Source organism: Martinezella rhizogenes (assembly GCF_007002745.1).
Taxonomy (GTDB): Bacteria; Pseudomonadota; Alphaproteobacteria; order Rhizobiales; family Rhizobiaceae; genus Agrobacterium; species Agrobacterium cucumeris.
This window is the reverse complement of sequence record NZ_SGNY01000004.1, coordinates 1-113,895: the sequence shown is the minus strand read 5'-3', so window position 1 is coordinate 113,895 and position 113,895 is coordinate 1. Positions and strand designations below refer to the sequence as shown.

The following is a 113,895-nucleotide window of genomic DNA, read 5'->3' as shown; positions in this document are numbered from 1 at the left end:
TTCCAATGGGGAGAGCGTCGACGATGAGCCGTCTGTATCAATGCGCAACGACAGGCTTTATGTCGTAAGCGAACCGGACATCAAGACGTCATCTCCGGCGCGGGGCGGACGGGGCGAAGAGACTCCCGGCGTGGCCGAAATCAGCAACACCGTCGTCGATTCCGATATCAGGGCCGCGAAATGGGCCTGGGCGGTTTTGGCGATTGCACATTGCTGGCTGATTTATTTCATGGTGTACAATCTCGGCTGAGCCGTCAACCGGGGTGAAGCTATCAGCCAAGTTCACCGATGCCGTGCAGAATCATCGCCGCCGCGCCAAAGGCCACGGGGTTCGTCGCGACGACTTCCGACAGCAAGACCTGCGGCTGTATGATCTTCACGCTGGTGCGAGATCGCGGCATGCCGCGCGACAGTTTCTTTTTCTCCTTTCCCGAGGATATGCACCGGGGCTTGGCCGCCGCCGGGCCTGAGTTACGCGAGATGATGACGTTTGATATCGCCGAGTCGCCCTCGCTGGCGGCGGCGGTGCAGCATGCCCCGATCATCGAGAACACGCCGGCGCAGATGCGCAAACCCGGACTTGTCGCGGCATGCCGCAAGGCCGGTCTCGAAGTCATGGTTTATTACGGCGGAGACGACGTCGACCTTCATAATGAGATCGCATTAGCCGGAGTAGACTACCTCAATATCGATCGCCCGGATTTGTTCGATACGGCGCGGCGTGCCGCGCGGCTGCCTGAACTAACATAACCTTATCTACTCCCTGGAGATGACGACATGACAAATCTGATTGGTACCGGTTTCAACGCCGGTTCGGATAACGGCGAACTGGCCACGCTTGAAAGCGATCTGCGCGCACTGGCCGAGATTGGCTGCGACACGGTGGAAATTGCGGCGACCAGCCTCGACATGATCGCCGGTGGCCGCATCATCGAAGAGCGTGCCGATCGTTTCGTGGCGCTCGCGAAAGAGTTCGACTTCCGCTACACCGTGCATGGTCTGGTTTCGTCCAATTTCATGGACCCTGTGACCTGCCGTTACCAGATCGATGCCGCCAAGGCGCTCGCTGTCCTCTGCGACCGTATCGGTGCAGGCATCCTCGTCCAGCATAGTGGTGCGCTGCGTGCCGACCAGATTGCCGAGCGGGCCGATGCTGATGCCCGTGAGCGCGAAGCGCTGTTCGAACTTGCGGAATTCTGCAAACCCTATGGCGTGCGTATCGCGCTTGAGAATATCTTCTCCACCGAACCCGGCCAGTATCGTCAGACGCCTGCCCAGGTGGCAGCGACCGTGAAGGCTGTTGGTCACGACAATGTCGTAGCGCTGATCGATTTCAGCCATGCCTATCTCGAATCCACCTATCGTGGTCTCGATTTCCGCGAGCAGCTTCGCGCCATGGCGCCTGTTGCCGGCCATCTGCATGTGCACGATTCCTTCGGTCGGCCGCAGGGCTTCTACGAGGCCTATTTCACACAGGAAAATACCGCGCTGGGTATCGGCGATCTGCATATGCCGCTCGGCTGGGGCGATATCGAGTGGGAGAGCATTTTCTCGGAACTGACCTTCCTGCCGGAGACGGTGCTGATGATGGAAATCGGCCGTCGTTACCGCGCCGAGCAGCCGGCAAGCCTGGAAACGGCGCGGTACCTCATGTCGCTTTATGCTGCCCGGACACAGCTTGCGGCTGAGTAAGGCGTTCGAACAAAGCGCAGCCTGTAAAGGCTGATGTCTGCAACGCCGGCAGTTCTGGATGCGACTGCCGGCGTTTTTATCAAGCGGCCCAGTCGGACAGCGAATAGGCCCTGATGTAGTCGATCATCATCTGCGAGCCATCGCTGAAATCATTGGCGGAGGGCGTTCCCGCCATGCCGCCGACGGCGAGATTGACGACCATATACATGGGGTCGTGCATATCATCAGGCGTATCCGTCTGCGCCACCGCGACATCATCGAAATACCAGGTAATATGTTCGGCATCCCACAACACACCATAGGTGTGAAACCCTTCCGTGCTCGGCACGCTGACATTGTTGATGACCGATGCCTGTTCACCGGTGGCGTTGGAATGGGTGGACATGATGAGCGTGTTGGGATTTTGCCCGCGCATTTCAATGACATCGAGTTCCGGCGGCCAGGATCCGTCCTCCGGCAGAAGCCAGAAGGCCGGCCATGCGCCGCGGTCGGTCGGCATATCGGCGCGGATTTCGAAATATCCATAGGTCTGGCTGAAGGAGGAATAGGTGTTCAGCATGCCCGAGGTATAATCGTAACCCTCGACCTCATCGGCGACGGATTGTGCTGTTTCCGCAGCGGTGATGGTCAGTACGCCGTTTTCGACGCTGAACGGGTTGACCTCCGACGTGCCGGCATAGGCAGGGTTGATATACCATTGCGCCTCGCCATTCGTCGTCAGCGAACTTCCCTTTTCCGGAGCCCACCAATATTTGGCATCCCAGGTTCCCTGATCGCCGCTGCGCAGCGACAGCGCATCGAATTCATCGGCAAAGGTCTGGGTCAGGGATGACCGGTCGAGACTGAGTTCGAATTGGTCGGCCTGAAGGTCGTCGATGGTCGTTCCGGCAAGAACCACGGCTTCGCCGTTCGAAAAATTCAGCCATAGATCGCTGCCCTGCTGCGTGGCATTACTGACGAGCTGATCGAAGGATGTAATGCCGTAACCGTTGAGCCGGATCGTATCGTTGGCGCTGAAATCCATGATGAGATCGGTGCCGTTGCCACTGGTGAAGACGAAGGTGTCTGCACCACCGCCGCCTATCAGCACGTCATTGCCGGCTCCACCATCGATCGTCTGGCTGCCCGATCCACCGGTGATGATGTTATCGAGCGAGTTCCCGAAAGCGTAACGGCCATCGCCCGTCACTCTGAGATTCTCAAAATTTTCGGGCAGGGTGTAGCTCATCCAGGTATCGATCGTGTCGATGCCTTCCCCGGCATTTTCCACCGCGCGGTTGATGCTGGAATAGAGATAATAGATATCATCGCCCGTGCCGCCCGCCATCGTCACATTGACGGAACTGTCACCCCACATGGAATCATTACCACTGGTGCCGTTGAGCAGTGGGCCGGAACCCGTGGCTGAGAAAAATCCGGTGGAACTGTCGCTATAATAGAGCGTATCCCCAAGCGCATTCACTACTGTCCGGGCCATTGCCGTCTCCTGTTCGTTAGCGTTGGTGTCCTCACTCCTCCTGCAAGACAACCTAGCAGGGCAAAAAGCCTCGTGTTAGAGCCAGAAATGAGGGGTATGTTCCCTCTATGCGGGTTTCTGAATGTTGCGCTCTTGCTCCGTCACGGGGAGCAATGGCAAAACTGGACTGGAGAGAGATGCCCATGCGGTATCTCAACGATTTGGAGTGCCAAGGATTGAGCGTAGCCTTTACCAAGGAAGACAGTGCCGAAACAGCAGCCGAAACGGTTCTGCCCGATCGGGTGATTTCGCCGCATCCCAATCTGGTGACCGAAGCCGGACTGAAAGCGCTGGAACTGCAGCTGCATGCGGCGCGCGAAGCCTGCGAAGCGGCCAACACCATTGAAGACGTCAATGAAAGACGGCGGCTTTCCGCCAGCCCCCTGCGCGACATCAGGTATTTCGCCGAGCGTGTCCGCACCGCCCAACTCATGCCGCACCCGCCTGTGGATGGCATCGTCGCTTTTGGCAGCCTGGTAACCTTCAGCCGCGATGACGGACGGACGCAACAATTCCGGATTGTCGGTGAAGACGAGGCTAATCCTGCTGCGGGATCAATGTCTTATGTTTCCCCTGTCGCCCGGGCGTTGATGGGGAAGACGGCCGGTGATCTGGTCAGTTTGGGTGGGAAGGAAATTGAGATCGTCGCGGTTGCGTGAAGCTTCATGCGGCGGCCTCAGGTGGACTGTGTTGTCACCCGGGGTTCTTCATTGGCTATTCCTGTGATGCGCAGCATCGTATTTTTCAGAAAAAGCCTGAAGTCCAGATCGATGAAAGCATATGCGAGAGCAAGGCCGACATGGGCCATGAAGACAGGATTGAAATTCAGTTCTTCAAATTGATAGCCGATAATGACTCCGATTGCCGAATAGGTAAAAAAGCTGATTTTCCGCTTCCGGAAAATCGCATAAACAAGCCCAAAGGCGCCAAGAAAACAAAACCCGATGCCAGATGCGTAGGCGGTGGCCAGAAAGCCGTTATGCGGTGTGCCGCTATGCGATATTGCCGATAATTCCTGGCTCCGTGCGGTGAAACCGACGCCTAAAGGATGATTGAGCATCACCTGAAAGCCGCCGATGAGCGTCCCCAGCCTTTCCTGCACATTGTTGCTGCTGTTGCTGTCCTCCAAAAAACGTTTTGAAAATGCCTGTTCTGCGAAATCAAAGACGCCAAATGGCAGTACGGAGGCGAGGACAAGCGCGGAAAGAGCGAAGCCGAAATATGTGCTGAGCAACATCCTGATCGAGAAGTTTCTGATATAGAAATAGAGCCCGATGGCGAGAACGGCAAACACGCCCGACCGGTTGAGTGTGAGCGTGAAACTTGCCAGATAGACAAACAGAAACACGGCGAACAGAACCGGCCGCCGGTAGCGCTCCGCAAGATATGCGGCTGCCGCGCCGGCAAGGGCAAAGGCCGGGCCGGCTGTGTTGCCTACCGGCCAAATTCCGCCCGCCTTCTCGACACGCAAGAGCAGCGGATCCATTTCACCTTTTGCAGCGGCTTCTAGGACGGCGGCTTCATCGAATTTGAACGACAGGCCGATGGAGGCCAGCTGGTCATGTATGAAGATGTCCAGAAATAGCAGGATCGTCACTGCAACGAAGCCCGCAAACATGCCCCAGCAGAACAGCTCGAGAAGGTTCTCCTTGAACAGAAGATAGGCGAAAAACAGAAAATAGACGGCGTAAAAATAGGTCATCGCCGTCGTGTAAAATTCTCCTTCGCCGCGATCATCGGCAAAGCCAGCTGAGAGCACGAAAAGCAAAGTGAGCGGGATAAGGTAAAACAGAAGGATGGAAGGTGTCAGGCAACGAATGTAGAGGAGGGCAATGACGGGCAAGGTCATCAGCACCAGCATATCGGTAATGTTGAGAAAGCGCAGGCCGAGATTGCTGGTCAGGACATTGCATTGAATGAAGAAGCCGATGAAGAACACAAAGATCGACAGGAAGTGACCGGGAACCCCTATTGTCCTTGAAGGAAAAAGGGGCATCGCCACGATAAAAGCCGGTAATGGCGACGGATGCGATGACACCATATTTGCACGTCTGGTCATTCGCGGCCTGTATCTTTCACTGGCGGACCTGAGACGGCCCTGTTGTTAGGGCACCATCATTGCGAGGCAGGGCGATGATGGCGACGGATAGTGGTCTTGACGACATCGTCGTGCAAGACGGAATTTTCTCTGTCTTTCAGCCGCTCAGATTGCCTTTGGGCATGGCACCTTCCACGGCGATTACTCTCTGAATGTAAAGTGGTTCGTTGGAGCTGGGTGGGCTGGTGCCAAAGGCTGGCATCATCCGCAGATAAAATGAGTAACCATCCGGGCTGATATCGGGGTCGATGGAGATTCCGTTCGCCGTTGCCCACATCCAGCCGCTGTTCACAGAAGTGCTTACATTCGAAAATTGCAGGGCTGAACAATTGATGGTCCTTGTCGCTCCGCCGCTTTTCGTAACCAGCGTGACATAAGGCGGACGTTGCTCCGCGCTGTTTTTGTAGAGAATCGCAAAGGATATGGTTTTGCCGATTATCGCTGCAGCCTCTGCATTCCGGACATAATGAAACAGTGCGGCCGACTGGCTGCCATTGGCGCGCAAGGCGAGACTGTAAGCGAAGGATGGGGAAAAGGTGGTGTCGGTGCTTTTGACGACGGTGCCGGGCGCGCTCAGGTTCCAGCCTGCCGGGGCAGAGCCCGACCACTCGGTGAAATCTCCGTTGGCGATGAGATTTGCAGCAGGGAGCTTCGGCCAGCACGGTGTCTGAAAGCCGCTATCTGGTGCCGAAGCCAGATAGGAACCGAACAGAGTGCGGGCAATGAGCTGTGAGCCGGCATCGTTCGGATGGATGTTGTCCCGGTAAAGGGTCGCGTCCTTACCCTTTGCCACAAATGCCGCATGTGTATCCACCAGCGTCAGCTGCGGGTGGGATCGAGCCACATCAAGTATTGCCTGATAGACCTTGTCGTAATCCGTACTGTCACGCCAGGGGTTCTGGGTGGTGATGAGTTGCGGTGTGCCGGGCCATTGCCATTCGGTCATGCCGAGTGGCCCCAGCAGTGCAGATCGTCCGGAACTTAAGATGCCCCCTGGCATCTCGAAGCTCTGCATATTGTGACCATGATGCAGAATGCACAGATCGGGGCGTGGAATCCTCAGCGCCGCCGCGCGCTGGTCTGCAAGCATGTAGCCTGCCATACCGCCAGGCAGCGCCGCGAGATAGACCGTGAGCGTTGGACCCTCACCGGTGTTGCGCAGCGTAATCGGATCGGCGTAAGCTTTTGGTCCGGTTGCTGCATTTATCTGCCATTCGGCCCAGCGGTACAATACGACCTTTGTATCGTGAAGATCGCCAAGCATTGAGGCGAACTGCTGGAATGGTCCACCTTCGGCATAGGCGGTGCTGTCCCCATTCACGAAGATCGTGGCGTTCTGGCCGGCGGTCAGGCGTGCGCGCAAAGGCGAAAGCGCGTTTAGGGAGGGGACGATGGCTGCCCTGTTCCCGGGAATAATGCCGAGCGTCACGCCGATCATGCCGACACCTCTTCCGTTGCCGGCATATATATGCATATCTTGCGTTTGAGCGGTGTCATCGTTCGTTCTCCTGATCTGGCGCTAGGATAACCCCACAGTAAGATCCGGGGAAAAGGCGCCAGGAGCGGAACGCTGAACAGCGATAAAATTAAACGTCATGAAATTTTCTTCGATTTCTTCTAAAATATTTAAATTGACTATTATTTTTTATTTCGCGCGGACTAAAATATAAATCCGCATAAAGGTTTGAATGTCTTTTCTTTTAATCGCAAGTAAACGTAGCCATTCTTATACCAGATCGACGCGGGAAGATATCCCTGCCATTGTCGCCTGCGCCGAACTTTTTTACCGGGTGCCTGGTCATGCCCGTCATTGCGGGCCAAGGCTCCTTCAGGGTATGTGCGTGTCGCAGGTAAGTGCATGACATCCGCGCTTTTTGTCAGCCATACCGGAGAGAAGGGTGGCGCCGAGCTTTTCCTCATCGATCTCGTCAAGGCTGGGCCAGATTCCTGGCGTGCCTGTTTCCTCAGTGGCGGTGGTGCTGCCGAGGATCTGGCGGCGGCCGGCAGACCTCCGGTTCTGTTGTCGGCCGGGGAAAAAATGTTGTCGATCCGCCGCGATTCATCATTCGGTGCTATGTTGCGCGGCGCGGCCGACGTGGCGGCGGTTGCCTGGCAGTTGAGCCGGCAGGCAAGGCATTACGATGTCATCTGCGCCAATTCGCAAAAGGCGCTTTTTGTCTGCGCGCTTGCGGCGAAACTCAGCCGCCGTCCGCTCGTCTGGATTTTGCACGATATCGTCACGGATCCCGCCTTCAGTTCCGCCAATCGCCGTGCTTCGTTGGCCTTTGCCCGATATTTTACAAGGCTGGTGGCCGTTAATTCCGAGGAAACCGGCCGGGCATTCGTTGAAGCCGGCGGCGAGGCGGAGAAGGTCCGTATTGTTTATAACGGCTTTGATCCCGCAATGGCGGTGTCATATGACCCGGAAAGAGCCGCACGGCTGCGCGGGGAACTCGGCCTTGGTCCACAGCCAATCGTCGGGTTGTTTGGCCGGCTGAGCGAATGGAAAGGCCAGCATGTCTTTCTGGAGGCGATTGCGGCGATGGATGGTGTCCAGGCCATCATCGTTGGCGGAGCGCTTTTTGGACAGGAAGCCTATGAGACGCGCATCCGCGAGCAGGCATCCCGCCTTGGCCTTGATGGTCGGGTCCGTTTTCTCGGCTTCCGTTCAGATGTTCCGGAATTGATGGCGGCTATGGATGCTGTTGCCCATACTTCGATTGTCGCTGAACCTTTTGGCCGGGTAGTGGTCGAAGCCATGATGTGTGGCCGGCCGGTTGTCGCCACACGCGGCGGCGGGGTGACCGAAATCATCCGTGATGGCGAAACGGGTCTTCTCGTGCCGCCGGGTAACGCGCCGGCGCTTGCCGCCGCACTCGGCTGCATCCTTTCCCACCCGGCTCTGGCGGAAAGGTTGGCGCAAAAGGGGCGGGAGGATGTGAGCCGCCGATTTTCGCTGGAGGAGACCTGCCGTTCGGTGTCCGCGCTGCTATCGGAAGTGGCGTGAGGCGGAGCTGGTGATCGATCCGGATAGACAGTGTGGGCAAGCGGAAAGGCCAGGATGCGCATTCTCGTAAACATGCCGAGCCAATATGGCGGCAAGCCGTCCGGCGTTGCCCGTGTGACCTTCAGCCTGCTGGAATGGCTATTGGACCAGACGCAGGACGATTATATCCTGCGCTCTCCCTGGACGCGGGCGCAACTGCCTGAAAACCTGCGCGACAGCCGTTTGCAACTGCTGGAGATACCGCGACCGCGTATCATGGTTCTCGATGTGCTGCACCAGGCCGCTACGCTGCCCGCACTTTGCCGTCGGCACGATATCGACGTGCTGTTCAATGCCGATCCATTTGGAAGTCCTCTTGGCGGCAAACGGCGGGTTACCCTTGTTCACGATCTTTATTTCAAGACCATTCCCGAACAGATCGGTTGGCGGGCGACCTTGACGACCGATTTCATCTTTCGCTTGATGATGGCTCGTTCAGACCGGGTCACCTGTGTATCCGAGGCAACACGAAGAGACCTTGCCCACTTTTATCCTGCCGCTGCCGGCAAAAGCCTGACGATCCATTCCGACAGCACGTTGAAAGTCGATCCCGAGATTGCTGGCAGCGCGCGGCCAGTGCCAGGGCCTTATATACTGGCGGTCGGAAACGCGACGTCCAACAAGAATTTCATCCTTCTGGGCAAGGCGTTTGCGCGGCTGGGCAAGACAATGCCGACGCTGCATGTCGTTCATGTCGGCCGTGACGATGCAGAGGAAATCGGCAGCGTGCTGGGCGACCCGGAATTGAAGGCACGGCTGATCCGGCTTTCCGGCATAGATGACCGGCAATTAGCCGAGCTTTACCGCCACGCTGCCTGTCTTTGTGTGCCTTCGACCTATGAAGGTTTTTGCCTGCCGGTGCTGGAGGCACAGCAACTGGGATGCCCGGTCATTTGCTCCAACCGCTCTGCCACGCCTGAAATCGCTGGCAAGGGGGCCCTCACTTTTGATCCTGCCGATGTTGACAGCCTTGTCGCAGCACTGGAGCGACTTTTTCGGGAGCCGGATCTGGCGGGCAATCTTCGCGAGGCGGGTTATGAAAACCGCGCGCTATATTCATGGCGGAACGCTGCGGAGAGCTATGTAACGCTCTTTCGTGAGATTTCCCGACATTAACAACATGCACTCTTTTCGAATGGGGTGCTGTTCCTGTCGCCAAATAGGTAAAAGCTGCCACTCTGCCAGTGTTTAGCCGCCGGTACGGACACGGACATCCGAATAGAGCGTTTCATATGCCGCAACCACCCGCTCAGGCGCTACTCCTTGCGAAATTCTCGCTCTGGTTTCGGGAGACTCTGCAAGGATGCTGGGGTCGCGCATGACTTGCGCCATACGTGCGGCGAGTTCACTGGCGTTGCCCGGAGCAAACAGGCGTTCCGGCCTGTCCTGACCGATCTGTTCGGCGACGCCTGCGAGGTTGGCACCGATGACGGGTACCCCACGCAGAATGGCTTCGGCAACGGTGCGCCCGAAAGCCTCCGGCCACAAGGGCGGTACGATCAGGCAATCGATCTCAGCGAAAAAACTGTCCGCCTCGACATAGCCGGGAAACTCAACGGGAAGACCGATGGTTTTTTGCTGATAAGACTCGATGCCGCCGGGCGCGCGACCGGCCATGACCAGCCGCCAACCCTGTGGCGGCAGCCGCCGCAGAGCATCTATCAGCAAGTCCGCACCTTTAGGGGCTTCGATGCGGCCGAGATAACCGAAAACAAGCGGTTGTCCAGGCGCGCGGAGATTGCGCATTTTTTGTTGGGTCGGCGGTGCGATGGCATTCCAGATCACGGTGCGGCGGTCTTCCGGGACATGGGTGAAGAAGCCCGCCTGTACATGGCGCTCGACAATGTCGCGGCCGACGCCCGCGACGGCATCGACGGCGCATTGGCAACGCCGGTGCAGATAGGAAAAAATACGGCATTTCCTGCTGCTGCCGTCGCAAATATGCCCGTCGTGAAACAGGGAGCCATTGGTGCACATGCTGGTGAAATCATGCAGGGAATGGACGAGCGGGATGCCCCGCCTGCGGATCATCGGCCAGATAAGCGGGGTCAATTCCGACAACGAATGGGTGTTGACGACATCTGGACGAAAATCATCGATGACATGTGCAAGCCGACGCACGAGGCGCGGATCGAGCTGTACGGCGATCTTGTAATATTTTCGCTTCCATCCCGGTTGCCGTTCCCAGTCTCCAATAAAAAACGGCGTGGTGTGCCCGAGGCGATGAATGGAAAAACCATCACGTTGCTCGACGGCCTGTTGTTCCCGGGAAATGGCGGCTACGGCAACCGTATGGCCCTTTTCCGAAAGTCCGCGCGCAAGGTCTTCCACGAAAATTTCCGCGCCCCCCACCCGGTCTGGAGAAAATAGCGACGTTATCTGGAATATCCGCATGCTGAAATTCTCGTCTCTGTCTTCAGTTCTACAATCGTTACAGTGACTTGGCATCCAGTATGTGAACGCGCAGGTCAGTTGCTATGGCTTTAAAATACCAATTGTGCCGTATGGTCATGTCCCCCGGGCCCGGGCGTTGAAAGATCGGCTGGGTCCTGCCGCTGCCGCCGCCGTCCATTCCGGTCAGTTCCCGGCGAATTGAGGCAAAGTGTGACGATAGGGGCGAGGAAGATGGCATAAGCCATGGCGAAGCCGGGGATCTGTAATGAAAAATCAAGCGTCGAATGCAGTCCGACCAGCAGCAGACCTGCAATACCGAGATGTGAAGCGTAACGATAGCTTTTGCGTTTGCGCATCCCGACGATAAAAATGAACAATTGGGCAAGCACGAAAAAGCCTGCGTAAAACGGGAATGCAGCGCCAAGCGTCAGAAGGCCTTCGGCATAGACATTATGGGCATGGGTGACGACGGCGTTCACCCCGCATTGGGCCAGATGATAAGGCGCATAGGTTTCCGCAAAGCTCGCAAGCCCGGATCCCCAGGGCCAGCTGTCTGCTATGGCGCGGGTGATGCCCGGCATGTAGCAGAAGCGCATGTCATCTTCCAGACGCGTCTCCATGCGAAGCGCCACCCGATTGGCAAAAAGCGAAAACAGGCCGGCAACGATGGCGAGCATGATCGCTGCCCGGCGCTTGAACCCGCGCCGCCGGCGCCTTGGAGTTGCGCTGCTGTTGGGCCTTGAAGGGGAGTTGAAGACAGTCAGAAGGATAAGGAAAAGCAGCGCCACGAAGCTGGACATGATCCCGGCGCGCGATCCGGTCAGCATCAATGCGATGAAGCAGAGGGCGGCGAGAACGCCGGCGAAGGCCGCCTTGCGGATAAGGCGTTTCTGGTCGACCGGCACCGTCAGGCGATTTGCGACAAGTGCCCTTACCATGTGCCAGTCTGGAGCCAGCAGCCGTTTGTGAAACAATGAAAAAAGCGCAAGCAGGATGAGGCCGAACAGGGTTGCGGCGGTATTGCGATTAACGAAAAGGCCGGTCAGGCTGCCAAGATAGAAGCGTTTTTGAATGAAGCCGAGCATATCCGGAAAAAGCAGGAACTGCACGATCGACCATAACGCAAGCCAGCCGCCGCCTATTGCGAACCACCGCAACGTTTTTGCCGCGCGCTCGTCAGTATCGAAAATCACGAGGCCGGCCATAAAAGCGCCAAAGGGCAGGGCGGCGCTGAGCAGGCCGAGCCGATCATCTGCGGGAGTGAGCGAGATCGTGGCGGCAGGTGCGATCTGCGTGAACATGGTTGCAGCGGACCATGCCGGGTTGGGTGAGGCGAGGCCTGGCAGGGATGATGCCTGCAGCATTATCTGAACGATCAGCGCCCCAAGCAAAAAGCAGGTCGCCACGAGCGCCTTGCCGGCACCGCCCTGTGGCGGCCCGAATGTGAGGATGGCCGGCACCAGCAGGAGATAAATCGCAAGCGTGACAACGATGCGGCTCTCTATTTCCGTTGCGCCACGATTGAGAAGCGCAAGCAGGAAAATTGCCCAGAATGCGACAGTGGCAGCCACCCGGACATAATCGCGAAATGCGACCGGTCGTGGCGGCGAGGAGGACAGCGCTTCCGATGGGGCGAGGGTGGGTGTCATGGGTTTTCGTCTTTGCAAGAATTCTTCGTGGTGGCGATGTGCGGAATGTCAAAGCGCGATCCCGTTTTCACGTCACCGCAGCGGCATGGAGCGTTTCACATTATCCGCAGGCTGCTGTGGACAGACATCGCGCAGCGTCCAGCGCAGGATTTCCCCTTCCTTGCCGCAGACGACAGCGGTATCCGCCTCTCGCGCCGCCTCGGCCTGCGGCAGGGTCTCGCTTGGAAATTGTCGCCACATGGCGAAGCGTCCGCGTATCAGATTGGCGTCAGCCGGCCCGTAAAGCTGGGAAAAATTCATCAGCACGGCTGTCTCCAGGGGCGAGGCGTTGCGCAGTGAACGAACCATGGCAAGGCGCAGCCACACATCGCCATTGGCGGGAAGGCAAGAGAGCGCATGACGAATATAGGTTTCGGCAAAGCCAAGACGCGCCGCCGTGGCCTCTGGCGCTAACTTTCCGATACTTGCATCAAGATCAGCCAAAACCAGTCGCAATCCGGCCTTGACGATATCCGAACGGCAGATTTTTTCTGCTATGACGGGGTGAAGCTGGCTGACCGTGTTTGCAAGCAGATCGGGTGCCAGGCCATTCTTGTCGTCGGCAATTCTCGCCATTGCGACGATGTCGGAAAAACGCCGGCTTTCGGAAAATGCCTGGGCTGTGACAGCCAGAACGAATATGGAAATGACAAGGACCGGCACGACCGCAAAGATTGTATGCAGGCGCGTCATCCCATCCTTGTCAGTCATGGTAATAGCGCGTGTAACGTGAATAATAATATTCGCTGGAACCGTAGGCCCGATAGAGCTTCAGCTTTTCCGTATCCACCTTGTTAAGAATGACGCCAAGGCATTTTTTGCGGATATGGACTTCATTTTCGATGGTATTGCGGACTGCCCTGCGGGCAGTTTTACCCCATTCGGTGACGAAAACGAAACCGTCAATCCGGCTGGCCATCGCCCGTGCATCGACCACCGGACCGAGCGGCGGCAGATCGACGATTATATAATCGAACACGCCGCTCGCCTCGGCCAGCAATTTGTGCATCTGCGCCGAGGTCAGGAGTTCGGAAGAATGTGGCACCCGTTGTTTGACGACCGTGGGCAGGAAAGCGAGCCCTGTCTTTTCGTCGCGCAGTAGCACATCACGTACATCGCGACCTTCCAGCAGGACTTCGAGCAGGCCTTCACCGGCATGGCGACCCAAAGCGCGCGTGGCGCCAGGATTGCGGATATCGGCATCCAGCAGCAAAACCCGCGCGCCCTGCCCGGCCAGAAGCTGTGCCAGATTGATGGAGATGGTAGATTTTCCCTCGCTCGGCAGGGCCGATACGATGCCCACCACCCGCGCGCCGCTTTTTGCGGGAATGCCGAGATCGAGCGCAAGCCGTGTGCTGCGCAGGGTTTCGGCAAAGGAGGATAGCGGGTGATCGACGGCGTAGCGGGCAACACTGGATGGACGGGTGGCGGCGGGGTTGTGCTCCTGCCCCTTGGAGAGGGCTTCCTCGACCGGCTTGTTCGGGATGAGCGGCGTATTGCCCAGAAACTCCAGCCCGAGAACATCGCGAACCTGTTCTCCGGTGCGGAAGAAGCGGTCGCGAAACTCGCGGAACATGGCGATGCCACCGCCAGCGGCTGCCCCCATGATCATGAAGAGGGCCAGCAGCAGCGGCTTGTTCGGCTTGCTCGGAATTTTAAGCGGCATTGCCTTGGAGATCACGCGTGCTTCCGTCACGGGGAAGGATTGCTGCTGCATGGCTTCCTGATAACGCTGCAGGAAGGTTTGATACATGTTCTTGTAGGTTTCCGCCTCGCGCTGCAATTCGCGAAGCTGAACCTGGGTCTGGCTGGCCGAATTGCTGACATTGGTGGCCTTGGCAATGCTTGCCTCAAGGGTTTTTTCCCGTGCTTCAGAGACCTCGAGATCACTTTTGTAACTTTGCGCGATACGGCTGACTTCCTGGAACATCAGCCGGCGGTATTCCTGCATTTCATTGCGCAAACGCACGGCCTGAACATGGTTCCTGCCAAGCCGACCGGCGATTTCGGCCTCTATTTTTGAGGATTCGAGGTATTTCTTGCGCAGATCATTTGCGACCGAACTGTCGAGAATATCGGTGACGACGGCATCGACATCGTCGGTGGCGAGAATATGTTCGATACGCTGGAACCGTGCACGCGCCTTGGCGGTTTCGGACTGCGCCAGAATCTGCGCGCTGTTCAGTTCCGCCAGCTGCTGGTCGGAAAGCAGGCCATTATTACCCGTCTCGATGAGATTGTGTTCGGCGCGAAATTTCTGCACGGCCAGATCGGTATCGAGCGCCCTTTGACGCAATTCGGCTATTCGATCGGACAGCCAGTCGCTGGCCCGCTTCGTCGCCTCGTATTTGGAGTTGAGCTTATCGACCAGATAGGCTGCCGCCACGGCGTTGACGATCTGTGCGGCGAGAGCTGGTGATGTTGAATTATAGCTCAGCTCCAGCGCGTAGGTGCGGCCGATGCGCTTGACGGACAGGCTCTGCAACAATCGGTCCGACAGCGCTCTCTTCAGCGTTCCGTCATCGATGACCGCTTCCTTTGCCGGCGAGAACCACTGCGAAACGTTGACCAGCGAACGGATCGTGCCCACGATCGAGCTGAGAAGTGATGCGCGGGTGGCCCTGAATTCCTGGTTTTCCGTCAGATTGAGACTGTCGACGACGGCGAGCCCGATGGTTTCCGATTGCAGAACCTCGACCTGGCTGAGGATCGACGCCTCGTCCTCTATGACGCCGCCGATTGTTGAAAGCTGTTCGACGACCTGGCTGTTGTTACGGTCGATCAACAGGGTCGCGCTCGCCGAATAGATCGGAACAGCCGTTGCGGCATAAGCGAGCCCGATTGTCCCGGCGATGGCGATGGTCGCAAGGACGATCCGCCACTGCCGACGGATCGCCGCCAGAACCGCTTCGATATCGATAAAATCGGCCGTAAAGGCGTTTTTATCGTAATCGCTCATCGTCACGGGATCGTGCCTTTGCAACAACTGTCAGCCTCGCTCTTTTCGGCGAGCATAATGCCCGCCAAGTCTCGGTTGCATCGTGGGACAGGCGAAGACCATCCCCGTGACGGGGACGGCAAAGCCGATTTCAAACGGGACTTGTACTGATTGGCGTCGTGGTGCTTCCGGTCGAGACCGTGATGTTAAAGATGGTCGACGTTCCACCGCCGCCGCCGGTACCGCCGCCACCAACGGGTGCGCTTCCGCCGCCGGCCTGTGCAATGCCTGCCTCGGCGCCCGTGGCTGCCGAGCCACCGATGCTGTTGCCGCTGGCCGGCGTGGAGCCGGCGCCGCCAATTGGCGAAGCGGCTGCAGCGGCGGCAGCAGGTGCAGCCGGACCGGCCGCTGTTCCTTCGATGTTTTCGCTAAAGGCGATCAGAAGATCGGAGGGCACGCCTGTGCCCTTGGTCTGCAGCTGGATGGCTGCTGCGAGTATCGTGTTGCCTCTCTGCATCGCCGTGGAATAGGCAAGCGCCAGGCCTTCGCCGACAACTTCGGAGAAATCCTTGTTCGCGACTTTTTGAGCAAGTGCGACGATGGCGGGCAGCTGGCCGGAATCATTCAGAACCAGTGCGGAGAGCTGTTCGGAAAATTGCGCCGCGCTGGTGGAAACCGCGATGACGGGAAAACCGCTCATCACCTTTCCGGTCAGATCCGCAGCGGCGGCATCAGTGCTGGAGGCGATGGCAATCAGGTCACCAATCGTTCCAGGCGTTGGAGACAGCTTGAACAGTTCCGCGGCGGAAAGCGTAACCATATCTGGATTGGTGCCGTGGACGCGACCGAGAAATGCGGCGGTGGTTTCGTCTGCGGCCTTGACGGGCGCAGCAGCTGGAGCACTTTCTGTCGTCTGCGTCTGGGCAACGACCGGTGCTGTTTCAACATTCTGGGCATTTTGAGCATTGGCCGATACGGAAAAAGCAACCATGCTGGCCATCAATACTGCACCAGTGAGCGTCGAGCCATTACGAGGGCGGGACATCACAACTCTCCAAATTTTTAAAATACGACTTTAAGTAATTTGATGTCGAACATGGTTATCCAACATCCTAAAATTTCCTTTTAAATCGCACAGCCCAAGCAAACGATCAAGTGTTAAAATGCGCTTCTGGTGGGAACTTCCCCCTATACTTAACGGCCTGCCTGCGGGTTTTATTCCTGAGTCAGGTCACGGCGACTTTCCGCCGGGATGTTATCAGCCGATCACGAAGCCAGGCATTCGCCGGCATTTCGATCATAATATGGAATGCATGAGCTATGGCGATGGTGCCTGCGACAACAACGAAATAGATGAGGTTGTTCCACTCTGGCGGTACGCTGCCGAATACAATCTTGAACCCGCGAAAAATGAAAGGGTGCAGCAAATAAAGCGCGTAAGACGACTCGCCAAGCGTTGCTAGCGGTTGAGCGAAACGGGGCAGCGCGATGTTTCTTGTCAAGGTTGCTGCCGTCATCATGAAGATCGCACCGCCGCCGAAAACGATAAGCCGCGCAAAGGAATAACATCCCGGATCGCACTGGAACCCGACCATGCTCAAATCTGTGAGTAGCCAGATTGCCAGACCGCAGAGGGCGACCGCGATTCCTGCCAGGGGCGGCAGACGCACACCTCTCAGGAAAAGTGTCGCAAGCACCATTCCTGCGACGAATTCGAGGATGATCGGCTGGAACCAGAAACTTAGCGGCAGGGCTAGATCGAAATTGGCGCCGATCAGGACGGCGATGAGCAGTGTGCCGGCTGTCGCCATAACGGCGCGTTCCAGCGGCAGGAATATGAATACCGCGAAAACGAGATAAAAAAACATCTCGTAATTCAGGGTCCAGCCGAGATCGATGAGCGGAAACGGATAGGCGTCGCCGTAACCCATGCTGTCGTAAGGAATGAAAAGATAGGAGGTCAGGATCGATTGTAGTGAAGGGAAGGCTTTTGCGCCGAGAATGGCCGCGACGGCGGCCATGGTGAGCCGCAGGGTCAATACAAACCAGTAAAGAGGAACGATGCGGAGAAGCCGGCGCAGGAGAAATGCCGAACGCCCGCCCGCAGCTGCAAAATAAGGCCGGGAGGCATAAACGATGACGAAGCCGGAAATGACAAAAAACAGGTCGACACCTGCGCCGAGTCTCCAGGTATGGATGGGGAGAAGCGAAAACTCCCAATTCACGCCCGCATGCAGCGCAACAATCATGATTGCCGCCACGGCACGCATCAACTGAACGACATCGAGACGTTGCGTCCCTGCAGCAGGCGCATTCTTAAATTTTTGCGTCATCATCATCATCTGTAAAAAAGAAAAAATATATTTTGTATTATTTGCGTCCGCTCGCGCGGACATAAAGTCATTTGTCAAAGCAGGTTATCACGCATAAGGTTGGCACGATATATAAAATTTCGCGACTGCGAAATTTCGCCGGCCGACCCTCAGAAAACCTCCAGAACGGTGAGCTGGTCGCTGACGGAAAGCTGGTATTGCCCGCCTTGCTGCGTGATCACCCGCTGGGTCACTGATCCGTCGTCGCTGAAGCGGTGGGCGATGACCTGATTATGAGGCCCGGTTACCGAAAAGGTTGCCAACCGTTCAGCGGGCGGATTTTCGATCCGGGCCGGCCATTGCCATCCCCGGATGCCGAGCCACACGGGTGCAAGCAGCGCACCGTCGGCTCTTGCCAGCCGCAGCGTCACCCTTTCGGCATCGCTTTGGATAAAATCGAGGCGCCTTTCCACCGGGACGGTTTGCCGCTCCGCCTTGCAGAGCGACAGAAGGGCGCGCACAGCCTCATAAGCGGGCGTGCGGCTGAGATCATGGCGCAGCAGGCCGAATGATGATTCCGGGTTTGTCTCGTCCTGCGCGAAGCTCGAAACCATTTCATAAATATAGACCCGGCGGATGCCGTTGAGGAAACACCACAAAAGCGCGCGGGGCATGTAGCGCGCCTTGATCCCCTCGGTAACGGGGAAATGGAAGGTCTTCGGCTGCAATGACGTGTGGTAGCCGATTTCCGTGGCGAGCACCGGGCGGCCGGGCGCGATATGCGCCGAGGCGGCAAGCGACTTGGAAAGCGCTCCCGGCCCGGTCGTTTCGGGATGCTCCATCCCGGCATAGGGGTGAATGTTGCTGTAATCGCAGACCGCCTGCAGATCCAGCGCCAGCTCCCTGTTCGTCAGGACATAGCTTGGCGCGGCAAGCGGAACGCCGCTGAGGTCGGGTGTCGAGTGGATGATTTCGTGCAGCGCCGTCTGATGCCGTGCCGAAATGCCTGGCGCGTTCGCTGGATCCTTCGTCAGCACCGGTTCATTGCTGCCCTCGAAGAGGGCGATGCCGCCGTCACACCAGTCGTAGAAATCAGCGATCCTGTCGAGCGGCGTGGAAACATAGGGATTGAGATCATCATAGCAGATGATGGTAAGGCGAAGGCCGGCCGCCACGATCTGGCGCAGGCGTTGAAAGGCGGGGCTGTTACGGCTGTCTCTTGCGGTGATCAGTCCCTCATCGCGCAGATGGCGCACGCCCAGCGCCTCTAGTTCAGGCAGGATGCGCTCGAAGGCTTCCGGATAGATGCCCGTCGTGCGAGCGAAATGACCGCACACGCCCACACTGTCGAGAAACGCTTCCGTATCGGCGGAAAAAACGGACGCGGTCTGTGCGAAGGCGGAATAGCGGCCGGTGGCGGCGGCCAATGCGAAAGGTGTTGCCGAGAGCAGGCTGCGCCGTGTCAGGCGGCCCATGGTGATCGGCTGTTTTCCGTTCATCTGCGTCTCCTGATGATCATGGCGACAGTGCAAAGCGAGACATGGCCGGGAGGGCGCCGATTAAATGCAGGCGTTTCTCACTATGCTGCGGGCCAGCATGTCCTGAAAGCTTCGCGGCGTTTTCAGACGCCATCAAATCCATGTTTCCAAAAATAATAAAACATAAGGCAGTCACCCTTCCACCCGGTGTAAAGTACCGCGTTGGTCGGGGTATTTCGTATGCAGATAACGTAGCACGGGGCCGGTTCTTTTCGCAACACGGGATGACTTTTGTCGCGCCGCGAAAAAAATCACTTGAAATGCCGTCAATTCCCGTGCTTTTTGAAAGTGAATTTTTGGTTATTCATATTTTCAAATGTTAGTTCCACTCCGGCTTTTGTAGTTTTTTACAAATGTCTCATTGGCTCCGGGCAATTCGGGAGCGTGGCAAGGCCAGAGCGGAAGTCATAAATTTTCGATTAAGGAAAATAGAGCGTATCCGCATGCGAATTCTCCATTTGAGCAGTCTTTACCCGCCGCATATTGTCGGCGGATGCGAACGGTCGGTCGAGCACCTTGCCGAGGAACTCGTCTCCATGGGGCATACCGTCGGCGCCGCCTGCATTGAACGGCAGGCGGAGCCCAAAACGGTGCGCAACGGCGTCAGCGTTTACCGCATGTTCCACAATAACGATTTCTGGCTTGAGGACTGGCCTCAACATACGCCGCAGCAACGGCGTATGCAGAAGATCAGGCAGCAGTGGAATTTCAACGTCGAGAAGCAGTTCGAAGCCGTTCTTGATGATTTCAGGCCGGATGTTCTCAACACCCATTCGCTGCTGGATGTGACGACACTCGTTTGGCGGGCGGCGCATAAGCGCGGCATTCCGATCGTCCATACGATTTGCGAATATGATCTGTTGTGCGGCAATGCCGCCATGTTCAAGGGCGGCAAGCCCTGCGAGCATATCCATCTGGGCTGTCAGGTGGTGAATTTCACCAAGAAATTCACGCAGCGTTATATTGGTGCGGTCGCAAGCGTTGGTACGGAAATCCTCAAGACGCACGTCAATCACGGACTTTTCCACCATATTCCGGAAAGCCTGCGCCGTGTCATTTTCTATTCCTGCACGGTTCCGGAGGGTGATCCGGTCGCCCGCCGGCAGATAGAGCGGAGCGGCAAGCCGCTGACCTTCGGTTATATCGGCCGCATCAATACGGAAAAAGGCGTTGGCAACATGGTCGACGCTTTCAGGGAAATCGGCCATGGCAACTGGCGCTGTCTGGTCGCCGGCCAGGCGATGGATGATTCCATCGAGCGCTTCACAAAGCAGGCGGGCGATCTGCCGATCGAATTTATCGGCTGGGCGAAGCCGAAGGAATTTTTCGAAGAGATCGATGTTCTGATCGTTCCCTCTTTCTGGGCCGAACCCTCGCCGCGCACGATTTATGAGGCCTATGCGATGGGCGTTCCCGTCATCGGCGCGGCTTCGGGTGGTATCCCGGAACTCATCGGCGAGACCAATCACGACTGGCTGTTCGAGCCGGGCAATGCCGCTGACCTTGCCGCGCGCATTCGCCGGGTGCTGACGCTTTCGCGCGAGCAATTGCCGACGGAGGCCGATTTCGGAAACATCGTCGAGGAATCCACCTCACGGCGGGTCGGCGAAAATTATGTGAAACTCTATGAAGACGTGCTGGCGAAATACGGCAAAAATCGAACCTTACGTGCATCGTAGGCCCTCAGTGCAGCTCATGTGGCACTGTTTTCTAAGGAAAAGCAGATGGAAACACGGAGTACTGAGATGTCGAGATTCATAATGCTTGATTTTTACCGGTTTATCGCTGCAATCGGCGTAGTTTTATTTCACGTCAATATTATAGATATTCGCGCAAAATCTATAATAGATGTAGGAAGTTTCGGTATATTTGTTGATTTCTTTTTTATGTTGTCCGGATTTGTACTTTTTCATAATTATAAAGATTTAAAACTGGGAATCGCAAATTACTATACGTTCTTGGTTCGCAGGGTGGCACGTATCTATCCACTCCATATCGCAACCATGGTGGTTATGATTTTGATGCCCGTCATGCTGTCGTTTCAAAGCGCTGTAGAATATCGGGAAATCATAGTGAACATCTTTCTCGTTCAGGCTTGGGGGCTGGAAGATAAGTTAACCCTCAATAATCCATCCTGGTCTATCAGCGCTGAGTTTTTCTGCTACCTGCTTTTTCCGTTCATTGTGGTGCTGATCCGGAACGTCAAGATTTACGTCTCGGCTCCGCTCGTACTTATCGTTTTTTATATGTTTTCACGTCCGTGGCTTCCAATTTGGGAGCAGTCGGGTGGCATGTACGGCGCCAACTATGACTTCGGCATGCTGCGAGCTCTCCCAAGCTTTCTGCTAGGGTGCCTCACCTATAAAATCTATCAGCAGGTGAGAATCTTAAATTCTCTATTTCTATATCTTGGGCTTTCCACATTTTTTCTTGCGGCTTGGTGGATGTTCCGGCTTTCCAATCCAAATTATATCATGGTGCTTCTGGCATTTTCGATGCTCTCCACGGCTCTGGGAGAGCGAAGCATTTCCTACTCTAGGAGAACTGCGTCTGTTTTGTCGAAAGCTGGTGATTGCTCCTATGCAATCTACATGATTCACGCGATTCTATTCGTCACTCTATTCAGAGCTTTGTGGCAGGCGCTTGGTGAACCTATTGAATTTTTACTGCCCTATTTGAGCCTGGCAACTATTTTTCTGATATTCATGAGCCACCTTGTTTTCAAATGGTTTGAGAAGCCTGCACGCAATTTCATTAACTCCAGTTTAGCGCCACAGCCAGCTTTGCGGATGGCCAATTGATGTCGGCTTCAAATTCTATTGGCAGCGCCGCCGTTACCGGCGTTTTCTGGTCCATCGTCCAGAACTGGGGTGGAAAGCTATTTACTTCTATCCTCTTCATAGTCCTTGCCCGTTTCCTTAGCCCAACCGACTACGGAATGGTCGCCGCTGCGGGGCTGGTTCTGATGCTGATCCAGATGCTGTCAGAGTTCGGATTTGCTGATGCGATTGTGCAGAAACGCAATCTGGAGCCTAGCGATGTCAATCTGCCATTTTATGTGTCGGTCGCGGTTGCGACGGTGTTGGCTATCGCTGTCTGTGTGTTTTCACCTGAACTGGAAAGCTGGTTCGAGGTGGAGGGGCTGGCGCCGATCATTGTGGCGATCTGTATATTGCTCCCGTTGAACACCGCTTCGCTTTTTCAGGAAGTGAATTATCGGCGCGCACTCGCTTTCAAGCCACTGGCGATCAGGACGTTCATTTCCAATATCATCGGCGGCGTTGTGGCGATTGTTTTCGCCGTTACAGGCATCGGCGTCTGGAGCCTTGTCGTTCAGGTGTATGTTGCAACCGTCGTCAATCTTGTCTGGCTGTGGCGCAAGCCGCACTGGCTTCCCGGGATCACACTTAAGCCCGACACTTTTGTCGAATTGCTTCGCTTCGGTTCGTCAGCGCTGGGCTTGCGCATCGTGGAATTCGGATCGACGCGGCTGATCGACTTCATCATTCTGGGACATTACGGCGTGGCTGTCTTCGGGCTCTACACTGTCGGTAGCCGTCTTTATCAGCTTCTGATGCAACTGCTTCAGTCGGCGCTTTATGACGTCTCATTGACTGTACTGTCGCGCATATCGCAAGAGCGAGAGCGCATGGCGGAACTCTACAAACAATCGATCACTATATCGGCGATTTTTTCAACGCCGATCTTCGTACTCTCGGCTGCACTGGCACCAGAGATTTGCAGCGTATTGTTTGGTGCGCAATGGCAAGGCGCTGATGCGGTGGCACGACCGCTGCTTCTTTTGGGGGCTTTGCAATGCGTCCAGTTTCAAAACGGCCCCTTTCTTTCCGCGCGCGGCCGACCTGACAAGGTATTGATCGCTGGAAGCGTGAAGGCCATTTCTACGATCCTGTTGATTCTGCTTGTTCCGACAGAGAACATTACTGAAATCGTTATTGTTTATGCCTTCGGTCAGCTGGCCTCCACGCCCTTCACATTCTTCTACGTTGCACGCGAACTCGATGTTCGGCTGTCCAGAATATTTCTTCTGCTTTTGCCGAGCTTCACTTCATGCGGCTTCTGTTTTGTCCTGGTTCAATGGCTGCGACCAGAAATTAAAATGCTGGGAACCAGCGATTTCATATCCGGCATTCTGCTCGGGCTCATATTTAGCGTCATGTACATTTTACTCGTGATTGTGACCGGGAGGAGCGGGGTTCGGTCCACCATCGCGCTCGTCACAAGCAAAATTGCTTCTCGAAAGGAACGCAATGCGTAAGTTAGCAAAAAAAATCCTTCCCGCACCTCTGCGCCAACGCTTGGTAAAATATATTGAGCGGCGGAACAGAGATGCCGCACTTCGGCATCTTTTTGATAGTCTGCAAGAACAGAAGCGAGTGATTGAACCTGTCGCGGGGGACGGCCGGTTGAACCGAATTTTGATCGTGGCCTGTGATCCCATAACCATTTTTGGCTCGCTGGGCGATGACGCGATGATTACTGCGGCGGTGCAACATGCGCGCGCAAAAAATCCGGACGTTGAAGTTGATGTTCTCGTCGAAGGGCAGGGATTCAATAATTCACTACATCAGAGGGGCTTCGTCCCTGTGGATATTTTTGGAAAGCCCAACTTTATCAAAGAATTGGCCGAGAAATTCCTGGCCCGGAAGCACGACTGCGTCGTCGTCGTCGGTGCGGATGTCATGGATGGATATTACCATCCGCTGGTCAGCGCAAAACTTTTGGCAAGCCTAGACTTGGCCGCCGCCGCCGGTATCAAAAGTTTCATCCTGGGGTTCAGTTTCAACGAGGCGCCACATCCTGCTCTCGCCGGGTTCTATCGTGCTCTCCATCCACGAGTTTCGCTGAACGTGCGCGATGCCGTTTCTCTTGAAAGACTAAAGAATTTTGCGCCGGTTCAAGCGGCGCTGGTCGCCGATTCTGCGTTTAGTCTCACCTCGGAGGATCCTGATGAGGATACCAACGCCTGGATCGCGCAAAAGAGGGCGCAAGGATACAGGGTGATGGGTTTCAACCTGCATCCTTTACTCTTTAAAAATGCAGACCAAGCACAGATCGAGACGATTATCATCCGTGGCGCCGAGGCTCTTCAATTTGCTATCGATACAAGGCCGGTATGCTGGCTACTCATACCCCATGATTACCGGGAAAAAGTTGGCGACGAGGCTTGCCTCAGAGCTATGGCCGAGCGTATGCCTGCGTCTAAGGCAGACAGGGTCCGTTATCTAGACGGAAAATGGTCTGCTGCTGTGTTGAAAGGAGTAACGGGGCAGCTTGATGGCGTCGTCAGCGGACGTATGCATCTTGCAATTGCAGCGCTCGGCAAAGGCGTCCCGGCGACATGCATCGCCTATCAGGGAAAGTTTGAAGGTCTGTATCGACATTTTGGTCTGTCTACAGCCAATCTGCTTTCTCCGTCCGCGTTCTATACGGACGATGGAATCAAGAATGCTCTCATAGACTTCATTGATCAATCTGAGGAAATTCGCGAAAATGTAGGAAAAAAGTTGCCTGAAATTCTGGAGCTGTCAGGGAGGAATTTTCAGGTATTCGAAACCTTTTCACACAATCGTGAGTGATCTTTATGAGGTTCGTTTTCGTTTCGGCTTTTCCGGCCGTTCCCGCCAACGAGGGTAATCGCAGCAGGATATTGCAATTGACACGGGCTGTCCGCAGTCTCGGCAACGAAGTGCATTTTGCCTATGTCAATACGCCTATGGCAACCGATTTTGATCTTACGGCTCATGAGGCCGAATTCGGTTCCGGACGCGTGCATTTTATTTCCCGGGAACGGGGCGGCTTTAAACTACGGCTCATTCGGGATTTCGGTCTCGAACTTGGATTTACTGCGTTTCGGACCATTCGCAAGCTTTACAGGCTTATTGGCCATGAAAGCGGTTTCTACAATTACCTAGACGAATTTTATTATCCAGAAATAGGCTGGCAGGTCCGCGATATTCAGCGTCGGCTGGGAGTTGATGCGGTTATCGCAGAATATGCTTTTCATTCGAGAGCTTTTCTGGGCCTTCCGAACAGCGTGCTTCGTATTCTCGATACTCACGATTCCTTCGCAGACCGCCATAAGGCGTTCATAAAAACTGCCAATAAATATGGCTATTGGTTCTCAGTTCCGCCGAATGTGGAATGTAAGGCGTTCCGTCGCGCGGATGTGGTCGTCGCCATACAGGAAGAAGAGGAGCGCGTGTTCCGCCAACAGCTGGGCAAAGAGCCGCCCGTTGTCGCAACCGTCAGTCATATTCTTGATCTTGACCGGAGAGTGGAAGATTTCGCATCGAGTGACTTTTTGTTTCTCGGTTCAGGAAATGATGCCAACATCATTTCCCTGAAAGGGTTCCTTAAGAACGTTCTGCCTCTGATCAGGGCCAACAGGCCGGATATCCGCTTGGTTCTCGCGGGCAGCATATGCGACAAGATTGAGGACACGGAGGGTGTTCTCAAGCTGGGCCGGGTGGATAATTTGAAGGACGCGTTTACCCGCGCGCCCCTCTCGATCAATCCCATCACGCTTGGTACAGGCATCAATATAAAGTTGCTCGATGCTCTGGCCGCTGGTGTGCCGACTATCAGCAGTCAAACTGGCGTCAGGGGGATGCCGGAGCAGTACCGCAGCAGCGTCATTGTGGTCGAGGACGGTGACCATAAGGCTTTCGCCCAGGCTATCCTGCGCCTTACCTCCAGTCAGCATGAGCGGGAGGAACTGGGAAGCAGGGCATTCGACGACGCAAGCGAATGGAACCGCCAGCAGATGACGGCCCTTAAGGGCATTCTGAACGGCAAATAATCGAGATGGCAGGTTGATTGCACGAGCGGCACTCTCGTAAAGAACGATTTAATAATCGCGCTCTCGAGTCGTGGCCGGGTGGTGCGGATGCGGATATTCGGCCGTCAGACAACCAATTGTGGGCCAACATCTGAAAGCTTCAGGATCGTTAGCCTGCCCGTGGTAAAGGCGCCGGTGTCGATACCGATCCGCTGCGGGCCCGTCTGTGGTTCCGGGACCGGCGTGTGGCCATGAATGACAAGCAGGTCCAGCCCGGCTCCCTGCGACAGGAACGGTTCCCTGATCCACAACATGTCCTCATCGGTCTGCGCATCCAGTTGTAGTCCCGGCCGGAAGCCGGCATGCACGAAAATATAGGGTCCGATGCGGGCATAGACCGGCAGGCTGGATAAAAGCTGGCGATGGGTGTGCGGGATCGCACCGATCAATGCGTCCCTGAAAGGCTGAAGCCGCAAACGGCTCTTGTGCATGAAATAATCGATATCGACGCCATAGGATAAAAGCGTCTGGCGGCCGCCGAAATCCAGCCAGTGCATGTTGTCCTGCGGATTTTCCAGAAAGTCGCTGAACAGCTGCTCGTGATTGCCGCAGAGCGCGATACGGCGCAGTGGCGCTGGCGGTGGTTGGAGAAGATGGTCGATGACACCGCAGGAATCCTGCCCGCGATCGACATAGTCGCCAACCAGAACGACCAGGGCGGGGGCGGGGTCCGGACCCAGATCCGCGAGGATTTTCCGTTCCGCCTGCAAAAGCAGGTCGAGGCAACCGTGCACGTCACCAATGGCGTAGATTGGAAAGGAGGCGGGCTTGTCGCCAAGGTCTAACCGGCGCCGCCTCCGGTCGTCGCGGGGGGCTGGCTGTTTACGACCGCGAATCCAGTTGAGCACCTTGGGCATAGCTGCCGATACTGTCTCTCCGGTACAAGGTCAAGAGCGTCGACCGTGGCGGTGGCAGAGCCTCCTCGGGCCGGGCCGTCTGGATGCCATGATCTCCGCAAAGGCTGTGTTGAAGGGCCGCGTCGGCGGCGTTTTTCCCGTCGTTGACGCTTCGATATGAGGAGACAGGATACCCTCTTTCACATTTGAAAGATATGACAGCTTAAATCATCGGTCGAGCACGCGTCCGGTCTCGCGAAAAGAAGGGACACGCGGATATTGTCGGAGACGTTCTAGAGCTTCAGCCAGACGCGCGGGTTTTCGTGTGACTGGATCTTGATCCATTTCAGATCCACCGCTTTCCACGGCTTGACGACGTTGGTGCGGTTGTCCAGGACCAGATCACCCTGGGTCGAGCTGACGACGAGAACCGCATGGCCGACACCGCCCGGGGTGCGGGCTGTGGCGATGCGAAGCGCACCCGATGGCCAGCCGGCCCGCAGCAGGCGTTGCCGCTTGGTCACGGCGTAGTCGTCGCAGTCACCGCTTGCCGGATTGAGCTTCCACTCATCTTGTCCGTCCAGCTCGCCGACATAGACGATCGCCGTGTTGATCTCGGAATTGATGCGCTGCAGTTCCGCACGCTTCTGTTTCGTCAGCTCGATCGTATCACGATCGCCAATGCGGACGCACTGGTCGGCGGCATTGTCGCAGAATTTTGCGAAAGCGATGGGTGCGATGGTCGGACGGCTCGTTGACATGAACTGGCCGGGCCGCGTTGTGACCGGGTTTTTGGCAAGACCACCAAGCTGAACGGCCGAAGCCGTCGTCGCGATGCTTGCCGCCATGCCGACGGCAACTGCCAAAGTCTTTACCAGACGGCCTGTTTTCTTCGCCATGTCTCTGCCCCTGCACAGTTGTTTTATCTGTGCCTGAACATACCGGCCCTTTCTTGCAGGCCTTTTAAGTCGATAGATTGCTTTTTAGTGAAATCGAATTTTGTTGCCGGCGGATGAAATCGACCGGAAAATCGGCGCAGCGGCGTTCAGTTGCAGCGGGTTCTGTCCTCGGTGTCGACAAGGCATGTCCGTTGCGGCACGGGGCTTCCATAGTCGCGCCGCATGTCTGATGAGGAGCGGCGGTTTGCCGGCGGTCGGTCATAGTTGCGTTCGATTTCAAAATTGCGCCCGCCGATCGTACCCTGCGCACCACCGCGACCATCCGGCGTGACTTCGAAATTCTGATATTGCTGCGCTTGGGCCAATGCGGCCAGACTTATCGTAAGGACAAACAGGCCTGTTGCCAGTCCCGCCCGCAACGCTGCCGATGGATGATGCCTGCGCGAAACCATGCGCTCTCCTCCTGCTGATGGGGCGACAGATAGGTGTCCGATCGGGATGTGTGCGCCACTTTCTCGGTCGCGATGATCATATCACCAATGGTGCAACAGGCGTGAGACCGATTTTGTGATCGAGAGCGGCGAATCACTAGCTCGGCGGCTATCAGGCGGCAACCTGTCGGGCTGCTGCCGTCCGGTCGTCAGGAACATAAAAGAGCCTTTTTCCCGCTGAAAAATTAAGCTCTTCTCCGCTGCATTTATAGGCTTCACAATCCTGTAACAACGGACCTAATATACAAGTGCAGATGCCGAATCGCTCAGGAGAAGCCCTTGACGATTGCAGTTTCACCACAGGCCCTGCCGGCGCTCGTTCTGAACGCAGACTATAGGCCATTGAGTTATTATCCCTTGTCGTTGTGGTCCTGGCAGGACGCGATCAAGGCTGTCTTTCTAGACCGTGTGAACATCATTGCAGAATATGATCACGCGGTGTCATCCCCCAGCTTTTCCATGCGGCTGCCGAGCGTCGTCAGCCTCAAGACCTATGTGCAGCCCACCCGCAATCCCGCCTTTACGCGCTTCAACGTTTTCCTTCGGGACAAGTTTGAATGCCAGTATTGCGGCACGCGGGACGAATTGACCTTCGACCATGTTATTCCCCGCGCGCATGGCGGTGAAACCACGTGGCACAATGTCGTGGCGGCGTGCTCTCCCTGCAACCTTAAAAAAGGCAGCAAGCTTCCCAAACAGGCGGGCATGTTCCCGGCGCAGAAGCCATTCCAGCCGACGGTTCAGGATTTGCACAATAATGGGCGGTTGTTCCCGCCCAACTATCTGCACGAAAGCTGGATGGACTATCTTTACTGGGATACCGAGCTGCAGCCCTGATCCTCAGGACTGCAACGCGGCTTTCCCGTTTACCGGCTTTTCCGGCTCGCGCCAAAAAAGGCGATGGCCGCAAGTGCAATGCTTGCGATGACGTTCCAGCCCGCGAAAGAAAGGCCAAGCACCCGAAGTGCCGCATCATTGCAGGAAGGCGCCTTGATGGCATTCAGATCACCCAACAGATCGCCAGCATTGGTGGTGATGGACGGCGCGCCGGTGGCGCAGGTGATCGGGCCTTCCCAGAAACCCCATTCTACACCGGCATGATAAACACCAAGCCCGGCGCCGATCAGCATCGCCACGCCGATGAGGGCGAGAAGCAGCCGTGTTATCTGAACCGGCAGTTTGAAGACGCTGGTCGCAACGGCCAATATGCCCAGCGGAATGGCGTAATAATAGGGATCGCGCTGCAACAGGCACAGGGCGCAGGGCGTGTAACCGCCAATATGCTGGAAACCGAGGGCGGAGCCAACGGTGAAGATCATTCCCGCCGTGACGCCGAGAGCGGCGAGCGTACGGCTGTTGTCGGCGGTGGTCGCATTGGCCATGATGTTTTCCTCAAACTTCGCGAAGAAGCAGATATTCCCGGACGGGCTTTCAAAAAGGCGGGCGTGATGGCGAAATTAAGTCGCCGATCAACGGTGTGTCACGGGATTCGTCTAATCCAGTCCGTTACTTCTGGCAAATGAAAGCCCGGTAATAAACGGGGGGTGGATGAGCAAAGTTTCGTGATTTTACGGCGGCGATGACACAGTCGAACGGCGGTTTGTTTCTCTGCATCGTATAGAGGCTTCACTAGAAGAGAATTTTGGGGAAAACTCCCGGTTGAAATCCTTTTGTGCTTACTGAATATCACAAATCCAGCAAGATGGCTGAGGTTCATTGGAGCGAAGCCGCATGCCGAAGAACATCCTCATACTTTCAGATGGTACAGGTCAGGCCGGCGGGCTACTTCCCGATGAGCGCCGCAGTAACGTCTATAAATTATTTCGTGCAACCCGGTGCGGTCCAGACTCGGCGGTGAACCCCGATGATCAAATCGCGTTTTACGATGCCGGGTTGGGTTCGGCTTCAGATGCCGACGATATCAAGATCGGTGCCTTCCGGAAGATCTATAACGTTCTCTCACAGGCGACAGGACTTGGAATAACCAAGAATATCGTGGACTGTTACACTTTTGTTCTCCAGTCCTGGGAGCCAGGTGACCGGATTTTCCTGTTCGGCTTCAGCCGTGGCGCCTATACTGCGCGATGCCTGGGTGGCGTATTGGGTTGGTGCGGCGTGCCGACAAGGATGGATGATGGGGTTACTGCTTTTTACCGGGACCCGAAAACGGCTCGCAAGGTTGCAAACGAAGCGGTGAAAACGGTTTATCAGCATGGCGCCGGTAAAGGCAGCAAGCTGCTTGACGCCCAGCGGAAAGAATTGGCCGCCCGCTTTCGCGAAAAATATCGCTCCTCTGATGAAACCGACCGGGCCAATACGGTGGCTTACTTCGTCGGAGTATGGGACACCGTGGGCGCATTGGGGGTCAATGCCGTCCAGCAAATACTCATCCTCCTCGCGGTCACCCTGGGAGTTGCCGGGCTGGCCACGGCCATCTGGGCGCTGATGCCGTGGCAGATTGCATTAAACGTATGGCTTTTTGCCAGCGTAGGTGTGGCGGTGACATTCATGGTGGCGTGGTATCTGGCGACCCATTTGAAGTGGGCTACGGGGCTGAGCGACCCATGGTGGAAAACCATTCATCTGACGGGCTGGCGTATGAAATTCTACGACACGGTTCTCAATCCGCGCGTCGAATATGCCAAACACGCCCTTTCCATTGACGAGAATAGAGCGAAGTTTGCTCGCGTGCCATGGACTGATGAATCGACCGACTCGGCAAACAAGGAAGACGGTTGGTTTGAGCAGGTCTGGTTTGCGGGTGTGCACTCGGACATTGGTGGGAGCTATCTGGAAACGGAATCCCGTCTCTCAGACATCGCGCTGGCGTGGATGGTGAACAGAGCGACGAACGTCACACATCCCATCGTCGTCGACGACAAATGGCTGCATTTATATCCCTCCAGCGCAGGCGTTCAGCACGACGAAATCAAGTCGGGCTGGCTGCCGTGGAAATCATGCGTTCGCAAAATTCCTGTCGACGCGCCAATACATCCAAGCGTCGTTGATCGTTTCAAGTTGGCTGGTGTGGTCCATTACGATGAAACGAAGGCGTATCGGCCAGAAGGACTACGCGGCCACGATGCGGTGAAATCCTATTATGACGGGGGAGCAGCCCCTGATCCCGAGGCAGGTTCGGCTATAGCAAGGATGTAGATGAATGCGACGGCCTGTCGACAGGCTGAAACGAAAATTTTCGTTTGCCAGCATCCGTTCTCGACGGTTACTTCGGGGATGATTGTTACGGGCCGGCACGCCGAACAAAACCAGCAAAATCAATATGATTTTCAGGAAATGGTACCCCAAGCCGGGATCGAACCAGCACTCCTTGCGGAACCGCATTTTGAGTGCGGCGCGTCTACCAATTCCGCCATTGGGGCAACGGTGGTAATGCCACGGCGTCTATCACGGGCAAGGCCATGCGTGCAACCCCAAAGCTGATTTATCCTTCTTATTTGCGCGTGTTTGTGGCGGCTGTTGCCTGTCTGTTCTGGCCCGGTAACGAAGGGAGGGACAGGTTTGTGAGTCCCGTATCGATACACCTGTGGCTGCACCGTTAACGTAATATTAGATACCTCTAACAAATTAGAATATACGCAATTACTAATTGAATTATGATGCCAGCGTGGAATTTCCACGCGGGGCGGGAATAGCCAGAACTCATAGGGAGGAAATTATGAGGGCGCTTTCTCGCAATTTATTACTGTCTGCCTGCCTTATCTTGCCCGTCAACGCACATGCGCTGGATATCGGGATCGGCGGCGAAAACGGGGTGAATGCCAGTGTCGGCGGCAATGGCAGCGGTGGGCTCGGTGTCGATGCCTCGGTTGGCGGCAGCAGTGGCGTCAATGCCAGTGCCGACGTTGGCGGTAGAAGCGGCGGCGGTTTGGGCGCTGATGTCAATGCGTCTGTCGGCGGTAGCAACGGGGTCAATGCGGATGTCAACGCATCCGTCGGCGGGTCCAGCGGCGTCAGCGCCGGTGTGGACGCTTCGGTTGGCGGCTCCAACGGTATCAATGCCAATGTCGGGGCAAATGTCGGCGGATCGAGTGGTCTTGGACTTGGGGTCGGCGTCGGTATTGGCGGTTCGGGTTCCACCGGCACTCCGGGGAATCCCGGAAATCCTGGAAGCCCGGGCAACCCGTCCAATCCCGGCAACCCGGGCAAGATGTCACCTGGCGCGATGCGCAATGCCATTCAGGCCTATAACGACATGTCACGAACCGATCAGATCAGGCTCGCCCGCCGTTGTGCCGATATTCTGGGCGGCGGATATGATGCGGCGCTGACGCAATTGTGCAAGATGATCAGAACGGCATCACGCTGACGCAGGTCTTGCCACGACATAGTCCGAAGGACGCCCCGGCGTCCTTCGCGATTAATTGCCCTTGCGTCCGAAGGACAGGATTTTCTGGCGCAGGCTGCGGGCGAGATTGCGGGTGTTGCGGTACATATCCACCTGCGTGGAAACCTGCCGCACATCCCGGTCGCTGTTATGCGTCAACCCGACAACCAATGTGCCCATTTCCTGCCGTTCCTGCCAGAAACGGCTCATGATCGGATGATCAGGCACCGCACAGCTGTCGCTGCGCAGAATATTGGCATCGTCCAGATGCCAGTCAGTCAGTTTCTGCACCAGCAATTTGCCGGGCGAAAACTGCGCATAATTCTCGTCAAAGGCTGTCTTCCACGTATAGGCCTCGCCGGCCGTCATGAAGACGATCATCGATGCGATCGCCGCGCCGTTGAGATCGATGGTGTGGATACGCACGGCATCGGCTTCGGCCAGGTTGGTGATCGCTTCGCGGGCGAAGGCGGCGCGGTAACGGTCATTCACCAGCGCGGTGCGTTTGCGGCCTTTCCAGCCGCTTGCCTCCAGCGCCAGGAATTCCTCCATACGATAACGTATGTCCTTCGGCTGGCGGGTCACGGTGTAGGAGATGGCTCCAAGTTTTTCGAGCTGACGCCATTGGCGGCGCATTTCCCGCAGATGGTGCGGCGCAAGCGAACTGCGCAGATAGGCCTCGCCATCCAGAAGGCTTTCCAGCATCGGCCGCTGGTAATTGCCCGTCGTCGTCACCGGCAGGTTGCGGCTGAGCGCGATTGCCCTGAACATGCGGGCGAATGGGCCTTCAAGCCGCACATCCGGCAGCACGAGCACATTGGGCAGCCGCATTTCCCGGTCGGAAAGCGCGTCGAAAAGATTGTCGAGCGTTTCCGCAGCCCCCTCGGTATCGACCAGCGGCGTGCCGAGCGGACCGAATGGATTGGCCCAGACGCGCAGAATGGAAGGTCCGATGGAAAAGCCCGGCTTTTCAACAGTAAAGGGCATCAGAAAGCGCATGCGGCTTCGGGCGCCGTTCTCGTCGCGAATGAGGGCGAAGCGCACGGACTTGTCTTCGATACGCGGCATGGCCGGTGCCAGAAGGCGGCCGGTGAAGAAGACATTCGCCTCCATGACACGGTTGGACAGGAAGTCGAGTTCTTCCTGCATGTCGTAACCGAGCTGGCCCGGATAGATGCAGAATTCACGGCCGTCGCGTCCCACGCGCCGGCTGCTGTCTGCCACGGGACGGTCACGCTCCGCCGACGCCATCAGCGCCGCGATGCGCGGATCCTGAAAATCCGGATTTTTTGGATCGCTGGACATGCTTATCGTTACACCGCCTTCCCAGTGTCTTGACCCGCCCGGGGATCGTTGAAGGCAAAAAGGACGATCCCGAGTGTGCGGCGAATGGCAATATGCAATAGCACAGCTTCTATACACATGGCTATTGCGACCGCTGCCGCAGCCCCTGCCAGACCATAGACCGGAATGAGCGCCATGTTGAGTGCAATGTTGCAACCAAAGATAATAATATAAAGAGCAACACACAATTTTTGTTTGCCGGCCATATTCAGCAGGGTCTCGCCCGGGCCGATCAGCGCTTTCGCGAGGAAGCCCGCAAAAAGGAAGAACATCAGCTGATAACCCTGAACGAATCCGGGGCCGAACAATGACAGCAGGAATGGGCCGGCCAGAAGCACGACGCTGCCGACGGCAAGCGACGGCCAGAAGGCCCAGCGTGCCGCCTGGCTGGCGAAACCTGCAAGCGCCTGCCGGTCATTGGCGGAAATCAGGGCGGCCAGACGCGGGGCTGCCGCCGCCTGCACGGAGAAAAACACGAATTGCATCAACACGATGGTTTTCGCCGCCGCGAAATAGATGCCGACCTGATCCGGCGGCAGATAGAGACCGACGATTACCACGTCGGAATTGGTCATCAGGAAACCGATGCCGTCGATCAGGAACACGGGAAAGGCAAACCGCATCCAGTGGCTGAAATGGATCCGGCGGGCGACGCTGCGGAAATTCCGGTTGAGCCGTCGGTTGAGGAAAGCGAAATGGAACAGCGTGGTGACATAGGTGGCGAGAAGCGCGGTGATCATCGCCGTTGTCGCGGTTTTTTCCGCGCCAAGCCCGATCGCCACCAGCATGAACAGCAATATCAGCACCGGGCGAACGATATAGGTGGGGCTGAGGGCTGATATTGCCCAGCCATTGGCGCGCGCAGTGCCGTTCAGCACATCACCAAGCGCCACCATCGGCAGGGTGAAAAGTGCCAGTGCAACGGGAATGAGATAATAGGCGGCGATACGCTCACCGAAGAAATACAGGAAAACAAAGCCGCAAAGCGCCAGCGTGCTGGCCGACAGCATGGCGAAAATGCGTGCTGTCGAGGTCAGCCCCATGATCTTGTCATGGGCGTCCTCAAGACGGTAGCCGGGTAAAAAACGGATAACGGTGGTGTGGAAACCGAGACAGGACAGGTTGCCGAACAGGATCACCAGAACCCAGACAAAGGCGAAGAGGCCATATTCGAACTCGCCCATCAGGCGGGCGAGGATTATCTGGGAAATGAAGGCGATGCCGGCGCTGACGATGCGCACCGCAAAGGCGACCAGCGCCATGCGCTGGGCGCGCGAGACATCATCCCTTGCGGAAACGAGGACGGCGATTTTTGCTCCCAGCGGCGAGAGCTTCGCGCGCAGGCCCGCGGGTAAGGCTTTTTCCGCCGTGTTGAGGATAGCCATGATCCACACGCCATCATTTCCAGTTAAATAGGCAGCCGGATTGTAACCGCCTTATCCTTAACGAAGGGTTTGGGAGGCGGCGGCGCCTGTCCCGATGTCGTTTGGCGCCCGTGGTTTGCGGGTGCCGTTGAGAAGAAAAAGCGCCAGCGGACTGCGGCGTATCACCTGGTGCAGCAGATAGGCCGTAAAGGTTGTCGCCGCGACGATGATGGTAAATTCGAGGATGGGCGGCAGCGAGATCAGGATGAAAAGCGTGCCGAAAGCGTAAATCAGCGGGTGGTGAAACAGGTAGATGGTGAAAGAGGCATCCGTCATCCGTCCGGCAATCCGGCTTGGCCTGTCGAAATAACGGCAGGCGAGGTCGATCAGCAGACGGCTTGCCGCCACCGCCGCAATCGTCGAAACCAGCACGAGCATGGCCGAACTGGAAAAGGGGTTTTGCAGCCGCAGCGTCACCGCGGTTGCGATGGTGACGAAGGCGATTATACCGGTGAGGGGGCCCGTCTGGCGGAAGCGGTGAAAGAGAACCCGGTCGCGGTTCAACAGCGCCCCGATGAGAAAAAACGGCAGATAACGCGCATAGGGATCGGAGGCCCGTTCATAGAGGATAAACAGGCCATTTCCGGTTTTCCCCGCAAGCAGGCCGGAAAGGTAAACCGCCAGCTCCCACAAAACGGGAAAGGCGCAAAGCGCGAAAAAAAACAGGGCCGGATAACGTATTCGCGCCCTGGCGAACCAGTCTGTGGCATATGCCAGTGGCGGGCGTTCCGCGAGGAATAACAGGCCTGCAAGCAGGACGGAATAGGCAATGAGGGCGGGCAGGAACCACAGATGCATGATCCATTGTTCGCTTGGGCGCAGCAGACCCGGCAGGCTCTGCATCAGCTGGTCGGCGGAGATATCACCCTTGGCGATGCCAGCCAGTTGCAGCAGGAAAAGTTGCAGCGGCCCCAGTATCAGCACGGCCACGATGAAGGGCAGCCCAAGGCGCAGGAAACGCTGCCTGAGCCACGGCGCTTTGCCCTTCTTGCCGATGACCATGGCGGAAAAATAACCGGCCACCAGAAAAAACGCCGGCATGCGGAAGGTGACGAGCGCCGCGCCAAGTGCCGTCAGCACCGGGCTGGTTTCAAAATCCTTGATATCCCAAGGCAGGGCGTGGCTGTAGAGCAGGGAGGCGTGATAGGGAATGCCGAGCAGCATGAGGAGAGCCCGCAAGGGATCCCAATAATGCTCATAATCTGACTTGCCCGGTTGCATTTTCCCCTCGCGTCGCAAACGCGATCACGCGTGATCAGCGATAGCCACCACGACTATTAGTGGAAAACGCTAATAAACCCTTCATGCGCCGGATGGCGTGGGCGGCGCTTTTTTCTTGGGCAAAAGGTCAAGCACGAGCGCGCAGCCCAAAATGATGATGCCCGCGCCCAAAAGCTGGGGAAGTGACAGGGGTTCGTCCAGCACCAGAGCGCCGATAAGAACCGCCACGACGGTTACGGCAAATTCAACGCTGATGGTCTTCGTCGCGCCGATGGTGGAGACCAGCCGGAAATAGGTGATGTAGGTAAGGCCGCTCATGACCACCGCCTGTATCAGAAGATAGACGTAGTCGATGAGAGCCGGCGTTCCAGGCAATGGCACGGCCAGCAGAAGCGGCAGGGTCATCAGGCCACCCGCCAGAAAGGAGCCGATGGTGATTTCCCAGGAGCCGACGCCTTTCAGATAGCGGCTGGCATAATTGCTGCCATAGGCGGCGCAGATGCAGGCCGCGACAGCGGCGGCGCAGCCGATGATGAAACCGGTTGTGACGGGAACGGCGGGAAAACCAACGAGCAGGATGATGCCGGCAAAGCCGATGACAAGGCCGGCAATACCCTGTCGCGTCAGCCGCTCAAGCCCCCATATCTGCGAGATGAGCATGGAAAAGAGCGGAATTGTCGCCACCAGAATGGCGGCCATGGCGGTGCCGACCAGCGGTGTCGCATAAGAAAGACCGATCAACTGCCCGGCAACCGTTGTCGCGCCAACCACGGTGAAGGCACGCCAGCTGGCCGAAAATGCGAGCCTGCGGCGCGCGGCCCACGCGATGAGAAAGAGGGTGACGGCAGTGACAAGCGAGCGAAGCGTGACGGCACCGATCCAGCCGAACGCCGCAACGACATGCAGAAGCAGCAGGAAAGACATTCCCCATGCGAGCGCGAGAAAAATATAGGCGGCGAGATCGCGAGGGGCCATGGGGCATTTCCGTCAAAAGTGCTTAGCGGTTGTACGTCCGGAAAATGCGCAAAAACAAAGATCGTGAGCCCGTCCGACGCTTCCATCTGGGCCAGATGCGCTCATGAAAGCGTTTTCTGGAAGATGGTCAGGCTCCCATATTGGAAATCGCTGATATCCGTCAACAGCAATGAACGGGCGCAAAGAAAATCGCCCGTAACACGGGGTTACGGGCGATAATCATCGTAAGCGGGCCTGAATTACGCCTGTTCGTAGACGCCGTGGCAATGCTTGAATTTTTTGCCCGAGCCGCAGGGGCACATTTCATTGCGTCCGATGCGGCCCCAGGTGGCGGGATTGTTCGGATCGCGTTCCTCGGCCGGTACGAAAGCGACGGGTGCGCCATGCGCCATCTCGTCTTCGCCGGTGACGGGGTCGAGATGATGTGCGGTCATCTCAGGCAGTTCCGGCTGCTGCGGTTCCTGCTGCACCAGTTCCACGCGCATCAGCTGGGCGGTGACGCCTTCGCGCAGATTGGCAAGCAGTGCCTGGAACAGCTCGAAGGCTTCCGCCTTGTATTCCTGCAACGGATCACGCTGGGCGTAACCACGGAAACCGACGACGGAGCGCAGATGGTCGAGGTTGACGATATGTTCGCGCCACAGATGGTCGATCGTCTGGAGAATGACCGAACGTTCCACATAGGTCATGATTTCAGGACCGAAACGTTCCGCACGCTCGGCGGCGTATTTGTCGGCCGCCTCGGTAACGCGCTGAAGAATGTCGTCCTCGGCGATGCCTTCTTCCTTGGCCCACTCCTCCACCGGCAGGTCGAGGTTCAGGAACTGGGCGATACCAGCCTTCAGACCGGCAATATCCCACTGTTCGGCATAGGCATTTTCCGGAACATGCTTGGTGACGAGCGTTTCGATGACTTCGTTGCGCATGTCGGCTGCGGTTTCGCCGATATTGTCGGCTTCCATCAGCTCGAGGCGCTGCTCGAAGATCACCTTGCGCTGGTCGTTCAGCACGTCGTCATATTTCAGAAGGTTCTTGCGGGTCTCGAAGTTGCGGGCTTCGACCTTCTTCTGGGCGCGTTCCAGCGCCTTGTTGATCCACGGATGGACGATTGCCTCGCCTTCCTTCAGGCCGAGCTTCTGCAGCATCGAGTCCATGCGCTCGGAGCCGAAGATGCGCATCAGGTCATCCTGCAGCGACAGATAGAATTTCGAGCGGCCCGGGTCGCCCTGACGGCCGGAACGACCGCGCAGCTGGTTGTCGATACGGCGGCTTTCGTGGCGCTCGGTGGCGATGACGTAAAGACCGCCGGCGGCCAGCGCCTTTTCCTTCAGCACCTTGATTTCGGCGCGGATAGCCTCTTCCTTCGCGTCACGCTCAGGGCCGGGCTCCATGCCTTCAAGCTCGCGCTCAAGGCGCATGTCGACGTTGCCGCCGAGCTGGATGTCGGTACCGCGGCCGGCCATGTTGGTGGCGATGGTGACGGCGCCGGGAACGCCGGCCTGCGAAACGATATAGGCTTCCTGCTCGTGGTAACGGGCGTTCAGAACCTGGAAATCGGTAAAGCCGGACTGACGCAGCATATGGGCCAGAAGCTCGGATTTCTCGATCGACGTCGTGCCCACCAGAACCGGCTGGCCGCGCTCATGCGCCGCCTTGATCTCGGTGATGATCGCGAGGAATTTCTCTTCGCCGGTACGGTAGACCTCGTCGTCCTCGTCGATACGCTGGATCGGCAGGTTGGTCGGCACTTCGATGACATCAAGGCCGTAGATATTGCCGAATTCTTCCGCTTCCGTCGAAGCCGTACCGGTCATGCCGGCGAGCTTTGCGTACATGCGGAAATAATTCTGGAAGGTGACGGAGGAAAGCGTCTGGTTTTCCGGCTGGATCTGCACTTTTTCCTTGGCTTCCAGAGCCTGGTGCTGACCTTCGGAATAACGGCGGCCCGGCATCATGCGGCCGGTGAATTCGTCGATGATGACGATTTCATCGTTACGGACGATGTAGTCCTTGTCGCGGGTGAAGAGCTTGTGGGCCTTCAGCGCATTGTTGATGTGGTGAACGATGGCGACGTTCTCGACGTCATAAAGCGATTCGCCCTTCAGCAGGCCCGCCTGCCGCAGCAGGTTTTCGAGCTTCTCGGTGCCGTCTTCGGAGAAGTTGGCCGAACGCTGCTTCTCGTCGATTTCGTAATCTTCAGGTGTCAGCAGCGGAATGAAGGCGTCGATGGTGTTGTAGAGATCGGAGCGGTCGTCCAGCGGGCCGGAGATGATGAGCGGTGTGCGCGCTTCATCAACGAGGATCGAGTCGACTTCGTCGACGATCGCGTAATTATGGCTGCGCTGCACCATCTGGGCGCGGTCGTATTTCATGTTATCGCGCAGATAATCGAAGCCGAGCTCGTTATTCGTCGCGTAAGTGATGTCGCAGGCGTAGGCCTCGCGGCGCTGGTCGTCGTCCAGACCGTGCACGATGACGCCGGTCGTCAGCCCGAGGAAGCCGTAGAGCCTGCTCATCGTGGCGGCGTCGCGCTTGGCGAGATAGTCGTTGACGGTAACGACATGCACGCCCTTGCCGGCGAGCGCGTTGAGGTAGACCGCAAGGGTCGCCACCAGCGTCTTGCCTTCACCGGTCTTCATTTCGGCAATGGCGCCGCCATGAAGAATCATGCCGCCGGTCAGCTGCACGTCGAAGGGGCGCATGTGCAGGACGCGGCGCGACGCCTCACGGGCGACGGCGAAAGCCGGGATCAGCAGGTCATCCAGCGTCTTGCCATCGGCAAGCTGCTGGCGGAATTCCGCCGTCTTTGCCGCCAGCGCTTCGTCGGACAAGGCCTTGGTGGCCTCTTCCAGCGCATTGATGGCTGCGATCTTGCTTTTATAGGAGCGGACGCGGCGTTCATTTGCCGAACCGAACAACTTGCGGGCTATTCCGCCGAGACTGACCATCTTACTGGCCCTTTCTGAAATTCCGTTTTCGCGGGCGCTTTTCTCCGTCACGCTGATTTCAGCAACAAATGACGGACTTCGCCCTTCAACGTATCTGGACGCGAGGTTGCGTGACAGATAAGAGGGGGGGCAAATGATGTCAACGGTTCTGCCCGTTACAGAATGGCCACAATCCGGTGTTTGGAAGTTTTTTCAGAGCCGGAAACCATGTCTGGAGCCGGCATTGTCCCCGAAAGGTTCAAAATGTTGCGCTATAATAAAATTGCGGCTGCGGTGATTGTGGCCACGCTCGGCCTCCAGCTTCCGGCTTTTGCACAGGAAGACAAGGTTGTCGCCAAGGTCGGCGATCTGGAAATCCACCAGTCCGAACTCGACCTCGCCATGGGCAACCTCGATCCGCAGCTCGCGCAGCTTCCCGACGAGCAGAAGAAGGTTGCAGCCCTTTCCGGCGCGATCGACGTCAAGCTTCTCGTGAAGAACGCCAGCGCAGAAGGTCTCGAAAAGACCGAGGATTTCAAGAAGCGCATGGAATTCATCCAGGACCGTGAGCTGCACAATGCCTATTTCCGCAAGCATGTGGTTGATGCCGTTACCGCTGACGAAGTGAAGGCACGCTACGACAAGGAAGTGGCAGCTCTGCCGCAGGAAGAAGAAATCAAGGCTGCCCACATCCTGGTCGCCAGCGAAGATGAAGCCAAGGACATCATCAAGCAGCTTGATTCGGGCAAGGATTTCGCAGTTCTCGCCAAGGAGAAGTCGACCGATTCCAACAAGGATGACGGTGGCGATCTCGGCTGGTTCGGCAAGGGCCGCATGGTGCCGGAATTCGAAGAAGCCGCTTTCGGCCTCGAAAAGGGTGCTTACACCAAGACCCCCGTCAAGACGCAGTTCGGCTTCCACGTCATCAAGCTTGAAGACAAGCGCATTGCCCCGCCGCCGGCTTTCGATCAGGTCGAGCCGCAGGTTCGTCAGCTTGTCATGCGTGACAAGTACGTTGCCCTCATCGAGAAGGCAAAGGCTGACCAGAAGATCGAAATCATGGATGAGACGCTGAAGAAGGGCTACGACGAAGCCACGAAGGAACAGCAGGCTCAGCAGCCGCAGCAGTAATAAAGACCCATGTTACGGGGCGGCTTTGAGGCCGCCCCGTTTCATCTCCGGCACTTCCATACCTCCCCATTTCCAGAATTTCAGGCGCTTCCCATGTCCGTTGCCGTTTCCCCGCTCGCTCCGAAATCCTATCCCGACATGCCTGCGCTGCGCGGTGTTCGCATGGCGACGGCCGCCGCCGGCATCAAGTACAAGAACCGTACCGACGTTCTCCTGATGGTGTTCGACAAGCCGGCAAGCGTGGCGGGCGTCTTCACCAAATCGAAATGCCCCTCGGCTCCGGTTGATTTCTGCCGCGCCAATCTCGGCGGCGGCGCAGCGCGTGCCGTGGTGGTCAATTCCGGCAATGCCAATGCCTTTACCGGCGTCAAGGGCAAGGCCGCGACCGAGCTGACGGCGAAATCCGCCGCCGCTGCCGTCGGCTGCTCTGAGGGTGAAGTGTTCCTGGCATCGACGGGCGTGATCGGCGAGCCGCTGGATGCCTCGAAATTTGCCGGTGTTCTCGGCGACATGAATGTCAGGGCGGAAGCCGATTTCTGGCAGGAAGCTGCCAAGGCGATCATGACCACCGACACCTACCCCAAGGTCGCGACCCGCACCGCCGAAATCGGCGGCGTGATCGTGACAATCAATGGTATTTCCAAGGGGGCGGGCATGATTGCCCCCGATATGGCGACGATGCTCTCTTTTGTGGTGACGGATGCCGATATTGAGCCTGCCGCCCTGCAATCCCTGCTTTCCGCCGGTGTCGGCCCAACCTTCAATTCCGTGACTGTTGATAGCGACACATCCACGTCAGACACGCTGATGCTGTTTGCCACGGGTGCGGCGGCCGAAGACGGCCAGGTAAAGGTAACGAGCGCCGATGACGAGCGCCTGTCCTCCTTCCGCGCCGCGCTGAACGATCTCCTGAAGGATCTGGCGTTGCAGGTTGTTCGCGATGGCGAAGGCGCGCGCAAGATGGTGGAAGTCACCGTCACGGGTGCGGAAAACGATGCCGCTGCCAAGAAGATAGCCCTTTCCATCGCCAATTCGCCGCTGGTGAAGACCGCCGTTGCCGGCGAGGACGCCAATTGGGGCCGTGTCGTCATGGCCGTCGGTAAGTCCGGCGAAATGGCTGATCGCGACCGCCTCGCCATCTGGTTCGGCGGCGTGCGCGTGGCCGTGAATGGTGAGCGCGACCCGGATTATTCGGAAGCGGAGACCACCGCCGTGATGCGGCTGGAAGACATTCCGGTGAAGGTGGATATCGGTCTCGGTGAGGGTACGGCCACGGTCTGGACCTGCGATCTGACCAAGGAATATGTTGCGATCAACGGCGACTACCGGAGCTGACCGTTGGAGCCGAAGAAAATGCAGGACAACAAGGCCGTCAATCTGCCGCTGGTTCGCCGTCTGGAAGCCGTCAGCTTCCGGGCATGGCCTGCCTCGTCGGTGATTTATGACGGCAGCTGGCAAATCCGCCTGACGGGTTCACATCCATCCAAGCGTATCAACTGCGTGGTGCCGCTCGATCCGTCGGATTATGGCAACAGCGCGGTGCGGCTGGAGAAGGCGCGCAAGCGTTTTGAGGATTTCGGCCGCCCGCTGGTGGTGCGCGAAACGACGCTGATGCCGCCGCAACTGAAGGACTTTCTGGTCAAGGACGGCTGGTCCGTGTTCGAGGAAGTCAAGGTGATGACGGCCGATCTTTCCGGAATGGAGCTTCCGGAGACGCTCGTGAGCCTGCCGAGCCACGATATCGGCCGTTTTGTGGAAGCCAGTCTCAAGGTCAGCGATGGCGATGCGTCCCTGCGTCCGGCGATTGCCGAGATCGTCAGCTCCATCAAGCCGACGCTCGGCCTGTTCATCAACGAAGAAGTTGAGGGCAGCCCGCTTGCGACTGTTATTTGCGTTCAGGATAACGATCTCGCCGGCATCATCTCCCTCGATGTTGACAAGTCGCAACGAAAAAAAGGTCTTGGCACGCAGATTTTAGCCTCGGCGTTGCGCTGGGCGAGAATCAGCGGCGCAAAAAGTGCATGGTTGCAGGTGGTTTCCACCAACGCGGCCGCGATTGCGCTCTATGAAAAATTCGGTTTCACCGAAGCTTATCGTTACCGCTATTGGCACAAGGGTGCTGAGGACAAGGGCACTGAAGAATGAGTGAGGCGGGCAAAAAAATCCTGCTGGTCGCTGCCTGCGCGCTTCTCGATCAGGACGGCCGCATCCTCCTGGCGCAGCGGCCGGAAGGCAAGTCTCTTGCCGGCCTGTGGGAATTTCCCGGCGGCAAGGTGGAGCACGGCGAGACGCCGGAAGAGACCCTTGTTCGCGAGCTTGATGAGGAACTGGGTATCAAGACCAAGGTCGCCTGCCTCGCACCGCTGACCTTCGCCAGCCATACTTATGAGACCTTTCACCTGCTGATGCCGCTCTATGTGTGCCGTCGTTATGAAGGCATACCGCACGGGCGGGAAGGGCAGGCGCTCAAATGGGTGAAGCCGCAGGCCCTGCGCGATTACCCCATGCCGCCGGCCGATGAGCCGCTGATCCCTTTCCTGCAGGATCTGCTTTAAGGCGGCGCCCGCCCCCTTACGCCGTCACAGCTTCGTGAAAATGCCCTTGAAACCACGCTTTGCCGTGCCAAAACGGGGCTGCGTTAAGAGATCGTTCAGCACCCTCTGGCAGATTGTTAATCTAAAGAAGCGGTAAACTGCGCGAGACGAGGTTGGTCATGAACGAGGATTTCTGGAAGACGGTGGAAGGTCGTCACTCTTATTCCGATAAATCCCGTCGCACCGGCGTTCTAAATGTAGCGCTGCTTTTCGGCACGGCCGTTATCGCGCTTTCCCTGATCATCACCCCCATGCTTGCCGGAAAATCATCCACCCGCGTGGCACAGTTTCCCGACAATTATGACATGATCAGCACCGGCTCGATCAAGAAGACGGACACGGGCAAGACCTATTCCATCCGCCGCAGCATAACCCAGCCGATGCCGGAAATGCCCTGCGTCGTGACCGGTTATAATAACGATAGCGGTTGCTGATCGTTTACCATCATCGGTAACCGATTCCTCATACTGGTCGTCTTAAGATATATTCGATTTCAATAAAGCATAGTGCCGGCCGGGGGGATAAACCGGATGGCGGATGGGGAATATCCTGTGCTGCGTTCTTTTATCGATTTCTGCAAAAACGAAGACGGGGCTACCGCAGTCGAATACGGTCTGATCGTCGGGGTGATTTCCGCGGCACTCATCGCTGGCGCCGGCACCATCAGCAGTAACATCAACACGGTTTTCAAGTTTATCGCCGATACTTTCGCCAACAGTTGAAAGTGCTGGGGCAAGCGCTCAGGACAGTTTCACCTCGGTTGTCTTCAGCGCATCGGCCAGACGCACCTTGGCGGAGCCGGGCTTCAGCGGTTTCTGCTGGCTCTCATGCGGCGCCCAGCCCGAAACATAGATAATGGAAAAAGTCGCCCTTATCCGTCCGTCCGGATCGGAATAACGTTCGGCGTAAAGCTCCGCTGCCCGCAGGAAAAACGCGCGGTTGAGCGGTTTCCGGCTGCGGCTTGCCAGGGGATTGGCCATGCCCATGGCGCGCAGGTCGCGCATCAGCGGGAAAATCGAATCGTACCGCACCGTATAGGTTTCCGAGTCGGTGACCGGAAGCGCAAAGCCGGCGCGTTGCAATAGCGCCCCGACATCACGCACATCGGCGAAGGGAATGACGCGCGGGCTGGCACCACCGGTCAGTTCCGCCTCCGCCGTCAACAGCACGTCGCGCAGTTCATGCAAGGTGCCGCTGCCGGGAATGGCGCCGAGAAAAAGGCCATCCGGCTTCAATGCTCGCCGGATCTGGATCAGCGCGCCGGGCGTATCGTTGGTCAGATGCAGGGCAAGCGGTGAAACGACGAGGTTGGCGGAAGCTTCCTCAAGCGGCAGATGCTCCATTGAGGCTGCCTGCGGAATATTCCCATCCGTCGCAAAACAGCTCTCGGTCTCGATACGGCGGATTGCATCCACCTTGCCTGTTTCAGCCAGGCGCTGCGCAGTGATGCCGGTTCCCCCATGCAGTTCGATTGCGGTCTCGAATTGGCGCTCGACGATGGCGAGCCTGTCAGCGAGTTCTTCAGCTGCCATATCGAGAAGAAACAGGGCGTTGTCGTCACGCCGGTTCCATGCCCGGCGGCGGTTTTGTTCGATCAGGGCCTGGTCAAAGAGAATATCCATCGTCTTGCCTGCTCGGCCAATAGCGCCTTCGGGATCGGCGGGCCGTATCTTTGCTGTCATGCCCCTGGGGCATCGTTTTCCGGTATCTGGCCGGACCATATCGCTCTCGCAAAGGCACCCGTTCGGCGCTAAAGTCAACCTCATGGGTGCTGGTGACGATCTGTTTTCGGGTTTACTGTCGAAGTCTGCCATCGTGCCGGCCGCTGCCCGTGGTCTGTTGCGCGCGGCCTTCTGCATGGTTTATCCGCCCACCTGCGCAGGCTGCAATCGCATGACGGGCGGCGAGGGGGCGTTGTGTCCCGATTGCTGGCGGGAGGTTGCCTTCATCGAACGGCCTTTCTGCGAGGTTTTGGGTATCCCCTTTTCGCGTGATCACGGCGAAGGCGTAGTCAGTGCGCAGGCCATTGCTGATCCGCCACCCTTTGATCGCCTGCGCGCCGTCGCCAGCCATGAAGGCACTGCCCGAAAGCTGGTGCATCGCCTGAAATATCAGGACCGCACCGACCTCGCCCGGTTGATGGCGCTGTGGATGCTGCGGGCAAGCGACGGAACGGTGGATGCCTGCGATTGTGTTGTGCCCGTGCCCTTGCATCGTCACCGTTTCCTGCGCCGTCGCTTCAATCAATCCGCCGAACTGGCGCGGCATCTGGCGGGGGTCGCCGGCAAACCGCTGCTTGCCGGCACGCTGTTGCGCGTGAAGCCGACGGAGCGCCAGGTAGGGCTCTCCGCTCTTGCCCGGCGGGATAATGTGCGCGGCGCTTTCTCGTTTGCGCCCGGTCGGGAAATCGATGTTCATGGCAAGCGCGTGGTGCTGGTGGACGACGTCTATACGACCGGAGCGACGGTGGGTGCGGCAAGCCGCGCCCTGCGCAAGGCAGGTGCCGCGGATGTGACAGTTTTGACCTTTGCAATGGCCATTTCCGGGCCTATATGAAGCCTTGATAACGTGAGGAAACCGTGCGTTTGATCGCACGTTTGCGAGGCTTTGAAAGACATGGCACCGGTAACGATCTATACGCGGGATTTTTGTGGTTATTGCGCGCGCGCCAAGGCGCTGCTGGACAGCAAGGGCGTTGATTATGCGGAATATAACGCGACCACAACACCGGAATACCGGCAGGAAATGATCGAGAAATCTGGCGGAACGACCTTTCCGCAAATCTTCATCAATGGCGAGCTTGTTGGCGGTTGCGATGATCTGCACGCCCTGGAGCGTGCCGGCAAACTGGACGCGATGCTGGCGGCCTGATCGGCCCGATCGACGGAGGATGTGATGAGTTTCAAGGCTGCCGCCATCCAGATGCGCTCGGGCGTTGATCCGGCAAAAAACGCCGCCGATATGGAACGGCTGGTGCGCGCCGCTGCGGCGGAAGGCGCTGTTTATGTCCAGACCCCGGAAATGACCGGCGCGATCCAGAAAGACAGGCAGGCGCTCCGCGCCCAGCTGCGCGATGACGATGGCGATATCATCGTTGCGACTGCCGCACGGCTGGCACGCGAACTCGGTATTCATGTCCATGTCGGCTCGACGGCGATTGCCAGGCCGGATGGCAAGATTGCCAATCGCGGGTTTCTCTTCGCGCCGGATGGCTCGCGCGTCTGCAGCTATGACAAGATCCACATGTTCGATGTCGATCTCGACAATGGCGAAAGCTGGCGCGAAAGCGCTGCCTACGAGCCCGGCGAAGTGGCGCGTGTCGCCGAACTCCCCTTGGCAAAATTCGGCTTCGCCATCTGCTATGACGTCCGTTTCCCTCAGCTTTTCCGGGCGGAAGCGCTGGCCGGTGCCGAAGTTCTGACGGTGCCCGCCGCCTTCACCCGCCAGACGGGGGAAGCCCACTGGGAAGTTCTGCTGCGCGCCCGCGCCATTGAAAACGGCGCTTTCGTCATCGCCGCCGCACAGGCCGGGGTGCATGAGGATGGACGTGAGACTTTCGGCCATTCCATCATCATCGACCCCTGGGGCAAGGTTCTGGCCATTGCCGGCGGCGGCGGGGAGGAGATCATCTTCGCCGAGATCGATACGGCGCTGGTGGCGGCCGCACGCGGAAAAATTCCCAATCTGCGCAATGCCCGCGAGTTCGGGCTGGATACGGTTATTCCCCTGAAACCTGCCGGAGGTGAGGCGGCGTGATCCGTTATGCGCTGGCCTGCGAGAAAGGCCATGAGTTTGAAGGCTGGTTTGCCGGTAGCGACGATTTCGATAATCAGTTGCAGCGCGGCTTGCTGACCTGTCCGGTCTGTAATTCCGTGCAGGTCTCCAAACTTCTGATGGCGCCGTCGGTCTCCACCGCTCGCAAGAAGGATGAACGCCAGACACTCGCCATGGACACGGCGAAAAAGGAAGCGATTGCGAAAATCCGCGAGGCCGTAGCCAATATTCGCGCCAATGCGGAGGATGTCGGCGATAAATTCCCTGAAGAGGCCCGCAAAATCCATTATGGTGAGGCGGACGAGCGCGGCATTATCGGTAATGCCTCCGTGCAGGAAGCCAAGGCCCTGCTGGACGAGGGCATCGAAATCGCGCCGCTGCCGTCGTTACCTGACGACATAAACTGAGTTTTTCTATGCGGGTAGCAATCTACAATTTCGGAATACAGATTGCCGCTTATGATGATCCCGCCGTTGCCGGATTTGCCCGGCGCGAACCTTTGAATTTCATGGCCGCCGAACGCGCGGAAGGTTTCATCGGTCGGTCCGGCTACGAAGGCGAACCCGGACCCGCGAGCTGGGGCGTGCAGGTCTTCCCGCGTTTCCTGAAGGAAAACGGCGCGACAAGCGGTGTTTCGTCCTTTTCGCTCTGGCGCGATCTTGAATCGCTGATGGCCTATTCCTACTCCGGCGTGCATGCCGAGGCCCTGAAGCATGGACGCAACTGGAATACTCCGCAGAAATGGCCACCGCTTGTTCTATGGTGGATGGATGCTGCGGATAATCCCCTCTGGACTGATGCCGTCAGAAGGTTCGAACATCTGCACGACCATGGCCCGTCGCCGCAGGCGTTCAATTTCAAGCAACCTTTTGCGGCTAACGGAACTCCGATTGAAATCGACCGGGCCGAGGTCCGGAATATCGCCGCAAGAAATGCTGCCGGGCAAAAGGAACTGCTGTCTGCGGTGCAGGCTATTCCAGTGTGAATGCCGATTTATGCCGGCCGTTTCGCCAGCATCATGTAGTTGACGTCCATATCCGGCGAGAGATTCCAGCGATCCTGCAGCACGTTGTAGAAGACACCGGTGCGGTGGATGATATCCATGCCGCTTGCAACCATCGGCCGCTCAAGCTCTTCCGGGCGAACCAGCTTCTCATATTGGTGGGTGCCGCGCGGCAGCCAGCGCAGCACGTTTTCGGCGGCGAAGATGGCGAGTGCCCGGGCCTTCAGCGTGCGGTTGATGGTGGCGGCAAACATCAGCCCGCCGGGGCGCACCATTTTGGCGCAGGTGGTGACGAAGAAATCGACATTGGCCACATGCTCCACAACCTCCATGTTGAGGATGACGTCGAAGGTTTCGCCCGCTTCCTGCAATTGTTCGGCGGTTACGGCGCGGTAATCGACGGTGACGCCGCTCTCACGCGCATGGGTGGAAGCGATGCCGATGTTCTTCTCCGAAGGATCTGCGCCCACCACGGTGGCGCCCATGCGCGCTACGGGTTCGGAAAGCAGGCCGCCGCCACAGCCGATATCCAGCACGCGCAGCCCCTCCAGCGGGCGATGCGCCTTCGGGTCGCGGCCGAAATTCTCGCAGACGCGGTTGCGGATATATTCCAGCCGCACGGGATTGAACTTGTGCAGCGGGCGGAACTTGCCCGTCGGGCTCCACCATTCGGCAGCCATCGCGGAGAAACGATCCACTTCGCTCTGGTCGACGGTCGTCTGTGCGGTTTCGCTCATGGTTCTGCTCCATATTGCTGTTGCACTCAAGTCGGATGATTGCCCCCCGAAGTCAAGACCGACGGGCCATTCCGCTGGCAATTTGTCGGGGGCGCAATGCCGCAGGTGGAACTGATACAGCGCCTCATTTGTTTCATGCTGCGTTCATGGAGAGACGCGTATTTTCCGATCGTGGCAGTATGCGGAACGCATACTCGTCCATCGAAAAAGATGGATGCCGACAAGGGCAAAGCGGGCCTTTGCTTGAGGAGAAAGAAGTGAAGAGAAAACTGTTTGGCGCAATTGCGCTGGTGGCCATGCTCGCTGCGCCGGCACTTGCCGAAGCCGCGACGCGCGGCTTTGCCACAGCGAACGTGAATATGCGCTCGGGCCCGAGCACGGCTTACCCAGCCGTCGTCGTGATTCCGAACGGCGCACCGCTCACGGTGCATGGCTGCCTGTCCGATACGCCCTGGTGCGATGTTTCCTTTGTGGCCGGTCGCGGCTGGGTCGCCGGGCGTTACATCCAAACCACCTACCGGCAGAACCGGGTCTATGTCGAGCCGCGCTACTACCGCGATCTCGGCGTGCCGATCATCACCTTCGAAGCCGGCCGGTACTGGGACCGCTATTATCGCGACCGCGATTTTTACCGCGAGCGTGATCGCTGGCGTCGCCCGTCCGGCGGTTACTGGAATGTCGCACCGCCGCCGCGCGCAGACTGGGATCGTCCGCGTCCGCGCGACGAGTGGCGTGATGGCCGCCGGGACGACTGGCGTGACGGTCGCCGGGATGACTGGCGCGACGGTCGCCGCGATGAATCACGTGATCCGCGCCAGGGCGGCGGACCGAATGATGGCCGCTGGGAGCGCCGTTATGGCGACTGGAACCAAGGCGATCGTAATCAGGGTGACAGAAATCAGGGCGACAGACCGCGCCGCGAGGACAATCGCCCCCGCGCCGAAGATGATAACCGGGACCGCAACCGCGACCGTCAACCAAACGAGAATGGGGGCCAGCTCCCTCCGGAGCGTCGCCAGTGGGATGATCCACGCCGCGCACCTGCTTCGGAAAACCCCCGGGGCGGTTGCCGGATTGGCGATCCGGGCTGCGACGCACGCTAAACAGAGAAAGCCCGGCGAGATTTCGTCGGGCTTTTTCATTTGCTGCCTCAGATGACTATGTGGGAGGTCTTTATTTCGCAGCGGCGGCCTTGCGAGCGCGGGCTTTGGGTTTCGCCGGGGCTTCTGCATCCGGTGCTGCGGCATCAGCGGAGACGGCTTTGGGAGCTGCCTTCTTGCGCTGGGCCGGTTTCGTTGCTTCCGATGTCTTCAGAAGTGAAAATTCATGTTTTGCCTGTTCCCAATGTGCCGCATCGCGGCCGTGGGGGTGGCCTTCCTTTTCCCAGAGTGTATAGGCACGTTTGCTGATCCACTCGTTTTCCGAAACCTGCATGCTCGTCTCCCGTTGCTGTTTACAGCGCCTTTGAGAAGGCGACATTCCGCTTGGTCCGGCACACGCTCGACAGGAATCAATGCCGGCATTTCCAGGACCCATTACATGCCATGATCTTCCGGGCGTCAAGCAAACATGCTGCATTGCGAAAGCGGATTCCAGGCATTTTACGCTTGGGAAAGCGGTTTAAGCGAAAGACGTTCCCATACGAGAAGATCAACGTTGCGTGATTGCGCCAAGGCCGCCAAGATGGGTGGATAACTGGCAGCGGAGGAGGCGAGATTGGAACTGGGAACCGAAGCGGAGGTGCAGGTCATCGTAGAGAAACGGCAAAGGGCCGGCATCATCAGCCTTAACCGTCCGAAAGCCATCAACAGCCTGACATTGCCGATGGTGCGCGCCCTGTTTCAGGCGCTGCAGCGTTTCGAGGAAGACCCCGGCATATCCTGCGTCGTGCTGAGGGGGGAGGGCGAAAAAGGGCTCTGTGCCGGGGGTGATGTCCGCATCATTCACGATCTCGGCAAGGCGGGTGACCCGCAGGTGCTTGATTTCTGGCGCGAAGAATTCCCGCTCAACTATCGGATCGCCCGTTTTGGCAAACCCTATGTCGCGTTGATGGATGGCATCGTCATGGGAGGTGGTGTCGGTATTTCCGCTCATGGCAGCCACCGCATCGTCACCGAGCGGACAAGGCTTGCCATGCCGGAAACGGGTATCGGTTATTTCCCGGATGTTGGCGGCTCCTGGCTTTTGCCGAAGGCGCGAGGCGAATGCGGCACGTGGCTCGGGCTAACCGGCAACGCCGTTAACGCTGCCGACGCGATCTATGCCGGGTTTGCCGATTATTTCGTCCCTTCGGACCGTCTCGAAGCTCTGATGCAGGATCTGTCGCAAACGACGGATGTCGAAGGTGTGGAGGCGGCGATAGCGGCCTATGCCACCGATGCGGATGAAGGCGTGCTGGCTAAAAACCGGGAGGTCATCGATGCTACATTCCGCTTCGATACCGTCGAGGAGATTTTCGCAGCGCTTTCGATGCGCGATGATGCCTTTTCGCGAGAAACGCTTGAAGTTCTGCAAAAACGTTCTCCCACCAGCCTGAAATTGACACTGAAGCTTCTGCGCCTTGGCCGCGAAAGTGCGAGCCTGATCGAGTGTCTGGAGCGGGAGTTTGCCGCCGGCACCGAGATATTGCGCCAGCATGATTTTTACGAAGGCGTGCGTGCCGCCTTGGTCGACAAGGACCGCAATCCGCGCTGGCGACCGGCGCGGCTGGAGGAGGTGCGCGAGGAGGATATTTCACGCTACCTTGTTGATCATTCCGGCAACCTGTTTCCCGAGCACCGTCTTTAGTTCGACGCAAAAGAAATCCGCCTTGTCGCCATATATGAAATCATCGCCTATGGAAATTTTGTTCTTTGGGTGAAATTTCCAGTTCATGCTTCCGTAAAGCATGACTGTTTCTCGCCGCAGTTGCCTCCGCCCTCTATGTTGAGCACCATTCGATTTTCCGGGGGTATTCATGAAACGTCTTCTTATTATCGGCACTGCCATTGCCGCCCTTTTTGCAGGTGCGGCGCAGGCGCAGTCTCCGACCACCATTCTCAACGCATCTTACGATGTCGCTCGCGAGGTTTTTGCGGCCGAGAATGAGGCTTTCATCAAGCAGCACCCGGGCGTTACTGTCGATCAGTCGCATGCCGGCACCTCCAAGCAGGCGCGTGCCATTGTTGAGGGTCTGGAAGCTGATGTCGTCACTTTCAACCAGGTGACCGATGTCGACTTTCTGGTGAAGCAGGGTTTTGTCTCCGCCGACTGGCAGAAGGATTTCCCGAACGACGCTTCGCCGTTCTATTCCTTCCCGTCCTTCCTCGTGCGGGCCGGCAATCCCAAGGGCATCAAGGATTGGGACGACCTTGCCCGTGACGACGTGAAGGTCGTTTTCCCCAATCCGAAAACCTCGGGTAATGCCCGCTACACCTACCTTGCCGCCACGGCTTACGCCAAGGAGAAGTTCAACGGCGACGAGAAGAAGGTTCAGGAATTCGTTAAGAAAATCTTCGACAACACGCCGGTTTTCGACACCGGGGGCCGTGCTGCCACCACCACTTTCGTCGAGCGTGAAATCGGCGACGTGCTGATCACCTTCGAGGCCGAGACCCGTGGCATTGCCAAGCAATATGGCAAGGACAAGGTTGAAGGCGTCGTGCCTTCCGTCAGCCTGCTGGCCGAATTCCCGGTGGCGGTTGTGGACAAGGTGGTCGACAAGCGCGGTTCGCGTGAACTGGCCAAGAGCTACCTTGATTTCCTCTATACGGAAGAAGGCCAGCGCATTGCGGCGCAGTTCGGCCACCGCGTGCATGATGAAAAAGTCGTCGGCGAATTCAAGGGTGACTTTCCGGCCATTCGCCTCGTCAACGTCAATGACGTGTTCGGCGGCTGGGATAAAATCCAGAAAGAGCATTTTGCATCCGGCGCGACGCTTGATACGCTTTACGGCAGCCGCTAATCACAACGAAACGGAACTTGAAAACGACCCGGCGGGAAACTGCCGGGTCGCTTCATGATGAAATGGGGGCGGGGGTTTGAAGCGGAATGTTCTGCCGGGGCTGAAATTGTCCCTTGGCGTTACCCTGACTTACGTCGCGATCATCGTGCTCCTGCCGCTCTCGGCACTGGTGTTCAAGGCGGCAAGCCTTGGGCCGGCCGAATATTGGGCTATCATTTCTTCGCCGCGCGCCGTTGCCAGTTATCGCGTCACCGTGCTCTGCGCGCTGGCCGCCACGCTGTTCAATGTCATTTTCGGGCTGGCGCTTGCCTGGGTGCTGACGCGTTACCGCTTTCCCGGCTGGCGTTTCGTTGATGCCATCGTCGATCTGCCCTTTGCGCTGCCCACCGCCGTCGCCGGCATTGCGTTGACGACGCTGTTTGCGGGCAATGGCTGGTTCGGTTCGCTGCTGGCACCGCTCGGCATCAAGGTGGCCTATACGCCTGTTGGCATCATGGTGGCGATGGCCTTTACCAGCCTGCCCTTCATCGTGCGCACCGTGCAGCCGGTGCTGGAAGACCTCGATCCGGCGCTGGAGGAAGCGGCGCAGTCGCTCGGTGGTTCGGATCTCGAAATCTTCCGCAAGGTCATCCTGCCGCTTTTGACGCCCGCTCTTCTGGCCGGTCTGTCGCTTTCCTTCGCCCGCAGCCTCGGCGAATTCGGAGCGATCATCTTCATTGCCGGCAACCAGCCATTTTCGACTGAAATCACCGCGCTGCTGATCTTCATCCGGTTGGAAGAATATGATTATCAGGCCGCAGCCGCCATCGCCTCCGTATTGCTCATCACCGCTTTCATCATGCTGGCGGTGACCAATTACCTGCAGACACGCGCATTGCGTTACACGGTGAGGAGCTAGGACATGAGCGCCTTTTCCCAACACCGCAAGCCTCCGCGGGTCGGAGATGCAAACTGGGTTCGCCGCAGCCTGATCGCCTTCGTGCTGGTCATCGGCGCTTTGCTGGTTGTCGCCCCGCTGATCATCATCGGCGTCGAGGCTTTTTCGCAGGGCTGGAAGGTCTATTCCGCCACCATCACCCATCCCGACACCCGCCACGCCATTATGCTGACGGTGCTGACGGCGTTGATCGCCGTGCCCATCAACACGGCCTTCGGCGTTGCGGCCGCATGGGCTATCACCAAGTTCGATTTTCCCGGCCGGCGCTTCCTGCTGGTGCTGATCGAAATACCCTTCTCCATCTCGCCGATCGTCGCCGGTGTCGCCTATCTCTTTGTTTACGGATTACAGGGGTTGTTCGGGCCGTTCCTAGATGCGCATGATATCAAGATACTCTTCGCGCTGCCCGGCATCGTCATCGCATCGATGTTCGTCACGGCACCTTTCGTGGCGCGTGAACTCATTCCCTTGATGCAGGCGCAGGGCCGTGATCTGGAAGAGGCGGCAACCTCGCTTGGCGCATCCGGCTGGCGCACCTTCTTTTCGGTGACGCTACCGAATATCAAATGGGCGCTGCTTTATGGTGTTGTTCTGTGCAACGCCCGCGTGATGGGTGAGTTTGGCGCGGTATCGGTCGTGTCAGGCAATATTCGCGGCCAGACCAACACGCTGCCGCTGCATATCGAGCTGCTCTACCACGATTACCAGACGGCCGGCGCCTTTGCCTCGGCCTCGATCCTTGCTTTGCTCGCCGTCGTCACCATCATCGCCAAGGTGGCGCTGGAACGGCGCGGTGCCGGGCGTGGGCGCAAAAAGACCAACGGCGATGCCGCCATCGCCACGGAGACCTGATTCCCATGAAAATCCGCCTCGAAAATGTGGTGAAGACCTTCGATACCTTCCGCGCCGTGCGTGATGTCTCACTCGATATCGAAAGCGGCGAGCTTCTGGCGCTGCTCGGGCCGTCCGGCTCCGGCAAGACGACGATTTTGCGCATGGTTGCCGGTCTCGAATATAGCGATGGCGGCCGCATCCTGTTTGGGAACGAGGACGCCACCAATATTCCGGTGCGCGACCGCGGCGTCGGTTTCGTGTTCCAGCATTATGCGCTTTTCCCGCATATGACGCTGCATGAGAACATCGCCTTCGGCATGAAGGTATCAAAGGTCAAGCGTGACAAGGCGGCGATTGACGCCCGTGTCGCGGAACTTTTGAACCTCGTCAAACTCGACGGTCTGGGTGACCGTTTCCCGGCGCAGATATCCGGCGGGCAGCGGCAACGCGTGGCATTGGCGCGCGCCCTTTCGGTCGACCCGAAAGTTCTTCTGCTGGATGAGCCATTCGGCGCGCTCGACGCCAATGTGCGCCGCGACCTGCGTCGCTGGCTGCGCGAAATCCATGATGCGCTTGGCATCACCACGATTTTCGTGACGCATGATCAGGAAGAGGCGCTCGATCTGGCTGACCGTGTCGTCATTCTCAACCAGGGAGAGATCGTGCAGCAGGGAACGCCGAAAGAAGTGTGCCGCCAGCCGAATAGTTCGTTCGTCATGCGTTTTCTCGGCGATGCCAACCGGGTTTCCGGCGTGGCGCGTGGCGGCAAGGTCTATGTCGGCGACAATGAACTGCCCTTCTCCTATGGACAGGGAGATGGCGCCGTCGATATCTATGCCCGTCCCGGCGATCTCGAATGGGAGGACCTGCATGAGGGCATTCCGGCTTCGGTGGCGCGGGTTCTCGACCGGGCGGGAGAGCGCCGGGTGATCGCCAGCACCGATGGCGGTGATCTCCTGGAATTCGACGTGCCGCCGGAAAATGATGTCGCCGCCGGTGATCGTGGCTCCATCATCATCCGCCGGGCAAAGATTTTCCCGGCGGCGTGAGAGACCCTTGGCAGCCTTAGATCAGAAGCTCGAAAGAGGCCTCGGCTGCCAGCCTGCCATTGACCATGAGATCGACCTTGTGGACACCGGCATAGTGCTTGCGGGTGGTAAAGTCGCGCATGGCGCGGCTGATTGACAGTGCGCATGTCTCGCCCGGCTGAAGTTCGATCTCCTTCCACTTGAAGACCTTCGCCGAGGCGTCGCCGCTCTTCTTGACGTAATGCACGGCGTAATCGATCACCAGTTTCTGCGGGCTCCTTGCCGTGGAGGTGAAGGAGGCCGAAATCCGCACGGGATTGCCGAGAACGATCTTTTCCGGTGAAACCTGAAACGCTGCAAGCGCGATCTGCGCTTCCTCATGCGCGCCGAGATGGGAGAGTGCGGCCGCATCGCCCTTCTTGATCAGCGTACGCAAGGCTTGCCGGGTAATCCAGCGCGTATGCGGATTGTCTTTCGGCCATGTGTCGATCATCGCCAGCACGAAGGCGGGATTGTCCTTGGTGATGTCGTTCAGGTGATTGGCAACCGATTTGCGCACGTAAAGCGCTTCATCGGCTTTCATTGTATCCAGGATTGCGGTTACCGGCGACGGGTCGTCGATCAGCGGCTTGAGCTGGAACGACCAGGGCAGGCGCGGCCTGCAGCCTTCGCTTGCCAGACGCCGTACATGCTCGTTCTCGTGCTGCGACCATGTTTCCATCACGGCAAGGGTGCGGGCGATATCCTTTTGCAAAAAATGGCGGATGGCGAATTCCGAGGAGCCGAAGCGGGTGAAATATTGCAGCGCCTGCATGGAAAGATCGAAATCGCAGAGGCCATAAAGCGCCACATATTCCGGCAGCGAAATGGATGCAAAGCCATTGCCGATGCCGGGGGCAGCAGCGGTCAGGATTTCGATGTTGCGGGCATAGTCGCCCGGCAGCGCGGCATGCAGGCTGGTCGCTACCTGCCGCATGCGCTGCATGATGCCGAGCGCGTCGAGATTCGTCGTTGCGAGTGCCATGAAGGCGGAAACATCAAACGGCGGATGCACGGCCTTGGTCTGATCGGCAATATGCCGCAATTTTTCGCGGTTGAAGATTTCCTTCAACGCCGGTGCCGCCGTGTCGCTCATATCGCCCTCAAAGTTCACTTTTTGTTCTTTTAAGGCAGGATGAGGCTGGAGGCAAGCTATGGCAACTCTCGGAGGTGAGAATCTATCGAGCGACCGCGACTTTCGCCTTCTCCCCGAGGGAGAGAGGGTCGCGGCAGCGGGATGAGGGGCAACGGCAAAGATATGCGGAGAGCTTGCCCCTCATCTGACCCTTCAGGCCATCTTCTCCCCGGCGGGGAGAAGAGATTTTTGCGCAAATCAGCTCATCTGGCTGATGAAGCGGGTCTCCAGATAGGCCTGAACGGCTTCCGAGCCGCCTTCTGTACCGTAACCGGAATCCTTGATGCCGCCGAAGGGGACTTCGGGAAGCGCCAAGCCATTGTGGTTGATGGTCAGCATGCCGGCTTCAACCTGATGGCCGAGCGCATGTGCGGTCTTGACCGAACCGGTGAAGGCATAAGATGCAAGACCAAAGGGCAGGCGGTTGGCTTCGGCAACCGCATCGTCGAAGCTCGAGAAGCGGTTGATGATTGCGACCGGGCCGAAGGGCTCGTCATTCATGATCTTGGCGGTGGTCGGCACGTTGGCGAGAACCGTCGGTTCGAAGAAGTTGCCCTTGTTACCGATGCGGCGGCCGCCGGTCTTCAATTCGCCGCCATGGGAAACCGCGTCGCTGATGAGGCCTTCCAGCGCCGGAATACGCCGCTCATTGGCGAGCGGACCCATGATGACGCCGTCTTCCAGACCATTGCCGACCTTGACCGCCTTGGCGGCTTCCACGAAACCTTCAAGGAAACGGTCCGCAACGCCGTCCTGCACGAGGAAGCGGGTGGGGGCCACGCAGACCTGTCCGGCATTGCGGAACTTCGAAAGCGAAGTCACCTCAATCGCTTTTTCGATATCGGCGTCGTTGAAGATCATCACCGGCGCATGGCCGCCGAGTTCCATCGTGGCGCGCTTCATGTGCTTGCCGGCCAGCGCCGCGAGGTGCTTGCCGATCGGAGTGGAGCCGGTGAAGGAAATCTTGCGGATGATCGGATGCGGGATCAGATATTCCGAAATCTCTGATGGGACGCCGTAAACGAGACCGATAACGCCCGCCGGTACGCCGGCATCCACGAAAGCGCGGATGAGTTCCGCCGGCGATGCCGGGGTTTCCTCCGGCGCCTTGACGATGATGGAGCAGCCGGTGGCGAGCGCTGCGGAAAGCTTGCGGACGATCTGGTTGATCGGGAAGTTCCACGGCGTAAACGCTGCAACGGGACCGACCGGCAGCTTGATGGCAAGCTGCGAAACGCCGGCCGCACGCGCGGGAATGACCTGGCCATAGGTGCGGCGTGCTTCTTCGGCGAACCAGTCGATGGTATCGGCGGCGCCCATGATTTCGGTACCGGATTGCGCCAGCGGCTTGCCCTGCTCGCGCGTCATCATATAGGCGATCTTGTCCTTGCGCTCGCGCAGGATATCCGCGGCCTTGCGCATGATTTTCGAACGCTCGAAGGGCGAGGTGTCGCGCCACACCTTGAAACCGCGGTCAGCGGCGGCAAGTGCCAGATCGAGGTCTTCCTTCTCTGCATGGGCGATCGCGCCGATGATCTCGTCGGTTGCCGGATCGGACACGGCGATCGTCTTGCCGGAAACGGCGTCTCGCCATTCGCCATCAATGAGAAGTTTGATGTCGGGATAGGTGTGCATAGGGGCTACCTTCATGATGCGGCCAATACGGCGGATGCCGTCCGGCCCGGAGACGTGAACAGAATTTTCCTGGCCGGACGATATCCGGCATCGCGGCTTTCGCTGCGCGGAACGTGTGTCTGGACATTTCCGGCGGGGATTCTGGAGTTGCCGGAAACGGAAACGACAGCCTTTATATTAAGTTCCGCGCGGTATGTTTCAACCGTCGGCTCTGGCAAAGACGATGATTTTTCTGTGACGTGGAACTTGTCTTTTGTCATTTATGTTTAGCATGCAAGTCGATGCCGGGTTTCCGGTCGCAACCTCCGGTTTGCGCGAATCACATGTTTCCGTATGTGGCCAGGAAAGCCCCCGTCACGATTTGGCCTTCGTTCCGCCGGAGGAATTTGGTGTGGCGGCATGAGCGGGCTTTGCATGCGTCATAACAGTGCGCGAAACGTAAAAAAGTACAAATAAGACGGAAAAATTATCCAAAGGGTTTACTCAAAACCTAGAGAAAATACGGATAAAATCTCAGTGAGGATATAACATACTTTCCTGATATATATTGCGGACGTCGGTTCCCTTGACCATCAGCGGTTGGCGAAAACCTTCGACCTGAACGTTATCGATGGAGAAAAAGTATGAGTTTCGCCCGGGTACTTCTCAGCGCGTTCTTGTCGCTCGTGTGGCTTTCCTGTGCCCAAGCGGGGACAATTGCCAAACCGCAAGGAAAGCCGATATTAACCATATCCGGCAAGATCACCAATACGAATGCCGATGGTGCTGCGCAGTTCGATCGCGACATGCTGGAGGCGCTTGGCATGGTGACGGTGGAGACGACGACGCCATGGCACGATGGTCGCGTCCGTTTCGATGGTGTTTCGCTGGAAAAATTGATGGAGGTCGTCGGTGCGACGGGCACCAGCATCACGGCGGTTGCTCTTAATGATTATGTCAGCACGATACCGGTTGAGGATTTTAAGAAATTTAACGTTATTCTGGCGATCAAACTGGATGGCAACTACATGACAGTTCGAGAAAAGGGTCCGTTGTTCGTCATTTACCCCTATGACAGCGACCCGGAATTACAGAAGCAGACCTATTATTCGCGGTCCGCGTGGCAAGTCGCCAAATTGATAGTGGAATAAAGGTGCCGTTTGCGAAAACTTGTGGCGGTGATCATCTGTTGCTTCGTCCTGGCAACGGGCTATATCGCTTTCGTCATTGCCGAGCGGCAAACCGCTTTGCAGAAGTTCGCCCGCTATAACGATTCGTGGGCCGTCAGCCAGACCGTGGCGGAGTATCTTCGCCTTCAGAACAAGCTTGCCGTATTCGCGCTAAGCCCCGGTAAGCTTGACCGGGACGAATTGCAGTTGCGTCTGGACATCATGCTCAGCCGCCTGGAGCTTTTGAAACAGGGCAATCTGGGGGCCTTCATCCATGAAAAGCAGCAGTGGCGAGATCTGGTAACCCAGCTTGATGCCGTTCTGGCGCGCCTGGAACAGCAGATTAACAGTCTGGAACCGGCGGATGTTCCGGATCTGCTTTCGGCCATGAGCGCGCTTGATGCGCCGATGACGACACTGGCCTCGTCATCAGTGGCCTATGACGTCAATCTCATTGATACAGCCCATGAGGATGTGCGCAAGCTTCACATCGTCTATACCGCGTTGGCGGGTGGCCTCATCCTCTGCGGTATCGCGCTCGTCATATTGCTGCTTCGTCAGAACGACCTTCTGAATCGTGCACAGAAAAGCATGCGCGGCCTGACGGACGATCTGCGCGCCGCAACGCTGGAGCTGCAGGCGAAAAACGTGCGGCTGGAACATGACGCCTATCACGACGCGCTGACCGGGCTGCCCAACCGGTCCCTGTTCCGCCAGGAATTGATCGAGAGATTGCGCCGATCCTTCGGCGGTACCGGAACGACGGCGATCCTTCTGCTTGATCTCGACGGGTTCAAGGACGTCAACGATACGCTTGGCCACGATGCGGGTGATGCGCTGCTCCAGGCCGTGGCGCAGCGGCTTTCGGCCATCAGCGGCGATTACGACATGGTATGCCGGCTGGGCGGCGACGAATTTGCCGTGGTCTCCGATGACCTTAACGAGGACACGGCCCGCCGCCTTGCCTCCAAGCTCATCGACCAGATCAGCCGCACTTACCAGCTTGGCGTGCAGGAGGTCAAAATCGGCACCTGCATCGGCATCGCCATATCGCATGGTACAGTCGATGCGGATGAATTGTTCAAACGCGCCGATCTGGCGCTTTATGAGGCGAAAGCCATCGGTCCGGGCCGGGCGAGTGTTTTCAAGGTCCGTATGCAGAAGCAGCTGACCGAAAAGAAATCCTTCGAGGCCGATCTGCAGACGGCGCTGCAGAACGATGAGATGGAAGTCTATTACCAGCCGCAGGTGGCAACGCAGACACGCAAGCTCTGCGGCTTCGAGGCACTTCTGCGCTGGAAGCATCCCGTGCGGGGGGATGTGCCGCCCAGCGTGTTCATTCCCGTTGCGGAACGAACCGGCCTTATCCATTCGCTCGGAAAATGGGTGATGGAGACCGCCTGCCGCGAGGCGATGGGCTGGGACGACGACATGAAAGTGGCGGTAAACCTGTCACCGGTTCAGTTTCACAGCACCAACCTCATCCAGAACGTCATGGGTGCCCTTGAAAAAAGCGGGCTGGAGCCGAGCCGGCTTGAGCTTGAGATCACCGAATCGATCCTGCTGAACAAGAGCGACCAGACGATCAATACGCTGACCCGGCTGAAGGATGTCGGCATCAAGATCGCCATGGATGATTTTGGCACAGGCTATTCCTCGCTTGCGAATTTGCGTGGCGTTCCCTTCGACAAGATCAAGATCGACCGGTCCTTCCTGCGCGATATCACCAGCGACCGTGACGCGCTGGCGATCGTCGAATTTGTGGTCGGGGTGGGCCGTAGTCTGCGAATGACCACGATTGCCGAAGGCATCGAGACGGAAGAGCAATATGAGTGCGTCCGACGTCTGGGTTGCGATCAGGTACAGGGTTATCTGATCAGCAGGCCGTTGCCAGCCAAGGAGCTGGTGTTCTGGAGTTCCGTCTGAAATCCCCTTTTCGCATCACCGCAAGCGTATCGAAATTTTAACCGGATGCATCGGTTCCTGCTAAAACCGATACCGGTTGCTGCACCGATGCTGTAGAGCATTCCGGTCGATACGGGATCGTTCTGGTGAAACGACCGGGTTTTGCGAAAAGGCTTGAGACATGGAAATACTGGACGTGCATGGAGTTGCCCTGCCTCTTTCTTCCGATGAGGTATCGCCCGTCATCTGGCAGGCGCTGACCGACGGCAGCTATGAGGCGAAAGAGGCCCGCAGCGTCCTGAAAGCCATCAAGCCCGGCGACCGCGTGCTGGAACTGGGGTCGGGCATCGGCATCATCACCTCCATCATTGCCGGCATTGACGATGTTTCGGTGTGGGCTTTCGAGGCCAATCCTTCGACGGCGGCGCTGGCAGAGCGGGTGCTCAAGGCCAATTGCCGCGGCAATGTCGTGTTTTCGCAGGGGCTTCTCACCGCCGATGCGCCGAGCACCTATCCTTTCTACGTCCGCAAGGATCTCTGGATGTCCTCCATGGACGAAAATCAGGGGCCTTATGAACAGCGCATCGAAATCTCTTCCGAAAATATCGATGAATTTATTGCCGGCCACGGCATTACCGCCCTCGTGATGGATATTGAAGGCGCCGAACGTGACCTGCTTGGCAGGGCCGATCTTGCCGGCGTGGAGCGGATATTCGTCGAGCTGCATGACCATCTTTATGGCCTTGCCGGGGTTCGCGATATCATGCAGGCGCTGACGGCCAAGGGCTATGCCTATGATCCGCGCGGTTCCCGCGGACCTTGTGTGTTGTTTTCCAAGGATGACAGCCCGAGGGAATACGATCCCGAGGTGGATTGAAGACGAGGGTCGCCCCAGTAGGTGATTGAATTCACGGAACCGTCTGCCTATCCTCTCGTTCTCACTGCAGAGTGAGGGCGCGGAGCGGTTCGATGCGTGTGCAGCCAGGCGGATCGAAAAGATAATTTCATAAACAGCAATTCATTGCCAATTATTGTTGCAATTGTCGCAACCGTTGCCCTGCGTCATCATCCCTCCATCAAACCGGCGCACAACTGACACCGCACCGGAAGATGCCAACGCAACCGAAGGAGAATGATCATGGGCTTTGTAAAGACGACAGACGGAACCGAAATCTTCTACAAGGACTGGGGCCCGAAGGATGCCCAGCCCATCATGTTTCATCACGGCTGGCCGCTCTCTTCCGATGACTGGGATGCGCAGATGCTGTTCTTCCTTTCCAAGGGTTTTCGCGTCGTCGCCCATGATCGCCGTGGCCATGGCCGGTCTGCCCAGGTTGCCGAAGGTCACGACATGGATCATTACGCCGCCGACGCCTTTGCCGTCGCCGAGGCGCTCGATCTGAAGAATGCCGTCCATATCGGCCACTCCACCGGCGGCGGCGAAGTTGCCCGTTATGTCGCCAAACATGGCGAACCCGCCGGCCGCGTTGCCAAGGCCGTGCTCGTTTCCGCCGTGCCACCGCTGATGCTGAAGACCACGGAAAACCCCGAAGGCCTGCCGATCGAGGTTTTTGACGGCTTCCGCTCGGCGCTTGCCGCAAATCGCGCGCAGTTCTTCCGCGATGTGCCCTCCGGCCCGTTCTACGGTTTCAACCGTGATGGTGCGACCGCCCAGGAAGGCGTGATCCAGAACTGGTGGCGGCAGGGCATGATGGGTGGCGCAAAGGCCCACTACGATGGCATCAAGGCCTTCTCCGAAACCGACCAGACGGAAGACCTGAAGGCGATCAGCGTGCCGACACTGGTGCTGCACGGCGAAGACGACCAGATCGTGCCGATTGCCGACTCCGCGCTGAAATCGGTAAAGCTCTTGAAAAACGGCACGCTGAAGACCTATCCCGGTTTCTCGCACGGCATGCTGACCATCAACGCCGATGTGCTCAACGCCGATCTTCTGGCCTTCATCAAGGGCTGATCTTAAGACGAAACGAAATGCGGCTTCATTCGAGGCCGCATTTCGTATTTTGCGTCAACCCAGACGCGCGAGCCAGTCGCTACGATATGGACCAAGCCCGGCAATGCTATCAGGAGCGAAATGACGCTCCCGGCCGGCAAGCGGCCTTATGCCGGTGAGGAGTGCGGCGCCCGCGCTGGTGCCCGTGGAGCCGCCGACGGCGATCACCTCCGTATCTGCAAAACCCGCCAGCGCCTTGAGATAAAGCGCATTGCTGGCAAATGGGCCTTCAACCAGCACCGGGCCTTTTCGCCCGATCAGCGAAAGACTGAACTCCGTCATAAGCGCAAGATAAAGGGATGCCGCCGCGTGCCGCTCCGCGACCGTGGCATTGTCGTCATTAATCCAGCGCGCCGTTTTTCCGGGGAAGGGGCCGGAACCGCCGACGACGCTGGGCAACAGCGTCATGCCCCTGGCCAGCACACGACCAAGTGTGGCCTCGATTTCGTCGTCCGGCGCAGGCCCGAATTGCTGCGTCAGCATTTCATATTCCCTGCCGCCCATGAAACGGGAGGACGGAACGGGGCGTCCGAGAGCATCGACATTCAACAGCGTGTCACGGGCGGGGTCCAGCGCATCCACTGTGCCGCCGATGGCGAAATTCACCACCCATGTGCCGGTCGAGACGACCGAAAAATCGCCCTGCCGGCGCAACAGATGCGGCAGGAGCGATGCGTTGGAATCGTGGATACCGCAATAGACAGGCACATCTGCAGACAGACCGGTTTCGTGCGCCAGTGACCTGCGAACCGGCCCGAGCACATCGAAAGCGGAACGCACGGGCGCCATCAATTGCCCAATGCCGAGACGATCGACGAGCGAAGAAAAGGTTTTCCGCCGAGGGTTCCAGAGGTCAGTGTGGCAACCGAGGGACGTCGTTTCGGTTGCGTGAACGCCGGTCAGCCGCCCCGCCCAATATTGCGCATAGGTGACGATGCTGCGTACCCTGGCGAACTCCTGCGGAAACGCGGTTTTCTGAAAATGGATTTGTGCGCCAAGGTTCAGCCCGACGGGAAGCTGCGGCGAGCCGGTTTCTGAAAAATCGGGCCTCAGGCCAAGATAGGCTTGCTGAACAGCGGCGGGATAGCTGTGCTCATAATCCAGCACCGGCATGGCAAGATCGCCGTTCTCATCGAGAAGGGCCGCTGCCGCGCCATGGGTGGTGATGGAAATCGCGTCGAAACCCGGCTCACGACCAAATCGGCGAAGCGAGGCAAGAATGAAGCTCCAGAGCATTTCCACATCGTAATGTGGATAAATGCCGGCGCGAAGGACCGGGTTTGTCCGTCGGTCGCTGGCAATCTCTTCTCCACTGCAGGTGTCGATAATGACGACCTTGGCATTGGTCTTGCCGATATCGATGACCGCGATGCGGCCGGGCATGATTGGATCGCTCATGGCAGATGGAATACCGTCAGCAGGTCTTTCGCCACAGGCGAATTATCGGGATTGCTCTCCATGATATCGGCCATGTGCGCCCACCATTTTTTCATCACGGGATGCTCGGGCAAGGCCGCCATGCCATGGTTCTTCGGGCGGGTCAGCACGCCGAACAGGATATTGGTTTCCGGATCGAGATGGATGGAGTAATCGCCCACACCCGCCTCGTGCAGCAGCGCCACCAGTTCCGGCCATATCTCGTCATGGCGTTTTTTATATTCCGCCTGCTTGCCGGGAAAGAGTTTCATCTTGAAGGCGTGTTTTTCAAGTTCAGGCATGGCTTAACTTCTCATGGCCCGAAGGCGGCGGACGACGATGGGGATGGCGATGGTGACGATCAAAAGCAGGCCGACGAAGATCGACATGACGATACCAGGCACGTTCAGCAGCCCAAGACCAAAGGTGACAAGGCCCATTACGAAGGCGGCGATGACGACACCGGCAATGGTGCCCGAGCCGCCGAGAATGGAAACGCCGCCCAGCACCACCATGGTCACCACTTCAAGCTCCCAGCCCTGAGCGATCGACGGGCGGGTGGAGCCGAGTCGGGAGGTGAGGCAGACGGCGGCGATGCCGCTCATCAGGCCGGTGAGCAGGAAGAGGATGAACTTCACCCGCTCGACGGGAATGCCGGAGAAGCGGGCGGCGAATGGATTGGTGCCGATGACATAGACCTGCCGGCCGAAATTGGTGGCGTGCAGCAGAATGGCGAAGAGGACGGCCATGACGATGAAGAGCACGAATTCGAAGGATATGACGGAGATCACGTAACCCTGGCCGAAATAGGCGAAGTCGGCCGGATATTTGCCATAGGCCTGATCGCCCAGCACCATATAGGAGATGCCGCGAAACAGGCTCATCGTGCCGATGGTGACGACGATGGACGGCAGTTTCAGCCCGGCGACCAGAAAGCCATTGAAAGCCCCGCATAAAAGCCCGGTGCCGATGCCGATGGCGACGAGGCCGGGCGTGCCGACGCCCATCTGCACCGCCGCACCCATGGCGGTGGAGGCAAGCGCAATGATGGCGGCGACGGACAGATCGATTTCACCGGCAATGATCAGCAGCGCCATGGCAAAGGCGATGATCGCCTTTTCGGTGAAGTTGAAGGTTGCGTCGGAGAGGTTCCAGGCATTGAGGAAATAGGGTGAGGCGAGCGAATTTGCGATGAAGATCAGGATCGCAACGCCAAGCAGCAACACTTCCCAGCTGGCCATGACACGGCGCAGCGGCGTACCGAGCTTGTCGGGGATGATGCGGGGTGTCTGTATCGGTTGCGAGTTCATGCTGCGGCCTCCTTGGCCTGATCGGCTGCCGCCCGGTCGCGCAGGATGATGCGGCCTTTTCGAGCTTCGGCGCGGGCGTTGAAGACGACGGCAAGCACGATCACCACGCCTGATATCGCCATCTGTGCGAATGGCGAGATGCCGATGACCGGGAGCGCGTTCTTGATGACACCGAGGAACAGCGCGCCAAGCACGGCGCCGGCCACCGAGCCGATGCCACCGGCAATCGAGATGCCGCCAATCACATTGGCCGCCACGCTGTCCAGTTCGAAACCGGCGGCGATATCGACATAGGCAACGGCATAACGCGAGACCCAGAGATAGCTGGCGAGACCGGCCAGAGCGCCTGACAGCACGAAGGCGAAGAAGCGCGTGCGGCCGACATCGATGCCCGCATACACGGCTGCACTCGGATTACCGCCCGATGCATAGGCCGAACGGCCGAAGGAGGTGCGGCTGAGCACCAGCCAGGCCCCGGCGATGATGAGGATCGCCACCCATGAAAGAACCGGCATGCCGAGGATTATGGTGCGCGGTACATTGAGGAAGGTCGGCGAAAGCTGGTGCGCGTTCACCCAACCACCACCAGAGAGCACGAAGGCCATGCCGCGATAGATGGTGAGCGTGCCGAGCGTAACGACGATGGGCGGAATGCCGAGCCACCAGACCAGTACGCCGTTGAGCGAGCCGAGAAACGCACCGATGCCGACCGCCATGGCGATGAGAAGCGGCAGGGGAATACCCGGAAAGGCGGCGTTGGTCATCGCCACCGCCATGCCGGTAAAGGCGAGATTGGCGGCGACGGAGAGATCAATGGATTTGGTGAGAATGACTGCCATCTGGCCAAGCGCCAGAATGATGAGGATGGACGTGTCGTTGAAGATATTGACGAGATTGCCGGGCCGGCTGAAACCGGGCGCGCGCAGCGCAAAACCGGCGATCATGACGATGATGATGCCCGCCAGCAGCCATTCGCGATTTTTGAGTAGACGTTGCATGTGGTTGCCCCTCTCAGGCATTGCCGGTGGCGGCGCGCACCAGCTTTTCCGGAGAAAAATCGGCGCGTTCGAACTGGCCAGCCATCAGGCCTTCGCGCATGACGATGGCACGGTCAGACATGCCGAGGATTTCGGGAAGTTCGGATGAAATCATGATGATGGAAAGCCCTTCCGCCGCAAGCTCGCTGATGAAGCCATGCACGGCGGCCTTGGAGCCGATATCGATGCCCTTGGTCGGCTCGTCGAGAATGATGACCTTGGGCTGGGTGGCGAGCCACTTGCCGATCACCACCTTCTGCTGGTTGCCACCCGAAAGCGTGCCAACAGGCACTGAGAGTGCGGCGGCGCGAAGGTCTAGCCGCGCGGCATATTTGCGCGCCAGCGCGAATTCATTGGCGGCGGCGAGAAACCCTTTGCGCGATGTGCGCGTGAGAGAGGGCAGCGACATGTTCTGATAGATTGGCATGTCCAGCGCCAGCCCATGGCGGCCGCGCTCTTCCGGCACATAAACGATGCCGGCGCGGATCGCATCCTCCGGCGAACGAATGGTGAGCGGCTGGCCGTTCAGCTTTATCTCTCCCGAAGCCGGCCGGGTGATGCCGAACAGCGACTGGCAGAGTTCGGAGCGCCCGGCGCCGATCAGCCCGTAAAGGCCGAGAATCTCGCCTTTGCGCAGCTCGAGCGAAATATCGCGGAATTCTGTCTGGTGCGAGTAATCGCGAACCGACAACACCGTTGACCCCAGCGTGACGGCTTGCTTGGGGAAGGCGTTCGTCACGTCGCGACCAACCATCAGGCGCACGATCTCATCCTGTGGCGTGGTGGCGAGCGTGCCGGCTCCGACCATTTTCCCGTCGCGGAACACGGCGTAATTCTCGGCGATTTCATAGACTTCATCGAACTTGTGGCTGATGAAGAGGATCGCCTTGCCCTGCCGCTTGAGGTTCTCGACGATGCGGAAGAGATCATCGATCTCCTTGCGGGAAAGCGCAGCCGTCGGTTCGTCCATGATCACGATGCGCGCCTCGACCGACAACGCACGGGCGATGGCCACCAGATGGCGCTGCGCGATCGAAAGATCTTTCAACCGGATGGTAGGATCGATGGTGCTTTCCAGTTGCTCCAGCAGAACCCTGGCTCGCTCATTGATGGTCTTCCAGTCGATCAGGCCGAAACGGCCTTTTGGCGCATGGCCGAGGAAGATGTTTTCGCCGACCGAGAGCTCGTCGAACAGCACGGTTTCCTGATGAATGGCGGTGACACCGGCATCGATGGCATCTTGCGCACCGTGAAAGGTCACGGCCTTGCCATCGAGAAGGATTTCGCCTTCGTTCGGGCGGTAGATGCCGGTGAGGATTTTGACGAGCGTGGATTTGCCCGCGCCGTTCTCACCGATCAGTGCGGTGACCTTGCCGGGATAAAGCGCGATATCGACGCCATCCAGCGCTTTTACGCCGGGGAATATCTGGCTGATGCCGCGCATTTCCAGAATGGGCGTGGCGCTCGAAGCCTCTGTCATGTTGATGGTTTGGGTTTCAGCACGCATTATCAGGTCTTACCGGTCGGTTTTGAGTGAAGTGATCGGGGCCACCCCCCTCTGCCCTGCCGGGCATCTCCCCCACAAGGAGGGAGATCGGCCAGAAGAAAACGCTCGCTCACTCGCAACGTTGGAGATGGCCGAGAGGCCGCCGCATATCGATCTCCCCCCTTGAGGGGGAGATGTCCGGCAGGACAGAGGGGGGTGCCCTCCACGCCCTGCCGTCACTTCTCAGATCAGAAAATCTTCGAAAACTGATCGATATTCTTCGCGTCATAGATGAACGGATCAGCCATCGCCGCTTCGCTGTTTTCGCCAACCTTGATCTTGCCCATGCGGCCGGCTTCGATTTCCGAGCCCGGCTTGCCATCGGCTTCGCCCTTCACAAGGCGATAGGCGATCTGGGTGGCGGAGTAACCGAGATCGATCGGGTTCCAGATGGCGAATTCTTTGGTGGCGCCGGACTTGATGGCGCCAGCCATTTCCGACGGCAGGCCAAGGCCGGTCACGAAGACCTGACCGATCTTGCCGGCATCCTTCACGGCCTGCGAGGCGGCGAGAACGCCAACGGTCGTCGGTGCTACGATGACCTTCACATTCGGCTGCGAGGAGAGCAGACCCTGCGCTTCGCGGTAGCTCTTGTCGGCAAGGTCGTCACCGTAAACGGTCGTGACGAGGTTGAGGCCGGGGAAATCCTTCAGCTGTTTCTTCATCTCATCGATCCAGATATTCTGGTTCGTGGAGGTGGTGGTGGCCGAAAGAATGGCGAAGTCGCCCTTGCCGTCTTCCAGATGCGATGCGGCGAGCTGCAGGCACATCTTGCCGATCAGCGCGTTGGAAGAGGGATTAAGCTGGAGAATGCGGCCCTCGGGCGCCACGCCGGAATCCCAGGAAATGACCTTGATGCCGCGCTGTGCCGCCTTTTTCAGCGCCGGAACAACGGCGTCGGGGTCGTTGGCGGAAATGGCGATGGCATCGACGCCCTGCGCGATCAGCGAATTGATGACTTCGATCTGGCCTTCCGCCGTGGTGCTGGTCGGTCCTGTATAGATGATCTGGACGCCGCCGAGATCCTTCGCTGCCTCTTCGGCGCCCTTGTTGGCGGCTTCGAAAAAGCCGTTGCCGAGTGACTTGACCACCAGTGCGATCTTGACGTCTGCCGCTTGGGCAACGCTGCCAAACCCCGCGACGGAGAGCGCCGCGCTGAGTGCCAGAACGCTGGTCAATGTTCTGCGTGTAAGTTTCATGTCCCTTTTCCTCCCGTTTTGAACCTTGCTTTTCCCTCCAGCGCTCCTCAAGCGACTGAAGAAGAATTCTCCTCATCCGGCGGACCGGCGGTTTTTCCCGCTGCCACCGCGCCGGCGATCAGCAATTCGACGCCGGCATCTTCCACCATCCTTGCCGCTTCGTCCGAAATCCCGTCATCGGTGATGATGGTCGTGACATTTTCGAGCGGGCATAAAATCAGGCTGGATCGTTTTCTGAATTTCGAGGAATCGACCATCACGATCAGTTCTTCCGCCTGCCGCATCAGCTTCTGTTCGCTCTGGATGACCAGCGCGTCGGACTCCATGATGCCAAGCGCACCCACGCCCTGCGCGCCGAGAAAAATCCGTCGCGCATAAAAATTGCGGATCGCATCATTCTCGAAAGGCGACAGGATAAGGCTCTGGTCGCGATAGATCGCGCCGCCCGGCACGCTGACACTGCATTTGGAATGCTTGACCAGATGCTCGGCAATCGCGAAGGAATTGGTCATCACCTGCAGGCGGCGTGCCGCCATGTAATGCACCATCTGGAACGTCGTGGTGCCGCCATTCAGGATGATCGCGTCGCCATCATTGCAGAGGTCGACCGCCTTGCGCGCAATTGCGCGTTTCTTGTCGATGTTGACCGATTCGGAAACACGGAAAGGGCGTGCGGCAAGATTGCCGAGCTGCGGCGGATGCACCGCTTCCGCTCCGCCGCGCACGCGCCGCAACTTGCCCTGAACGTGCAAAGACGCGATATCCCGGCGGATCGTCGCTTCCGACGCATCCGTGAGTTCAGCAATATCCTGCACCGTCACGACAGCTTTTTCCTGTGTGGCGCTCAAGATGATGCGATGGCGTTCGCGTTCGTGCATGGGGTCCTCCTGACCGTGATTATTCGCAATCTCTTTACGTTGTCAATCAAGAACGATCAAATTAATCAATATCGCGCTGCAACATGAAAATTTATGATCGTTTTTGATTGACATTGTGCTTTTGGATGCGCGATACCTGCCATCAAAGGAGGCGGGCCGATATCGGCTCCGCGAATGCAGACAGATATTGGGAGGAAGACATGACGGGAAAATCCCGCCTTCTCGAAAGCCGTTGGGACGACGCTTACGCCAGGACGCTCGATGAGCCCGGCAAGCTGCTTTATCGCTCCAATCTGCTGGGTGCGGACAAGCGCATCACCAATTACGGCGGCGGCAATACCTCCGCAAAGGTGTTGGAAGCCGATCCGCTGACCGGCGAGAAGGTCCGCGTCATGTGGGTCAAAGGCTCCGGCGGTGATGTCGGCACCATCAAGCTCGATGGTTTTGCGACGCTTTATCTCGACAAGCTGGAAGCGCTGAAGGGCATTTATAAGGGCGTCGAAGACGAGGACCGCATGGTGGGATTCCTGCCGCATTGCACCTTCAACCTTAACCCGCGTGCCGCCTCCATCGATACGCCGCTGCACGGTTTCGTGCCTTACGATCATGTCGACCACATGCATCCGGATGCGATCATCGCGATTGCCGCTTCGAAGAATTCAAAAGAATTGACGCAGCAGATCTTTGGCGATGACATCGGCTGGCTGCCATGGCGTCGTCCCGGTTTCCAGCTCGGTCTTGATCTCGAAGCCTTCGTCAAGGCCAATCCCAAGGCCAAGGGCGTTGTGCTGGAAAGCCACGGCCTGTTCACCTGGGATAACGACGCCAAGGCATGTTACGAACTGACGCTCGCCATCATCAACAAGGCGATCGAGTGGTTTGCGGGAAAGACCGAAGGCAAGGTGATCTTCGGCGGTGCCGTGGCCAAGAGCCTGCCGGTTGCCGAACGCCGCGCCATCGCCGCCCGGCTGATGCCGGAAATCCGTGGCCGCATTGGCCGCGAGGAGCGCAAGCTTGGCCATTTTGACGATCAGGATGCAGTTCTCGAATTCGTCAATTCCAGGGAATTGAAGCCACTCGGAAATCTCGGCACATCCTGCCCCGATCACTTCCTGCGCACCAAAATCCGCCCGCTGATCCTTGAGCTCGATACCGCGAACCCAGATGTGGATGCGCTGACGGCGGCTTTGGACAAAGCGCTTGAGGCTTACCGCGCCGACTACAGCCGTTATTACGAGGCTTGCCGCCACGACAATTCGCCCAAGATGCGCGATCCGAACCCGGTGATCTTCCTCATCCCCGGCGTCGGCATGTTGTCCTTCGCCAAGGACAAGGCCACCGCCCGCATCGCCGGTGAATTTTACGTCAACGCCATCAACGTCATGCGCGGCGCGTCCACCGTGTCGGAATATCAGGGCCTGCCCGAGCAGGAAGCCTTTGATATCGAATATTGGCTGCTGGAAGAAGCAAAGCTGCAGCGTATGCCGAAGCCGAAAAGCCTTGCCGGCCGCGTGGCCTTCGTCACCGGCGGCGCCGGCGGCATTGGCCGCGCAACGGCGGAACGGCTGGCGGGTGAGGGTGCCTGCGTGGTTCTGGCCGATATTGACGAGACGGCGCTGGAAGCCGCCAAAGGCGACTTCGTCAAGCGTTACAGCGCCGACGCGGTGCGTACCGTCAAGCTTGATGTGACGCAGGAAGACGCGGTCATTTCGGCCTTTGCGCAAGCGAGCGTGGAATTCGGCGGCGTGGATATTCTCGTTTCCAATGCCGGCATTGCCTCTTCCGCACCCGTGGAAGATACGACGCTTGCCATGTGGAACAAGAATATCGACATTCTCGCTACGGGCTATTTCCTTGTGTCCCGAGAAGCATTCCGGCTGCTGCGGCGTCAGAATCTCGGCGGCAACGTCGTGTTCGTCGCCTCCAAGAATGGCCTTGCCTCTTCACCCAATGCGTCGGCCTATTGCACTGCGAAGGCCGCGGAAATCCATCTGGCCCGTTGCCTTGCGCTTGAAGGGGCGGAAGCGGGCATTCGCGTCAACACAGTCAATCCCGATGCCGTGTTGCGCGGTTCGAAAATCTGGAATGGCGAGTGGCGTGAGCAGCGTGCTGCTTCATCCAAGATCGAGGTGACCGATCTGGAGGAACATTACCGCAAGCGCTCGATGCTGAAGCTCAACGTCTTCCCGGAAGACATCGCCGAGGCGATCTACTTCCTGGCGTCCGACGCTTCCGCCAAGTCCACCGGCAACATCATCAATGTTGATGCCGGTAACGCGCAGAGTTTCACGCGATAAGGCGTTTGGCGCGTTCTTATTTCCGTCATTCCGGCCTTGAGCCGGAATCCAGCCAGCCCAAGTCCTTGGGCTGAAGGAACTTATCCCGCCGCGCAGACGCGCGTCGACTGGATACCGGCTCAAGGCCGGTATGACGGAGATTAGGTCGATAAGCTGAGCATGCACTGGACCGATTCCCGGGAGGAAAAGATGACCGAGACGAAAATCGCCGCCGATGTGATCGCGGCTGAAAACGAAAAGCGCGCCGGCGCACAGAAAGACGACTATCAGGCGCTGGGCAACCAGCTTGCGCGCCGTAACATCGACATTGAGGCAGTCACGGCCAGGGTGGCGGAGTTTTTCGTCGCCGTGCCCTCCTGGGGCGTCGGCACCGGCGGCACGCGTTTTGCCCGTTTTCCGGGCACGGGGGAGCCGCGCGGCATTTTCGACAAGCTGGATGATTGCGCCGTCATCAACCAGCTAACGCGCGCTACACCAAACGTCTCCCTGCATATTCCGTGGGACAAGGAAGACCCGAAGCGGCTGAAGGCCCATGCCGACGCACTGGGTCTCGGCTTCGACGCGATGAATTCCAACACGTTTTCGGATGCGCCCGGCCAAAGCCATTCCTACAAATACGGCTCCCTCAGCCACACCGATGCCGCCACGCGCCGGCAGGCCGTGGAACACAACATTGAATGTATCGAGATCGGCAACGCCATCGGCTCCAAGGCGCTGACGGTGTGGGTGGGCGACGGCTCGAACTTCCCCGGCCAGAGCAATTTCACCAGAAGCTTCGAGCGCTATCTTGTCGGCATGGCCGATATCTACAAGGCGCTGCCGGATGACTGGCGCATTTTCTCCGAACACAAGATGTATGAGCCAGCCTTCTATTCCACCGTTGTGCAGGACTGGGGTACCAATTACCTCATCGCCAATACGCTCGGCGAAAAGGCCTTCTGCCTCGTCGATCTCGGCCACCATGCGCCGAACACCAATATCGAAATGATCGTCGCCCGGCTCATCCAGTTCGGCAAGCTCGGCGGTTTCCACTTCAACGACAGCAAATATGGCGACGACGATCTGGATGCCGGTTCAATAGAACCTTATCGCCTGTTCCTCGTGTTCAACGAGCTGGTGGATGCCGAACATCGCGGCGTGAAGGGTTTCCATCCCGCCCATATGATCGACCAGTCGCATAATGTGACGGATCCGATCGAAAGCCTGATCTCCAGCGCCAATGAAATCCGCCGCGCCTATGCGCAGGCACTGCTGGTGGATCGCGCGGCGCTGGATGGTTATCAGCAGGAAAATGATGCGTTGCTGGCTTCTGATACGCTGAAACGGGCTTATCGCACCGATGTAGAGCCCATCCTCGCGCAGGCCCGGCAATTGGCTGGTGGTGCAATCGACCCCATCGCGACATATCGGGCGAGCGGTTATCGCAAGCGGGTGGCGGCGGAACGGCCGGCTTCGGTTGGTGGCAGCGGTGGTATTGTGTAGTCGTTCGATTTGCTGGATGCGCAAAGACTGCGATCAGGCCGAGCAGGCGGTTAACAGCAAACAGCATTGCCTCACCTCTCCGCCGTCATCCTCGGGCTTGACCCGAGGATCCATGGTGCGTCAGGTTATGGATCCTCGGGTCAAGCCCGAGGATGACGTTGAGTTTTAGGGCAAGGCTTGCCATCGACATACTGGCTAAGCTTCTTACTCCCCCTTAACGGGTTGCTTGCGCACCTGAAACGTATGCTCAGGCCCCGGAAATGCCCCTGAGCGAACTTCGTCGGCATAAGCAGCCGTTGCTTCCGTAACCGCCGCAGCAAGATCAGCAAAACGTTTGACGAATTTCGGTTTGAAATCGGAAAACAGGCCAAGCATGTCGTCGGAGACGAGCACCTGTCCGTTGCAGGCCGGTGATGCGCCGATACCGATGGTGGGGACTGAGAGTTTCTCGGTCAGCTCGCGGGCAAGCGGCTCGACGGTGCCTTCCACGACGATGGCGAAGGCGCCCGCCTGATCGACCGCAATCGCATCACGCCAGATCTTCTGCGTTTCCGTATCTGAATGGCCGAGCGAGCGGAAGCCGCCCGCGGTGTGGACAAGCTGTGGCATCAGGCCGATATGGCCAAAGACAGGAATGCCACGGGCCACCAGAAAGGCGATTGTCTCGGCCATTTCTTCGCCGCCTTCCAGCTTCACGCCGTCGCAGCCGGTTTCCTGCATCAGTCGCACGGCGTTGCGGAAGGCCTGTTCCTTCGATTCCTGATAGGTGCCGAAGGGAAGATCGACGATGACGCAGGCTCGGTTGACGCCGCGCATGACGGCGCGACCGTGGGCGATCATCATGTCCAGCGTCACGCCAACCGTCGTGTCCATGCCGTAAAGCACCATGCCGAGGGAATCGCCGACCAGCAGCAGGTCGCAATGCGGATCGAGCAGGCGGGCAATCGGCGTCGTATAGGCGGTGAGGCAGACGATGCGCGCCTCGCCTTTCATCTGCCGGATGGAGGCTGTCGTCAGCCGCTTCAGTTTTCCGTGGGTGCTCATTGGGCAGCCTCTCTTTTTTCAGTTCTGTCGCGGCCGATGACGCGGTTGTCGAGGAGGCGCGTGCTGCCGAAGCGCACGAACAGCGCCACCAGCACGGGTCCCGCCTGCACGGAGGCAACCGGCGCCAGCGTATCGGGATCGCGCACCGCAATGACCTCCGGCGAAGCCAGTGGCTCAGAGGCGATAAATTTTTCTATCGCCGCTTCGAGGGCGGCCGGATCGTTGAGGCCTTGGTCATAAAGCCGGTTAGCCTCTTCAAGCGCGCGCGGCACGATCACGGCGGCAGCGCGTTGCTCGGGGGTCAGATAGACATTGCGTGAGGAGCAGGCGAGACCATCCGCTTCACGCACAGTCGCGACCGGCACGACCCGCACCGGCTGGGCAAGGTCTTCCACCATGCGGCGGATCAGCGTCACCTGCTGATAGTCCTTTTCGCCGAAATAGGCGGCATCCGGCTGGACGAGGTTAAAGAGCTTGGTCACGACGGTGGTGACGCCGGCAAAATGCCCCGGCCGCACCGCGCCTTCCAGCTGGCTGCCCAGTTCCGGCACATCCACGACGGTCGACATCGGGCGCGGATACATCTCCGTCACCTCTGGCGCGAAGAGAATATCGACGCCCGCCTCTTCCAGCAGCGCGCTGTCGCGGGCGAGGTCACGCGGGTAACGCGCCAGATCCTCATTCGCACCAAATTGCAGCGGGTTGACGAAGATGGAAACCACCGTCACGTCGTTTTCTGCCTTGGCTTGCGCAACGAGGGTGAGGTGGCCGATATGGAGAAAACCCATGGTCGGCACAAAGCCGACAGTCTTGCCCTCGCGGCGAAAGGCGGCAATCGCATCCCGCAATTCGGCGACGGTTTTTACAAGGCGCATGGGGTCTCCTCCGGCTGCCCGATCACCATCCGGCGAAAGGTGCTGGATAGAACGCGATTTGCTGAACGGGGTCAACGCGGCTGCGGGCATTATATCGATTAACGCCTCAAGAGGTGACGACTACAGTGAAAGTGCTGCGGTTCAGGATGTTCCCGCCCATATAGGCGGCCGCTTTTCCGCAAAAGCCTGCCGCCCATCGCGCGCCTCATCGCTGCCGCTGAGGGTGGCGATGGTACTTTCGGCAAAGGCCAGCCGCTGATCGGACGGCATGTCGCGCATCGCCAGCAAGGCTGCCTTTCCGGCTGCGATGGCGCCTGGCGCATTCTGTCGCAGCTTTGCAAGAACATCCTCGATCAAGCGATCGAGTTCAGCCGCAGGCGCGGTGCGATTGACGAGGCCTAGGCGTGTTGCCTCCGCAGCGCTGACCGGCTGGCCGAGATAGGCCATTTCCTGAAGCCCGCCCAAGGGCATTTTCGTCAGAAGCTTCGCCGCCACCATGGCCGGGAAAAGTCCGACCCGCACTTCCGGCAGACCAAATTCCGCATGATCGGCGGCAAAGGCAAGATCGCTGGCGGCAATGAGGCCTAGCCCGCCAGCCAGGACCCGGCCGTTGATGCGGGCAATGACGGGTTTTTCGCATCGCTCGATGGCGCGCATCACATCGGCAATGGGGTTTGTTCCATCGCGCGAAAGGAACATGCCACCGGCGCTTTCCTTGAGATCGGCTCCCGAACAGAAACTGCGATCTCCCGCTGCCGTTATCACCACGGCGCGCAGATTGCGGTCAACGGATGCAGCGCGGATGGCATCCGTGAGCGCATCGGTCATGGCGGCGTTGAGAGCGTTGTGCACCTCCGGCCGGTTGAGTGTCAGCCACAGAACATCCTTGCGTGTCTCACGTAACAACTCATCCGCCATGCAAGTCCCCCTCCTGTTTTGCGGCAAGCAGCGCTTTTCCGGCGCGTGCCGCATTTGGCCTGCCGAGATGCCGGCTGATCCAGTCACCGGTCTTCGCCACCGCCATCAGGTCGATGCCGGTTTTGATGCCAAGTCCCTGCAGCAAATAAACGACATCTTCGGTGGCGACATTGCCGCTCGCCCCCGGCGCAAAGGGGCAGCCACCCAGCCCGGCAATGGAACTGTCAAAAACGGCGATGCCTTCCTCAAGCGAGGCCAGTACATTGGCGACGCCCTGCCCATAGGTGTCATGGAAATGCATGGCGATTTTTTCACGCGGGATGCGGGTCGACACATGTTCGATGAGGTTGCGGATTTGGCCGGCCGTGCCGACGCCGATCGTATCGCCGAGCGAAATTTCGTAACACCCCATGGCGACAAGCGCATCGGCCATCGCCGCCACCTCATCGGGCGCAACCGCGCCGTCATAGGGGCAGCCGGCAATGCAGGAAACGTAACCGCGTATGCGGATATTCTGGCTGGTCGCTACCTGCGCGACATCGTGTAGTCGCTCAAGGCTTTCCGAACGCGAACAGCCAATATTGTGCTGGCTGAAGCCCTCGGATGCGGAGACGAAAACGGCGATTTCCGTCACGCCGGCTTCAATGGCCGCCTCGAAACCTTTCATATTGGGAACGAGCGCCGGATAGGCTGTGCCGTGCTGCTGTCTTAGACCCTGAAACACCGCCGTCGAACCCGCCATCTGCGGAACTCTCTTGGGTGAAACGAAAGCGCCAGCCTCGACCGCCGGCAGGCCTGCTGCTGCGAGCCGCTCGATCAGTTCGATCTTGATGGTGACGGGAACTTCGGTGCTTTCGTTCTGCAGGCCGTCACGCGCGCCCACCTCGACGATTTTGACGGTTTCAGGCCAGCTCATGTCACGCGCCCTCCGGCTCGAAATCCACCAGCACCGCACCGGCTGCCACCATATCGCCTTCGGCGCAGTTGATGGCGGCAACGATACCTCTCGCCGGGGCACGGATCGTGTGCTCCATTTTCATCGCCTCCATCACCACCAGTGCCTCGCCGGCTTCGACGAGCGCACCTTTCTGGCTGAGCAAAGCACGGATAACGCCCGGCATGGGCGCCTCCAGACCACCGGTGTGGGTGGTGGCGTCGGCTATATCGACGGGGTCCGGCTGGCTGATGCGATAATGCTCGCCGTCCAGAAAAAGCGTATGGCCGCGGTCTTCGGCGAAAAAATAGCCCTGCCTCTGCCTGCCATCGATGACCGCACGCAGCTTGCCATTCTCCGCGAGATTGCCGCCGATGCGGATCGTCCCGCCGTCAATCTCCATTGAAAACCCGTCCTCCTCATGGGTAACGGCAACTGTGCGCGGTTTATGGTCGAGAGTGAAATACAGGGTTTCCCGCGTCGGTGCATTCAGGCGGAAAGCGCTGGTGCTGCTCCATGGGCTATAGGGATCGGCCGATGACAGAGAACTCGTCTTGGCCATTTTCTGTCGGGAAAGAAGAAGGCCAAGCGCGGCTACAGCGATCTCGCTGCCGCCGACGGCTGCGGGGGTGAATAGTGCCGCCTCGTTGCGGGCGATGAAGCCGGTATCGAGATCGGCCGCCGCGAAACTCTCGAGCCTCGCAAGTCTCGCCAGAAAGGCGACATTGCTGGTGACGCCACAGATCGCCAGTTTTTCCAGCGCCAACCGCAGCCGCCGCACGGCGGTAGGGCGGTCTTGATCCCAGACGATCAGCTTGGCGATCATCGGATCGTAATGCACGGTGATGGCGTCGCCGGCGCGGATACCGCTGTCGGTCCGGAGATGTGGGCCCTCATCGGGAAAAATGAGATGGCTGACCGTGCCAATCGACGGCAGGAAATCATGCGCGGGGTCTTCGGCATAAATCCGCGCCTCGATGGCATGGCCGTTGATGCCAAGGTCGGCCCAGCCTTCCGGCAGGGGCTCGCCGTTCGCGACGCGGATTTGCCATTCGACCAGATCGAGACCGGTAATATATTCCGTCACCGGATGCTCGACCTGAAGCCTGGTGTTCATTTCCATGAAGTAGAAGTCGCCGGAGGGGTCGAGCAGAAACTCCACGGTTCCCGCACCGCGATAATCGATGGCGCGGGCGGCGGCGGTTGCCGCATCATACATGCGTTGCCGCAAGTCATCGGGCAGGCCGGGGGCGGGGGCTTCCTCTATCACCTTCTGGTGGCGGCGCTGGATCGAGCAGTCGCGTTCGAACAGCGAAACACATTTGCCGTGGCCGTCGGCAAAAACCTGCACTTCCACATGCCGTGGTCGTTCCAGGTATTTTTCGATCAGCATGCGGTCATTGCCGAAGGCGGCAAGCGCTTCGCGTTTCGCGCCGGCAAGCTCCGCGGCGAAGTCGCGCTTTTGCCTGACAACGCGCATGCCCTTGCCACCGCCGCCAGCCGAGGCCTTGAGCAGCACCGGATAGCCGATCTTGTCCGCCTCGCTCGCCAGCCGTTTTTCGGCCTGCTCATCGCCGTGATAACCCGGAACGACGGGAACACCCGCCTCCGTCATCAGTGCCTTCGCCTCGCTTTTTCCGCCCATGGCGCGGATTGCCTGCGGCGGCGGACCGATGAAAATGAGGCCGGCGGCGGCACAGGCTTCGGCGAACGCGGCATTTTCGGAGAGAAAGCCGTAACCCGGATGGATCGCCTCCGCGCCGGTTGTTTTTGCCGCCGCGATGATTTTTTCCGCATCGAGATAGGAGGCGCGCGCCGGTGCGGGGCCGATGCCGATGGCCTCATCGGCCAGCGCCACATGCATGGCGTTTCGGTCGGCATCCGAATAGACTGCCACTGTGCGGATGCCCATCTTGGCGGCGGTGCGGATGATGCGGCAGGCGATTTCGCCCCTGTTGGCGATCAGTATTTTCGAGAACATCGTCGCCTCACATCCTGAATATGCCGAAACGGGTGGGTTCTATCGGTGCGTTAAGCGCGGCCGACAGTCCGAGGCCAAGCACGAGGCGGGTATCCTTCGGATCGATGATGCCGTCGTCCCACAGCCTTGCACTGGCATAATAGGGATGGCCTTCCCGTTCGTATTTTTCCCGGATCGGCTGCTTGAACGCCTCTTCGCCTTCCTTCGACCAGTGGCGACCATCGGCCTCGATGCCGTCGCGGCGGATTTGCGCCAGAACGGACGCCGCCTGTTCGCCACCCATCACCGAAATGCGGGCATTCGGCCACATCCACAAAAAGCGTGGCGAATAGGCCCGGCCGCACATGCCATAATTACCAGCCCCGAAGGAGCCGCCGATGATGACGGTGAATTTCGGCACTTTGGCTGAAGCGACCGCAGTCACGAGCTTTGCGCCATCCTTGGCGATACCACCAGCCTCATAGGCCTTGCCGACCATGAAGCCGGTGATGTTTTGCAGGAAAACCAGCGGGATGCCGCGCTGGCAGCAGAGTTCGATGAAATGCGCGCCCTTCAGCGCCGATTCCGAAAACAGGATGCCGTTATTGGCGATGATGCCAACGGGATAGCCATGGATATGGGCGAAACCGCAGACGAGCGTCGTGCCATAAAGCGCCTTGAACTCGTCAAATTCGGAACCATCCACCAGTCGGGCAATGATCTCGCGCACCTCGAAGGGTTTTCGCGTGTCGGCGGGAACGATGCCGTAAAGCTCGTCGGGCGGGTAAAGTGGTTCTGCCGGTTCGCGGATATCCAGCTCCACCTGTTTGTGGCGGTTGAGGGTGGAGACGATCCGCCGGGTCAGCGCCAGCGCATGGCGGTCGTCGTGGGCATAATGATCGGTGACGCCGGATTGGCGGGAGTGCACATCCGCACCGCCCAGCTCCTCCGCGCTCACCACCTCGCCGGTTGCCGCTTTCACCAGCGGCGGGCCGCCGAGAAAGATCGTGCCCTGATTTTTGACGATGACGGACTGGTCGCTCATGGCAGGCACATAGGCCCCGCCCGCCGTGCAACTGCCCATCACCACGGCGATCTGGGCGATACCCTGCGCCGACATAGTGGCCTGATTGTAGAAGATGCGGCCGAAATGATCGCGGTCGGGAAACACCTCGTCCTGATTGGGCAGGTTCGCGCCGCCGGAATCCACGAGGTAAATGCAGGGCAGGCGGTTCTCAGTGGCAATTTCCTGCGCGCGCAGATGTTTCTTCACTGTCAGCGGATAATAGGTGCCGCCCTTCACCGTCGCGTCATTGGCGACGATCACACATTCGCGGCCCGAGACCCGGCCAATGCCGGTGACGATGCCGGCGGCGGGAACGGGTTCCTCATAGACCTCGTAAGCTGCAAATTGCGACAATTCCAGAAACGTGCTGCCGGGATCGAGAAGGGCCTCGATGCGGTCGCGCGCCAGCAATTTGCCGCGGGAAAGATGCCGTTCGCGGGCCTTTTCGCCGCCGCCTCTGGAGATTTTTTCGACGTGTCGGCGCAGGTCATCGACCAGGCCCGACATGAAATCGACATTGGCAGCAAAGGTGGGGTCGCGGTTCAGGCTGGATGTAAGCTTCATCGCGTTCTCACCCGTTACCCTTGACCAGTTCGCGGCCGATCAGCATCCGCCGGATTTCGCTGGTACCGGCACCGATTTCGTAAAGCTTGGCGTCACGCAGCAGCCGTCCGGCCGGGCTTTCATTGACATAGCCGGAACCGCCGAGAAGCTGGATGGCATCCAGCGCCACCTGTGTCGCCCGCTCGGCGGCAAAGAGGATTGCGCCAGCGGCGTCCTGCCTCGTGATGCGGCCATTGTCGCAGGCCCGGGCCACCGCATAGACATAGGCGCGGGATGCATTCATGGACGAGTAGATATCGGCGAGCTTTCCCTGCACCAGCTGGAATTCGCCGATAGCCTTGCCGAATTGCTTGCGCTCGCGGGCATAGGGCAGCACCAGATCGATGGCCGCCTGCATGATACCAACAGGGCCGGCGGCGAGCACGGCGCGCTCGTAATCCAGCCCGCTCATCAGCACCGTCACGCCGTCATTCAGACGCCCTAGGATGTTGTCCTCCGGCACCTCGCAATCCTCGAACACCAGTTCTGATGTGGGTGAGCCGCGCATGCCGAGCTTGTCGAGTTTCTGGGCCGGGCGAAATCCCTTGAAGCCTTTTTCGATCAGGAAGGCCGTGATGCCGCGCGGGCCGGCGGACATATCCGTCTTGGCGTAAACCACCAGCGTATCGGCCTCGTGACCATTGGTGATCCACATCTTCGCGCCGTTCAGCACATAGCGGTCGCCCCTGCGCTCCGCCTTCAGCCGCATCGACACGACATCCGAACCGGCTTCCGTCTCGCTCATGGCGAGTGAACCGACATGTTCACCGGAGACGAGTTTCGGCAGATATCTATGCTTCTGCTCTTGCGTTCCCCAGCGGTGAATCTGGTTGATGCAGAGGTTGGAATGAGCGCCGTAGGAAAGCCCGATGGAAGCCGAAGCCCGGCTTATCTCCTCCATCGCCACGCAATGGGCAAGATAACCCATGTCGGCACCGCCGAACTCTTCCGAAACGGTGATTCCGTGCAGGCCGAGCTCACCCATCTCCGGCCAGAGCTTGCGTGGAAAACGATCGTCCCTGTCGATCTCTGCCGCCAGCGGGGCGATTTTATCATCTGCGAATGCACTTGCGCTGTCGCGCAATGCTGCGATTTCCGAGCCGAGATCGGCATCGAAAATGGCGGCGAGGTTCAAACTCATCGCGTCTCCTCCTCCGGACGGCAGGCCGTCCCTCTTTTCAGCAGTCGGCGCCTCCTCCGCGCCGGCAGCCCTTATTTACAGCGTTTCACCCCCGGTGAAGGCGGCGGAACGGCGCACGAATGTCTTGATGGCGAAATTGGACTGGATGCGCGACACGCCGGGAACCGTTGTCAGGAAATCCAGTAGCTCCTGATAATGCGGCAAATCCCGCACCATGGCGTGGATCAGGTAATCGGAACTGCCGCTGGTCTGATAACCGCCCACGACTTCGGGGATAGAAGCGACATGGTGTTCGAAGGTCGTCAGCGCTTCCTTGATCTGCCGTTCCAGCGTGACGGAGATGAAGACGCCCATATTGCCGAGCAGCCGGTTCTCATCGAACACGGCGGTATAGCCACGAATGATGCCTTCCTCTTCCAGCTTGCGTACACGGCGCAGCGTTGGCGTGAAGGAAAGACCGATGCGGGCCGCCAGATCGCGCCAGCTCACCCGCCCGTCATCGCCGAGCACATGCAGAATCTTGCGGTCGAAACTGTCGAGCTCAATCATGGATCATTTGCTCTATGATATGACTAATTGTTGGATCAAAGATATCGTCAATCAAAAAACTGTCAATCAAAATAGCTTTGAAATGAATTCGAGTTGGTGATAGCGTTCATGTCATTCGAGGTCTGGAGGAGATCGCGATGACGGTCGTTTTCTCAAGCGAGAGAATGCCCAAGGGAGGTGAATTTGGCTGTGCATGACCCTGTCGTGATCGTCGGGGCCGCCCGTACTGCTATGGGTGGGTTCCAGGGCGAATTCAAATCGGTGGCTGCGCCCGATCTTGGGGCCGCGGCGATCCGTGCGGCCGTCGAACGGGCCGCTGTTCCGGTTTCTGATATTGATGATGTGCTGATGGGCTGTGTGCTCACGGCCGGGCAGGGGCAGGCGCCCGCCAGACAGGCAGCCATTGCCGCCGACATTCCCAATTCGATTGGCGCAACGACCATCAACAAGATGTGTGGTTCGGGCATGAAGGCGATCATGCTGGGCCATGACCAGATCGCGGCGGGAAGCTCTTCCATCGTGCTTGCGGGCGGCATGGAAAGCATGAGCAATGCGCCCTATCTGCTGGATCGCGCCCGAAATGGCTATCGTCTCGGTCATGGCAAGGTCATCGACCATATGTTTCTCGACGGTCTCGAGGATGCTTATGACAAGGGCCGGCTGATGGGCACTTTCGCGGAAGATTGCGCTGAAACCTATCAATTTACCCGCGCCATGCAGGATGACTATGCGCTTGCCTCGCTGGAGCGGGCGCGTCGCGCCATAGCGGAGGGAGCCTTTGAAGCGGAAATTGCGCCTGTCGGCGATGTTGCCGTGGACGAGCAGCCGGGCAAGGCAAGGGCGGAGAAAATCCCGCAGCTGAAGCCCGCCTTTCGCGATGGCGGAACGGTGACGGCGGCCAATTCCAGTTCTATCTCCGATGGTGCGGCCGCTCTCGTTCTCATGCGTCGCTCCGAAGCGGAAAGGCGGGGTCTTTCACCACTGGCGACCATCATCGGTCAGGCCTCCCATGCGGATGCCCCTGCCGGATATCCAACGGCTCCCATCGGCGCGATGAAAAAGCTGTTCGATAAAACCGGCTGGACGGCGAGGGATGTCGATCTCTTCGAAATCAACGAGGCCTTTGCCGTGGTGGCGATGGCGGCAATGCGCGATCTCGATCTGCCGCATGACAAGGTGAATGTGCATGGCGGGGCGTGTGCGCTCGGTCATCCGATCGGCGCTTCCGGCGCGAGGATCGTCGTCACCCTGCTGGCGGCCCTGCAGCGTCACGGGCTGAAGCGCGGCGTGGCCGCAGTCTGTATCGGCGGCGGTGAAGCAACCGCGCTCGGCATCGAGCGGCATTAAGGGGAGGCGGCGATGATCCTGAACGAAGCCCAGCAGCAGATCAGTGACATGGCCCGCGATTTCGCCCGCGAGCGGCTGGCCCCAGGGGCTGCTTCGCGTGATCGGGAAAGCCGGTTCCCGAAAGACGAACTGAAGGAAATGGGAGACCTCGGTTTCCTCGGCATGCTGGTTTCGGAGGATTATGGCGGGTCGGAAACCGGGGCCGTCGCTTATGCCCTGGCGCTGGAGGAAATTGCTGCCGGTGACGGGGCCTGTTCCACCATCATGAGCGTCCATAATTCGGTTGGCTGCGTGCCGATCCTGAAATTCGGCACGGAAGACCAGAAACAGCGTTTCCTGCCGAAACTCGCTTCCGGCGAATGGATCGGCGGTTTTGCGCTGACCGAACCGCAGGCCGGTTCAGATGCTTCCAACCTGAAGACCCGCGCCCGGCGGGATGGCGACCGCTATATTCTTGATGGTGCAAAACAGTTCATAACGTCAGGCAAGAATGGTGATGTCGTCATCGTCTTCGCCGTCACCGATGCGGCGGCGGGCAAGAAGGGCATCACCGCCTTCATCGTGCCGACGGATACGCCGGGTTACGAGGTGATAAGGGTCGAAGAAAAGCTCGGCCTGCATTCGTCCGATACCTGCCAGATCGCCTTCACCGAGATGGCGGTCCCCGTCGAATTGCGGCTGGGCGAAGAGGGGCAGGGTTATCGCATCGCGCTTGCCAATCTGGAGGGTGGCCGCATCGGCATCGCCGCTCAGGCTGTCGGCATGGCGCAGGCGGCCTTCGAGGCGGCGCGGGATTATGCCCGCGAGCGCAAGGCCTTCGGGCAGGCAATCGTGGAGCACCAGGCGGTCGCGTTCCGGCTGGCGGATATGGCAACGCGGATTACGGCGGCGCGGCAGCTGGTGCTGCATGCCGCAGCGCTGAAGGAGGCGGGAGAGCCCTGTCTTTCGGAGGCCTCGATGGCCAAGCTCTTCGCCTCCGAAATGGCCGAACGCGTCTGCTCGGACGCCATCCAGATCCACGGCGGTTACGGCTACATGGCGGATTATCCGGTGGAGCGGATTTATCGCGATGTGCGCATTTGCCAGATTTACGAGGGGACAAGCGATGTCCAGCGCATGGTGATCGCACGGAATTTGTGAGGCTGATGATTGGAAAGGAAAACCTCCGTCATACCGGCCTTGAGCCGGTATCCAGCCAGCCCAAGTCCTTGGGCTGAAAAGAGTCCTTCCCGCCGCGCAGACGCGCGTCGGCTGGATTCCGGCTCAAGGCCGGAATGACGGAATTATGGGGCGCGCTAGCCCGCCGGAGGAGTAGAATGGATATATCAGAAACGCCACATCTCAGCCTGCATGTTCCAGAGCCTGCGGTGCGGCCCGGCGGGGAGCCGGATTTCTCCAATGTGAAGATACCCAAGGCGGGCTCCGTGCCGCGTCCGGATGTGGAGGCTGCGCCGGAAAGCATGCGCGATCTCGCTTATTCGATCATCCGCGTCCTCAATCATCAGGGTGAAGCCGTCGGGCCGTGGGCCGGGCTGCTTTCGGACGAGGAATTGCTGGTCGGTCTCAAAAACATGATGCGGCTTCGGGCTTTCGATGCGCGCATGCTGATGGCGCAGCGACAGGGCAAGACTTCCTTTTACATGCAGCATCTGGGGGAGGAGGCAGTCAGTTGCGCCTTCCGCAAGGCGCTTTCCAAAGGCGACATGAATTTCCCGACCTACCGGCAGGCCGGGCTGCTGATCGCCGATGACTATCCGCTCGTCACCATGATGAACCAGATTTATTCCAACGAGCTCGACCCGCTGCACGGGCGGCAATTGCCGGTGCTCTATTCCTCGAAGGAGCACGGTTTCTTCACCGTCTCCGGCAACCTCGCCACACAATATGTGCAGGCGGTTGGCTGGGCGATGGCCTCGGCCATCAAGGGCGATACGAAGATCGCGGCCGCCTGGATTGGCGACGGTTCGACGGCGGAGTCGGATTTCCACTCCGCGCTGGTCTTCGCCTCCACCTACAAGGCCCCGGTCATCCTTAACATCGTCAACAATCAATGGGCCATTTCCACCTTTCAGGGCATTGCGCGCGGAGGGTCCGGCACATTTGCGGCGCGCGGGCTGGGCTTCGGCATTCCAGCACTTCGGGTCGATGGCAATGACTATCTCGCGGTTTATGCCGTGGCGCGCTGGGCCGTGGAGCGGGCGCGCCGCAATCTCGGCCCGACGCTGATCGAATATGTCACCTATCGTGTCGGCGCCCATTCCACCTCGGATGATCCTAGTGCTTACCGGCCAAAGACCGAATCCGAAGCCTGGCCGCTCGGCGATCCGGTTCTGCGATTGAAGAAACATCTCACCCTGCGCGGCGTCTGGTCGGATGAACGGCACCGGCAGGCAGAGGCGGAAATCGCCGACGAAGTGCTTGAAGCGCAACGCGAGGCGGAAAGCCACGGCACGCTGCATGAAGGCAAAAAACCGCCGAAAAAGGATATTTTCGAAGGCGTTTACGAGGAGATGCCGCCGCATCTCGCCCGCCAGCGCCAGAAGGCAGGATGGTAAGACATGGCAAGAATGACGATGATTGAAGCCGTTCGCAGCGCCATGGATGTGTCCATGAAGCGCAGCGACGATGTCGTGGTGTTCGGCGAAGACGTGGGTTATTTCGGCGGCGTCTTCCGCGCCACGCAGGGGCTGCAGGGGAAATACGGCAAGACCCGCTGTTTCGATGCGCCGATCAGCGAATCCGGCATTGTCGGCACCGCCATCGGCATGGCCGCTTACGGGTTGCGACCCTGTGTCGAAATCCAGTTCGCCGATTACATGTATCCCGCCTATGACCAGATCACCCAGGAAGCGGCGCGCATTCGTTATCGCTCCAATGGCGATTTCACCTGCCCGATCGTGCTCAGAATGCCCACTGGCGGCGGTATTTTCGGCGGGCAGACGCATAGCCAGAGCCCGGAAGCGCTTTTCACCCATGTCTGCGGGCTGAAGGTGGTTGTTCCCTCCAACCCTTATGATGCCAAGGGGCTGTTGATTGCCTCGATCGAAGACCCCGACCCCGTGATGTTTCTGGAGCCGAAGCGGCTCTATAACGGTCCCTTCGACGGGCACCACGACCGGCCGGTCACCCCGTGGTCCAAACACGATATGGGCGAGGTGCCGGAAGGGCACTACACCATCCCCATCGGCAAGGCCGAAATCCGCCGCCCCGGAAACGCTGTCACCGTCATCGCTTATGGCACCATGGTGCATGTGGCGCTGGCGGCAGCGGAAGAAACCGGTGTGGATGCCGAGATCATCGATCTGCGCAGCCTGCTACCGCTTGATCTCGATAGTATCGTCAAATCCGTTTCCAAGACCGGCCGCTGTGTCATGGTGCATGAGGCGACGTTGACCTCCGGCTTCGGGGCCGAAGTGGTGTCGCTGGTGCAGGAACATTGTTTCTATCATCTGGAGGCCCCCGTCGTCCGTGTCGCCGGTTGGGATACGCCTTACCCGCATGCGCAGGAATGGGACTATTTTCCCGGACCCGCCCGCGTCGGACGCGCACTTGTCGAAGTCATGGAGGCCTGATTATGGCGGAATATACCATTACAATGCCCGATGTCGGCGAAGGCGTCGCTGAAGCCGAACTGGTAGAATGGAACGTCAAGCCGGGTGATCCGGTGCATGAGGACATGGTGCTGGCCGCCGTGATGACTGACAAGGCAACGGTCGAAATTCCGTCGCCGGTGGCGGGCATCGTCACCTGGCTGGCCGTGACGGTCGGAAATACCGTGCCGGTGAAGGCACCACTTGTCCGCATCGAAACCGATGTCTCTGCCGCCGCTCCCGAGGTCAACGCGCCGGAAGCCGAAGCGCCGGCGGATATGACGGAAGCGCCGCCACCCGTCGAAACCCAGCCGGCTGCGCGTCCCGCCGAGAATTCGCCGCTGCCGCCGCCTCCAGCCGAACCGCACCACAAACCGCTGGCGTCTCCCGCCGTTCGCCAGCGTGCCGACGATCTCGATATTGATCTCACAAAGGTCAAGGGAACCGGGCCGGACGGGCATATCACCCATGCCGATCTCGATGGGTTCTTAACCGTGCGGGAACGGCCGGAACGCCCCGAGCTGGCAGCGGCCTACGATAGCGCCGTCGAGGAAGTGAAGGTGACGGGGCTGCGGCGCAAGATTGCCGAGAAGATGGTGCTCTCCGCTTCGCGTATTCCGCACATTACCTATGTCGAGGAAATCGATGTGACGGAACTCGAAGATTTGCGTGCCACCATGAACGGTAATCGTCGTTCTGGACAGCCGAAACTGACGATCCTGCCGTTTCTGATGCGCGCTCTGGTGAAAGCTGTGGCCGATCATCCCGGCATGAATGCCACTTTCGACGATGAGAACGGTGTCGCCCGCCATTACGAAGCCGTCCATATCGGCATTGCCACGCAAACACCGTCCGGCCTCACCGTTCCGGTCGTGCGCCACACCGAAGCACTCGGCCTGTGGGCATGTGCAGACGAGGTCTCACGCGTTGCCGAAGCCGCCCGCACCGGCACGGCGCATCGGGAGGAACTGATGGGCTCCACCATCACCATAAGTTCGCTCGGAGCCCTGGGTGGTGTGGTCTCGACGCCCATCATCAACCATCCGGAGGTGGCGATCATCGGCGTCAACAAGATCATGACGCGTCCGGTCTGGGATGGCTCACGCTTCGTGCCGCGCAAGATGATGAACCTGTCGTCCAGCTTTGATCACCGGGTGGTCGATGGCTGGGATGCCGCCGTCTTCATCCAGGCCGTCAAGGCGCTCCTGGAAAAGCCGGCACTGATATTCATCGACGGTTGAGGTTTCATCCAAAAGCTTTTTTCCGTGAAGCACTCCGGCTTCACGGAACTGTTTCGGTGTCGGTATAGGCTTGCGTTCGTGATCTTCGGGTATAGAAGAGAAGAACGAGAAGCATGTTTTCTCATCATGATCATAGTGGCGGACGAGGGCGCTCCGGTGCCCGGCGATCCGCTGTCCGCCGGCAACCGAATGAAGAAGAAGGTCCTCCCATGCGCACTCCCAAACCCGTTGTCCTGACTATTCTCGATGGCTGGGGGCTGAGTGAGGATAAATCCAGCAACGCGCCAGTGCTGGCGAACACGCCGACCATGGACCGTCTTTTCGCCACCTGCCCGAATGCGACGCTGACTACCTTCGGCCCGAATGTCGGCCTGCCCACCGGCCAGATGGGTAATTCCGAAGTCGGCCACACCAATATCGGCGCCGGCCGCATCGTTGCGATGGATCTCGGCCAGATCGATCTGGCGATCGAGGATGGCAGCTTTTTCCGCAATGCGGCGATGCTTGATTTCGCCGCCACCGTAAAGGCAGCGGGCGGCGTGGCGCATCTGATGTGCGTCGTTTCCGATGGCGGCGTCCATGGCCATATTCTCCACGGTCAGGCGGCGGTGAAGCTCATGATCAGCCATGGTCTGAAAGTCGTCGTGCATGCCATCACCGATGGCCGCGATGTCGCGCCGCAATCGGCGGAAGATTTTGTTGCGGCGCTGGTGGCGAGCCTGCCGCAAGGCGCCAGCATCGGCACTGTGATCGGCCGTTATTATGCGATGGATCGCGACAATCGCTGGGAGCGCGTTGAAAAGGCCTATGACGCCATGGTTCTCGGCAAGGGCGAACATGCGCCTGATGCGGTTAGCGCGGTCGCGCAGAGCTACAAGAACGATGTGACGGATGAATTCATTCTGCCGACTGTGATCAATGGTTATGAGGGTTTCAAGGCCGGCGATGGGTTGTTCTGCCTGAACTTCCGCGCTGACCGTGCCCGTGAAATCCTGCTTGCCATCGGTGCGGATGACTTTGATGGTTTCGCGCGTGAAAAGCCCGTGCTTTCGGCATTGCTTGGCATGGTGGAATATTCCACCCGGCACGCTGCTTTCATGACGACGGCCTATCCGAAGCGCGATATCGCCAATACGCTGGGTGCATGGGTGGCAAAACACGGGCTCACGCAGTTCCGTCTCGCCGAAACCGAAAAATACCCGCATGTCACCTTCTTCCTGAATGGCGGCAAGGAAGAGCCGGAGGTGGGCGAAGACCGCTTCATGCCGAAATCCCCCAAGGTTGCGACGTATGATCTGCAGCCGGAAATGAGCGCGCCGGAAGTGACGGAGAAATTCGTCGAGGCGATCGGCAAGGGCTATGATCTTATCGTCACAAATTACGCCAATCCGGACATGGTTGGTCATACCGGGGATCTGCAGGCCGCTATCAAGGCTTGCGAAGCCGTGGATCGCGGGCTTGCTGCTGTCGTTGCCGCTCTCGAGAAAGTCGGTGGCGCCATGCTGGTAATCGCTGACCACGGCAATTGTGAAACCATGGTCGACCCCGTGACCGGCGGCCCGCACACGGCGCATACCACCAATCCGGTGCCGGTGATCCTGTTTGGCGGCCCGCAGGGTGCAAAGCTGCATGACGGCATTCTCGCCGATGTTGCGCCCACCTTGCTGCAACTGATGAACGTGCAACTGCCCCCGGAAATGACGGGCAAGAGCCTGATCGACCTGTAATAAGGTCTTGGCGCGGGTGTTTTGTCACCCGCGCTGTCCATTCTTATCATGCCTGGGTATGAAGGTTGGCGGGTTGCTCTATGGCTCTTTCGCCAGGAGGCGATCATGCGCCAACATGCCTGCAATCATGGCGCAGACAAAAAGAATGACCGGCAGAAGCCCGAGAGCGAAAGCCGACAGTGCCGGGCCGGGGCAGAAACCGGCAAGCCCCCAGCCAATGCCGAAAATGGCTGAACCAAGGATGAGGGGCCGGTCGATGCGGGTTTTTGCCGGAAGGCTGAAGTCTTCGGCAAGAACCGGTCTGGCAATAAAACGGCTGAGCAGAACACCCGGCACGGCGACCGAGACTGCACCGCCAAGAACAAACATCAGGCTCGGGTCCCAATGGCCGCTCGCGACATCGAGAAAACCTGAAACGCGGGCCGGATCGACCATGCCGGAGAGCGACAGGCCGAAACCGAACAGGGCTCCTGCGATCAATGCCAGCGCAACACGCGCCATGGCTTGATTTTTCATGACAGGGCTCCCGTTATCGTTGCCGCGACAATGCCGGTGAGCAGGAAGGTTGCGGTTGCGGCGATGGAGCGCCGGGAAAACCGGGCCAGCCCCATGATGCCGTGGCCGGAGGTGCAGCCGGAGCCCATGCGCGTGCCGAAACCCACCAGCAGGCCGGCAATGATGATCAGCGGCCATGGGGCGATTATGGTTATCGTCGGAAGCCGTCCGAATGCGGCGGTGTAAAGATAGGGCCCGGCCAGCAGGCCAGCCACGAAGGCTAGATCGGCGAGCCGCCGCTCCCGGCCGAGCATCCTGCTCATGATACCGCTGATGCCGGCGATGCGGCCATTGAACAGAAACAGGAGGATGCTTGCAAGACCGAGAAGCATGCCGCCGAAAAGCGAGGGCCAATAGGGGCTCACGGGGCCGCCTCCGGCGCACAGAATATGGCGTAGAGAGCCTCGATAAGCTGGGCCGCTTTCGTCTCGCTCATCCGGTAGAAAATCTGCTTGGCTTCGCGCCGGGTTTCGACAACACCCGCTTCCCGCAGCACGCCGAGCTGCTGGGAAAGCGTGGGCTGGTGAATATCAAGCTTCGTCTCCAGTTCGCCGACTGAAAATTCTGCCTGCGCCAGAGTGCAGGCCAGCATCAGCCGGGCGGGATGGGCGAGTGTCTTTAAAAGCAGCGCAACTTCGACGGCGCGTTCTTCCATGGCGGGCAGGGGGATTTCGGCGATGCCCGGGGCCTGTTGCCAATTATTGTCTTTCACCATGTGCTGCCCTCCAGCCCATCGAGCGGGAATTTGAGGTAGCGTTTGCCGTTGGCCTCCGGCTCCGGCAGGCGGCCACCACGGATATTGACTTGCAGCGCGTGCAGAATGAGCTTTGGCATCGGCAAGGTGCGATCCCGAGCTTCGCGCAGACGGATGAAGCCTTCTTCCGTCATGCCGGCCAGATGCGGATTGCTGCGTTTCTGTTCTGCGACCGTGCTTTCCCATTTCGGTGCGCGGCCGCCGGGCTGGTAGTCATGGCCGGTGAAAAGCCGCGTTTCCTCTGGAAGGGCAAGAATGTCCTGAATGGAAGCCCAAAGCTCGCTGGCGCTGCCACCTGGAAAATCGGCGCGCGCGGTGCCGGAATCCGGCATGAAAACCGTATCATGCACAAAGGCGGCGTCGCCCACGACATAGGTGACGGAAGCCAGCGTGTGGCCGGGCGAAAACAGCACGAGGGCATCCAGTGAACCGATGTTGAACCTGTCACCCGCTTCAAACAGCCGGTCCCATTGCGAGCCATCGGTCTCCAGATCGGGCCAGTTATATTTCGCCTGCCAGAGTTTTTGCACACCGGTAACTTTTGCGCCGATGGCGGTCTGGGCGCCGGTTTTCTGTTTCAGGTAATAGGCGGCGGAAAAATGGTCGGCATGCGGATGGGTATCGAGTATCCATTCTACCGACAGGCCCTCGCTTTCGATATAGGCCAGAATGGCATCGGCATTCATCGTGCCCGTCGCGCCGGATTTTTCATCGAAATCAAAGACGGGGTCGATAATGGCGCAGCGTCCGGTCGCCGGGTCCGAAACGACATATTGCAGGCTAGATGTACGCGGATCGAAGAACGCCTTGACGTGCGGTGCCGCCAAAGCCCGCCGCTCCAGCCAGCGAACCGCGCCGGACAGGTCAAAACCATGCGTCCTGCCGAAAGCCTCGATTTCGCTTTGCTGCATACGCGCGTCAAGCGCTTCGCCGAGCACGTAGAGTGTCAACGCGCGGGTGCCGCCTTTGCAATGGGCAAAAACAGGGCCGTCGGCCGCGGCCATCGCCTGCTGGAAAGCGCGAATATCGGCCTCGGTCATGGTCGGTCCGGTCACCGGAATGAAGCTGTAAGTCAGACCTGCAGTACCGGCGGCGCTTTTTTCGCGCATGTTGCCCGGCTGGCCGGCGTCTTCGCCATCCGGTCGAGCGTTGATGATGCTTTTATACCCTTGAGAGGAGAGTGAAGGGAAATCGGCGATCTCCGGCTGGCCGCCTACGGTCAGACGCTCGTTGATCTTGACGGCGCTCATCAGCATCTCCTGTTGTTCCAAATTAATATATGTTATTGTATAATGTATATCGTCTTCCTACAAGAGTTGGAAATTTCTTTTCGAGCGACAGGATGGATGACCGCAAGGGTCAGTCAAGCCAATCGTCAAGGCGGCCGGCCCTTGCATTGTTGCGGGTGTTTGCTAACATGCCAGACAGGTTAAAAACAGGTGGGCTGGAATGGACGTTGAGAGCAGCACGAAGCAGGGGGTATCGCTCGCGGCGAAAATCAGTTCGGCACTGAGACGGGATTTGTCGGAGGGCGTGTTCCGCCCGGGTGACCGTCTTCCGAGCGAGAGCGCGCTCACGCGTGAATATTCCGTAAGCCGTACCGTCGTGCGCGAAGCCATCGCCATTCTGCGCGCCGATGGTCTCGTTGAAGCCCGCAAGGGCGCGGGCGTTTTTGCCGTGGAGACGAAACCAGCCAAGGAACTGCCTTTCAACGATCTGGCTATCGGGCGGATTTCCTCGGTGATCGAATTGCTGGAATTGCGCACGGTTTTCGAGGTTGAGTCCGCCGGCCTTGCGGCATCGCGTCGTTCCGCCGTGCAGGTGGAGGCGATTGTCGATGCGCACCGGCGGATTGGCGACTGCCTGGCCGCCGGGCTGCCGACACGGGATTCCGATTTCGAATTCCATCTGGCAATTGCGCAGGCAACGCAGAACCGGCGTTTTCCGGAGTTCCTTCAACTCATTCGTTCCGGCATCATTCCGCGTGGCGAATTGCAGGGCGCGGCACCCGGCGCACGTCCGAAGGATTATAATCTCCATCTGCAGGAGGAACACGCCAGGATCGTCGACGCCATCATAGAAAGCGATGCGGATGCCGCGCGCCAATATATGGCGGCGCATCTGCGTGGCAGTCTTGAACGTTACAAGGTACTTCTGCGCTCCCGTACGGCGGCGGAGTAAGACGGAAAGATAGCCGTCTCAATGGCTTAGGTGCTTTCCCGGCGATAAAGGGCCAGAGAGGCGGCAAGCGTCAGCAGCGCACCGCCGCAAATCCGGTCAAGCCACAGGGCGCCGGATTTGCGTAACATTCTGACGGCCTGTGCGCCCAGCAGGGCGTATCCGAACATCACGATGAAATCGATGGCGGCAAAGACCAGCGCAAGCACCGCATATTGTGGGATTTGCGGCGCCAAAGGGTTGATGAACTGCGGCAGGAAAGCAGAAAAGAACAGATAGCCCTTGGGGTTGGTCACCGCGACAAGAAAGCTCTTGAGAAAGACCGAACGTGCGGATGTCGCCCCGTTCCTATCTGTCGGTTGCAGCGCGCCGTCGAGCGTGCCTCTGGAGCGAAGCAGCATGAGACCGAGAAAGACGAGATAACAGACGCCCACCCATTTGACGACGCTGAACCAGAATTCCGAGGCAGCGAGCAGGGCTCCCAGCCCCAGCGCAACCGCACCGATCAGAACGAAATCGGAGAGAATTGCGCCGGCCATGCCGGTCAAAGCGCGCTGAATTCCGAATTTCGAGCCATTCGAAAGCGCCAGCAAAACAGTCGGACCGGGCGTCGCGATACCGATGAAAGCGACGAGGGCAAATGCCAGAAGCGTCATATCGGCCATTTCTTGCTCTCCCCCGGAAGCCCTCGATGTTGTCGGCAATGCCTGGAACTGCATTCGCGCCGGCATATTTTCGAAACGAAAGAATACAGGCTTTTGCGGTTGCGACAACGTAAGGGGTTTATTTTCCGGTGAAGGGGAAACCCCGGTAACTGCAGGGTGAAATTTCCACCGGGATAAATTTTTCGGAGCCTCTGGCGCTGTCGATTTTGCTGACCCGTGCTTGACAGCTTTCTACACCTGTGACAACTTGTGAATAGTTGTCAGACAGGATTGCGCATTCATCCTTGCGCCGATCGGTTTCTGGCAAGGGAGGAATCATGTCAAAAAGACGCCTTTCGCTTTATGGCCTGTCCGGCCAGATCGGAAGTATTGCCGTTACGCTGCTTGGACTGCTGCTGCTGACCTTTTTCATCGGCCGCCTGATGCCCGCCGATCCGGTGCGGGCGATCGTCGGTGAGGATGCAACCCGTGAAACCTATGAACAGGTCTATCATGCGCTCGGCTTCGACCGTCCGCTGTGGCAGCAGTTCATCTATTATCTCGGCGATGTGTTCACCGGCGATTTCGGTACTTCAATCCGCACCGGCCGACCGGTTATCGAAGATATCATCCGGGTCATGCCGGCGACGATGGAGCTTGCGACCTTCGCGATCCTGATCGGTGCCGGCCTCGGCATTCCCATGGGCGTTTATGCCGCCGTCAAGAAAGACCGCTGGCAGGACCATCTCGTGCGCGTGCTCAGCCTGTTTGGCCATTCCATGCCAATTTTCTGGACCGGCATGATCGCGCTGATCGTTTTTTACGCCCATCTCGGTCTTGTCGGCGGCGGTGGTCGCATGGACCAGTTCTATATCGGTCTGGTGGAGGAGCGGACGGGCTTTCTGCTGATAGACAGCCTGCTTGCGGGTGACATGGAAGTGTTCTGGTCGGCGATCAACCATCTCATCCTTCCCGCCGCCCTGCTCGGTTATTCCTCCTCGGCCTATATCACCCGGATGACGCGCAGCTTCATGCTGGATCAGCTGGGCCAGGAATATGTAACGACAGCCCGCGTCAAAGGCCTGTCGCAGCGACAGACGGTGTGGCTGCATGCTTTCGGCAATATCCGCGTGCAGCTCGTCACCATCATCGCCCTTGCTTACGGCTCGCTGCTGGAAGGCGCGGTGCTTATCGAGACCGTCTTCGCCTGGCCGGGTTTCGGGCAATATCTCACCAGCAATCTTATCATCGGCGACATGAATGCCGTGATGACCTGCGTGCTTATCGTCGGCGTCATCTTCATCGGGCTTAATCTCCTGTCCGACATTCTCTACCGCTTTTTCGATCCGAGGACCCGCTGATGACGGCTCGTGCAGAAACCTCCTCTCGTCTTCCGGTGCCGTTAAACGCGCTGAAGAACATCATCCTCTTCCTGCTGAAAAGCCCGACATCGGCATTCGGCCTGTTGATCTTGCTGCTGCTCGTCATTTCGGCGATTTTTGCACCGTGGCTCGCGACGCACGATCCTTACGTGCAGGATCTCGCCAACACGCTGCAACCACCGGGCAATGGCCATGTCTTCGGTACGGATGAGCTGGGACGCGATATCTACAGCCGCCTGCTCTGGGGTGCGCGCATCACGCTCACCATCATCACGCTGGTGTCGGTCATCGTCGGCCCGGTCGGCCTTCTGGTCGGCACTGCGTCCGGTTATCTCGGCGGCAAGTTCGATACGGTGATGATGCGCATCACGGATATTTTCCTGTCGTTCCCCAGCCTCATCCTGTCGCTCGCCTTCGTTGCAGCACTCGGGCCGAGCCTCAACAATGCGATCATCGCGATTGCGCTCACCTCGTGGCCGCCGATCGCGCGTCTTGCGCGCGCCGAGGCCATGACGTTTCGGAAAGCGGATTATATCGCCGCTGCGCGGCTTCAGGGCGCCTCGCCGCTGCGCATCATCGTCAAATCCATCATGCCCATGTGCCTGCCTTCGGTCCTCATCCGCCTGACGCTGAACATGGCGACCGTTATTCTGACTGCTGCCGGCCTTGGCTTTCTCGGTCTCGGCGCGCAGCCGCCGCTGCCGGAGTGGGGGGCGATGATCGCCACCGGGCGGCGTTACATGCTGGACAGTTGGTGGCTGGTGACGTTTCCCGGCGTTGCGATCCTCTCCGTCAGCCTCGCCTTCAATCTTTTAGGCGACGGCCTGCGCGATGCGCTCGATCCTAAGCAGATGAACCGGAGATAAGACGATGGAAAAACCAATCCTTGACGTCGAAAATCTCCGCATTCGTTACGGCGGCTCGGCAACCGAGGCGGTGCGCGGCATCTCCTTCACGCTTGGCCGGGAGCGGCTGGGCATCGTCGGCGAAAGCGGCTCGGGCAAATCCACCGTCGGCCGGGCTCTGCTGCGCCTTTTGCCATCGGCGACGATTACCGCCGACAAGCTCGATTTCGAGGGCCTCGATCTTCTCGCGCTGAGTGAAAAAGAAATGCTGAAGGTTCGTGGGCGACGCATGTCGATGATCCTTCAGGATCCGAAATTTTCCCTCAATCCCATTCGCCGCGTCGGCGAACAGGTAACGGAAACCTATCTTCGCCACTTCAAGGCGTCGAAATCCGAGGCTCGGGAAAAGGCGCTCGCCATGCTGGATGCGGTGAAGATCCGCGATGCTGCGCGCGTCTATGAGCAATATCCGCACGAGATTTCCGGCGGCATGGGCCAGCGCGTCATGATCGCCATGATGCTGCTCGCCGATCCAGATCTCGTCATTGCCGACGAGCCGACCTCGGCGCTGGATGTGACTGTGCGGTTGCAGGTGTTGAATATTCTCGACGGTCTGGTGCGCGATCGTGGCATTGGCCTCATCATGATCAGCCATGACCTCAACCTCGTGCGCAATTTCTGTGACCGGGTTCTCATCATGTATGCCGGCCGGGTGGTGGAAACGCTGGCCGCCCGTGATCTCGATCAGGCGCAGCACCCCTATACGCGCGGCCTTCTGGCCGCGCAGCCGCGCATCGGCGGCTCGCGCTCACCGCTTGCGGTGCTGGATCGCCGTCCCGAATGGCTGGAGGAGAACGTATAATGGCCGTTTCCGTCGAAACCCGCGATCTTTCCATCACTTTCGGCAGCGGCCATACGGCGCTGAAAGTGCTGCCCTCCGTCTCCTTCAAGGTGGAGCCGGGCGAGTGCTTCGGGCTGGTCGGCGAAAGCGGCTCGGGCAAATCCACCGTGCTGCGTTGTGTGTCGATGCTCAACGATTTCTGGAGTGGCGAAATCCTCATCAACGGCAGATCGGTTCGCGATATGCCGCTGATCGAGCGGTGCCGCATGCTGCAAATGGTATTTCAGGACCCTTACGGCTCGCTACATCCCCGCCAGTCGGTGCGCACCGTGCTTTCGGAATCGCTTGCGATCCATAAGCTCGGTGACCGTGAAGAGCGCATGCGCAAGGTCATCACCGATGTCGGCCTGCCCGTCTCCTTTCTCGACCGCTTTCCGCATCAGCTCTCCGGCGGCCAGCGGCAGCGTGTGGCGATTGCCCGTGCGCTGATCTTGGAGCCGTCGCTGCTTCTGCTTGATGAGCCGACCTCGGCGCTCGATGTCTCGGTGCAGGCGGAAATCCTCAACCTGTTGCAGCGGCTGCGGGAAGAGCGCGGTTTCACCTATATCATGGTGACCCACGATCTCGCCGTGGTCGATCACATGTGCGACCGTTTCGCCGTGATGCTGCGCGGTGAAATCACCGAAATCCTGCCGCGCGAGGCCATCGCCGGCAATGGCGCGACGCATCCCTATGCCCGCGAACTGATCGGTGCCTCACTGGAATATGAAGGTGCTTGACGCCTCCCAAAACGTGACTGTCCTCCTCCGGGGCGTCACGCATAATAACATCCTCCTTCCTTGCCCGGCCTCCCTGCCGGGCATTTTTTTTGGGGGCAGGCCAAAAATAGAAAAGGCTGGGTGATGATTGGGCCTCGTGCTGCTGACAAAGCAGAAACCTCTCTTCCGTCATGCCGGACCAGATCCGGCATCCAGCTAGCCCAAGTCCTTGGGCTGAAAGGACCTTTTCCGCCGTGCAGACGCACGTCGGCTGGATTCCGGCTCAAGGCCGGAATGACGGAGGCGATATGCTTTGCCCGTCGGAGCAGTTCTACGCGGTCTTCCCGCAAACAAAAAGGCGCGGGGTTAGCCGCGCCTTTTCATTCGCAGATAGGACGGCCGATTACCGCTCCTTGCTCACCTCTTCAAAGCGCGAAAGCCAAGGACTGACGATCATGCCCTTGACATCGCTGCGGAAGGCGGCGGTGTCGATGACTTCGGAGAAAGGCTGGATCGACATGACGATCTCGTCCATATAGCCCTGCAGGTCCTCATAAAGCTTCGTCTGTTTCGCCACGTCGCGTTCGACAAGCGCTTCTTCGATCATCTTGTTCAGCTTTTCATCGAAGAAGCTTGTCCGCCAGCTCTGGTAATTGGTGAGCTTGGCGTCATCGGCATTGTTGGGATTATAGGCGATGGAGCGCAGGTTGTTGTCGGGATGCGGCTGCTGGCCGCCGCCGCCGCGGCCGAGCAGCAGTTCGAAATTCCGCTCGCGCATGGCGCCGTAGATCTGGTCGCCGGAGCCGCTGATCAGCTCGGCCTGAATGCCGGCCTGCGCCAGCGTGTTCTGGATCGCCGTTGCCGCCTTCATAAAGGGGTCTTCAGAGAGAACGCGCAGCGTCGTCTTGAAACCGTTCGGATAACCGGCCTCGGCCAGAAGCGCCTTGGCTTTTTCGATGTCGAGCTTGTAGCCCTGATCCGGCAGTGCGCCCATGACGCCGGTGCTGAGGGAGCGCTGATGCAGCTTGCCGTAATAGGGCATGACCGCCTTGTCGAGACCGTCGTAATCAATCAGGTAACGCAGGGCTTCGCGCACCTTCTTGTTGGCGAATTTCTCATCCTTCATCGAAACGCTGAGGTAATAAAAGCCGGAGCCGGGGGTGGATTCGATGGTGACGGCCTTGTCGGCCTCAAGCGATTTCAGGTCTGGGGCTTGCAGGGAATAGGCAACATCGATATCGCCTTTTTCCAGCATCAGGCGCTGCGATTGCGATTCCGGCAGATGACGCATTAGAATGCGCTTCATCTTGGCCTTCTCACCCCAATAATCGTCGTTGCGGGTGAGGATGATATATTCGTTGGATTTCCATTGCGTCAGCTTGAAGGGGCCGGAGCCGGCGGAATTCAGCGTCAGCCATGCGCCACCAAGATCGCCGTCCTTTTCATTTTCAAGCGCGGTCTTGCTGTCGATGATCGAGCCGGGGCCGTTCTGCGCTAGGATCATCAAGAGAAGATTGGGGTCGTCAGGCTTCGGAATATTCAGCACGAAGGTCTGGTCGTTTTCGGCAACGAACAGCTTGTCGGCTTCCTCCAGCTTGAAACCACGGGTTTTCAGGAAGGAAGATTGCGCCAGGTTGCGGGCGAGCAGGCGTTTCAGGCTCCACGCCACGTCCTTTGCCGTCACGGCATTGCCGGAGGCGAATTTGGCATCGGCGCGCAGATGGAAGCGGATGGATTTCCGGTCTTCGGCAATTTCCCAACGTTCCGCGAGGCGGGGCTGCACGCTGCGATCTTCAGGCGAAAGCACGACCAGCGTGTCATAGACGTTGTTCAAGACCTGCACGGTCTCGCGGCCGGTGATGGCGGCGGGATCGAGGGTGAGGATATTGCTCATGGTTGTGGCGACGATGAGCTGGTCTTTCGGCGTTTCAGCGAAAACACTGAGCGGCATGGCGCCGATCAGCAATGCGCCAAGCGCTGCGGTTGCAAGAAAATGTTTCATTTTTCCTCCCAATACGGCCGGTTCATACGGCCTTTCCACGTTTTGATCCTCGCGCCCGGTTCCTCCTCGGGCGTCGCAGGATCAGCCAAGAATCTCTCTGACGGGTGCTGCGAGCGCCCGGCCGATTGCCGCCGTTGCCGGCGCGTCCAGATGCACGCCATCCACCGGTGAGGCGCTGGCAACTGATCCGGCATCAAAGAAGGCATGACCGAGTTCGGCAGCGAGTTTGTGGTAAAGCGGCGCAAGCCTGAGCGATTGGCCGATGTCCCGCCCACCCGCGGGTTCTCCGCCGGGGCCTGCGACGCAGGGCGGCGGTGCGACGATCAGCAGTTTTGGTACGGCCTCGCGCGGCTTGTAGATAAAGGTTTCGACAATCTGGGCCAGCCGTCGCATGCCGGAAACTGCGGCTTCCGCCCGCCCGCCATGCACCGGCTTGATATCGTTGGTGCCCAGCATGATGATGACGAGATCAAGCGGCATGTGGCAGGACAGCGCGACTTCAAGCGCCCGCGCGCCATTGCGGCAGGCGGGGCCGGCATGGTCGTCGTAGCAGGTGGTGCGCCCGCCAAGCCCCTCGGGGTGAACCTTCGCCTTCCCGGCAAGCGCGGCCTCCAGAACCTCCGGCCAGCGGTGTTCGGCAGGGTGCCGCAGACCCGTTGCCGGGTCAGCACCCCAGGTGAGGCTGTCTCCGAAGGCGAGCACCGTTTTCATCGCCCGTTACCTCACCCGATTGTTGTCGATGAAGGTAAAATCGATGTCCTCGCCAAGGCCCGGCCGGTCAGGGACATGCACGAAGCCGTCGCGATCCATCGGGTCGGACAGCGATTTCAGATAATCGTGGCCGTCATCATATTCGAGGAAGGGGTGCAACAGGCCGCGCTCATACCAGCGGCAATTCTTGGTGGCGGCGACAACGTGCAGGTTCATGGCTGTATTGCCATGCACTTCGCATTCCATGCCGAAGGCCTCGGCCAGATGCATGGTCTTCAGCGCCGGAGTGATGCCACCGACATCGTTGACGCCAGTGCGCAGAATATCGCAGGCACCGGCCTTGATCCATTCGGCGCGATGCCAATGCTTGCCGGCAGCGCTTTCCGGGCCGACGACCGGAATATCGAGATTGTCGGAAAGCCATTTGTAGGAGGACAGCGACTGTTCATCCATCGGCTCCTCGATCCAATCGAAACCGAGTTTTTCGAGGCCACGCCCCAGCGCCAGCGCATCGGTGCGGGAGTACCAGTGGAAAGCGTCGATCATCAGGCGAATATCGGGGCCGACCGCCTCACGCACGGCGGCGCAGGCCTTGAGGTCCATCTTCACATCCGGAGCCCAGCTGACGGGCGGCATCCAGGTGTGCAGCTTGATGCCCTTGTAACCGCGCTTTACCAGCGTTTCGGCAAAACGACCGTAATCTTCCGGCGTCGCCAGCCCGCCTTCCAGCTCGTCACCGCACATGATCGAGCCATAGGCCAGCACCTTGTCGCGATAACCGCCGATCAACTTGTATACAGGTTGGTTGAGCGAGCGCCCGGCAAGGTCCCACAATGCGCAATCCACCACCGCCAATGTGCGGTCCGTCAGCTGTGCGGCCGAACCGCGCTGCCAGTGGGCAAGATCCTGCCACAGCCGTTCGCGGTCGCGATGGTCTTCACCGATCAGGACTTTCTTGGCGAATTTTTCGATGACATGCGGGCGAACGATCTCCGGCGCGGTGAAGGAGTGGCCTTCCTGCCCATCTTCCGTACGGATGGTCAGCATGGCCTGTTCCACCTGATGCGCCGGCCCCGGATGCGCGTGACCGGCGCTGTCCGAGTGGCGACGGGTCGTCGTGCGGAAAACACGGACCTCGACGTCGGTGATGATCATAATTCCTCCCTCATGCAGGTATCGCAGCGTTCATGATTGCTGCAATGTCATACATGTCTGTGTTATTTGTCAACATGTATGATAATCTGTATTACATGTTTGAGGCGGAAATCAAGTTTTTTGTCGGATAGCCCGTAACTGGCGTCGTAGGCCAGACCGGCTTTGTGGCTGTTAGGAGCTGCGAAGGGGACGGGGGAAGTGGAGAGCAGGACGCGGCAAGATCGTCGCGAATAACCTATAATTTTAGTAGACTATTAAATCGCGCAACGATCTTTCAACAATGACCGGGACTATAAAAGACCATGCCGTGCAAGCTGTGCCCTTCATCGGGCATTCTGCCGGAGTATGCGCGGCACGGAAGAACGGCCGCAGCAGCATCGCCTGAGCCCGTCTTCCGTCAACAACCATTCCCGGACGTTCACTATGCCTCTTTCCCGTATTTCCCATTTCGCCTTTCTGGTTCCCGGCAATTATCACGATGATGACCCTGCAAAGGGGCTGGAAGAGACCCTGCAGCTTTTCGAAGCCGGGGAGGCGCTGGGTTATCACAGCGCCTGGGTGCGTCAGCGCCATCTGGAACGGGGCGTTTCCTCGGCAGCCACTTTTCTTGCCGCTGCATCGCAGCGCACGAAGCGGATCGGGCTTGGCACCGCCGTCATTCAGCTGGGTTATGAAAATCCCTTCAGGCTGGCCGAAGATCTCGCCACGGTTGATGTCCTGTCACACGGGCGGCTGAATGTTGGCGTTTCGGTGGGCGCGCCGCCCTTTGCGCATCTCATTTCGGACTATGTCGATATCGCTGCCGATGCCGATTACAGCCACGCCCGTGCGGAAAAGCTGGCGAAAGCTTTGAGATCGGAACCTTTGTCCAATGACACGGAGGCCGGCAATGCCGCTGGTGCGCAGGTGCCGCGCCTTCGGCCCTTCGCCAGGGGTTTGACCGACCGGCTGTGGTATGGCGGCGGATCGCAGAACTCCGCCCGTTGGGCCGGCAGGGCCGGGTTCAATCTTCTGACCGGTAATATCGTCAGCGGTGAAAATACCGATGATTTTCTGACCGCACAGGCAGCTCTTGTCGCCCGCTTCCGGCAGGAATGGGCGCATGAGCGCCAGCCGCGTGTCGCGCTGGGACGGGTGATCCTGCCAACCGATAGCGCAAGCCCCGCGACCCGCCGTCGTTATGCCGAATTCGCCGCTGAGCGTGACAAGCGCACACATACGCCGCATGGCGCGCGCCGCACGCTTTTCCTGCCCGACATTGTTGGCACGACTGAGGAGATTCTGGAGACGCTGTCGCGTGATCCCGTGCTGCCGCATGTCTCGGAATTCCGTCTGGAATTGCCCTATGAGTTCCAGCCGGAAGATTATCGCCAGATCGTCACGGATTTCGCCTCCGTCGTGCCGCAGCTTTCCGGCGGCCGGCCGGTTTTGAAAGTGGCGGCGGGTCAATAATATGTCCCTGGCACCCGCCATTGCCGGGAACGGCACAAATGGCGGGCGATGGAGGTGTGGCGCTTTACCCGCGCCACATCCTTGGTTCAATCGGGATAAGGCAGACCATAGCGGTCGCGGATCGTCGCACCGTCATATTCACGCGGATAAACGCCGCGGTCCTGCAGCACCGGCACGACCTTTTCGACAAATTCGGCGATATCATCGGGCGCGCGTGGTGGCTGCAGGGTGTAGCCATCCACCGTGCCATCCTGCCAGAGGTCGATGATGCCATCCGCCACCTCTTCCGGTGTGCCAAGCAGCAGCCGGTGGTGCCCCTCGGAGCGGCGCACGGCCTCACGCGCGGTGAGCTTTTCATGGGTCAGCAGCTCGGAAAGGCCAAGCCCCATGCCAACGGCCCATTGCCGGTTCTGGTCGGGAATGAAGCGCTCGCCATCGAGTTTTATATCCGGGTTGAAATCGCGCGGATCAATGCCGTTTTCCTTGGCGAAACGCGCCAGAAGCCCGTCTTCCGAGCCGGTCCCGCTGAAGAGTTCATGCTTGCGCAGCGCTTCCTCACGGGTCTCGCCGAGAATGACGACAAGGCCAGGAACGATGCGGATGCCGGCGGGATCGCGGCCGAAAGAGACAGCACGGTCACGCACCTTTTTGCCGAAGGCCTGACCCGCCGGGCGTGACAGGATGTTGCAATAGATGATCTCGCCATGGCGAGCCGCCAGATCGATGCCACCTTCGGACGCGCCGGCCTGCGCGATGACGGGATGTCCCTGCGGCCCGCGTGGAACGTTGAGCGGCCCTTTTACGTGGAAATATTGCCCCTCGTGATCGATGGTTTCCGCCGTTGCCGCATCCCAGAAGCGATCTTCCGGCACGTCTCCCTCACGGCGCGGATCCCAGCTCGACCAGAGCTTTTTCGCGACATCGAGAAATTCGGTGGCCTTGGCATAACGTTCGCTGCGTGGTGGCAGCGGATCGTTGCCGAAATTGGCCGCGACATTGGGATTGAAGGAGGAGACGATGTTGACGATCAGCCGGCCGCCGGTGACTACGTCAATAGACTGAGTCCGTCTCGCAAAATTATACGGTGAATTATAGGTGGAGGATATCGTCGCCACAAAACCGATATCCGGCACCTGCGCGGCAAGTGAGGTGGAGAGGATGAGCGGGTCGATGGTGTGAAATGGGCGGCTGGCCGGATCGGTCAGCAGCGCCGGGTGGTCGGAGAGGAAAACGGCGTCGAACCGGCCTTTGTGGGCCAGTTCCGTCAGCCGCCGATAATAGCCGATATCATTGATATCGTGCCGGTCTCCGCTTCTGTATTTCCAGGCATTGGGAAGATATCCCGTTGTATTGATGCCGACATTGAGGTTGAGCCGGCGTTTGGTGTTGCTCATGCTTTTATTTTTCCGTCTGTATGGGATTTCCAGCCTGTGGCGGGTGTAATTATCCGAAAGCGTAACAGCCGCGATTGCGGTCGCGAGTTAAAAATCCTTGCTACTGGGAGAAGAAAAACTTTCGAGCCATGGCTTTTCCGGCTCCCACGTGAATGCCCCTGATAGGAGTGGCTGCGTTGGGCGTTGTGTTCGAAAATGACGCCATTTTCGAAAGGATATTTCCTTCACTGTGCGAGGGCCTAGTGTTATGGAAACGAATTTCTTCAATCGCCTCCTAAATAGTACACTTTATCTATAGAAAATACCCTGCGGCGTGTAGCGTGCTGTCCAGATCGCAATTTCGAGGACGACCGCCATGGCTGATGCCGCCCTTCGCCAAGCAACCCAACCCGTGACGCTCTGGTACACCCGCTGCCCAGCACCAACGCCGCTTTCGATCGCGGTGCAGCTTGGCTGGATAGAGGAGCGTTTTGCCGGTCATGGCATCTCCGTTTCCTCCATTCGTGATGCGGCTGATCCGGCTATCAGGCAGAGCCATTTTGATCATCGGCTGGACTGGTCCTTCCGCCAGGGCGGCAACATTCCGCCAATATGGGCGAAGGCGGGTGGCCGGCAGACGCGGCTGGTGGGGCTGACGAGAACCGATGAGTTTCAGGCGGTCATTGCGTTGCCCGCAAGTGGAATAAGCAAGGGCCGCGATTTGAAGGGGCGGCGCATCGGCCTGCCGAAACGTCCGAATGAAACCATCGATTTCCAGCGCGCCACGTCGCTGAAGGGCATCGTGTCGGCACTCACCGTTTCCGATCTCACCGTTGCCGATGTCGAACTCGTCGATCTGACAGCAAGAGAGCCGGTGCTGCTTGGTCCAACGGATGAGCGCTTCCATGGCCTGCGCCGGCGGCTTCCCTATGGCGAGGAAATTGCAGCACTGCACCGCGGCCAGATCGATGCATTTTTCGTCAAGGGCGCCGAAGGTGTCACCGTCGCCAATCTCATCGGTGCTCAGGTCGTCGTCTCGACCGGGTTTCATCCCGATCCGAAAATCCGCATCAACAACGGCACGCCACGTCCCTTGACGGTGGACGCCACCTTTGCCGATGAGCGGCCCGATCTGGTGGCGGAACTGGTGGCCACCGTTCAGCGGGTTGCCCAGTGGGCAAATGACAATCCGGCGGAGGCCGTGCGTTTCATCGCCCGCGAGATCGGCGTCAGCGAAGAGGCGGTCTTGGCTGCCAATGGCGCGGATGTGCACCAAAATCTGCGGCTCGATCTCGATGCGGCGGAGCTGGATGCGCTGAGCCATTTCAAGGATTTCCTGCTGGAATGGAAATTTATCCCTGACGATTTCGATGTGCGGGACTGGGCCGATCCACGTGCTCTTTCTTCACTGCAAGAGACCGCACAACACAAAGCTGGAAAGTGAGGACGTCATGGCAGCCACCATTCTTGTAACGGGTGCAACTGGCAAGCTCGGCCAGCGTGTCGTTAGCCGTCTTTTGCAAAAACAGGAGAGCGTTCGCGTGCTGACCCGCAGGCGCGAGGATGCACTGAAACTGTGGGGTGACAGGGTCGAGATTGCGGAGGGGAATTTTTCTGATCCGGCCAGCCTGAAGGAGGCTTCACGCGGCATAAATGCCGTCTTTGTGCTTTCCCCCATCGGTGAAACGCTGACTGTTGACCAGAAGGCGGTCATCGATGCGGCCCTCTCGGCCGGTGCTTTGCGGATCGTAAAAATATCCGGCTCCGACTGGACCATTAAAAATGCCGCCCGCTCCATCTCGGGTGCGGCGCATGCCGAGGTGGAAGCGTATCTCGCCAGAACCGGTATAGCACATACGGTGCTGCGGCCGAATGCATGGATGCAGGTGGCGCTGGAACCCGTTGTCGCCGCGCTGCGCAAGGGAGAGGATGTGCCCGCCCGGTTCGGCAATGCGGCCGTCTCCTTCATCGATGCCGACGATATCGCCGATGTGGCGGTTCACGCGCTGACTGCCGACGCAGCGCTTGCCGGCCCCCTGGTGCTGACCGGCGGCGAAGCCCTGACGGGGCTGGAGATCGCCCGCATTGCGGCCCGTATCCTGCATCGGCCGGTTGGTGTTTCGCATGATGCCGTGCTGGCTTTTCCACCGGATATCGGCGTGTTCGAACAGAAAGCGATCGGCGAATTCGGTCAGCTCATCCGCGAAGGTCTGGCGGCATCCGTCACCGATACCATCGACCGGATCACCGGTCGTCAACCCCGGGGCGTGGAGAGCTACCTGCGCACCCGGTTGGCCGCAGCCGCACCGCAGGGTGATCATTCCGAGGGAGAAAAGACATGGCGCTGAGTGTTCCTTTGCCCGATGGTTCGGAGCTGAAAGGTCTCGAACTGAAAAGTCCCGCCGATTTCGAAGACAGCCCGCTGAGCCGAGCGGTGAAGCAGCCGTTGATGCTGGGCCTGTTCCTCAATCTGCAGGACATCAATTTCTCCAGCCTGCCGACCAGCAACAGCTGGACTTTCGACTATAACGTCGAACTGGTGAAGCGGGCGGAGGAACTTGGTTTCGAAATCGCCTTCAGCCGCACCCAATGGCTGCCCAAGGGCGGATATGACGGCGAATCCTCACTCGACAGTTTCATCGCGCTCGGCGCCATGGCGGCGGTGACGAAGAGCATTCTGCTGATCTCCACCATCCATGTACTTTATGGGCCTCTGCATCCGCTGCATCTCGCCAAATATGGCGCGACGCTGGATCATATCGCCAAGGGGCGCTGGGGCATCAATATCGTCACCGGCCACCGCGCCATCGAGCACGAAATGTTCGGCTGGCAGCGGATCGACCATGACAGGCGTTATGACATGGCCGGTGAATTGTTCGATGTGCTTCACCGCCTGTGGGGTGAGACAGAAAACTTCTCCTATGAAGGCAAACTAAACCCGTGGGCGATCAACAATGGCTGGATCACGCCGAAACCCGCCTTTGGCCGCCCGCCGCTGGTGACGGCGACGGGGTCGCCCGCCGGTATCGATTTCGCCGCCCGCAATTCCGATCTGGTTTTCGTCACTTCGCCAGGCGGCGCGCATATAGACAGCGCGCTGGAAACCCTTCCCGATCATGTCGCAACGATCAAGAACCGTGCCAAAGCCTATGGCCGGCAGGTGAAGACGCTCATCAATCCGATCATCGTCAGTCGCGACACGGAAAAGGAGGCGATCGCTTATGCCGATGCCATCGAGGCTGGAAAACCGCAGGCTGGCACGCGCGCCTTCGCCACCAACAATTACGACAGCGACGCCCATGCCTGGCGCGGCCGCGGCGATGTGCGCCACAAGCAGGGGCGCAATCTCGGCGGCAATATCGAAATCATCGGTTCGCCGGAACAGGTAGTCGAGCAGCTTGTCGGTTTAAAAAAGGCCGGCATCGATGGAGTTCAGCTGAATTTCTACGATTTCCGTGAAGACCTTGATTACTTCGCCGAGCGCATTCTGCCCTTGATGAAGGAGGCTGGCCTGAGGCTCTGACGCCTTACCAGCCCTGATTTTCCAGTTCCGAAGCTAACCCCCTTCGCAATCGCCCGATTGCGAAAACGATATTGTTTGCCCTGAGGAGATACCGTGAATATCGCCGTCGATCCCGTCAAAACATCAGCACCGAAAATTCTGGACCGGATCGGGACCTATGTTCCCGAACTCGTCTCCATCCGCCACGATCTGCACCAGCATCCGGAAATCGGCTTCGAGGAGGTAAGGACCTCGGGCATCGTCGCTGAAAAGCTCGCCTCCTGGGGCATCGAGGTGCATCGCGGTTATGGCAAGACCGGCCTGGTCGGCGTGTTGCACGGCCGCCATGCGGGTAACCGGTCCATCGGGCTCAGGGCCGATATGGACGCCCTGCCGATGCCGGAGGAAACCGGACTGCCCTATTCGTCGGTTTATCCCGGCAAGTTCCACGGTTGCGGACATGATGTGCACACTACCATCCTGCTCGGCACCGCCCGTTATCTGGCGGAAACCCGCGATTTCGCCGGCACGGTGGTGTTCATTTTTCAGCCGGCCGAGGAAGGTCTTGGCGGCGCGCGCGCCATGATTGCCGATGGGCTATTCAAGGATTTCCCTGTCGACGAGATTTATGGTCTGCATAATTCCACCCATGCCGCGCCCAATCATCTGAAGGTTTCGCCCGGCACCATTCTGGCAGGTGCGGATTTCTTCGATATTCGGCTGAAGGGCAGGGGCGCCCACGCCGCCCACCCCGATGTCTCGCGCGACCCGGTGCCGGCCACGGGCGAACTCATCCAGGCCTTGCAGACGATCGTCAGCCGCAACGTGCCGCCGACCGATCCCGCCGTGCTGTCGATCACGCGCATCGAGGCGGGGTCGGCCTATAATGTCATTCCCGAAACGGCCTCGATTGCCGGAACGGTGCGGGCTTTTTCCGACAGCGTGCGCGAAACCATCCGGGAGCGCATCCGCACGATTTCCGATCACCTTGCCGCCGCCCATGGCCTGACCGCCGAGGTGGATATTCGCGACATATTCTCGGTTCTCACCAATGACGATGCGTCCGTGGAGACCGTTGCCGGCGTGGCACGGGAGGTTCTGGGAGACGAGCGCGTCTCCACCGAGCCGGGCCGCTTCATGGGCAGTGAGGATTTCGCCGATCTCCTGAAACACGCGCCCGGCGCATTTTTCACCCTTGGCCATTCCGGCACCGTGCCTGCCCACAATCCCGGTTTCATCGTCGATGACGCCATCCTGCCGGTTGGCGCCACGCTGTTTGCCCGCCTGGTGGAGACGCGGCTGAAGGCTGCCTGAACATTTGAAAACAATTTCACAAAGGGAAACATCCATGAATATTACAAGACGTAAGACATTGCTTTTGAGTGCCGCGCTTGCCGGGGCCATGCTGTTGCCGTCCTTGCCCGCACTGGCGGCGGAAACGCCGAAAAAGGGCGGGATCGTTACTCTTGCGGGTCTCGGCGAGCCGACGACGCTGGTGCCGCTTTCCGATTCCAATACGCGCACCCGCGCCATTTCCACGAAAATTCTTGAAGGGCTGGTGCGGTTCGACGGCGAGTTCAAACCGCATCCGGTTCTGGCGGAAAGCTGGGAAACATCGGCAGACGGGCTGCGCCACACGTTCAAACTGCGCAAGGGCGTAAAATGGCATGACGGCAAGGATTTCACCGCGCAGGATGTCAAATTTTCGCTGCTCGCCTTCAAGAAGGTCGGTCCGCGCGGGCGTATCACCTTTGCCAATATTGCCGATATCGAAACGCCCGATCCGCTGACGGCGGTGGTGGTGCTTTCCAAACCCGCACCCTACCTTCTGCGGGCGCTGACGGGCGGCGAAACGCCCATACTGCCGGCCCACGCCTATGCTTCGGAAAACTACAATGAAAGCCCGAACGGCAATGCGCCCATCGGCACCGGCCCCTTCGTGTTCGAGGAATGGAAACGCGGCAGCTATGTGAAGCTGAAGAAGAACCCGCATTACTGGCAGGCCGATCTGCCTTATCTCGATGGTTTCGTGGCACGCTTCGTTGCGGATGCGGCCTCCACCACCATTTCCGTGGAAACGGGGGAGGCGGATTACACCGCTGACGTTTCCTACAGCGATCTGGAGCGTCTTCGGCAAAATCCGAAGCTTGCGGTGGAGGTCTATACAGACTCCTATCTCAACAATGCCGCCATCTTCGAGTTCAATCTGGAAAACCCGATCCTCGCCAAGAAGGAAGTCCGGCACGCGCTGGCCCATGCCATCGACCGCGATTTCATCAATGACGCGATCTTCTTCGGAACGGCCAAACCTGCTGGCTCAAACATCCCGGCTGTCTTCACCGCCTATAATGATGAAAAGCCTTTCACCTATCCCTTCGATCTCGCCAAAGCGAACGAATTGCTAGACAAGGCTGGTTACCCGAAAGGTGCTGATGGCACCCGTTTTTCGCTGCGGCTCGCCTTCCTGCCATCCGACGTCTTCCGCAAAACAGCCGACTATCTGCGCTCTTCCTTCGGCAAACTCGGCGTGAAGGTAGACATCGTCGAAGGCGATCTCGCCACCTTCATCAAGCGCGTTTACACCGAGCGCGGTTTTGACCTGACGGTGAACGGCATCAGCCGGCTGTTCGATCCAACGGCGGGCGTGCAGCGTCTCTACTGGTCCGATGGCATCAAGAACCCGGCGCCTTACGTCAATGCCGCCCACTACAATAACCCCAAGGTGGATGATCTTTTCCGTGCGGCCGCCATCGAGGTGGATGAAACGAAGCGGGCGGCGCAATTCCACGACATCCAGAAAATCACTGGTGACGACCTGCCGAATTTCTCCATCGTCGCTTTGCCGACCGTCATTCTGCGCAATACCAGTCTGAAGTCGCTCGTCACGACCATCGACATTGCCTATGGGGATTTGTCGACGGCCTGGAAAAGCGAGTAAGCGTCTTGAAATGTGAGTTCATCCCCACTCCGTCACCCCGGACTTGATCCGGGGTCCAGCGCGATCAAGTCCTTGATCACGAGAGACTCTTTCACGGCGCAGACGCGCCGTGGCTGGATGCCGGATCAAGCTGTAGCGCGCAAAATCGGCTGGCAGGAAATGCAAGATCACTTGGCAACAATTTTGTTGCGCTTGGAGCGCTCATTTATGCGGATCGATTCCCAATATCGGTAGGCCGAATT

General features: G+C 58.7%; 102 protein-coding genes and 1 tRNA gene (1 of these 103 only partly in view). 54 read left to right on the top strand and 49 right to left on the bottom strand.

Annotation, left to right across the window (positions count from 1 at the left end; all coding sequences use genetic code 11):
- The 3 genes in view from EXN68_RS13715 to EXN68_RS13705 are tightly spaced (at most 38 nt apart) and all read left to right on the top strand, a layout consistent with a single transcriptional unit that may run on beyond the window.
- Positions 1-250 carry the 3' portion of a hypothetical protein gene (locus EXN68_RS13715; RefSeq protein ID WP_237681407.1) on the top strand. 119 nt of this gene lie to the left of the window's left edge, so only the last 250 of its 369 coding nucleotides appear in the window; its start codon lies beyond the left edge, outside the window; the stop codon is at positions 248-250.
- A 38-nt stretch (positions 251-288) separates the two neighbouring features.
- A complete protein-coding gene (locus EXN68_RS13710) occupies positions 289-750 on the top strand; it encodes a hypothetical protein (RefSeq protein WP_237681406.1) in 462 nt (153 codons plus the stop codon).
- 27 nt (positions 751-777) lie between these two features.
- Positions 778-1,692, top strand: a complete 915-nt coding sequence (locus tag EXN68_RS13705) for a TIM barrel protein (protein WP_142841456.1) — start codon at positions 778-780, stop codon at positions 1,690-1,692.
- 79 nt (positions 1,693-1,771) lie between these two features.
- Here the strand turns inward: EXN68_RS13705 and eglC are convergent, their stop codons facing one another.
- Entirely contained in the window at positions 1,772-3,169 is a 1,398-nt protein-coding gene (gene eglC / locus EXN68_RS13700) for an endo-1,3-1,4-beta-glycanase EglC (protein WP_142841455.1), read from the bottom strand.
- Between the two features lie 215 nt (positions 3,170-3,384).
- On the opposite strand from eglC, the gene greA reads away from it, so the two are divergent.
- On the top strand, positions 3,385-3,867 hold the full coding sequence (gene greA, locus EXN68_RS13695; protein WP_142841757.1) for a transcription elongation factor GreA: 483 nt from the start codon (positions 3,385-3,387) through the stop codon (positions 3,865-3,867).
- 17 nt (positions 3,868-3,884) lie between these two features.
- Here greA and EXN68_RS13690 read toward each other — a convergent pair whose 3' ends face one another.
- A complete protein-coding gene (locus EXN68_RS13690) occupies positions 3,885-5,267 on the bottom strand; it encodes an O-antigen ligase family protein (protein WP_142841454.1) in 1,383 nt (460 codons plus the stop codon).
- A 136-nt stretch (positions 5,268-5,403) separates the two neighbouring features.
- Positions 5,404-6,744 (bottom strand): SGNH/GDSL hydrolase family protein, encoded by a 1,341-nt coding sequence (locus tag EXN68_RS13685; protein WP_142841453.1) that lies wholly within the window; start codon positions 6,742-6,744, stop codon positions 5,404-5,406.
- Between the two features lie 420 nt (positions 6,745-7,164).
- On the opposite strand from EXN68_RS13685, the gene EXN68_RS13680 reads away from it, so the two are divergent.
- Together EXN68_RS13680 and EXN68_RS13675 are read left to right on the top strand one after the other, a co-directional pair.
- Positions 7,165-8,313 carry a glycosyltransferase family 4 protein gene (locus EXN68_RS13680; protein ID WP_142841452.1) on the top strand — a complete coding sequence of 383 codons (1,149 nt, stop codon included), beginning with the start codon at positions 7,165-7,167 and terminating at the stop codon, positions 8,311-8,313.
- A 54-nt stretch (positions 8,314-8,367) separates the two neighbouring features.
- Positions 8,368-9,468: a glycosyltransferase family 4 protein gene (locus tag EXN68_RS13675; protein WP_142841451.1), complete on the top strand. Its 1,101-nt coding sequence runs from the start codon at positions 8,368-8,370 to the stop codon at positions 9,466-9,468.
- A gap of 72 nt (positions 9,469-9,540) precedes the next feature.
- On the opposite strand, the gene EXN68_RS13670 is transcribed toward EXN68_RS13675, so the two are convergent.
- The 7 genes from EXN68_RS13670 to EXN68_RS13640 all read right to left on the bottom strand — a co-directional run bounded on the left by EXN68_RS13670 (position 9,541) and on the right by EXN68_RS13640 (position 19,183).
- On the bottom strand, positions 9,541-10,746 hold the full coding sequence (locus EXN68_RS13670; protein WP_142841450.1) for a glycosyltransferase family 4 protein: 1,206 nt from the start codon (positions 10,744-10,746) through the stop codon (positions 9,541-9,543).
- 89 nt (positions 10,747-10,835) lie between these two features.
- Positions 10,836-12,395 (bottom strand): O-antigen ligase family protein, encoded by a 1,560-nt coding sequence (locus EXN68_RS13665; RefSeq protein WP_142841449.1) that lies wholly within the window; start codon positions 12,393-12,395, stop codon positions 10,836-10,838.
- Positions 12,396-12,467: 72 nt separating this feature from the next.
- Positions 12,468-13,127, bottom strand: coding sequence for a hypothetical protein (locus EXN68_RS13660; RefSeq protein WP_404944526.1), 660 nt, complete (start codon positions 13,125-13,127; stop codon positions 12,468-12,470).
- Positions 13,128-13,137: 10 nt separating this feature from the next.
- On the bottom strand, positions 13,138-15,393 hold the full coding sequence (locus tag EXN68_RS13655) for a polysaccharide biosynthesis tyrosine autokinase (RefSeq protein WP_142841447.1): 2,256 nt from the start codon (positions 15,391-15,393) through the stop codon (positions 13,138-13,140).
- Positions 15,394-15,523: 130 nt separating this feature from the next.
- Complete coding sequence (locus EXN68_RS13650; RefSeq protein WP_142841446.1) at positions 15,524-16,417, bottom strand: hypothetical protein; 894 nt, start codon at positions 16,415-16,417, stop codon at positions 15,524-15,526.
- A gap of 181 nt (positions 16,418-16,598) precedes the next feature.
- Positions 16,599-17,711 (bottom strand): acyltransferase family protein, encoded by a 1,113-nt coding sequence (locus EXN68_RS13645; RefSeq protein ID WP_193559528.1) that lies wholly within the window; start codon positions 17,709-17,711, stop codon positions 16,599-16,601.
- Positions 17,712-17,854: 143 nt separating this feature from the next.
- A complete protein-coding gene (locus EXN68_RS13640) occupies positions 17,855-19,183 on the bottom strand; it encodes a hypothetical protein (RefSeq protein ID WP_142841445.1) in 1,329 nt (442 codons plus the stop codon).
- Positions 19,184-19,665: 482 nt separating this feature from the next.
- Between EXN68_RS13640 and EXN68_RS13635 the strand changes: the two genes are divergently transcribed.
- The 5 genes from EXN68_RS13635 to EXN68_RS13615 all read left to right on the top strand — a co-directional run bounded on the left by EXN68_RS13635 (position 19,666) and on the right by EXN68_RS13615 (position 26,045).
- Entirely contained in the window at positions 19,666-20,901 is a 1,236-nt protein-coding gene (locus EXN68_RS13635) for a glycosyltransferase family 4 protein (protein ID WP_142841444.1), read from the top strand.
- An 81-nt stretch (positions 20,902-20,982) separates the two neighbouring features.
- The gene (locus EXN68_RS13630; protein ID WP_161991338.1) at positions 20,983-22,023 is read left to right on the top strand and encodes an acyltransferase family protein; all 1,041 of its coding nucleotides are present in this window, start codon (positions 20,983-20,985) and stop codon (positions 22,021-22,023) included.
- Entirely contained in the window at positions 22,023-23,501 is a 1,479-nt protein-coding gene (locus tag EXN68_RS13625) for a lipopolysaccharide biosynthesis protein (protein WP_142841442.1), read from the top strand. The genes EXN68_RS13630 and EXN68_RS13625 overlap by 1 nt, the downstream gene beginning before the upstream one ends.
- Positions 23,494-24,822, top strand: coding sequence for a polysaccharide pyruvyl transferase family protein (locus EXN68_RS13620; RefSeq protein WP_142841441.1), 1,329 nt, complete (start codon positions 23,494-23,496; stop codon positions 24,820-24,822). The genes EXN68_RS13625 and EXN68_RS13620 overlap by 8 nt, the downstream gene beginning before the upstream one ends.
- Positions 24,823-24,827: 5 nt before the next feature.
- The gene (locus EXN68_RS13615; RefSeq protein ID WP_142841440.1) at positions 24,828-26,045 is read left to right on the top strand and encodes a glycosyltransferase family 4 protein; all 1,218 of its coding nucleotides are present in this window, start codon (positions 24,828-24,830) and stop codon (positions 26,043-26,045) included.
- A 104-nt stretch (positions 26,046-26,149) separates the two neighbouring features.
- Here the strand turns inward: EXN68_RS13615 and EXN68_RS13610 are convergent, their stop codons facing one another.
- The 3 genes from EXN68_RS13610 to EXN68_RS13600 all read right to left on the bottom strand — a co-directional run bounded on the left by EXN68_RS13610 (position 26,150) and on the right by EXN68_RS13600 (position 28,271).
- Entirely contained in the window at positions 26,150-26,941 is a 792-nt protein-coding gene (locus tag EXN68_RS13610; RefSeq protein ID WP_142841439.1) for a metallophosphoesterase family protein, read from the bottom strand.
- 272 nt (positions 26,942-27,213) lie between these two features.
- Entirely contained in the window at positions 27,214-27,819 is a 606-nt protein-coding gene (locus EXN68_RS13605) for a transglutaminase-like cysteine peptidase (protein ID WP_142841438.1), read from the bottom strand.
- A 146-nt stretch (positions 27,820-27,965) separates the two neighbouring features.
- Positions 27,966-28,271, bottom strand: coding sequence for a hypothetical protein (locus tag EXN68_RS13600; RefSeq protein WP_142841437.1), 306 nt, complete (start codon positions 28,269-28,271; stop codon positions 27,966-27,968).
- A 318-nt stretch (positions 28,272-28,589) separates the two neighbouring features.
- On the opposite strand from EXN68_RS13600, the gene EXN68_RS13595 reads away from it, so the two are divergent.
- Positions 28,590-29,147, top strand: a complete 558-nt coding sequence (locus EXN68_RS13595; protein WP_003585610.1) for an HNH endonuclease — start codon at positions 28,590-28,592, stop codon at positions 29,145-29,147.
- A gap of 29 nt (positions 29,148-29,176) precedes the next feature.
- Here the strand turns inward: EXN68_RS13595 and EXN68_RS13590 are convergent, their stop codons facing one another.
- Positions 29,177-29,692 carry a disulfide bond formation protein B gene (locus EXN68_RS13590; protein WP_142841436.1) on the bottom strand — a complete coding sequence of 172 codons (516 nt, stop codon included), beginning with the start codon at positions 29,690-29,692 and terminating at the stop codon, positions 29,177-29,179.
- 349 nt (positions 29,693-30,041) lie between these two features.
- Here EXN68_RS13590 and EXN68_RS13585 point away from each other — a divergent pair, with 349 nt between their 5' ends.
- Positions 30,042-31,466: a DUF2235 domain-containing protein gene (locus EXN68_RS13585; RefSeq protein WP_142841435.1), complete on the top strand. Its 1,425-nt coding sequence runs from the start codon at positions 30,042-30,044 to the stop codon at positions 31,464-31,466.
- A gap of 139 nt (positions 31,467-31,605) precedes the next feature.
- Here the strand turns inward: EXN68_RS13585 and EXN68_RS13580 are convergent.
- Positions 31,606-31,690, bottom strand: a tRNA-Leu gene (locus EXN68_RS13580).
- A gap of 296 nt (positions 31,691-31,986) precedes the next feature.
- On the opposite strand from EXN68_RS13580, the gene uppQ reads away from it, so the two are divergent.
- Positions 31,987-32,637 (top strand): polysaccharide biosynthesis GNAT family N-acetyltransferase UppQ, encoded by a 651-nt coding sequence (uppQ, locus tag EXN68_RS13575; protein WP_142841434.1) that lies wholly within the window; start codon positions 31,987-31,989, stop codon positions 32,635-32,637.
- A gap of 51 nt (positions 32,638-32,688) precedes the next feature.
- Here uppQ and EXN68_RS13570 read toward each other — a convergent pair whose 3' ends face one another.
- The 5 genes from EXN68_RS13570 to secA all read right to left on the bottom strand — a co-directional run bounded on the left by EXN68_RS13570 (position 32,689) and on the right by secA (position 40,567).
- Complete coding sequence (locus EXN68_RS13570; RefSeq protein ID WP_142841433.1) at positions 32,689-33,960, bottom strand: GNAT family N-acetyltransferase; 1,272 nt, start codon at positions 33,958-33,960, stop codon at positions 32,689-32,691.
- Between the two features lie 8 nt (positions 33,961-33,968).
- A complete protein-coding gene (gene uppV / locus EXN68_RS13565) occupies positions 33,969-35,384 on the bottom strand; it encodes a Wzx-type polysaccharide biosynthesis protein UppV (RefSeq protein ID WP_142841432.1) in 1,416 nt (471 codons plus the stop codon).
- Positions 35,385-35,441: 57 nt separating this feature from the next.
- A complete protein-coding gene (locus EXN68_RS13560) occupies positions 35,442-36,644 on the bottom strand; it encodes an acyltransferase family protein (protein ID WP_142841431.1) in 1,203 nt (400 codons plus the stop codon).
- A gap of 81 nt (positions 36,645-36,725) precedes the next feature.
- On the bottom strand, positions 36,726-37,619 hold the full coding sequence (locus tag EXN68_RS13555; RefSeq protein WP_142841430.1) for a DMT family transporter: 894 nt from the start codon (positions 37,617-37,619) through the stop codon (positions 36,726-36,728).
- 239 nt (positions 37,620-37,858) lie between these two features.
- Complete coding sequence (gene secA, locus EXN68_RS13550) at positions 37,859-40,567, bottom strand: preprotein translocase subunit SecA (RefSeq protein ID WP_142841429.1); 2,709 nt, start codon at positions 40,565-40,567, stop codon at positions 37,859-37,861.
- A gap of 243 nt (positions 40,568-40,810) precedes the next feature.
- Between secA and EXN68_RS13545 the strand changes: the two genes are divergently transcribed.
- The 6 genes from EXN68_RS13545 to EXN68_RS13520 all read left to right on the top strand — a co-directional run bounded on the left by EXN68_RS13545 (position 40,811) and on the right by EXN68_RS13520 (position 44,993).
- Complete coding sequence (locus tag EXN68_RS13545) at positions 40,811-41,677, top strand: peptidylprolyl isomerase (protein ID WP_142841428.1); 867 nt, start codon at positions 40,811-40,813, stop codon at positions 41,675-41,677.
- A gap of 93 nt (positions 41,678-41,770) precedes the next feature.
- Entirely contained in the window at positions 41,771-43,012 is a 1,242-nt protein-coding gene (argJ, locus tag EXN68_RS13540) for a bifunctional glutamate N-acetyltransferase/amino-acid acetyltransferase ArgJ (protein WP_142841427.1), read from the top strand.
- Between the two features lie 18 nt (positions 43,013-43,030).
- Complete coding sequence (locus EXN68_RS13535; RefSeq protein ID WP_142841426.1) at positions 43,031-43,822, top strand: GNAT family N-acetyltransferase; 792 nt, start codon at positions 43,031-43,033, stop codon at positions 43,820-43,822.
- Positions 43,819-44,232, top strand: a complete 414-nt coding sequence (gene mutT / locus EXN68_RS13530; protein ID WP_046801869.1) for an 8-oxo-dGTP diphosphatase MutT — start codon at positions 43,819-43,821, stop codon at positions 44,230-44,232. The genes EXN68_RS13535 and mutT overlap by 4 nt, the downstream gene beginning before the upstream one ends.
- A 158-nt stretch (positions 44,233-44,390) precedes the next feature.
- Positions 44,391-44,705 (top strand): hypothetical protein, encoded by a 315-nt coding sequence (locus EXN68_RS13525; protein ID WP_142841425.1) that lies wholly within the window; start codon positions 44,391-44,393, stop codon positions 44,703-44,705.
- Between the two features lie 96 nt (positions 44,706-44,801).
- Positions 44,802-44,993, top strand: coding sequence for a Flp family type IVb pilin (locus tag EXN68_RS13520; RefSeq protein ID WP_142841424.1), 192 nt, complete (start codon positions 44,802-44,804; stop codon positions 44,991-44,993).
- Positions 44,994-45,011: 18 nt separating this feature from the next.
- Here the strand turns inward: EXN68_RS13520 and EXN68_RS13515 are convergent, their stop codons facing one another.
- Complete coding sequence (locus tag EXN68_RS13515) at positions 45,012-45,893, bottom strand: methyltransferase domain-containing protein (RefSeq protein ID WP_142841755.1); 882 nt, start codon at positions 45,891-45,893, stop codon at positions 45,012-45,014.
- Between the two features lie 142 nt (positions 45,894-46,035).
- Between EXN68_RS13515 and EXN68_RS13510 the strand changes: the two genes are divergently transcribed.
- Genes EXN68_RS13510 through EXN68_RS13490 form a run of 5 tightly spaced genes read left to right on the top strand, consistent with a single transcriptional unit; the run spans position 46,036 to position 49,030 of the window.
- On the top strand, positions 46,036-46,827 hold the full coding sequence (locus EXN68_RS13510; RefSeq protein WP_142841423.1) for a ComF family protein: 792 nt from the start codon (positions 46,036-46,038) through the stop codon (positions 46,825-46,827).
- A gap of 60 nt (positions 46,828-46,887) precedes the next feature.
- A complete protein-coding gene (gene grxC / locus EXN68_RS13505) occupies positions 46,888-47,142 on the top strand; it encodes a glutaredoxin 3 (protein ID WP_046801873.1) in 255 nt (84 codons plus the stop codon).
- A 24-nt stretch (positions 47,143-47,166) separates the two neighbouring features.
- Complete coding sequence (locus EXN68_RS13500) at positions 47,167-48,027, top strand: carbon-nitrogen hydrolase family protein (RefSeq protein ID WP_142841422.1); 861 nt, start codon at positions 47,167-47,169, stop codon at positions 48,025-48,027.
- Complete coding sequence (locus tag EXN68_RS13495; protein ID WP_142841421.1) at positions 48,024-48,452, top strand: DUF1178 family protein; 429 nt, start codon at positions 48,024-48,026, stop codon at positions 48,450-48,452. The genes EXN68_RS13500 and EXN68_RS13495 overlap by 4 nt, the downstream gene beginning before the upstream one ends.
- Before the next feature lie 8 nt (positions 48,453-48,460).
- A complete protein-coding gene (locus EXN68_RS13490) occupies positions 48,461-49,030 on the top strand; it encodes a DUF3291 domain-containing protein (RefSeq protein WP_142841420.1) in 570 nt (189 codons plus the stop codon).
- Between the two features lie 8 nt (positions 49,031-49,038).
- Here the strand turns inward: EXN68_RS13490 and ubiG are convergent, their stop codons facing one another.
- Positions 49,039-49,785: a bifunctional 2-polyprenyl-6-hydroxyphenol methylase/3-demethylubiquinol 3-O-methyltransferase UbiG gene (gene ubiG / locus EXN68_RS13485; RefSeq protein ID WP_142841419.1), complete on the bottom strand. Its 747-nt coding sequence runs from the start codon at positions 49,783-49,785 to the stop codon at positions 49,039-49,041.
- 257 nt (positions 49,786-50,042) lie between these two features.
- On the opposite strand from ubiG, the gene EXN68_RS13480 reads away from it, so the two are divergent.
- Positions 50,043-50,888 (top strand): SH3 domain-containing protein, encoded by an 846-nt coding sequence (locus EXN68_RS13480; RefSeq protein ID WP_161991336.1) that lies wholly within the window; start codon positions 50,043-50,045, stop codon positions 50,886-50,888.
- 70 nt (positions 50,889-50,958) lie between these two features.
- Here the strand turns inward: EXN68_RS13480 and EXN68_RS27430 are convergent, their stop codons facing one another.
- Positions 50,959-51,219: a DUF2934 domain-containing protein gene (locus tag EXN68_RS27430; RefSeq protein WP_153514546.1), complete on the bottom strand. Its 261-nt coding sequence runs from the start codon at positions 51,217-51,219 to the stop codon at positions 50,959-50,961.
- 282 nt (positions 51,220-51,501) lie between these two features.
- On the opposite strand from EXN68_RS27430, the gene EXN68_RS13470 reads away from it, so the two are divergent.
- The 5 genes from EXN68_RS13470 to EXN68_RS13450 all read left to right on the top strand — a co-directional run bounded on the left by EXN68_RS13470 (position 51,502) and on the right by EXN68_RS13450 (position 56,548).
- Entirely contained in the window at positions 51,502-52,572 is a 1,071-nt protein-coding gene (locus EXN68_RS13470; RefSeq protein ID WP_142841417.1) for an enoyl-CoA hydratase/isomerase family protein, read from the top strand.
- 169 nt (positions 52,573-52,741) lie between these two features.
- A complete protein-coding gene (cysP, locus tag EXN68_RS13465; RefSeq protein ID WP_142841416.1) occupies positions 52,742-53,728 on the top strand; it encodes a thiosulfate ABC transporter substrate-binding protein CysP in 987 nt (328 codons plus the stop codon).
- 76 nt (positions 53,729-53,804) lie between these two features.
- Complete coding sequence (cysT, locus tag EXN68_RS13460; RefSeq protein ID WP_142841415.1) at positions 53,805-54,626, top strand: sulfate ABC transporter permease subunit CysT; 822 nt, start codon at positions 53,805-53,807, stop codon at positions 54,624-54,626.
- A gap of 3 nt (positions 54,627-54,629) precedes the next feature.
- Positions 54,630-55,517 carry a sulfate ABC transporter permease subunit CysW gene (gene cysW / locus EXN68_RS13455; protein WP_142841414.1) on the top strand — a complete coding sequence of 296 codons (888 nt, stop codon included), beginning with the start codon at positions 54,630-54,632 and terminating at the stop codon, positions 55,515-55,517.
- A gap of 5 nt (positions 55,518-55,522) precedes the next feature.
- Positions 55,523-56,548: a sulfate/molybdate ABC transporter ATP-binding protein gene (locus EXN68_RS13450; RefSeq protein ID WP_142841413.1), complete on the top strand. Its 1,026-nt coding sequence runs from the start codon at positions 55,523-55,525 to the stop codon at positions 56,546-56,548.
- Between the two features lie 16 nt (positions 56,549-56,564).
- Here the strand turns inward: EXN68_RS13450 and EXN68_RS13445 are convergent, their stop codons facing one another.
- Entirely contained in the window at positions 56,565-57,662 is a 1,098-nt protein-coding gene (locus EXN68_RS13445; RefSeq protein ID WP_142841412.1) for a DNA alkylation repair protein, read from the bottom strand.
- Positions 57,663-57,899: 237 nt separating this feature from the next.
- Positions 57,900-59,336, bottom strand: a complete 1,437-nt coding sequence (locus tag EXN68_RS13440; protein WP_142841411.1) for an NAD-dependent succinate-semialdehyde dehydrogenase — start codon at positions 59,334-59,336, stop codon at positions 57,900-57,902.
- Between the two features lie 623 nt (positions 59,337-59,959).
- Between EXN68_RS13440 and EXN68_RS13430 the strand changes: the two genes are divergently transcribed.
- The 4 genes from EXN68_RS13430 (at position 59,960) to EXN68_RS13415 (ending at position 64,364) form a co-directional block, all read left to right on the top strand.
- Entirely contained in the window at positions 59,960-60,466 is a 507-nt protein-coding gene (locus EXN68_RS13430; protein ID WP_142841410.1) for a putative pterin-binding protein, read from the top strand.
- Between the two features lie 9 nt (positions 60,467-60,475).
- Complete coding sequence (locus tag EXN68_RS13425) at positions 60,476-62,410, top strand: putative bifunctional diguanylate cyclase/phosphodiesterase (RefSeq protein WP_142841409.1); 1,935 nt, start codon at positions 60,476-60,478, stop codon at positions 62,408-62,410.
- Positions 62,411-62,570: 160 nt separating this feature from the next.
- Entirely contained in the window at positions 62,571-63,266 is a 696-nt protein-coding gene (locus EXN68_RS13420) for an FkbM family methyltransferase (protein ID WP_142841408.1), read from the top strand.
- Between the two features lie 261 nt (positions 63,267-63,527).
- A complete protein-coding gene (locus EXN68_RS13415) occupies positions 63,528-64,364 on the top strand; it encodes an alpha/beta fold hydrolase (protein ID WP_142841407.1) in 837 nt (278 codons plus the stop codon).
- A 54-nt stretch (positions 64,365-64,418) separates the two neighbouring features.
- Here the strand turns inward: EXN68_RS13415 and EXN68_RS13410 are convergent, their stop codons facing one another.
- The 7 genes from EXN68_RS13410 to EXN68_RS13380 form a co-directional block, all read right to left on the bottom strand.
- On the bottom strand, positions 64,419-65,801 hold the full coding sequence (locus tag EXN68_RS13410; RefSeq protein ID WP_142841406.1) for an FGGY-family carbohydrate kinase: 1,383 nt from the start codon (positions 65,799-65,801) through the stop codon (positions 64,419-64,421).
- On the bottom strand, positions 65,798-66,121 hold the full coding sequence (gene rhaM / locus EXN68_RS13405; RefSeq protein WP_142841405.1) for an L-rhamnose mutarotase: 324 nt from the start codon (positions 66,119-66,121) through the stop codon (positions 65,798-65,800). Before rhaM ends, EXN68_RS13410 begins: the two co-directional genes overlap by 4 nt.
- A 3-nt stretch (positions 66,122-66,124) precedes the next feature.
- The gene (locus EXN68_RS13400) at positions 66,125-67,129 is read right to left on the bottom strand and encodes an ABC transporter permease (protein ID WP_142841404.1); all 1,005 of its coding nucleotides are present in this window, start codon (positions 67,127-67,129) and stop codon (positions 66,125-66,127) included.
- On the bottom strand, positions 67,126-68,127 hold the full coding sequence (locus EXN68_RS13395) for an ABC transporter permease (protein WP_142841403.1): 1,002 nt from the start codon (positions 68,125-68,127) through the stop codon (positions 67,126-67,128). The genes EXN68_RS13400 and EXN68_RS13395 overlap by 4 nt, the downstream gene beginning before the upstream one ends.
- A gap of 13 nt (positions 68,128-68,140) precedes the next feature.
- On the bottom strand, positions 68,141-69,673 hold the full coding sequence (locus EXN68_RS13390; RefSeq protein ID WP_142841402.1) for a sugar ABC transporter ATP-binding protein: 1,533 nt from the start codon (positions 69,671-69,673) through the stop codon (positions 68,141-68,143).
- A gap of 227 nt (positions 69,674-69,900) precedes the next feature.
- Entirely contained in the window at positions 69,901-70,911 is a 1,011-nt protein-coding gene (gene rhaS, locus EXN68_RS13385) for a rhamnose ABC transporter substrate-binding protein (RefSeq protein WP_142841401.1), read from the bottom strand.
- 47 nt (positions 70,912-70,958) lie between these two features.
- Complete coding sequence (locus EXN68_RS13380) at positions 70,959-71,789, bottom strand: DeoR/GlpR family DNA-binding transcription regulator (protein WP_065118076.1); 831 nt, start codon at positions 71,787-71,789, stop codon at positions 70,959-70,961.
- Positions 71,790-71,989: 200 nt separating this feature from the next.
- Between EXN68_RS13380 and EXN68_RS13375 the strand changes: the two genes are divergently transcribed.
- Both EXN68_RS13375 and rhaI read left to right on the top strand, forming a co-directional pair.
- Positions 71,990-74,086: a bifunctional rhamnulose-1-phosphate aldolase/short-chain dehydrogenase gene (locus EXN68_RS13375; protein ID WP_142841400.1), complete on the top strand. Its 2,097-nt coding sequence runs from the start codon at positions 71,990-71,992 to the stop codon at positions 74,084-74,086.
- Between the two features lie 189 nt (positions 74,087-74,275).
- Positions 74,276-75,568: an L-rhamnose catabolism isomerase gene (rhaI, locus tag EXN68_RS13370; RefSeq protein ID WP_142841399.1), complete on the top strand. Its 1,293-nt coding sequence runs from the start codon at positions 74,276-74,278 to the stop codon at positions 75,566-75,568.
- A 204-nt stretch (positions 75,569-75,772) separates the two neighbouring features.
- On the opposite strand, the gene panB is transcribed toward rhaI, so the two are convergent.
- From panB to EXN68_RS13330, 8 genes are all read right to left on the bottom strand, one after another.
- On the bottom strand, positions 75,773-76,612 hold the full coding sequence (gene panB / locus EXN68_RS13365) for a 3-methyl-2-oxobutanoate hydroxymethyltransferase (protein WP_142841398.1): 840 nt from the start codon (positions 76,610-76,612) through the stop codon (positions 75,773-75,775).
- Positions 76,609-77,487: a pantoate--beta-alanine ligase gene (gene panC / locus EXN68_RS13360; protein WP_142841397.1), complete on the bottom strand. Its 879-nt coding sequence runs from the start codon at positions 77,485-77,487 to the stop codon at positions 76,609-76,611. Before panC ends, panB begins: the two co-directional genes overlap by 4 nt.
- A gap of 141 nt (positions 77,488-77,628) precedes the next feature.
- Entirely contained in the window at positions 77,629-78,405 is a 777-nt protein-coding gene (locus EXN68_RS13355) for an enoyl-CoA hydratase-related protein (RefSeq protein WP_142841396.1), read from the bottom strand.
- The gene (locus EXN68_RS13350) at positions 78,395-79,321 is read right to left on the bottom strand and encodes a hydroxymethylglutaryl-CoA lyase (protein WP_142841395.1); all 927 of its coding nucleotides are present in this window, start codon (positions 79,319-79,321) and stop codon (positions 78,395-78,397) included. The genes EXN68_RS13355 and EXN68_RS13350 overlap by 11 nt, the downstream gene beginning before the upstream one ends.
- A gap of 1 nt (position 79,322) precedes the next feature.
- A complete protein-coding gene (locus tag EXN68_RS13345; protein WP_142841394.1) occupies positions 79,323-81,320 on the bottom strand; it encodes an acetyl/propionyl/methylcrotonyl-CoA carboxylase subunit alpha in 1,998 nt (665 codons plus the stop codon).
- A gap of 7 nt (positions 81,321-81,327) precedes the next feature.
- The gene (locus EXN68_RS13340; protein ID WP_142841392.1) at positions 81,328-82,929 is read right to left on the bottom strand and encodes a carboxyl transferase domain-containing protein; all 1,602 of its coding nucleotides are present in this window, start codon (positions 82,927-82,929) and stop codon (positions 81,328-81,330) included.
- A gap of 7 nt (positions 82,930-82,936) precedes the next feature.
- Positions 82,937-84,109, bottom strand: coding sequence for an isovaleryl-CoA dehydrogenase (locus tag EXN68_RS13335; protein ID WP_142841390.1), 1,173 nt, complete (start codon positions 84,107-84,109; stop codon positions 82,937-82,939).
- A gap of 75 nt (positions 84,110-84,184) precedes the next feature.
- Positions 84,185-84,658, bottom strand: coding sequence for an Lrp/AsnC family transcriptional regulator (locus EXN68_RS13330; RefSeq protein ID WP_142841388.1), 474 nt, complete (start codon positions 84,656-84,658; stop codon positions 84,185-84,187).
- Positions 84,659-84,841: 183 nt separating this feature from the next.
- Here EXN68_RS13330 and EXN68_RS13325 point away from each other — a divergent pair, with 183 nt between their 5' ends.
- The 6 genes from EXN68_RS13325 (at position 84,842) to gpmI (ending at position 92,563) form a co-directional block, all read left to right on the top strand.
- The gene (locus EXN68_RS13325; RefSeq protein WP_142841386.1) at positions 84,842-86,005 is read left to right on the top strand and encodes an acetyl-CoA C-acyltransferase; all 1,164 of its coding nucleotides are present in this window, start codon (positions 84,842-84,844) and stop codon (positions 86,003-86,005) included.
- A gap of 12 nt (positions 86,006-86,017) precedes the next feature.
- Positions 86,018-87,145: an acyl-CoA dehydrogenase family protein gene (locus EXN68_RS13320; RefSeq protein WP_142841384.1), complete on the top strand. Its 1,128-nt coding sequence runs from the start codon at positions 86,018-86,020 to the stop codon at positions 87,143-87,145.
- A 176-nt stretch (positions 87,146-87,321) separates the two neighbouring features.
- Positions 87,322-88,560 carry a 3-methyl-2-oxobutanoate dehydrogenase (2-methylpropanoyl-transferring) subunit alpha gene (locus EXN68_RS13315; protein ID WP_142841382.1) on the top strand — a complete coding sequence of 413 codons (1,239 nt, stop codon included), beginning with the start codon at positions 87,322-87,324 and terminating at the stop codon, positions 88,558-88,560.
- Between the two features lie 3 nt (positions 88,561-88,563).
- Entirely contained in the window at positions 88,564-89,577 is a 1,014-nt protein-coding gene (locus tag EXN68_RS13310; protein ID WP_142841380.1) for an alpha-ketoacid dehydrogenase subunit beta, read from the top strand.
- Positions 89,578-89,579: 2 nt separating this feature from the next.
- Positions 89,580-90,836 (top strand): dihydrolipoamide acetyltransferase family protein, encoded by a 1,257-nt coding sequence (locus EXN68_RS13305; RefSeq protein WP_142841378.1) that lies wholly within the window; start codon positions 89,580-89,582, stop codon positions 90,834-90,836.
- 209 nt (positions 90,837-91,045) lie between these two features.
- The gene (gpmI, locus tag EXN68_RS13295; RefSeq protein WP_142841374.1) at positions 91,046-92,563 is read left to right on the top strand and encodes a 2,3-bisphosphoglycerate-independent phosphoglycerate mutase; all 1,518 of its coding nucleotides are present in this window, start codon (positions 91,046-91,048) and stop codon (positions 92,561-92,563) included.
- Positions 92,564-92,641: 78 nt separating this feature from the next.
- On the opposite strand, the gene EXN68_RS13290 is transcribed toward gpmI, so the two are convergent.
- The 4 genes from EXN68_RS13290 to blh are packed head-to-tail and all read right to left on the bottom strand — an operon-like array spanning position 92,642 to position 95,122.
- A complete protein-coding gene (locus EXN68_RS13290; protein ID WP_142841372.1) occupies positions 92,642-93,079 on the bottom strand; it encodes a YeeE/YedE family protein in 438 nt (145 codons plus the stop codon).
- Positions 93,076-93,483 (bottom strand): YeeE/YedE family protein, encoded by a 408-nt coding sequence (locus EXN68_RS13285; protein ID WP_142841370.1) that lies wholly within the window; start codon positions 93,481-93,483, stop codon positions 93,076-93,078. Before EXN68_RS13285 ends, EXN68_RS13290 begins: the two co-directional genes overlap by 4 nt.
- Positions 93,480-93,833, bottom strand: a complete 354-nt coding sequence (bigR, locus tag EXN68_RS13280; RefSeq protein ID WP_142841368.1) for a sulfite-sensing transcriptional repressor BigR — start codon at positions 93,831-93,833, stop codon at positions 93,480-93,482. The genes EXN68_RS13285 and bigR overlap by 4 nt, the downstream gene beginning before the upstream one ends.
- The gene (blh, locus tag EXN68_RS13275; protein ID WP_142841366.1) at positions 93,827-95,122 is read right to left on the bottom strand and encodes a bifunctional sulfur transferase/dioxygenase Blh; all 1,296 of its coding nucleotides are present in this window, start codon (positions 95,120-95,122) and stop codon (positions 93,827-93,829) included. The genes bigR and blh overlap by 7 nt, the downstream gene beginning before the upstream one ends.
- Before the next feature lie 199 nt (positions 95,123-95,321).
- Between blh and EXN68_RS13270 the strand changes: the two genes are divergently transcribed.
- Positions 95,322-96,053, top strand: coding sequence for a FadR/GntR family transcriptional regulator (locus EXN68_RS13270; RefSeq protein WP_142841364.1), 732 nt, complete (start codon positions 95,322-95,324; stop codon positions 96,051-96,053).
- A 26-nt stretch (positions 96,054-96,079) separates the two neighbouring features.
- On the opposite strand, the gene EXN68_RS13265 is transcribed toward EXN68_RS13270, so the two are convergent.
- Entirely contained in the window at positions 96,080-96,715 is a 636-nt protein-coding gene (locus EXN68_RS13265) for a LysE family translocator (RefSeq protein ID WP_142841361.1), read from the bottom strand.
- A gap of 317 nt (positions 96,716-97,032) precedes the next feature.
- Here EXN68_RS13265 and EXN68_RS13260 point away from each other — a divergent pair, with 317 nt between their 5' ends.
- The 4 genes from EXN68_RS13260 to EXN68_RS13245 are packed head-to-tail and all read left to right on the top strand — an operon-like array spanning position 97,033 to position 100,541.
- Positions 97,033-98,055, top strand: a complete 1,023-nt coding sequence (locus tag EXN68_RS13260; RefSeq protein WP_046801475.1) for an ABC transporter permease — start codon at positions 97,033-97,035, stop codon at positions 98,053-98,055.
- Positions 98,055-98,942 carry an ABC transporter permease gene (locus EXN68_RS13255; protein WP_052818900.1) on the top strand — a complete coding sequence of 296 codons (888 nt, stop codon included), beginning with the start codon at positions 98,055-98,057 and terminating at the stop codon, positions 98,940-98,942. Before EXN68_RS13260 ends, EXN68_RS13255 begins: the two co-directional genes overlap by 1 nt.
- 4 nt (positions 98,943-98,946) lie before the next feature.
- Positions 98,947-99,783 carry an ABC transporter ATP-binding protein gene (locus EXN68_RS13250; protein WP_142841359.1) on the top strand — a complete coding sequence of 279 codons (837 nt, stop codon included), beginning with the start codon at positions 98,947-98,949 and terminating at the stop codon, positions 99,781-99,783.
- On the top strand, positions 99,783-100,541 hold the full coding sequence (locus EXN68_RS13245; RefSeq protein ID WP_142841357.1) for an ABC transporter ATP-binding protein: 759 nt from the start codon (positions 99,783-99,785) through the stop codon (positions 100,539-100,541). The genes EXN68_RS13250 and EXN68_RS13245 overlap by 1 nt, the downstream gene beginning before the upstream one ends.
- A 382-nt stretch (positions 100,542-100,923) precedes the next feature.
- Here EXN68_RS13245 and EXN68_RS13240 read toward each other — a convergent pair whose 3' ends face one another.
- The 3 genes from EXN68_RS13240 to EXN68_RS13230 form a co-directional block, all read right to left on the bottom strand.
- On the bottom strand, positions 100,924-102,522 hold the full coding sequence (locus EXN68_RS13240; RefSeq protein WP_142841355.1) for an ABC transporter substrate-binding protein: 1,599 nt from the start codon (positions 102,520-102,522) through the stop codon (positions 100,924-100,926).
- 81 nt (positions 102,523-102,603) lie between these two features.
- Positions 102,604-103,233 (bottom strand): SGNH/GDSL hydrolase family protein, encoded by a 630-nt coding sequence (locus tag EXN68_RS13235; RefSeq protein WP_142841353.1) that lies wholly within the window; start codon positions 103,231-103,233, stop codon positions 102,604-102,606.
- Between the two features lie 6 nt (positions 103,234-103,239).
- A complete protein-coding gene (locus EXN68_RS13230) occupies positions 103,240-104,388 on the bottom strand; it encodes a mandelate racemase family protein (RefSeq protein ID WP_142841351.1) in 1,149 nt (382 codons plus the stop codon).
- A 423-nt stretch (positions 104,389-104,811) separates the two neighbouring features.
- Between EXN68_RS13230 and EXN68_RS13225 the strand changes: the two genes are divergently transcribed.
- Positions 104,812-105,840 carry an LLM class flavin-dependent oxidoreductase gene (locus EXN68_RS13225; protein WP_142841349.1) on the top strand — a complete coding sequence of 343 codons (1,029 nt, stop codon included), beginning with the start codon at positions 104,812-104,814 and terminating at the stop codon, positions 105,838-105,840.
- An 86-nt stretch (positions 105,841-105,926) separates the two neighbouring features.
- On the opposite strand, the gene EXN68_RS13220 is transcribed toward EXN68_RS13225, so the two are convergent.
- Positions 105,927-107,234, bottom strand: coding sequence for an NtaA/DmoA family FMN-dependent monooxygenase (locus EXN68_RS13220; RefSeq protein ID WP_142841347.1), 1,308 nt, complete (start codon positions 107,232-107,234; stop codon positions 105,927-105,929).
- A 355-nt stretch (positions 107,235-107,589) separates the two neighbouring features.
- Here EXN68_RS13220 and EXN68_RS13215 point away from each other — a divergent pair, with 355 nt between their 5' ends.
- The 5 genes from EXN68_RS13215 to EXN68_RS13195 all read left to right on the top strand — a co-directional run bounded on the left by EXN68_RS13215 (position 107,590) and on the right by EXN68_RS13195 (position 113,653).
- Positions 107,590-108,657, top strand: a complete 1,068-nt coding sequence (locus EXN68_RS13215; RefSeq protein WP_142841345.1) for an ABC transporter substrate-binding protein — start codon at positions 107,590-107,592, stop codon at positions 108,655-108,657.
- Between the two features lie 7 nt (positions 108,658-108,664).
- Complete coding sequence (locus tag EXN68_RS13210; protein ID WP_142841343.1) at positions 108,665-109,561, top strand: NmrA family NAD(P)-binding protein; 897 nt, start codon at positions 108,665-108,667, stop codon at positions 109,559-109,561.
- Positions 109,552-110,736, top strand: a complete 1,185-nt coding sequence (locus tag EXN68_RS13205) for an LLM class flavin-dependent oxidoreductase (protein WP_142841341.1) — start codon at positions 109,552-109,554, stop codon at positions 110,734-110,736. Before EXN68_RS13210 ends, EXN68_RS13205 begins: the two co-directional genes overlap by 10 nt.
- A gap of 93 nt (positions 110,737-110,829) precedes the next feature.
- On the top strand, positions 110,830-112,029 hold the full coding sequence (locus EXN68_RS13200; protein ID WP_142841339.1) for a M20 aminoacylase family protein: 1,200 nt from the start codon (positions 110,830-110,832) through the stop codon (positions 112,027-112,029).
- A gap of 34 nt (positions 112,030-112,063) precedes the next feature.
- A complete protein-coding gene (locus EXN68_RS13195; RefSeq protein ID WP_161991335.1) occupies positions 112,064-113,653 on the top strand; it encodes an ABC transporter substrate-binding protein in 1,590 nt (529 codons plus the stop codon).
- Positions 113,654-113,895: the final 242 nt, after the last annotated feature.

What these genes read in the sequence shown, in the direction of transcription:
- EXN68_RS13710 (WP_237681406.1), top strand. Translation starts at nt 289, where the DNA reads ATGCCGTGCAGAATCATCGCCGCCGCGCCAAAGGCCACGGGGTTCGTC.
- EXN68_RS13705 (WP_142841456.1), top strand. Translation starts at nt 778, where the DNA reads ATGACAAATCTGATTGGTACCGGTTTCAACGCCGGTTCGGATAACGGC.
- eglC (WP_142841455.1), bottom strand. Translation starts at nt 3,169, where the DNA reads ATGGCCCGGACAGTAGTGAATGCGCTTGGGGATACGCTCTATTATAGC.
- EXN68_RS13690 (WP_142841454.1), bottom strand. Translation starts at nt 5,267, where the DNA reads ATGACCAGACGTGCAAATATGGTGTCATCGCATCCGTCGCCATTACCG.
- EXN68_RS13685 (WP_142841453.1), bottom strand. Translation starts at nt 6,744, where the DNA reads ATGATCGGCGTGACGCTCGGCATTATTCCCGGGAACAGGGCAGCCATC.
- EXN68_RS13680 (WP_142841452.1), top strand. Translation starts at nt 7,165, where the DNA reads ATGACATCCGCGCTTTTTGTCAGCCATACCGGAGAGAAGGGTGGCGCC.
- EXN68_RS13675 (WP_142841451.1), top strand. Translation starts at nt 8,368, where the DNA reads ATGCGCATTCTCGTAAACATGCCGAGCCAATATGGCGGCAAGCCGTCC.
- EXN68_RS13670 (WP_142841450.1), bottom strand. Translation starts at nt 10,746, where the DNA reads ATGCGGATATTCCAGATAACGTCGCTATTTTCTCCAGACCGGGTGGGG.
- EXN68_RS13665 (WP_142841449.1), bottom strand. Translation starts at nt 12,395, where the DNA reads ATGACACCCACCCTCGCCCCATCGGAAGCGCTGTCCTCCTCGCCGCCA.
- EXN68_RS13660 (WP_404944526.1), bottom strand. Translation starts at nt 13,127, where the DNA reads ATGACGCGCCTGCATACAATCTTTGCGGTCGTGCCGGTCCTTGTCATT.
- EXN68_RS13655 (WP_142841447.1), bottom strand. Translation starts at nt 15,393, where the DNA reads ATGAGCGATTACGATAAAAACGCCTTTACGGCCGATTTTATCGATATC.
- EXN68_RS13650 (WP_142841446.1), bottom strand. Translation starts at nt 16,417, where the DNA reads ATGTCCCGCCCTCGTAATGGCTCGACGCTCACTGGTGCAGTATTGATG.
- EXN68_RS13645 (WP_193559528.1), bottom strand. Translation starts at nt 17,711, where the DNA reads ATGATGATGACGCAAAAATTTAAGAATGCGCCTGCTGCAGGGACGCAA.
- EXN68_RS13640 (WP_142841445.1), bottom strand. Translation starts at nt 19,183, where the DNA reads ATGAACGGAAAACAGCCGATCACCATGGGCCGCCTGACACGGCGCAGC.
- EXN68_RS13635 (WP_142841444.1), top strand. Translation starts at nt 19,666, where the DNA reads ATGCGAATTCTCCATTTGAGCAGTCTTTACCCGCCGCATATTGTCGGC.
- EXN68_RS13630 (WP_161991338.1), top strand. Translation starts at nt 20,983, where the DNA reads ATGCTTGATTTTTACCGGTTTATCGCTGCAATCGGCGTAGTTTTATTT.
- EXN68_RS13625 (WP_142841442.1), top strand. Translation starts at nt 22,023, where the DNA reads ATGTCGGCTTCAAATTCTATTGGCAGCGCCGCCGTTACCGGCGTTTTC.
- EXN68_RS13620 (WP_142841441.1), top strand. Translation starts at nt 23,494, where the DNA reads ATGCGTAAGTTAGCAAAAAAAATCCTTCCCGCACCTCTGCGCCAACGC.
- EXN68_RS13615 (WP_142841440.1), top strand. Translation starts at nt 24,828, where the DNA reads ATGAGGTTCGTTTTCGTTTCGGCTTTTCCGGCCGTTCCCGCCAACGAG.
- EXN68_RS13610 (WP_142841439.1), bottom strand. Translation starts at nt 26,941, where the DNA reads ATGCCCAAGGTGCTCAACTGGATTCGCGGTCGTAAACAGCCAGCCCCC.
- EXN68_RS13605 (WP_142841438.1), bottom strand. Translation starts at nt 27,819, where the DNA reads ATGGCGAAGAAAACAGGCCGTCTGGTAAAGACTTTGGCAGTTGCCGTC.
- EXN68_RS13600 (WP_142841437.1), bottom strand. Translation starts at nt 28,271, where the DNA reads ATGGTTTCGCGCAGGCATCATCCATCGGCAGCGTTGCGGGCGGGACTG.
- EXN68_RS13590 (WP_142841436.1), bottom strand. Translation starts at nt 29,692, where the DNA reads ATGGCCAATGCGACCACCGCCGACAACAGCCGTACGCTCGCCGCTCTC.
- EXN68_RS13585 (WP_142841435.1), top strand. Translation starts at nt 30,042, where the DNA reads ATGCCGAAGAACATCCTCATACTTTCAGATGGTACAGGTCAGGCCGGC.
- uppQ (WP_142841434.1), top strand. Translation starts at nt 31,987, where the DNA reads ATGAGGGCGCTTTCTCGCAATTTATTACTGTCTGCCTGCCTTATCTTG.
- EXN68_RS13570 (WP_142841433.1), bottom strand. Translation starts at nt 33,960, where the DNA reads ATGTCCAGCGATCCAAAAAATCCGGATTTTCAGGATCCGCGCATCGCG.
- uppV (WP_142841432.1), bottom strand. Translation starts at nt 35,384, where the DNA reads ATGGCTATCCTCAACACGGCGGAAAAAGCCTTACCCGCGGGCCTGCGC.
- EXN68_RS13560 (WP_142841431.1), bottom strand. Translation starts at nt 36,644, where the DNA reads ATGCAACCGGGCAAGTCAGATTATGAGCATTATTGGGATCCCTTGCGG.
- EXN68_RS13555 (WP_142841430.1), bottom strand. Translation starts at nt 37,619, where the DNA reads ATGGCCCCTCGCGATCTCGCCGCCTATATTTTTCTCGCGCTCGCATGG.
- secA (WP_142841429.1), bottom strand. Translation starts at nt 40,567, where the DNA reads ATGGTCAGTCTCGGCGGAATAGCCCGCAAGTTGTTCGGTTCGGCAAAT.
- EXN68_RS13545 (WP_142841428.1), top strand. Translation starts at nt 40,811, where the DNA reads ATGTTGCGCTATAATAAAATTGCGGCTGCGGTGATTGTGGCCACGCTC.
- argJ (WP_142841427.1), top strand. Translation starts at nt 41,771, where the DNA reads ATGTCCGTTGCCGTTTCCCCGCTCGCTCCGAAATCCTATCCCGACATG.
- EXN68_RS13535 (WP_142841426.1), top strand. Translation starts at nt 43,031, where the DNA reads ATGCAGGACAACAAGGCCGTCAATCTGCCGCTGGTTCGCCGTCTGGAA.
- mutT (WP_046801869.1), top strand. Translation starts at nt 43,819, where the DNA reads ATGAGTGAGGCGGGCAAAAAAATCCTGCTGGTCGCTGCCTGCGCGCTT.
- EXN68_RS13525 (WP_142841425.1), top strand. Translation starts at nt 44,391, where the DNA reads ATGAACGAGGATTTCTGGAAGACGGTGGAAGGTCGTCACTCTTATTCC.
- EXN68_RS13520 (WP_142841424.1), top strand. Translation starts at nt 44,802, where the DNA reads ATGGCGGATGGGGAATATCCTGTGCTGCGTTCTTTTATCGATTTCTGC.
- EXN68_RS13515 (WP_142841755.1), bottom strand. Translation starts at nt 45,893, where the DNA reads ATGGATATTCTCTTTGACCAGGCCCTGATCGAACAAAACCGCCGCCGG.
- EXN68_RS13510 (WP_142841423.1), top strand. Translation starts at nt 46,036, where the DNA reads ATGGGTGCTGGTGACGATCTGTTTTCGGGTTTACTGTCGAAGTCTGCC.
- grxC (WP_046801873.1), top strand. Translation starts at nt 46,888, where the DNA reads ATGGCACCGGTAACGATCTATACGCGGGATTTTTGTGGTTATTGCGCG.
- EXN68_RS13500 (WP_142841422.1), top strand. Translation starts at nt 47,167, where the DNA reads ATGAGTTTCAAGGCTGCCGCCATCCAGATGCGCTCGGGCGTTGATCCG.
- EXN68_RS13490 (WP_142841420.1), top strand. Translation starts at nt 48,461, where the DNA reads ATGCGGGTAGCAATCTACAATTTCGGAATACAGATTGCCGCTTATGAT.
- ubiG (WP_142841419.1), bottom strand. Translation starts at nt 49,785, where the DNA reads ATGAGCGAAACCGCACAGACGACCGTCGACCAGAGCGAAGTGGATCGT.
- EXN68_RS27430 (WP_153514546.1), bottom strand. Translation starts at nt 51,219, where the DNA reads ATGCAGGTTTCGGAAAACGAGTGGATCAGCAAACGTGCCTATACACTC.
- cysP (WP_142841416.1), top strand. Translation starts at nt 52,742, where the DNA reads ATGAAACGTCTTCTTATTATCGGCACTGCCATTGCCGCCCTTTTTGCA.
- cysW (WP_142841414.1), top strand. Translation starts at nt 54,630, where the DNA reads ATGAGCGCCTTTTCCCAACACCGCAAGCCTCCGCGGGTCGGAGATGCA.
- EXN68_RS13450 (WP_142841413.1), top strand. Translation starts at nt 55,523, where the DNA reads ATGAAAATCCGCCTCGAAAATGTGGTGAAGACCTTCGATACCTTCCGC.
- EXN68_RS13445 (WP_142841412.1), bottom strand. Translation starts at nt 57,662, where the DNA reads ATGAGCGACACGGCGGCACCGGCGTTGAAGGAAATCTTCAACCGCGAA.
- EXN68_RS13440 (WP_142841411.1), bottom strand. Translation starts at nt 59,336, where the DNA reads ATGCACACCTATCCCGACATCAAACTTCTCATTGATGGCGAATGGCGA.
- EXN68_RS13430 (WP_142841410.1), top strand. Translation starts at nt 59,960, where the DNA reads ATGAGTTTCGCCCGGGTACTTCTCAGCGCGTTCTTGTCGCTCGTGTGG.
- EXN68_RS13420 (WP_142841408.1), top strand. Translation starts at nt 62,571, where the DNA reads ATGGAAATACTGGACGTGCATGGAGTTGCCCTGCCTCTTTCTTCCGAT.
- EXN68_RS13415 (WP_142841407.1), top strand. Translation starts at nt 63,528, where the DNA reads ATGGGCTTTGTAAAGACGACAGACGGAACCGAAATCTTCTACAAGGAC.
- EXN68_RS13410 (WP_142841406.1), bottom strand. Translation starts at nt 65,801, where the DNA reads ATGAGCGATCCAATCATGCCCGGCCGCATCGCGGTCATCGATATCGGC.
- rhaM (WP_142841405.1), bottom strand. Translation starts at nt 66,121, where the DNA reads ATGCCTGAACTTGAAAAACACGCCTTCAAGATGAAACTCTTTCCCGGC.
- EXN68_RS13400 (WP_142841404.1), bottom strand. Translation starts at nt 67,129, where the DNA reads ATGAACTCGCAACCGATACAGACACCCCGCATCATCCCCGACAAGCTC.
- EXN68_RS13395 (WP_142841403.1), bottom strand. Translation starts at nt 68,127, where the DNA reads ATGCAACGTCTACTCAAAAATCGCGAATGGCTGCTGGCGGGCATCATC.
- EXN68_RS13390 (WP_142841402.1), bottom strand. Translation starts at nt 69,673, where the DNA reads ATGCGTGCTGAAACCCAAACCATCAACATGACAGAGGCTTCGAGCGCC.
- rhaS (WP_142841401.1), bottom strand. Translation starts at nt 70,911, where the DNA reads ATGAAACTTACACGCAGAACATTGACCAGCGTTCTGGCACTCAGCGCG.
- EXN68_RS13380 (WP_065118076.1), bottom strand. Translation starts at nt 71,789, where the DNA reads ATGCACGAACGCGAACGCCATCGCATCATCTTGAGCGCCACACAGGAA.
- EXN68_RS13375 (WP_142841400.1), top strand. Translation starts at nt 71,990, where the DNA reads ATGACGGGAAAATCCCGCCTTCTCGAAAGCCGTTGGGACGACGCTTAC.
- rhaI (WP_142841399.1), top strand. Translation starts at nt 74,276, where the DNA reads ATGACCGAGACGAAAATCGCCGCCGATGTGATCGCGGCTGAAAACGAA.
- panB (WP_142841398.1), bottom strand. Translation starts at nt 76,612, where the DNA reads ATGAGCACCCACGGAAAACTGAAGCGGCTGACGACAGCCTCCATCCGG.
- panC (WP_142841397.1), bottom strand. Translation starts at nt 77,487, where the DNA reads ATGCGCCTTGTAAAAACCGTCGCCGAATTGCGGGATGCGATTGCCGCC.
- EXN68_RS13355 (WP_142841396.1), bottom strand. Translation starts at nt 78,405, where the DNA reads ATGGCGGATGAGTTGTTACGTGAGACACGCAAGGATGTTCTGTGGCTG.
- EXN68_RS13350 (WP_142841395.1), bottom strand. Translation starts at nt 79,321, where the DNA reads ATGAGCTGGCCTGAAACCGTCAAAATCGTCGAGGTGGGCGCGCGTGAC.
- EXN68_RS13345 (WP_142841394.1), bottom strand. Translation starts at nt 81,320, where the DNA reads ATGTTCTCGAAAATACTGATCGCCAACAGGGGCGAAATCGCCTGCCGC.
- EXN68_RS13340 (WP_142841392.1), bottom strand. Translation starts at nt 82,929, where the DNA reads ATGAAGCTTACATCCAGCCTGAACCGCGACCCCACCTTTGCTGCCAAT.
- EXN68_RS13335 (WP_142841390.1), bottom strand. Translation starts at nt 84,109, where the DNA reads ATGAGTTTGAACCTCGCCGCCATTTTCGATGCCGATCTCGGCTCGGAA.
- EXN68_RS13330 (WP_142841388.1), bottom strand. Translation starts at nt 84,658, where the DNA reads ATGATTGAGCTCGACAGTTTCGACCGCAAGATTCTGCATGTGCTCGGC.
- EXN68_RS13320 (WP_142841384.1), top strand. Translation starts at nt 86,018, where the DNA reads ATGATCCTGAACGAAGCCCAGCAGCAGATCAGTGACATGGCCCGCGAT.
- EXN68_RS13315 (WP_142841382.1), top strand. Translation starts at nt 87,322, where the DNA reads ATGGATATATCAGAAACGCCACATCTCAGCCTGCATGTTCCAGAGCCT.
- EXN68_RS13310 (WP_142841380.1), top strand. Translation starts at nt 88,564, where the DNA reads ATGGCAAGAATGACGATGATTGAAGCCGTTCGCAGCGCCATGGATGTG.
- EXN68_RS13305 (WP_142841378.1), top strand. Translation starts at nt 89,580, where the DNA reads ATGGCGGAATATACCATTACAATGCCCGATGTCGGCGAAGGCGTCGCT.
- gpmI (WP_142841374.1), top strand. Translation starts at nt 91,046, where the DNA reads ATGCGCACTCCCAAACCCGTTGTCCTGACTATTCTCGATGGCTGGGGG.
- EXN68_RS13290 (WP_142841372.1), bottom strand. Translation starts at nt 93,079, where the DNA reads ATGAAAAATCAAGCCATGGCGCGTGTTGCGCTGGCATTGATCGCAGGA.
- bigR (WP_142841368.1), bottom strand. Translation starts at nt 93,833, where the DNA reads ATGGTGAAAGACAATAATTGGCAACAGGCCCCGGGCATCGCCGAAATC.
- blh (WP_142841366.1), bottom strand. Translation starts at nt 95,122, where the DNA reads ATGAGCGCCGTCAAGATCAACGAGCGTCTGACCGTAGGCGGCCAGCCG.
- EXN68_RS13270 (WP_142841364.1), top strand. Translation starts at nt 95,322, where the DNA reads ATGGACGTTGAGAGCAGCACGAAGCAGGGGGTATCGCTCGCGGCGAAA.
- EXN68_RS13265 (WP_142841361.1), bottom strand. Translation starts at nt 96,715, where the DNA reads ATGGCCGATATGACGCTTCTGGCATTTGCCCTCGTCGCTTTCATCGGT.
- EXN68_RS13260 (WP_046801475.1), top strand. Translation starts at nt 97,033, where the DNA reads ATGTCAAAAAGACGCCTTTCGCTTTATGGCCTGTCCGGCCAGATCGGA.
- EXN68_RS13255 (WP_052818900.1), top strand. Translation starts at nt 98,055, where the DNA reads ATGACGGCTCGTGCAGAAACCTCCTCTCGTCTTCCGGTGCCGTTAAAC.
- EXN68_RS13250 (WP_142841359.1), top strand. Translation starts at nt 98,947, where the DNA reads ATGGAAAAACCAATCCTTGACGTCGAAAATCTCCGCATTCGTTACGGC.
- EXN68_RS13245 (WP_142841357.1), top strand. Translation starts at nt 99,783, where the DNA reads ATGGCCGTTTCCGTCGAAACCCGCGATCTTTCCATCACTTTCGGCAGC.
- EXN68_RS13240 (WP_142841355.1), bottom strand. Translation starts at nt 102,522, where the DNA reads ATGAAACATTTTCTTGCAACCGCAGCGCTTGGCGCATTGCTGATCGGC.
- EXN68_RS13235 (WP_142841353.1), bottom strand. Translation starts at nt 103,233, where the DNA reads ATGAAAACGGTGCTCGCCTTCGGAGACAGCCTCACCTGGGGTGCTGAC.
- EXN68_RS13230 (WP_142841351.1), bottom strand. Translation starts at nt 104,388, where the DNA reads ATGATCATCACCGACGTCGAGGTCCGTGTTTTCCGCACGACGACCCGT.
- EXN68_RS13225 (WP_142841349.1), top strand. Translation starts at nt 104,812, where the DNA reads ATGCCTCTTTCCCGTATTTCCCATTTCGCCTTTCTGGTTCCCGGCAAT.
- EXN68_RS13220 (WP_142841347.1), bottom strand. Translation starts at nt 107,234, where the DNA reads ATGAGCAACACCAAACGCCGGCTCAACCTCAATGTCGGCATCAATACA.
- EXN68_RS13215 (WP_142841345.1), top strand. Translation starts at nt 107,590, where the DNA reads ATGGCTGATGCCGCCCTTCGCCAAGCAACCCAACCCGTGACGCTCTGG.
- EXN68_RS13210 (WP_142841343.1), top strand. Translation starts at nt 108,665, where the DNA reads ATGGCAGCCACCATTCTTGTAACGGGTGCAACTGGCAAGCTCGGCCAG.
- EXN68_RS13205 (WP_142841341.1), top strand. Translation starts at nt 109,552, where the DNA reads ATGGCGCTGAGTGTTCCTTTGCCCGATGGTTCGGAGCTGAAAGGTCTC.
- EXN68_RS13195 (WP_161991335.1), top strand. Translation starts at nt 112,064, where the DNA reads ATGAATATTACAAGACGTAAGACATTGCTTTTGAGTGCCGCGCTTGCC.